Below are 115,343 nucleotides of genomic sequence, written 5' to 3'. Positions count from 1 at the left end.
AGCGGGTCGGCAGTAGCACCATCAAGCACAACATCCGGCAGTACCACAACAAAAGGATTGTTACCCACGATAGGCTGTGCGCAAAGTATAGAGTGCCCCAGCCCAAGCGGTTGGGCCTGACGAACGTTCATGATGGTAACGCCTGGCGGGCAAATAGACTGGACTTCGGCCAGCAGCTGACGCTTAACGCGCTGCTCAAGCAGGGCTTCCAGCTCGTATGAGGTGTCGAAGTGGTTTTCAACAGCATTCTTGGAAGAGTGGGTTACCAGCACGATTTCTTTGATACCAGCGGCAACAATTTCGTCGACAATGTACTGGATCATCGGCTTATCAACGATAGGCAGCATCTCTTTAGGAATCGCCTTAGTGGCAGGCAGCATATGCATGCCCAAACCGGCTACCGGGATAACTGCTTTTAAATTAGTCATTCTTAGTCCCACCTCTAAATGGTTGGAAGATTATAGTCTTTTCGTGCTCTGATGCCAGCATGAATTTATTAAACGAATGATTCATGCTAGCGCCATAGAAGTGTCAACGAAATATGTCAATGCCGCTATTTCAGCCTTCGTTGACTCAGAATTGTCGTAAAAGGGGTTGCATTATTATTTACTTACTTTTGAGAGCGCAAAATTAAGATTCTCACCGTTGACGTGCAGCTGATCGATCCGGTCTATGTCTACCGAGCTTTGCCCCCTTTCATTTACTGCGTGAATATTCGCCAGCGACAGCAGCGTGCCGTCTTTGGCCATGAACTTGCCGCGCACATCCTTGCGGAGGTCGAAGTTCAGCTTCAGGGCTGGTCCTGCCGTAGAAAGCTGCATTACGTTGATATTTCGCATGAAAAGGTGCTGAGGTTTGTTATGAAACTCAAGCGAGGCGCGCTTGAGTGTGATGTTATTCAGTGCCACAAAGGAGGTTGCGTTCCCGGATGAGATCTGAATGCCGCGCAGAGGGCTACTCAGTTCGCTATTATCGAGTTTAATATCGCTTAACTTAAAGTTTTGCGGAATAGACAGGTAATTTCCCTTAATGACGCCATAACCAATCAGCATCCCGGCGCTGTTAACCATATCCACATCGTCAATGACAAAGTTATCGCAGCCATATATTGCCACGGTTGCGTTATCAATCCCTGCCGTGCGGCTAAAGCTCGGATTAATATTGCGCGCCTTTACGTTACGTATAAGGAAATGCTTCCCATTCTCAACATGAACTAATTGCCGGCAGTTGCTGCCGGTAATGTTGGCCACAACGAAGTTTTTTACCGCCTGATCTTCGGGATAATTATTGTCATATGTGCTGCCCGCCAGCCCAATACCTATTCCCCAGTTAATCTTTCCATTAGTACAGTTAATGTTGTCAATAACGTGGTCGGAAATCAGCAGGTCGTGGTCGTTGATCGCCACATTCCACTCAATGGCATCCCCTTGCAGATGGCTGAAGTGGCCGTTGGTGATACGCACATTCTCCATCCGGTTGTGAAACCCCTGCCGCAGGATGGCGTAGTTGGCATCATGTACCGTGATGTTGTCGATAGTCAGATTGCGCATAGTCCGGTTATCTTTCCCGCCAATGTAAATCTGCGCCACATTGACAAACCCGCTCATATCTATGCCCTTGATCGTACAGTCGGATCCCCTCACATCCAGCGTGATGTTGTTAAATCGCCCTTTTCCCTCCCCGACTATCTGGCAGTTATCCTGCAGTACAAATCGCCCTTTGCCATTCCCTTTCAGCCCACCAGCCACATGAAGCGTTTTCCCCTGCGGCATAAAAATGGCGGTATTCATGCTGTCACAGACAACGTCTGCCGGGACTTCAACCACATCCGCTGCGGCAAACGCCTTGTTAAACGCGGCGATCCAATCGGCCTGGTAGAAATCTTTGATGTTTACCTGTGTTCCCCGGCCAATGGCGTTTACCGTGCCGGGAATAAGGGATGTCGCCGCTAACGCAGAGCCTGCGGCGAGCAGTTTGCGGCGAGACGCAGAGAAAGGAAGATGCTTCAGTGAATTGCTTTTCGACATAAGTCCTCAGCATAAGATTCGGTGATTTATAGCGTCTGAAGCTGACGGGCAAGCTGCTGGTAGATAACCTGCTGATTGAACTGGCCGGCGACTTTCTCTCTTGCCCGAGCCAGTATTAACTGCAGGTCACTTTCTGGCACAGAAGCCGCAACCTGTAGCTTATCGGCGAGCGCAAAAGCATCCTTTTCCGGCACCAGCCAGCCCGACTCATCGGCGTCGATAAGCTCAGGAATACCGCTATGAACGGTAGACACTACCGGAATGCCAACGGCCATCGCCTCCATCAGCGCCACGGGGATGCCTTCCATATCCCCGTCTTCGCCGGTCACCGAAGGAAGCAAGAACAGGTCGGCCTGGTCCAGCATCGCCTTCACTTCATGGCTCGGCTTAAAACCGGGCATAAAGACCACGTCCTCCAGCTGCAATTGCTCAATCAGCGTCTTCAGACGACGCTCCCAGGGGCCAATGCCTAAAATGTTGTAGCGAAATGCCACGCCGCGCGCTTTCAGCAGGCGACAGGCTTCAATGGCAAAATGTAACCCTTTTTTTTCCGTCAGCCGCGCCACCGAGATAATCTCCAGCGTCGCCCCCGGCGTTTTCATGGGTCTTAAAGAAAACTTGTCCATATCCACGCCCATCCTTGAGACCGCAATTTTGCTCTCCGGGCAGCCCATGTTTTTCAGGCGGCTGGCCCAGAGATTGCTTATGGGTAGCATTAAGTCCCCGCGCTCAAACAGCTGCCTGTATTCCGGCGTATAGTGAGCCAGCGCATCCCGGTGCGAGATATCAATCCCGTGAAACACGGTGGCAATTTTGCCGTTGAGCACGCCAAGCTCCTTCAGCTTGGCGGCCGTAACGCCCGCCGGGCCAAAGTGAGCAATAAAAACGTCGGCCTCAAGCGGCTGTTTCTGCCGGCCACAAATCGAGGACAGGATCAGATTGCGGGCTTCATCGCCATAGCGCGTGCGGTTAAGCGCTCGCCATGTGCTGCCTCGCAAAGTCCCCCGCAGCGTATTCCACGCCCGGTTTTTCAGCTTCGCGGCTTTACCTTCTGGCTCGTCGAGCAGCCAGACGGTTTTTTCCGAAAGCCCATAGCTTTTAAACGCCGCGTGGGTATTGGTCATGTCGCCCTTTTGCAGGGCAACAATCTCAACCTCGTGGCCCATGTCGATAAAAGCGGTTATCTGATTCAGCACAAAAGTTTCCGACGCCAGGGGAAACTTCAGCAGGAAGAAACCGACCTTCATTTCTCCTCCTTAACTCGCTCAAGCACCGAGCGCACCATGTTCATGCCGTTAGCACGCTCAGCGCTCACTGCCGCCGTAAGACGTTGGTTAATCGCGGGCAATTGCCCCAAAACATTCGCCACTACGCCCTGCAAAGAGCCGTCCAGCAACTGGCGAATATCAATAGCCATTTCTGGCATCCCCAGTTGCTGCATGATGCCCGCAGATTTGTGCTCGTAGTTGATGGCGATAGCCGGCGTGCCGAAGTTCATCGAAATAATGGCCGAGTGGAGACGCGTGCCCACCGTGAGCTCGCAGGCAGCAAAAATTTTGCCCATTTCCAGGTCGTTCAGCTCGTCCATCACGACGTGGTAGTCATCGGGTTGGGTGATGTACTGGCGGATATTGAGCGCCACCATGCGGTCGTCTTTGTTATAGCTGTCGATGCCGGTGCAGGTGGAAAGCGCCAGGACCTGATAGCCCTGTTCAATCGTGCGATTTACCACTTCGGCAAAGGCCTTCTCGTAGGCTTCCTGGGTGGTGCCGAGGCGTTTATCAAACGGCGCCAGTTCGCGGAGCGTAATCGCCACGGTTCTCTTTCTCTCGACCACGCCCAGCCAGTGCTTAACCGCATAACCCGGCACAAAATCCTCTTCATGCTGCGCCACCAGCCACGCCGTATCGACGCCCTGTTCCACCTTGCTGGTGTCGATTTGACTTTGCTTCATCAACGCCAGACTTACGGTTTCGCGCAGAATCAGGGATTTAGCGTGCCCAAAGACGTAGTTCGCCAGTTGGTTAAACTGCGGCTCCTGGAACGGGCCCACGCTGTGGCCAACCATATAAACCGGCTTGCGGGCCATGAAGCTGCACAGCGCGTGCTCAAACTGCGTGACGCCATAAAGATCGACAAAGAAAGAGCCGCCCACCTGAATAATCGCGTCGTATTCCTGCAGCGATTTCACAAAATCAATAAACCCCTGTGGGATGGCGATGTTACGCAGCCGCCCGGTGTTGCTTGCTTTCGCTACCAGCACATGGTGCTGATATTTACGGCGCAGGACTTTTTTGACCCGCCCGACCAGCCCGGCGGCGTTGTTATACCGCTTCATCTGCTTGTAGAGCCCGTCACCCAGCACCGGGCGCCCCAGCAGCCAGGCAGAACTGACCGGGTAGCGGCTCATCACATCCACATGAATGCTGTCATCAAGCGTCGTGATGGCGTCAATCAACCCGCGCAAAATGGCGCTATCACCGCGGTTGCCGCAAGTATGGTTGCCAAGAATAAGTAATTTCATATCGACCTCTAACTTTATGACAAAGGGGAAAATGTGGTTTCCCCTCTTTGTTGTTCTTAGCCAGCGCGGAGCAGCGCTTTCAGGCGTTCGCTGCGGCAAAACTGCCGCTTCAGTTCAACGATCAGCGCATTGCGGGACAAAATAATCATCACGATAAACGCCGCCGCTCCCGCGACGACCTGTGCCGCCAGCAACATCGCCAGAGGCAAATGCCCGGTCAGCGCGATGCCTAGCCCGGCGCTGACAATCAGCGTTGGGAGTGAGAGATAAAAAGGCAGCCAGATGCTGAGGATGTATTCCCGATAGCTGGAGCCCAGCACGGGTTTAATCATGATGAAATAGCTGAACACGGTGTTCACAACCTGAACCAGCAGGAAACCGAGCGTCACGCCGAGTGCGCCGCCGAGCTGGCCGCCGACAATAATCGCCGGAATAAACAGGCAGGTTTTAAACACGTTGAATTTGAAGCTGATGTCCACGCGCGCTTTGGCCATCAGCAGCGAACCGATGGGATTCCCGATGGAACGCAGCAGGCCAACAACGCACAACAGCTGCAGGATGGGCGTGATGAACTGCCACTTCTCCCCAAACACCAGCGGGACGAAGTTATTGGAGACCACCATCAGCCCCAGCAGCGCCGGAAAATTAATGATGCCCACAATCGACAGCAGCTTGTAAAAATTCACCCGGAGCTTCGCCGTGTCGTCCTGAATTTTGGCAAACGCCGGAAACAGCACGCGCGTGATGATCGGGTTGAGTTTCATCGGCGGCACGACGGCCACGTTATAAGCCAGGTTATAGCCGCCGGCGACCCCAGCCCCGAGAATACGCGCCAGTACCAGCGTGGAAAGGTTGGTATTGACGTAGTTGATCACGCTGTCGGCGGTCAGCCAGGCGCCAAACTTCAGGTTGGAATTCACTGACTTCAGGGAGAAGTGGAAGCCAGGGCGGTAAATCTTGCGGCCAAAGAAGCCAAACAGTGAGGTACGAACGACGGTATTAACCAGGTAACCGATGATTGCCGTGATGGCAAACGGGTAGTACATCGCCGCCGTCACGGTGACGCTGAACCCCACCAGCACGGACACCGTCTCAATCGAGCCGATTTTTGAAAACTCCAGCTCCTTTTGCATCAGGGCGCGAAACTGCTGCCCGTGAGGGATGACAATAAAAGCAAAGGCCAGCGTTTTAATCAGCGGCGACAGGTCCGGGTTATGCAGCACGGCGGCAATCACATCGCTCAGTAAAAACACCGCGATGCACACCAGCACGCCCAGCCCGACATTCAGCCAGTAGAGCGTGGTCAACTCCAGCTGGCTTATCTCTTTGCGCTGAATAATCGAGTTGGCGATACCAAAATCAGACAGCGTATCGGCCAGGGCGATGATCACCAGCGACACCGTCAGCAGACCAAACTGGTGGTTATCAATAGTTCTGGCCAGAATCGTCATCTGCGCCAGCCCTAAACCAATAATGATCACCGTTGCAATCGCGGACCACTTCGCCCCGCTGATGGTTTTTTCTCTCAGGCTCATGTTGGATTCCGGTCAGTATGCCGCTTTGTGAACAAAGCCTTTGAAAACGGTCAGGAAGACAATCTTGATGTCGAACCACAGGCTCCACTCGCGAATGTATTCCAGGTCGAACTCCACGCGTTTCTCCATCTTGTCGAGCGTATCCGTTTCCCCGCGCCAGCCGTTAATTTGCGCCCAGCCGGTAATGCCCGGTTTGACCTTGTGGCGCAGCATGTAGCCTTCTATTAACGCGCGATATTGCTCGTTATGGGCCACGGCATGGGGACGAGGGCCGACGATGGACATACCGCCCAGCAGCACGTTGATAAACTGCGGCAGTTCGTCGAGGGAGGTGCGGCGCAGAAAGCTGCCTACCGGCGTGATGCGCGAATCCCCTTTCGTGGCCTGCACAACCACCGCGTCGTTTTCCATCACCTTCATAGAGCGGAATTTCCACACTTTGATTGGCTTGCCGTCCATGCCGTAGCGCGTCTGGCGGAAAATAACCGGCCCGGGCGAAGTCAGCTTCACCGCCAGGCTAATGCAAAGCAGAACAGGGGAAATGAGCAGCAGGATAAAAGAGGAGAGCACGATATCTTCCAGCCGTTTGAGTACGCTGTTAAAGCCACTCAAAGGCGTTTCAAACAGGGGCACAACCGGCACGCCGTTGACCTCTTCGGTGCGGGCATTAAGGATATTAAAGGTGAAAACATCGGGGATCAGCAGTACCGAACAGGTGGTATCCGCCAGCTCACTCACCAGCTTTTTAATGCGCGACTCGTGGCTCATTTCCATCGCAATATAGACTTTATCAATTTGGCCGCTACGGGCGTCCGCCACCAGCGTATTGAAGTTGCCAATATAGCTAACCAGGGCACCTGCAGGCGGCTCATCGTCATACACGCCAAGCACGTTGAAGCCGAGCCACGGTTCATTCTTGAAGCTCTGCGCCAGCATCTGTCCGACCGGCAAAGAGCCCGCAATGGCAACGCGTCGCGTATTAAAACCTTTATTACGCAGCCAGCCTGCGGCAAAACGGATCCATGACCGGCAGATAACCATCCCCACACCGGCCAAGGCATACCAGGCCAGATAAACCCAGAAAGAGCCATCAAAATCGCTGTTAAACGCCAGCAGACCGGCGCTGAAAACCACGCTCAGCGTCCAGTTTTGCAGCAACAGGAATAGCTCGCTGGACATTTTCACCCCGCGCCATGAACGGTAAAAATCCGTCATCCCACCGATCATCTGGAACACAACGAGGGTTAATAAAGCCATCAGCAAATGCATATAGAGAAAAGGCAAAGCGTTAGCCTTGCAAACCATCCATAGCCCGGCAAACATGATGCTGATGTCAGAAAAACGTTGCACCATAGAGATCAACGATGCGTTGGTTTTTGGCAGCTCGCGCTTTTTTAGATTTGTCATCGTTTTACCTTTGAAAGTTGTCGCATCGGTGTTTTCCCCCTCACCCCAGCCCTCTTCCCACGGGGGAGAGGGAGAAAAGCTGGCACCTGACTATTTCTCCACTGGAGAGTGAGAGAAAAGCTGGCACTTGATATTCCCTCTCCCTTCCAGGGAGAGGGTCAGGGTGAGGGTTAAACACCTCAATACGGCAGATTATTGGTTCAGCAGAGCCATAATTTCCTGCGTTCGCGCCTGCATCAGCGCCTCGTTTCCGCGGGACTCCACGTTCAGGCGCACCACAGGCTCGGTGTTAGAGCTGCGCAGGTTGAAGCGCCAGTCGCCAAACGCCATGCTGATGCCGTCCGTGTGGTCAATCTCTGCCGCGTGCGGGCCGAAATGCGCGCGTACACGTTCAATCGCCTCTGCCGGCGCTTCCAGCTTGCTGTTGATTTCACCGCTGGCCGGCCACGCCGCCATCCGGTCCGCTACCAGCTCGCCCAGCGTTTTGCCCTTCAGGCACAGTAATTCGGTCACCAGCAGCCACGGGATCATCCCGCTGTCGCAATAGGCAAAATCGCGGAAATAGTGATGGGCGCTCATCTCCCCGCCGTAAATGGCATCCTCTTCACGCATCCGCTCTTTGATAAACGCATGCCCGGTTTTCGACATCACCGGCTGGCCGCCCGCACGCTCAACGATATCGACCGTGTTCCAGGACAGCCGCGGGTCGTGAATGATTTTTGCCCCAGGCTGTTTCTCAAGAAACGCCGCCGCCAGCAGGCCCACGATGTAGTACCCTTCGATAAACTGCCCTTTCTCGTCGAACAGGAAGCAGCGGTCAAAGTCCCCGTCAAACGCGATGCCCATATCCGCCCCGTGCGCAATCACCGCGTCGCGCGTATCGGCGCGGCACTCCGGCAACAGCGGGTTAGGAATACCGTTCGGGAAATTGCCGTCCGGCGTGTTGTGCACCTTCACAAACGTCAGCGGGACATTAAGTGCCTTAAAGCGGGCTTCGATGGCGTCCACAATCGGGCCGGCCGCGCCGTTACCGGAGTTCACCACCAGCTTCAGCGGCTTGATGTGGCTGACGTTGATGTAGGAGAAAAGATGGTCGAGATAAGCGTCTACCACCGACACTTTCTGATAGCTGCCGCGCGCCGCCTCATCCACCGGCGGGAAGTCGTTGGCTTCCGCCAGGCGCTGTACGTCCCGCAGGCCGGTGTCACCGCTGATGGGGCGTGCGCCCTGGCGCACCAGCTTCATGCCGTTGTAGTCCATCGGGTTGTGGCTGGCGGTCACTTCGATGCCGCCGTCCACGTCCAGATGCCAGGTGGCAAAGTAAATCTCTTCGGTGCCGGACAGGCCGATATCCAGCACGTCCACGCCCGCATCCTGCAGGCCACGCGCCAGCGCCTGTTTCAGCGATTCGCTGGTCAGACGCACGTCGCCGCCCAGCACGATAGTTTTTGGCTTCAGGTACTCGCCGTAGGCGCGGCCGATGCGCCAGGCGATGTCTTCATTTAGCTCGTCGCCCAGGCGGCCGCGGATGTCGTAGGCTTTAAAACAGGTCAGTTGCTGCATGATTTCGCTCCTTCGGGCAACAGTTACCCAACCCACGGGTCTTTGGCCCGTGGAGCTTGTTTTTTAGTCAGGGATTAAATACGTCCGTAGCGATCCTGGAAGCGGACGATGTCGTCTTCTTCCAGATAGGTACCGGAGCGAACCTCAATCAGGTCGAGGGGAATTTTGCCGGGGTTTTCCAGGCAGTGGGTCATGCCGAGCGGAATGTAGATAGACTCGTTTTCACCCAGCAGCTTAATCTCATCCCCCAGAGTGACTTTGGCGGTGCCCGCCACCACAATCCAGTGTTCGGCGCGGTGGTGGTGCATTTGCAGCGAGAGCCCTTCGCCAGGCTTAACGGTGATGCGCTTCACCTGGTAACGCTCCCCGGCGTCGATGGAGTCGTATTTCCCCCACGGGCGGTAAACTTCCCGGTGGTTATGGTGCTCGTGGCGGCCATCACCTTTGATGCGCTCCACCACTTTCTTCACGTTCTGTACGTGGTCACGGTCGGCAATCAGCACCGCATCTTTGGTTTGCACCACGACCAGGTCTTTCACCCCCACGGTAGTGACCAGGCCGGATTCGGCATAGATGTAGCTGTTTTCGGTTTCGTGACTGATGACATCGCCGTGATGTACGTTCCCTTCCGGGCTCTTGGCGCTGATTTCCCACAGCGAGGACCACGAGCCCACATCGCTCCAGCCGGCGTCCATCGGCACCACTACCGCATCGGCGGTTTTTTCCATTACCGCATAGTCGATAGACTCATCCGGGCAGGCCAGGAACGCCTGCTCATCCACGCGAACGAAATCCAGATCCGGGTCAACGCCCGCCATGGCTTTTTCGCAGGCGGCCAGAATGTCGGGGCGGAACTTCGCCAGCTCTTCCAGATAGCGGCCCGCGCGGAACAGGAACATGCCGCTGTTCCAGTAGTATTCGCCGCAGGCGACATAGGCCTGGGCGGTGGAGAGATCGGGTTTTTCGACAAACTGCGCGACGCTAAACGCCAGGGCATCGGCGCCGTTTTCCGGCGTCGTCACTGCGCCACGGCGAATATAGCCGTAGCCCGTTTCCGGCAGGTCGGGGACGATCCCGAAGGTCACCAGCTTGCCTGCTTCCGCATAAGGCATAGCGCAGCGCACCGCCTCGCGGAAAGCTTCTTCATTCTGGATGACGTGATCGGCGGCGAGAATCAGCATCAGCGGGTCCTGCTGCGGCTGGTTACGCAGCGCGGCCAGGGCGGCCAGCGCAATGGCTGGCGCGGTGTTGCGCCCGGCCGGTTCCAGCACGATATTTTCGGTCAGTTTACTTAGCTGGCGCAGCTGCTCGGCGACAATAAAGCGGTGTTCCTCATTGCAAATCACCACCGGGCTTTCGCACTCTACCCCGTTCAGGCGATTGATGGTGGTTTGCAGCATGGTCAGTTCCCCTTTCAGGCAGAGGAACTGCTTGGGGTACAGCACGCGGGACAGCGGCCAGAGACGGCTCCCGTTTCCGCCCGCCATGATCACCGGATAGAGTTGTGACTGACTCATCATTTATCCCCGAATGTCAGCAATAAATTGGCTTAACACGTTCTCTTTTTCGAGCGTGCGTTCGGCATATTCACGTGCCGTCGTGTTGTGTTGTGGCAGCTGCAGACAGCGTTCAATGCCCGCCGCCAGCGCATCGGCGGATTCAGGCATCACGCAAACCGCAATGCCCGGATACGCTTCGCAAAGCTGGCCCAGCTCTGTTTCAGGCTCGGCGGTAATCACCGCATTGCCGCCGACGGCCAGGATATTGGTGAGTTTTGACGGCAGGACGGCGTCCGCCGCTCCCCGGCGCTGGATAACCAGATGACAATCGGCCAGGCAGAGCAGCGCGGGCAGCGCGTCGTAAGACTGAAGCGGGTGGAACACCACGTTACTCAGCCCGTGAACGTGCACCAGTTTTTCGAGCCTCTCTTTACCGCCGCCCTGGCCCACAATCACGAACAGATACGGGCTCTCAGAGAAGCGGCTCGCCACTTCAATCACCGTTTCCAGCCCCTGTTTTTCGCCGATGTTGCCGGAGTAAAGAATGATTTTTTTATCTTCCGGCAGGTTGAGCGCCTGGCGCACGGCCTGGATTTGCGCCGGATCAACATCACGGAAACGCGCCACTTCCGACCAGTTAGGGAAAAAAATCACCCGCTGTGGATCGACGCCTTTCTCGGTAGCCTTGTTCATCATCGAGCGAGAAATGGTGGAGACGTTATCAACGTTGTGCAGCCCGCTTTTTTCAAAGCGCTGGGCCAGGCGAGCAATTTTTCCCAGTGTCTTTCCGGCCATACCGAGGCCGAGCATCGCGTCCACCTCGTAGTCCTGAATGTGCAGCAGCGTGCGCGCCCCGCTCAGTTTTGCCAGCAGGCGCATCCCCGGCACGCAAAACAGCGTCGGCACCACGCCAATGACCCGGTCTGGCTTCCAGTTGCGTTGCGCCAGAAGCGGAAAAAATGAACTCAGCGCGAAGCTGCCCAGGTGAATCAGGCGTTTCAGCGTCGAAGGCTGCTTCGGCACATACAGCGGGCAGCGCCAGACGGTCGCTTTCCCCGGCTCTTTTTTGTATTTCCACGCCGAGTAGTCCGGGTGCACGCGCCAGACCGGATAATAAGGCGGCGCGGTGATCACCCGCACCTCATGGCCCCGGCTGGTCATCCACTCCACCATTTCACCGGTGTACTTGCCGATGCCGGTCAGCTCCGGGGAATAGTTAATGCCGTAGACCAGAATTTTCATAAGCCCGGTACCTTCCCTTTGCCCTGGGTGATGAAGTAAGCACGGCTGTTGTCGTGCACGTCTTCCCGCTTGAGCAGCGCTTCCGGCGTCAGCCAGCAGTACGCTTTGTGCTGCTCAGCAGGCAGGTTCAGCTGTTTGTCGTCCACCCGCAGGCGGAAACCCAGCACCACGTAATGGGTCGAGAAATCCTTCCCGGAGAAGTTATCGCCGTAGAAATGCTGCCAGACGCCGTAAAACTCCCCGTCCAGCAGAGTGAACGATTTGCCCAGCTCAGCCTCGGTGAGACGAATAAAAGCATTCGCCAGCGTTTCGTTCTTCAGCACCCTTCCCCCCGGCACAAACCAAAAGCCCTTCGCAGGGCGATTGGTCCGCAAACCCAGCAGGAATTCGCCCGCCTGGTTTTCGACGATAAGGTCGATGGAGATCAGCGGCGTGGCGCTCACTACGGTGGCAAAATCTTCCGCGCTCAAAAACATGCTTACCCCCGGAACCGCTGCTGGTTTTCGAGGAACCACTGGTAAGTGCTGGCGAGGCCCGCCTCCAGGGAAATCTCGTGATACCAGCCGAGGCGATGCAGGCGGGATACATCCAGCAGCTTGCGCGGCGTGCCGTCAGGTTTGGTGGCGTCAAACACCACGCGCCCACGGTAGCCGGTCACTTTGGCCAGCGTCTGCGCCAGTTCACGGATAGTGCAGTCCACGCCGGTGCCGACGTTAATGTGCGACAGCATCGGGTCGGTATTCTCCTGCCACACTTCCCGATCCAGCTCCATCACGTGAATGCTGGCTGCCGCCATGTCGTCGACGTGTAAGAACTCACGCATCGGCGTGCCGCTGCCCCATACCACCACGTCCGGGGCATTCTCCTGGGTGGCCTCATGGAAGCGGCGCAGCAGGGCCGGAATAACGTGAGAGTTGCTAGGGTGGAAGTTGTCGTTCGGCCCGTACAGATTGGTCGGCATCACCGAGCGGTAATCCCGCCCGTACTGGCGGTTGTAGGACTCGCACAGCTTGATCCCGGCAATCTTGGCAATCGCATACGGCTCGTTCGTGGCTTCAAGCGTGCCCTGCAGCAGCTCGCTTTCGGCCATCGGCTGCTTCGCCATCTTCGGGTAAATACAGGATGAGCCGAGGAACAACAGTTTGTTCACGCCGTGCGTGTGCGCGGCATGAATAATGTTGCTTTCGATCATCATGTTCTCGTAGATAAACTCTGCCGGGAACGTGTTATTGGCGACGATACCGCCCACTTTTGCCGCCGCCAGGTAAACCTGGTCGATTTTCTCGCTGGCGAAGAAGGCATTAACGTCCCCAGCGTCCAGCAGATTCAGCTCATCGCGCCCGCGCAGCACCAGCTCAACGTCATCGCGCTGCCCGAGCTGGCGGACGATGGCCGAGCCGACCATCCCACGGTGACCGGCAACAAAGATACGTTTTTTATTCATGCTCAGGACTCCAGCGCGATGGCGACCTCATAACCATGGGACTTCAGCAGAGAGTGTTTCTTCGCCGCTTCAAGGTCTTTGGCTACCATTTCACCAACCATCTCCTGCAGGGTAATTTCCGGCTTCCAGCCAAGCGTTTCATGCGCTTTGGTTGGGTCGCCCAGCAGGGTTTCCACTTCCGCAGGACGGAAGTAACGCGGATCAACGGAGACGATAACGTCGCCTGGTTTCACGCCCGGTGCGTCGTGACCCGTGACGGAAACCACAATGCCTTTCTCTTCCACGCCCTGACCTTCAAAGCGCAGTTTGATGCCGAGCTGAGCCGCCGCCATTTCTACGAACTGACGCACGGAGTACTGCACGCCGGTGGCGATCACGAAGTCTTCCGGTTTTTCCTGCTGCAGCATCATCCACTGCATTTTCACGTAGTCTTTGGCGTGGCCCCAGTCGCGCAGGGAATCCATGTTGCCGAGGTACAGGCACTTCTCCAGGCCCTGAGCGATGTTGGCAATCGCGCGGGTAATTTTGCGAGTGACGAAGGTTTCGCCGCGACGCGGAGATTCGTGGTTGAACAGAATGCCGTTACAGGCATACATGCCGTAGGATTCACGGTAGTTGACGGTGATCCAGTAGGCGTAAAGCTTGGCGACTGCGTAGGGGGAACGCGGGTAGAAAGGTGTGGTTTCTTTCTGTGGGATCTCCTGCACCAGGCCGTACAGCTCTGAAGTGGATGCCTGGTAGAAGCGCGTTTTCTTTTCGAGGCCGAGGAAGCGAATGGCTTCGAGCAGGCGCAGGGTGCCCATCGCATCCACGTCCGCGGTGTATTCCGGTGACTCAAAAGAAACCGCGACGTGGCTCATCGCGCCCAGGTTGTAGACTTCATCCGGCTGCACTTCGGACAAAATACGGGTCAGGTTGGAGGTGTCGGTCAGGTCGCCATAGTGCAGATGGAATTTTGGGTTACCCGCGTGCGGATCCTGATAAATGTGGTCCACACGTTCGGTATTGAAAGAAGAGGCGCGGCGCTTGATACCGTGGACTTCATAGCCTTTTTCCAGCAGGAATTCCGCCAGGTAAGAGCCGTCTTGTCCGGTGACACCCGTAATGAGAGCTACTTTAGTCATGATAATTTATCCTCTGTGAACATTTTTATTGGCCCTTACCCCTCACTCCCTGTCTCTCCGCAGAGGGAGATAAACAGTCACAAACAGAGCAAGGGTGAAAGCATTACGCGCGGTCGCGTATTTTTACTGCCGGGTTTCCCCGGCAAACGGCATTCGCCGGTAATGATTTATAAACGCTGCTCCGGGCTCCCACGACACAGCCATCGCCTATCGTGACGCCCGGGGAAACAAATACATCCGTTGCCAGCCAGCATTTTTCGCCGATAACAATCGGTGACTGGGTAATATCGAAATGCTGACTCATATAATCGTGACTGCCGGTGCACAAATAACATTTTTGCGACACCACGGAATTTGCGCCGATGCTAATTTCACCGAGGGTATAGAGCACGGCATCATCGCCAACCCAGGCATAATCTCCGAGCGTTAACTTCCATGGGTAGGTAATTTTCGCCGAGGGGCGAATAACAACATTCCTGCCTACCTTCGCCCCAAAAACACGTAATAAAAAGGCACGCCACGGATATAAAACTTGCGGAGACCAGGCAAATAGAGTGGCCTGAACCGCCCACCACAACTGTACTTTAATGCCGCTCGCGCCGCGAAATCCCCTCGGTACACTGAAGCCGCTTAAATTCTGCATAATATTTCCTGTGAGCTTTAAGCTTTGTTATAAAGCGCTTTTGCTTTGCCGGTTGTTTTTAACCTGAGTCGGAAAGAGAGTTCGGCAACAAAGCCCGGCACGCGTAATATTTTTCGCTGAACATGTCTCGCATCACGGCACAATTCAATATTGTTAGAGGTAGACACGCCGCCCATTGAAAATTCAGACACCAGCCCTTTGATACGCTTAAAGGCATAGCCGTTTTTATACATTTTTGCCGCCAGCGCGTAATCGGATGAGACTTTATATTGCAGATCGTAGGGATATTTACGCAGTCCAGAGAGCGGGAAAAAGATAGCCTGATGGCTGGCCGGCAGGCTGTGGTAGATATACCAGCCCCGCTTGGCGCTGCGGCGAATTTTATTACCATCACCAAAGTCCAGCAGCGCGTCACCAATCACCATCGCGTCATCGCGCTCGCCTAAGGCTGCCAGCTGATAAATCACCTCGGCAATCTCAGGGTGGAAAGCATCGCCGGAGTTCAGAAAGAGCGCATAGCGCCCCTGCGCCATGGCGATGCCTTTGTTCATCGCGTCGTAAATGCCGCTGTCTTTCTCACTGACAAAGCGCAGGTTGTACTGGCCCTGCAGGCCAGCAAGAAACTCAGCCGTGCCGTCTGGAGAGTTGCCGTCCACCACAATCCATTCGAACTCGATGCCTTTGGCCTGTGCCAGGTGCGCCAGCGATTGCCAGGTCTTCACGACCCCGGCATGGTTACGCCATGCCACTGTAATAACACTTAATAACATTATTGCGCACCTCCTGGCAGCGAATGCTTAATTGCTTTACGCAAAATAAATGGGCAAACAATTAAAAATGCATATTCCGGGCTAAAAATAGAACCGGTAAAGAACAAAGATACAGGCATAAACAACCAAAGCTGAACACGATAATTCTCATTATTGCCAAAGGCAATGCGCATCATTTTCATGACTCGCCACATATAGCCAGCGGTCATTAATACTGCAAACCATGAGAAATAAATAATCAGCAGATACAGTCCATTGTCCACGGTTTTCCCTACATCCGCACCGTTAAATATTCCGAATGATGCGACATATTCATAGAGAGAACCAAACCGTACTACGCCATCAACATTTGCCAGAGAGTAGCCAACCATCGCCAATGGACCAATAATACGGTAATACGATGACGACCCTTCGGTTCCCAAATCACCAACACGGGTTGCGATATAAGGGAAAGCGAATACCAAACCGATTAAAAAAACAGCCAGTGAAATAATTGCCAATGGCAACTTCTTTTTAATGGCGCTTTTATTAAGATATTGAAACGCCCACTCCAGCAGATAAAACAAAATAAACGTCATTACCCCGGAGAAAGATCCTGACAGGATTATCCCTAAAAGAATCATAACATCAGTTTTCGGCGTTTTGATACCAAACTGTTTGATGCTGAGCCAAATTGAGATTAATGCCAGGGCGAAGAAAGCGGGCTCGAAATAGAGCGCCGTAGTGCGCCGTCCACCAAAGCTAATAAAGTTGAGCACGTAACTGTTGCTGTAGATGAGAAACTTTGAAATTTTCTCAATCAGGCTACTGCCGCCGGTCAGAATAATCTGAGCCATTTCCGCCGCCGCCAGCGCCACAATAATGCCCACCACGGCATAGAAAAACCGTAATATCTTGCGGTGATTGCGCTGAGAAATAGTTTTGAATCGGCAGCTCCATGTCATGCCCAATATCAGCACAATATAGACAAACAGCATCATCGAGGTGACATACTTGGCCGGGTCGAGCGACTGGCCAAAAATGTAGTTAAATGCCGTCAGTCCCGCCCCCACACCCAACGCAATCATCAATTTTTTAAGGTTGATGCGCTCGATATACAGAAACAAAATCGCCGGCAGGAAGGTCACGATGGTTATCGGGAAGCTCTCCCCCAGCGAGGCGAGCTTAATGTTCACCACCAGATAGATGAACGGCAGCAGCAGATAGCTACAGACCCTGATAGAACGAGACATATTCCTCCAGCATCTGCTTGCCGCTATAGGCCGTGCGGCTGGCTGCACGGAACGTCGCTAAATCGGTCGCGAAAACCTGCTCTGCCAGCTGCGTTTTTTTAAGCTGCACCAGCGCCAGAACGTGTTCCGGGGTGAAGGTTTTGCCCCCCACTTTACGCAGAACTTCATCCGCGGCCTCGCTGCTCGTCGCCACCACCGGCACGCCGATAGACAGCGCCTCGCATAGGATCAGCGGATAGTTATCCACGCGGGAACTGAACACCAGGCTGTCCATCGTGTTCAGCTCGCTCATCAGCGCGCGCTTGTCGGTCATGTAGCCGTGGTTCACCACGTTAGCGCCTTCAAACGGCGAGAACTTGCCGAAGGTATGCAGCTCAATTTTGTCGCCCAGAGCCATCATTGCCTGTACCAGTTTCTGGTTGGTTTTGCCGTCATAGCGCAGATCGTGGGCCACAATAGCCACGCGGGGCTTCACCGTCGCGACGCCGCTTTCAGGCAGCTCCGCCAGAATCGCCTCGGTGGCGACGTCGATACCGTTATTGATGATGCTGCAGCGCCCGGCACCATAGAGCTGATTAAAAGCTTCGGCGACGTGCTGGCTGGGGGAGATAAACTTGCAGCCCAGCGCCAGCATATCCCGGAACAGCTGGCGCTTGCCCGCCACCTGCTGGTGCGCCTTATCCACTTTGACCGGCGGATAGTTGTTCAGCGTCGGGCATTTAACACAGCCGGTTTTCCAGCCTTCGCAGCCGTCCAGAAAGGCGCAGCGCCCGGTAATGCTCCAGTGATCGTGCAGCGTCCAGACGAAGGTAACATCCGGCTTGTGCGCCTTCACCCGCTGGCAAAACGACACCATTTCGTCCAGGTTCAGCCAATAGCTGTGCACCACATGGAAGTGCAGCACAACCGGCTGTGGGCTGCGAGTGACCCGACGGTAAAGCTTATTCAGATTGCCGAATGGATCGCGGTTCAGAAAACGGAACAGCGCGATATTGGCAACCGACACCAGGCGAGGCGTGTGTTTCTCAACGTCGGGATAAATGTCGTGGCTGGCGCTTTTCTTACCGCCTTTGCCATAGCCATAGATAAAACGTGAGGACAGCCCGGCCAGACGTGCACGCTGGTGCAGATCGAGCGCCACGCCCGCCGCACCACCTTCGGCCAGGCGGACATTAAATTGCATGATGTTCATTGGATCACCTTCACCCGAGCTTTTTCACCGACCACCAGCGCATTGTCCGGCACGCTGTCCAGCACCACGCTGCCCGCGCCTACCGTCACGTTATTGCCGAGGGTGATATCGCCCACAATGATTACGTTAGCGCCCAGCTCAACGCCGTTGCCAATCACCGGGCAGGCGAGACTGTTCCCCCGGTTACCAATGGTGACGCCGTGGCGGATGGTGAAATCATCCCCGACGACGACGAACTTATTGATAACCACCGCATAGCCGTGATGAATAGTGAACCGGCGGCCAATGGTGGCTCCCGCCTGAATTTCATAGCCAAACAGGCATTCGGTAATGAATCGGTAGGCCAGCAGCACGGGCGCAGCCCAAAGGTTGTTGATGACGTTTTTCTTGCGCCACACCGAGCAAAAGTGGGCTACGCGATAGGCCAGCACCATGCAGCACGGGCGCAGGCTCCAGCTATTGGCACGAATATCCTCCAGCACGCTTACCTCCCCCGCAGACTATCGGCCAGGCGCTTGCCGTTGCGCACCGTCAGCAGAGCTAACAGGGTGCGCCACGACATGCGCTTATTGCGGATTTGGTAGAGCGTATACAGCTGATATTTCTTGCTGGCCCGGTCGAACTTGGCTTTGTGCTTGCGGTAAAAGTGGAAATAACCGGCAAATTTCTTGGGGGATTTGGTTATCTGCATTTCGCCGTGATTAACGTGCAGAATTTGGGTCGCCTCTTCCACCTTCCAAGGCTGGCCGAACGCCACCACCATGCGCAGGAAGATGTCGTAATCCTGCGCCGCCTTCAGCTCGGTATCAAACAGGCTGCTTTTAAAGCGTTCGGCGTAGGTAAAGACCTGATTGCCGATGATATTGCGCTTGTAGAACAGCTTCAGGGAATACGGCGACTTCGGGTACAGCGGCAGGCTGGTCGGCTGCGAGTAGACCTGCCCTTCACACAAATAGTCGTTGGCATATAAAAACGCGTGGGTGACCAACTGATTCTGGTGGGACAGAAACACCGACAGCCGGTTCGGCGTCCATTCGTCATCATCATCAATGCCGGTGATAAAGCGCCCTTGCGCCAGCCCAATGGCCTGGTTACGTACCGCACAGGCACCGCTGTTCATGTCGTTGTGAATGTAACGCACCCGAGGATCGCCGAGGTCTGCAACAAACTGCTCCAGCTGCTGGAAGCTGGCGGAGCAGTCATCGACGATGATCATTTCCCAGTGGTCATAATCCTGCCGCAGCACCGAGTTGATGGCGCGAATGGCCAACTGCTGGCGGTTCCACGTCGGCATATATATAGAGATAAGCGGGCGAGTTGCGCTGCTGTTCATGGCTATCACCTTATTTAGCATCCGACTTATATTCGTATTCGTAATACCCGTAATCCTGGTAGCCCGTGGCCCGGCGGAAAATCGAGTTAAGGATCACGCCGCGCACGGCAATGCCGTTCTGCTCAAAGCGGCTCAGGCTGGTTTCCACTTCTTTCAGCGTGTTCACCGCGTAGCGAGCCACCATCAGCGTGGTGCCCGCATGGCGCCCCACAATTGCCGCATCGGTGACGGCCAGAATCGGCGGCGTATCTATCAGCACCAGGTCATAATTTTCACTGGCCCACTTCACCAACTGAGAGAAGCGCTCGTTCATCAACAGCTCGGACGGGTTAGCCGGGACCTGCCCACGTGGGATAAGGTCAAAGTTCGGCACGGAGGTTTTCTGCGCGCAGCGGGTAATATCCCCCTGCCCTGACAGCACATCGGACAGCCCGTTAACGTTGGTGGTCCCCAGCAGTTCGTGGGTATAGCCTTTGCGCATGTCGCAGTCCATCAGCAGCACGCGCTTGTTGGTCTGGCTGATCACCGCCGCGAGGTTGGCGCACACAAAGGTTTTACCGATAGACGGGCTAACGCCGGTGAGCATCAGGACGTTGTTGGGGGCCTGCATCATGGCGAAATGCAGGCTGGTGCGCAGGCTGCGAATGGCTTCAATGGCCAGGTCGGTCGGGTTACCCACCGCCAGCAACTGGCTCTGTTTGAAGCGCTTAGTGCCTTTGACGTTGCGCAGGTTGGCCTGGTCGCGGGTTTTCTGCCATTCGGAGAGCGGAATGCTCGCATACACGCTGAGCCCCGCCTCTTCCAGCACGGTCGGGCTTTCAATGCCGCCGTTAAACAGCGAGCGCAGCAGCACCCCGATCACAGACACAATCAGGCCCAGAATGATGCTGCCCAGCACCACCAGCACGCGCTGAGGTTTAACCATGCCAGGCTGCGTAATCGCCGGGTCGACGATGCGCACATCACCCACCGTACTGGCTTCGGTGATTTTCAGCTCTTGCTGCTTGTTCAACAGCTGCATATAAACCTGCTGCCCGGACTCCACATCGCGGGTCAGGCGAACAATTTCCTGCTGGGTTTTGGGCATCGCGGCGATGCTGTTGGTCAGGCGAGCTTTCTGATCTTCCAGCGTTCGGCGCTGCTCCAGCAACGTGCGGTAGGACGGGTGGGCTTTGGTGTACAGCTTGGAGATTTCAGCTTCTTTGAAGGTCAGCTGATTCAGCTGAGCGTCGATGTTGACCACGGAATCCAGCAGCGATTTCGCCTCCAGAGAAAGATCCACCGAATCCTGGCGCTGACGATAGGCATTCAGTTTGTTCTCTGCGGCATCCAGATTGCGACGCACTTCAGGCAACTGCTCGGCCAGGAACTTCAGGCTTTTGGCGGCCTCTTCAGATTTACGCTGCACGTTCTGCGCCAGGTAGTTGCGGGTGATACTGTCGAGAATGGTGCGGATCTGATCTTTATCCTCCCCGGTGTAGGACAAACTAAGCACGCCGGTATCTTTGCCGTTTTCAGTCACCGTCAGGTTGCCCAGCAGCTGGTTGATCATCCCCAGCGTGGAATACTTCACCACCGTGAAATTGTCACCAGGCTGCGCCTGGATACCCTCCACCTGCATCGTGACGCCCGATTTACTCAGCAGCTTGCCCACTTCCCCTTTGGCGCTAAAGCCATTGTCGCTGGTCAGCTGATACTGTTTATCGCTCAGCACTTCCACGGTAAAGGTGTCTTTGTTCATCGCTGCCGGCAGCGTAAACGTGGTGACATTCACCGTGTCGTTCTGGTGCCCCTGCAGGCGGTCCCAGCCGGCGCCGAACAGCCAGAAGGTATTCTTAGTCACCGAGATGTCCAGATTCAGGTCATCAACGGTTTTCCCCAGCACCATGCGGGACTGGATCAGCTGAATTTCTGCGGCAGACGCCGGTGGCTTATTGCTGAGCGCGGAGCTGATGTCGTTCACCAGCGTGTTACCGGCATTTTGTTCGATTTGCACCAGCGCGTCGGCCTTGTAGACCGGCGTGGCAAACAGGGCATAAACCGCGGCCAGCACGGCAAACAGCCCCGTAATGCCGATCACCCACCAGCGAGCCTCCAGCACGGTGCCAAACAAACGGCCAATATCAATTTCGTCATTGCCCTCGGTCGGGGCGCTCGAACGGCGTACTTTCTCTGTCATTGTTATCCCTGATGAGCGTTGAGTGCGTTAGCCCACTTTTGGGCAGAAAGGTCGAGCATGCTGTAGACCGCTTCGAAGGCGTCACGGCTTTTACGATAGGGGTCAGGAATTTCTCTGCCGGCATCCCAGTGGCCAAACAGCATCACTTTGCCGCGCATTTCGGGTGCCATTTCGCACAGCGTGGTGATGTGGCGTTTTTCCATCGCCAGAATCAGATCGTGCTCCCGGCATAGACGCCCCGAAACCTGGCGGGCTAAATGCCCCTCAAGCGAAAGGTTGTGCCGCCCGGCAACCTCAACAGCACCGGCGTCAGCGCCCTTGCCGACCAGCGCCCCCAGCCCGGCTGAGCTGACGCTAAGCTCCGGGTGGTAACGTTTGAGCAGCCGTTCAGCCATGGGGGAACGGCAGATGTTCCCCACGCAAACCACAAGTATTTTGTTGAACATAGCGCGTTACCAGGTGTGAATATCTTTGGCGGTATCGGTCATGTAACGCACGCCGCTGATGGTTGGCAGAAGCTGGTTGATCAGGCGATTCCAGCGAGAAACTGGGGCGGTAGTGACGTACACCACGTCATACGGCTGGAGCTGGAACTCGGTGCCCATCACCAGCGAAGTCGCATCGGACATATCGAGCTGATAAATGTTGGCAATCTTGCCGTTTTGCTGCGTCTGGCCTTTGAGCGGACGGATCACGAAGATGCCGCTGGCGTTGGACGAGGTGAGATCGATACCTTCGGCCTGGCCAAGCGCCTCGGTAAGCGTCATGCCGCTGAAGTCCATTTTGAGGGTGGTTTGCTTCTTCACTTCCCCCATCACAAACACTTTCAGATCGTCATTACGCGGCACAAACAGAATGTCGCCGGGGTAGAGCAAATGGTTTTGGCTGAGGTCGCCGTTTTGCATCAGCGCCTGCAGAGAAATGCGTTTTTCCTGCCCGTTATGGGTCAGAACGACGTTACGCCAGTCGGCTACTTCGGTTAAACCGCCTGCGGCATTGATCGCGTCAAGGATAGTCAACGGCACGTTAGTGATGGGCTGCTGGCCGGATTTATTGACCTGCCCGGAGATATAGGCTTTTTGCGAGCGGAAGGCAGCGATATTAACGTCCACCTGCGGCTGGGCAATGTACTGCGCAAGACGGCTGGTAATATCGCTGCGAATTTCTGTCAGCGTTTTGCCGGTCACGCTGATTTTGCCCACATACGGATAGAACATGGTGCCATCGGGCTGTACCCAGTTACCGGTGTCGCTTGAACTGCGATATTGCCCCGCTGGCGTGGTGAGTTCCGGATGATCCCAGACCGTGACGTTTAATACATCCCCCGGCCCGACGCGGTACTGGTAATTGGCGATATCTTTATCCAGCCCGGCATTCGGCTGGGCAACCACTGGACGAGGCCTCAGTTGCTCCACCAGTCGCGGCGTTAAAGGATAAACGTTGACCATTCGGTCAAGGTCGAAATCGGCATCCTGTTGTTTGATGACGTCTTTTCCCGACGTAGACATATTGCTGCCGGGAAATATCGTGCAGCCGCTCATCAGGGTGACTGACACCAATAATGGCATCAACTTCAGTTTGTATTTTATCATTGAATATTTATCACTATGGCAGAGTAATTATCCTGAGCGAATAAAACAGGCAAGCAATTAACCGTGAGAACGAAGTGCAGAATTGAACATATTCAGAGAATGAGAAAACTGGCATTATTCCTAAAATAAGCTTATTCCCCGACATTCTGATGACGCCATCACTTGCTGTTATCTGGCCGCATCCGGGCATGCTACCGCCCCTGGCTCACAGTCACCAACCCACTGAAAAAGGTAAATAATCCTAATAACCTGAGATTCTCTAATATCCGAAAGATATTGAAAAAAATGAATCAGGTCTTATGACAATGCTGGGACAAACTATTACTAAACGAGTAATCACACATTCATTGCTAATCATCGCCAAAGATTGTTGCAGCTTAAAACTCAGCAGGCAAGGAGACAAAAGGCTGGAGGCGGACTTTTAAGAATAATATGAACCACGCAATAATAACATTTTAGGATTTTCTTTATATTGACAATAAAAATAATAAGGCAATATCTGGAAAAATATGCAGAACTATCTCATAGCGGTGTATTCATATATAAAATATATAACTCAAATGCTTCTTTAAATATTATCCGCAATAATTTGCCGGGCATTCATTTAATGCTGAAAATTCTATTAGTCATTACGGATTATTCTCAGACAAACATTGCTTTTTGTCCGACAATTATCCATCATTTCCGTGTGGCATTTGCCCGTAAGTTAAAGGCTATAAACCCCGTATGGAATGGATTGCCGACCCCTCAGTCTGGGCCGGGTTAGTTACCCTGGTCGTTTTAGAACTGGTTCTGGGCATTGATAACCTCGTTTTTATTGCCATCCTCGCCGAAAAGCTGCCTCCTAAACTGCGCGATCGTGCCCGCGTCACGGGCTTACTGCTGGCGATGGTTATGCGCCTGCTGCTGCTGGCCTCCATTTCGTGGCTGGTGACGCTTACCCGACCGCTATTCACCCTTCACGACCTTAGCTTTAGCGCCAGGGATCTGATCATGCTGTTGGGCGGTATGTTCCTGCTGTTTAAGGCCACGATGGAGCTGAATGAGCGGCTGGAGGGCAAAGACAGCGAGCATCACACGCAAAAACGGGGGGCCAAATTCTGGCCCGTTGTGGCGCAAATCGTCATCCTTGACGCCGTGTTTTCCCTTGATTCGGTAGTCACCGCCGTTGGCATGGTCGACCATCTGGCGGTCATGATGGTCGCGGTTATCATCGCCATCGGGCTGATGGTGCTGGCCAGCAAGTCGCTGACTCGGTTTGTGAACAGCCACCCGACCATCGTGATTTTGTGCCTGAGTTTCCTGCTGATGATTGGCTTTAGCCTGGTGGCCGACGGCTTTGGCTATCAAATCCCGAAAGGCTATCTCTATGCCGCCATCGGATTCTCGGTGATGATTGAATCACTCAATCAGCTGGCGATATTTAACCGCCGACGTTTTCTTTCCGCAAATCAGTCGCTGCGGGAGCGCACCGCCGAAGCCGTGCTGCGGCTGTTGAACGGTAAGAAAGAAGAAGCGGAACTGGATGCCCAGACCGCCTCACTTATAGCCGACAGCGGCATTAACAGCGATGTTTTTAACCCGCAGGAAACGCGGATGATCGAGCGCGTGCTGCACCTGAACCAGCGCAGCGTCAGCAGTATCATGACCTCCCGCCACGACGTCGAGCATCTGGACATTACCGCCCCGGAAGCCGAGGTTCGCGAACTTCTGAATAAAAACCAGCACACGCGCATCGTGGTCACGGACAATGACGATGACATCCTCGGCGTGGTGCACGTTATCGATTTATTGCAGCAGTCGCTGCACGGCGAAGCGCTGAATATTGCGCCGTTGATTCGTCAGCCGCTGGTTTTCCCGGAGGCATTACCGCTGCTGCAGGCGTTAGAACAGTTCCGTAACGCGCGCACCCATTTTGCTTTTGTCGTCGATGAGTTTGGCTCGGTGGAAGGCATTGTCACCCTGAGCGACGTGATGGAAACCATCGCCGGTAATCTGCCGAACGAAGTGGAAGAGATAGATGCCCGCCACGATATCCAGAAAAATCAGGACGGCAGCTGGACGGCTAACGGCCACATGCCGCTGGACGACCTGGTGCAGTACATCGCCCTTCCCCTGGATGAGAAACGGGAATACCACACCATTGCCGGGTTGCTGATGGAGCATTTGCAGCATATTCCAGCCGAAGGCGAGAGCGTTGAGGTGGGGAATTATTTGCTCAAAACGCTGGAGGTGGTGAATCACAGGGTCAACAAAGTGCAAATCATCCCGCTCGAACAAGACGATAATCTGCTGGATTATGAGGTATAAAAAAACCGGCGAGAGCCGGTTTTTTTGTCGTTAAAGCTTATTCAGTAACTGCTGCGCGTCTTTCGCCTTGTCGCTCTCTTTATGCTTATCCAGCCAGTCATTGAGCCGACGCTTAGCTTCATCCTGCAGCTGCTTACGCAGCACCTGGTCAACCTGCAGCGTGTAATTCAGCTGCTGCCACGGGCCATAAACCCGGAGCGGAACGGCCGTGTTTTTTAGCACTTCAATCAGTTTACTGTCGCTGCCCTGCCAGCCGCCGCCGACTTTAATTGCAAAGTTGGTGTCGCAGACCTCTTTCACCAGATCCATCGTGCCTTCGCCGGTCAGGGACAATACGCTGGACTCACCGACCATCTTCGTCATCGTCAGAAGCCCGTTATCCAGCGACGCAGACGTGGAGAAGTGATCAAGCTCGGTGACGTTCTGAACATTCTGCTGCGCATCCACGCCCTCATTGTTCCGACTGACCGCCTGCTGAATCAGCTGCTGGAAGTTCATCCCCTCGAGGCGGGAATGGGCCAGCTCAAGCTGGGCGTCTCCCTGCCAGTTACTGCGGAAATCCTCCGCATCAAGGCGTTCACCGCTGAAATCACCCGTCATAGAAAACTGCCCGGTTAACGCAATCGGGTAATCAAACGCGGTCAGAATTTTGCCTATCTCAATATTTTTCACCTGCGGCTTGAAGGCAAGCTCAGGCGTCTTGCCGCTGGCATCCAGGAAGCCCGGCAGCGAGAGCGTGCCCTGCCCCAGCTTGCCGTTGAGCTGGTTAATACTGAGTTTACCCTCCTGATTCACCAGCGCGGTCTGCACATCGCTGAACGCCAGGCCGCGCCAGCGCACTTCACCAGCCTTGATATTCAGTACGGCATTAAAATTACGCAGGCTGTGGTAGTTGGTTTCACCCTGTTGTTCGGCAATCACCGGGCCCGGGCGGGACGGTTGCTGAGCCTGCTGGGCCTGTTGGTTAATCAAGGTATCCGCAACGGGCGCATTGGCCACCAGTTTGTCGAGATTGAGCAGGCGAGATTGCAGATCCACCGTCCACTGCGGTTTATCCTGCATCGCCACGCTGACATTGCCCTGTAAATCACTGTCGTTGGCCGTGAGCTGCATATTTGACAGCGAAAGCTGGCTGCCCGTGTTTTTCCAGCCCAGTTGAAGCGAACCCGAGCCGCCGATGCCGCCAGCCGGAAGGTCGGCGCCCTGCAGCTGGTAGTCAATTTGGCTTAACGTGGCGTTGATTTGCTGCGGATAGTCATGGAGATCGACATCTGCGGTGACCGAAAGCGTTAAATCCCGCTGGTCACGGTTGATTTGGCTGCTGAGTTCAATATGCGCCTGGCGCTTATCATCCTGCGTCATTTGCAGGTTAATATTGCGGACGGTGACCTGCTCGTCATTGATATGCTGGAAGACCAGCACGCTGTCGACGACCTTAAGCTTCGCAACATCAAAGGACCAGCCACGCCCGGTATCCGGTTCACTAATGGTGTCTTTTGGCCCTACCGGCGCGTTAGCCGAAAGCTTCGCTTCAGCCTGCGGCGTCATCTGAATCACCGCGCTTTTCAGCATGACCTGGCGAACCTGAAGCTGGTGAGAAAGCAGCGGAATCAGCGCTACATCCAGACGCATATTTTCCGCGCTAACCATTGGCAAACTGGCACCCGGCGCAGTCAGCGACATGCGGCCAGACAAAATACTCAGCTCCGGCCAGACATGCCAGCGCAGCGGCCCTTCCAGCTTAAGGTGATAGCCGCTGCGGGCCTCAACCTGACGAACCATATAACCACGGAAGTCGTTAGGGTTAACCAACAACACGAGTGAGGTCAGGCCGGCTATCAGCACAACCAGCAGAATCATCAACGTGGTTAATAGTCGTCTCATAACATTCTCCATATCATTCGCCAGAGGGCGAACAACTCACTGCAATTCAGTCTTTATCGATACGACTTGCTACCGCACCCTGCTGGTCGCGGTACTTGGCATCCTGGCGGCGATTATAAGGGCGAGCGGCTGGCCCGGAGAGGGGTTCAAAGCTCAGCGCGCCAATCATCATGCCCGGACGCAGCGCCAGCGGCAGCTTCCCTGAATTGTAGAATTCAAGCACGATACAGCCATGCCAGCCCGGATCGATGCGGTGGGCGGTAACGTGTACCATCAGGCCCAGGCGCGCTAACGAGGAACGCCCATCCAGCCAGCCCACAAGGTCGTCCGGCAGCGTGACAGATTCCAGCGTTACAGCCAGCGCCAGTTCACCGGGATGTAGAAAGAAAGCTTCACCTTCTTCCAGCACAATCTCATCACTCATCACGCGCTCTAACGCTTCGGTGACTTCATCTTTAGGGCCGCTGAGATCGATAAAAGGTGCGGTATGCCCGCTAAACGTGCGGAATTTATTGCCGAGGCGCACATCCACGGTGGCACCGTTAATGCGTTCAACCGGAGGACGGGGGGTAATCGCTAAACGGCCATCATCCAGCCAGGCTTCGATATCACGATCGCAAAGGCGCATCGCAGATTCTCCTTATCAATCTCAGTTTACACACACTGCCACAGAGCGTCGACGATAGCCAATTGGCAATGGATGAGGGATTCAACGTAAAAGCGAGCGGCTTACGCGCGCCCGCAAAGGTCTTTATTCAAAGAACTGACTGATTTTGGCTTTCAGAATATCGATTGCGATGCGGTTCTTGCCCCCGCGCGGCACGATAATATCGGCGTATTGTTTGGAAGGCTCAATAAATTGCAGGAACATTGGGCGTACCGTTTTTTGATACTGCGCCATCACGGAGTCCATTGAACGGCCGCGCTCGTTAACGTCGCGCTTCATACGGCGCATCAGGCAGATATCCAGCGGTGTATCAACAAAAATAGAGAAGTTCATTTCCTGGCGCAGGCGCGCATCGGTCAGCAGCAGGATGCCTTCCAGAATGATCACCTTCTTCGGGACCAAATGCACGGTCTGGTCGGTGCGGGTGTGCTCCACGTAGCTATAAACCGGCAGTTCGATAGCTTTGCCGGACTTCAACGTCTGCAAATGCTGGAAAAGCAGGTTGTGGTCCATTGCGCTGGGGTGATCGTAGTTGGTTTTAACACGCTCTTCCATCGACAGATGGCTTTGATCTTTGTAGTAACTGTCTTCTGGAATGACACCAATGTGTTCATCGCCGACTTGCTCGCGCAGTTCACGATACAACGTGCTGGCAATGAGGCTTTTCCCTGAAGCCGATGCGCCGGCTATCCCGATGATGACGCATTGATGAGACTGATCGGTCATATTATTTACGGCCTGAATACGAAAAGTGTTGGAAGGACGACGCGGAGGCGTCAAACGCCGCAATTATAGGGACAACCGCCTTTTGATACCAGTCTCTTACCCCCTGCAATCGTGAAATTACGCGGCAAAGGGCCAACAAAGTGACAAAGGCATGACAGCGCACCATCGCCAGGCAACGGGTAAAGTGGAATTATTTAATTACGTGATTTGACTACGCAATTTCTGACACTCTGTAGGTAAATTCTGACAACCGAGCATAGGAATTGTAAATTGTTTGTACTAGCATAAACCGATTCTTTATTTATATGCATCCGGGCATGACTCCTGGCGGCAGTGTCCAAGCGGATTTGCGGTAATGATTAGAAAAAACAGACAAACAGAAGCCGCCGTCCATTCACTGATACTGCTGGCTGGCTTGGGGTTACTCAGCTTTGTTTTCACCCTCTATTCCCTTGAGCTGACGTTAAAAGGCACCGATCTGGTGCCTATCTGGTTTACCACCTCGGTGATGATGGCGGCATTTTTCCGTTCTCCTTTCCGTCAATGGCCGTTCATTGCCGCCGTCTGTGCACTGGGCAGCATGGCAGCCAGCGCCGCCGTTTTTTCATTTAGCGGTCTGAATATCTCGTTAACCGCAATAAACCTGTTTGAGGCGCTGCTGGGCGCACTTTTGTTACGCCGCTTTTTGCCGCGGAAAAACCCCTTACAAAACCTCAATAACTGGTCACGACTTGCCGTGTGCAGTGCGGTAATCCCTCCGCTGGTCGGCGGCCTGCTGGTGACGCTATTGCCGATACCGGTTGACTCCTCTTCGCTGAAAACCTTCTTTATATGGGTGCTGTCTGAATCCATCGGGGCGCTGGCGCTGATGCCGGCAGGGCTGCTGTTTAAACCTTATTATTTGCTTCGTCACCGCAAAGCGGCCCTGCTGTTCGAAACAGTGGCAACCTTCGCCGTCACGCTGGCACTCAGCTATTTTTCATTAATTTATCTGCCCTGGCCGTTCACTTTTATCATCGTCATTCTGATGTGGAGCGCCATTCGGCTGCCGCGTCTGGAAGCCTTTATTATTTTCCTTGCCACGCTGATGATGGTCTCGGCGATGATAGCCATCGGCAAGCTCCCGATGTTAACGCCCCACCCGCGCGTGCTGGAATATGCGCCGTGGCTGCCGTTTCTGCTGATTCTGCTACCGGCAAACGTCATCACAATGGTGATGTACTCCTCCCGCACAGAGCGTAAACACATCACCGAAAGCGAAACGCGCTTTCGTAACGCCATGGAATACTCGGCTATTGGCATGGCGCTGGTCTCTACCGAGGGCAAATGGCTGCAGGTCAATAAGTCATTATGTAAGTTCCTCGGCTATTCCAGCGAAGAGCTGAGCGATCTCACCTTCCAGCAAATTACCTGGCCCGAAGATTTGAATCTCGATCTTCAGCACCTGAGCAAGCTTGAGGCCGGGCACATCAATAGCTATTCAATGGAAAAGCGCTATTACACCAGCGCGGGCAATGTCGTGTGGGCCATGCTCACGGCGTCCGTTGTGCGTCATACCGACGGCACGCCGCTCTACTACATCGCCCAGATTGAAGACATCAACGACCTGAAGCATACCGAGTGGATCAACAAGCGGCTGATGGAGCGGATTACGCTTGCCAATGAAGCCGGCGGCATCGGCATCTGGGAGTGGGATCTGACCAACGATGTCATCAGCTGGGATAAGCGGATGTTTGAGCTTTACGACGTGCCGCCGCATACCAAACCCACCTACCAGCTCTGGCTGAACAGGCTGGTGAAAGAAGATCTCGCCCACTCGGAAACCGTTATTCGCGAGTCGTTAAAAAATCGCCTGCCGTTTAAGCTTGAATTTCGTATCCATGTCAAAGACGGTATCCGCCATATCCGCTCCCTGGCTAACCGCGTGCTGAATAAGAACGGCGACGTGGAACGGCTGCTGGGCATCAATATGGACATGACCGAAGTTAAGCAGCTCAACGAAGCGCTGTACCAGGAAAAAGAGCGGCTGCACATCACGCTGGACTCGATAGGCGAAGCGGTAATTTGCACCGACGTCGACATGAATGTCTCCTTTATGAACCCGATTGCCGAGAAGCTCAGCGGCTGGGCGCAGGAGGCGGCCATCGGCCAGCACATTCTGGCGATTCTGCGCATCACCTTCGGCGATAACGGCCCGGTGATGGAAAACATACACAGCGGCGATTTTTCCCGGAGCGCTATAGAGCAGGATGTCGTGCTGCATTGCCGCAACGGCGGTAGCTACGACATCCACTACACCATTACGCCGCTGACCACGCTGGACGGCCAAAGCATTGGCTCCGTGCTGGTTATCCAGGATGTGACTGAGTCCCGGAAAATGCTCAAACAGCTGAGCTACAGCGCCTCGCACGATAGCCTGACGCACCTGGCCAACCGGGTAAGCTTTGAGAATCACCTGAAGCGCTTACTGCAGGGTGCGGTTGAACACCGCCAGCGCCATGCCCTGGTGTTCATTGACCTCGACCGTTTTAAAGCCGTAAACGACTCCGCGGGCCATGCCGCAGGTGATGCTTTGCTGCGGGAGCTGGCGGCGATGATGCTGAGTATGCTGCGCACGGGGGATTTCCTTGCTCGCCTCGGCGGCGACGAATTTGGTTTGCTGCTGCCAGATTGTTCCACTGAAAACGCACGTTATATTTCTGAGCGCATCATTCGCAGTATCAACGACTACCACTTTATGTGGGATGGTCGTCTGCACCGCATCGGCGCCAGCGCCGGGATCACGCACATTGACGGCGATAATGCTATCGCGTCTGAAGTGCTCTCCCAGGCCGATATCGCCTGCTACGCCTCGAAGAACAACGGCCGCGGCCAGGTCACGGTTTATGAACCGCATCGCCACTACATGGAGCAAGGGCGAGACACCATGCCCCTCGACGAGCAGTGGCAGGTGATCAAAGACAATCCCATGCTGATGATAGCGATGGCGATTGCGCCGCCGCGCATCCCGGAATCGACCTGTTTCTATCTCCTGACCCTGCGCTTCTGGGGCAACGAAGGGGACGTTATCAATGAACCCGCATTCCGCTCAGGCCTCGCCGACCCGGCACTTCACCATGCGCTGGATCGCCGCGTATTTAGCGAATTTTTTGACAAGTATGCCGCTCAGGTCGCTATGAAAGGTTTTGGCGTCGCGCTGCCCGTTTCCGGTGCGGGCCTGGTCAGCGACACCTTCGTCAATGAGCTGCTGGAACAGCTTTCCTCCCGCACAATGCCGGCCCGTCTGCTGCACCTGACGATTCAAAGCAGCGACTTGCTCGCCGAACCACAGCGCGCTTATGCCAACCTGAAACGGCTGCGCAAAGCCGGTTGCCGCATGGTGCTGAGCCACGTTGGGCGCGATCTGGAACTGTTTAATACCCTGAGCCATCATCTGTTCGACTACGTGATGTTAGACCCGGACCTGATTCTCAACGTGCACTGTAATCTGATGGACGAAATGATGGTGACGATTGTGCATGGTCACGCCCAACGCATGGCGCTGCAAACTATCGCCGGTCCGGCGGATATGCCTCTGGTAATGGATACGCTGTCGGGCATTGGCATTGATTTAATCTATGGGGAAACCATCGCCCAGCCGCAGCCGCTGGAGCTGCTGCTGACGAATAGTTACTTTGGCATTAACTGACCGGCCCCACCCCAATAAAAAAACCCCTGTCCGGTTGACCGATTCAGGGGTTTTTATTTAGCGTCTGCCAGCCAGAACTGGCTTAGTCACCGCTGAGTTCAGCTCGTGACCTTCATCCTGACTTTAATTGGGCATATCGCAGGGAGCATTTTTCCATACGATATCGCAAATATCATCGCTAGGATTAAAGCCTGTAGGCGCCTTGAGCAAAATGGAACGAATGGTATCCATGTCATAATGTCCACAGGCGTCGTTCATGTCGGTGAGATAAACGTTAAGCTCCTCCCATGAAAGCTTCACTTCACTGGCGGCCATGATTCGTGGGTGCTGCGTCGTCATCACATTGTCACCAATGAGGAGTTCCTCAAAGAGCTTCTCACCTGGTCTCAATCCGGTGGTTTTAATCTCAATATCACCCTCCGGATTCGAATCATCACGTAAGGTAAAGCCACTTAAAGAAACCATACGCTCTGCCAGGTCGATGATTTTTACCGGATCGCCCATATCGAGGACAAAAACGTCTCCGCCGTTGCCCATCGCACCAGCCTGTATAACCAGCTGCGCGGCCTCTGGAATCGTCATGAAGTAGCGAATAATGTCCGGGTGTGTCAACGTAATTGGCCCCCCTTTAGCTATCTGCTTTTCAAAGAGTGGCACAACAGAACCAGAAGACCCCAGCACATTACCAAATCTCACCATGCTAAAGCAGGTACCTGACTGCTGTACCGCCAATGCCTGCAGCACAAGCTCCGCCATGCGTTTTGTTGCCCCCATCGTGTTGGTCGGGCGAACAGCTTTATCCGTAGAGATCAATACAAATTTCGGGACACCGCAGCGGATTGCTGCCTGTGCACAGGCCAGCGTACCAAAGACGTTATTTCTGACGCCATCTGCAACGTTATACTCGACTAAAGGAACGTGTTTATAAGCCGCGGCGTGGTAGATAGTTTCGATACCGAAACTCCCGATAACCCGCTCCAGATGAGCCTGGTTTTGCACATTACCCAGCACAGGATAGAGTTTGATCGTCAATCCCTTGCTCTTGATCATCTCAGATAATTCGCGCTCGATAGCGTAAAGCGAAAACTCAGAGATCTCATAGAGAACTAACGCTTTCGGCCCGTTCAGAATAATCTGGCGACAAAGTTCTGAGCCGATGGATCCACCCGCCCCTGTCACCATGACCGACTTATCCTGGATATTCCGGGCAATTAACTCAGGTACAGGCGCCACGGGGTCACGTCCTAAAAGGTCGGTAATAGAGACTTTTTTCAGCGTAGCAATGCTGGCTTTCCCTTCCACCAGGTCAACCATCCCGGGAATAGAAAGCACCTCACAGGGGAGACCTTCCAGCTTTTTCATCACTTCGCTTTTACGGGAGCGGCTCAAGCTTGGCATGGCCAACAAGATTTTTTGGACCTCGTACTTCTCGACTAACCAGGCGAGCTTTTCAGGCGAGTAAACCGTCACACCATGCATAACGGTTTTTTGTAGACGAGGATTATCGTCAACAAAAGCAATCGGGTAATACTCAGACGCCTGGCTTAAGGCAGGCAGTAACTGGCAGCCTGATGCACCTGCACCGTAGATAATGACCTTGGTTCCCAGTTTTAATCCATGGTTGACCAGCATTCTTAACGCCAGCCTGGAGCCTGTAACCAACAGTAAACCAAAGGAAAAATAGATAAATGGGATGGTGCGAGGCAAATAGATATTTGTATAAAATGCGGTCACGATAAGCAAGATGGACGACGCCACCATACCCACCGCAACCGAGACCAAAACTTTAGCCGTAATATATCGAATAACAGCACGATAGAGGCCAAGTCTGACAAAGAAGCCTAGCGTGACCAGAATAATCGACAGAATCAGTAACCAGTGCGGCCCACTTGTCAGAGGTGTCAGGGCATCAATACGCACCCAGAAAGAGAACCAGAAAGCACACAACAGCAGCACAACATCAATTGCCAGCGTAATAATTCTTTTTACCGGTCTTGGTAAAGCAAGCAGAAACGTAAGCATATTTGCAATAGAACAGGACACCTGTCCACCAACCTGTTGTTATAAAGTGAAATTTTTACTGAGCACTCGCTGATACAACTAAATATATATCAGTGGTGCCCGTAACCCTGCTTTATGGCTGTTAGCCCTTATCCTTTACGCCAGCTCCGCAGCGCCACGCGACAATCACAACCGGAGCCCAGGCTATCGCTAATCCTACCACTCCTGTAATGGCACCCGCTGCAATCAACATGGCAAAAGGGGTTAACCAGATAAGATTGACGCACAGCGCACCAAGAGTAACGGGCTTATGGCTACTATATTTTCTTGCAAGTATCTGGTAGCCATGGCTTGCGTGAGCTTCGTACACCTTTTTGCCTGCCAGCAAACGGCGCAGTAACGTTAAGGTAGCATCTACGATAAAAACGCCAAGTAAACACATCTCGGCAAGGAAAAGTTTGCTATCAAGCAGGCCAATATGAAGAGCCAGTAAGCCGATGGTTATTCCCAGAAAGCCACTTCCGGCATCGCCCATGAAAATTTTTGCGTTCGGGAAATTCCAGAAGATAAAACCGAGCGCGGCAGCCCCCAGCAGCAAAACGCTAAGCGATGCGTCTGACCCCAAAGCATCAGGCACAGCAATCCAGACAATCAGCAGAGATGAAAGGGAAAAAACAATCGCCTCCATGCTCGCCAGCCCATTAATGCCATCCATAAAGTTATAAAGATTCAGCATCCATACCAGATAGACTAATCCGAAAACCATCCCAATCCATCCGGCAGAGAAGGTGTAGCCGAAAAGCTCGATCGCAGGAAAGTTTCCAAGAAAGAAAAGCCCTGCTGCGGCGGCCAGGAAGTGCATCAGTAATCGCCAGCGAGCCGCAATGTGCCCATGGTCGTCAAGAAAACCGACCACCGCGGTAATTCCGCCGGCAACAATCAGCGAGAACATCGTCGAGTATGAAATGAGCTGAAGGAGGGACAGCGCAATCAACCCAACCATAAGACTGATAACAATGGCCACACCGCCACCACGAGGCGTCGGTATAGAGTGAGAGCTACGTTGATTCGGTATATCAATAACGTTGTTTTTTAACGCATAGGCTCGTAGGCACCAGGTCAGAATAAATGAGAGAATAAAAACGACTACGGCCACAATTAATGCCTGCATTACTGAGCGTCCTTTGAATAATATTTTGCTGCTTTTTCCATCGTTTCGGAAAGCGTAACGGGTTGCTGCCAACCCAACAGCTCGGAGGCGTAGGAGGCATCAATATCCAATGAGCCATAGAGCTGCTCATAAATGCTTTGCTTCCCTGTTAGCATCAGTAAAACCTTCAATATAGCCGCTGGAAACCAAAAGACACGAGGAGATTTGTTCATTCCACCCGCGAATGATCGAACAATATCTTCCGTGGTGGGTTTATCTTTATCGGCGAGAACAAAAAGCTGATTTTTTGAACGAGGATCGTTCAGGCAAGTGGCAATAAAGCTGACAACGTTTTCCAGAGAAACCATGCTTCGCTTGTTTTTTATTCCTTTGAAAGGAAGTGGCAGCCCACTGGCAACCAGTTTTAACAAACGCCGAATATTGCCCGGTGCATTTTCGCCACAGATAAGCGCCGGGCGAATCACCGTAATCGCCATTGGGCCTGAAGAAAATGCTTCGTTCAGCTTTTGCTCAGCTTCAAATTTAGAAATCGCATAATCTGAGACAGGCTTAGGTATTGATTTTTCGTTAAATGGCGTATGAGTAGTGGCATTGCCATTTACGCCAATAGAACTGATGAAAATAAAATGGTTGACCCCTGCATTTAACGCGTCGTGAGCAAGCTTTAAGGTTGCGTCACAGTTAACCTGCCGAAACGCCGAGAGTTTATCCGCAGCTGAATCTTTTAAGATATGAGCCCGACCGGCGGTATGCACGACGGCATCACACCCTTCAAGCACCGGGGACCAGTCCGTTGTTGCCGAAATATCGCCGATATCAACCAGTCCAGCAGTATTCTGCGAGCCACGACGAGTTGTGCCGACGACTTCATACCCCAATTCCCTGAGCGTTGTAACCAAGCGACTCCCCACGAAACCCGTGGCCCCTGTAACTAAAACTCTCACATTCGACCCTTATAATCCGTTCATCTGAATTAAAAATGAAACTCATTCAGTAATATTAATTTAAATATAAAATTCAGACACCACTTTTATATCGGGATTTTCTTACTAATAAAGGTCGGTTACAAGTTCAAATATCGTAGCATATAATCCTGTGAGTCAGTCTGGCGTCCAGCCGTCGCTATACCAGATGTGTAACAGCGCGTAGGAGCGCCAGGGCTGCCAGCGCTCGGCGTAGCGGCGGATTTGTGCAGGCGTCATATCAGGAAAGCGCTGTTTAATCAGGTAATCGTCCGGCAGGAAAACGTCGCTGGCCTGCCAGCCGCGCAGGGCGAAATAGTTGGCTGTCCAGCGCCCGATACCGGGCAATGCTATCAGGGTTTTTATTCCCTGCTCCAAATCATCGGGTAGCTGCAGCGGAAACTGCCCTTTCACCACCTCTCCGGCAAGATGCACAATAGCCTCAGCACGCTTAAGCGACATGCCTAAAGATTTCAGCTGTTGAACATCGCAGTTTGCCAGCGTCCTGGCATCCGGAAACAGATACCAGCCCTCGTGACTTTCAAGCTTCCCTCCGAAGGTCTTTGCCACTTTGCCGGTCAATTTTGCCGCCATCGCCACGCTAACCAGTTGCCCAAGAATGGCCCGAATGGCCTGTTCGAACGGGTCCATACATCCCGGCAGACGCAGGCCGGGCCGGGCTGCCGCCAACGTGCCCAGGCTGCTTAATACCTGCTGCGGATCCTTGTCCAAATCCAGTAAGTTCTTCACGCGCTGTAAAACTTCGTCTGCCACAGGCTGCAGGCCGTCGCTTAGCGTCACATTGAGGCAAAGATTTTTCTCGTCTGGTTCAAGCGTCACCAGCCCGGCATATTCTCCCAGCGCGAAGCTGCGCTGATAGCGACTGGCGGTAACAACTTCCACGCCCTCCACGGCACGTCCCCGTAAAAAACCAAGGATCCAGGACCAGTCATAGGGCGGTTGATAGCTAAGGGTGTACATAAATAATCCTGAAGAGAATGAGGGCATTAGGCAGACAACACTGCTTATTTAGCATACCGCCAAATGCCGATTTCTGCCTTGCTTTCATATTCAGTTGCCCACGGACCGGCATTCCGCTAAAGTCGCCCCCCTTCTCACTGGCATGGGGATAATCAACGAAAATGAAAATCGGTTTTGACTACGGGACGGCGAACTGCTCGGTCGCCATTACGCGCGACGGAAAACCACAGCTGCTGGAGATGGAGAACGGCTCATCGCTGCTGCCTTCTATGCTCTGTGCACCGACGCGTGAAGCGGTGAGCGAGTGGCTCTTCCGTCACCACGAAGTTCCGGCTACGGGAAGCGAGACCCAGGCACTGCTGCGCCGTGCGGTGAGCTACAACCGCGAAGAAGACATTGATGTGCTGCCCGGCAGCGTAAAATTTGGCTTAAGTTCTCTTGCCCAGTACATGGAAGATCCGGAAGAGGTTTACTTCGTTAAATCGCCAAAGTCCTTCCTCGGCGCCACCGGCCTGAAACCGCAGCAGGTCGCGCTGTTTGAAGATCTGGTCTGCGCGATGATGCTGCACATCCGCAAACAGGCGGAAAACCAGCTGGAAGGGACCATCGACCAGGCCGTGATTGGCAGGCCGATTAACTTCCAGGGACTGGGCGGGGAAGATGCTAACCAGCAGGCTCAGGGGATTCTGGAACGCGCCGCGCACCGCGCTGGCTTCCGCGACGTGGTGTTTCAGTTTGAACCCGTAGCCGCGGGGCTGGATTTTGAAGCCACGCTACAGGAAGAAAAGCAGGTGCTGGTGGTCGACATTGGCGGCGGCACCACCGACTGCTCGGTACTGCTGATGGGGCCTGACTGGCACCAGCGCCGCGACCGTGAACAAAGCCTTCTGGGCCACAGCGGCTGCCGCGTGGGCGGTAACGATCTGGATATTATGCTGGCATTTAAACAGCTGGCTCCGCTGCTTGGTATGGGCGGCCAGACGGAAAAAGGCATCGCGCTGCCGGTATTACCCTGGTGGAACGCCGTCGCGATTAACGATGTCCCGGCTCAGAATGACTTCTACAGCGCGGCTAACGGCCGCTCGCTCAATGAGCTGGTGCGGGACGCGCGCGAGCCGGAAAAGGTGGCGTATCTGCAGAAAGTCTGGCGTCAGCGTCTGAGCTATCGCCTTGTCAGGGCGGCAGAAGAGAGCAAGATTGCGCTCTCCAACAGCCAGCAGGTTTCAGCATTGCTGCCGTTTATTGCCAAAGACGTAGGCTGCGACATCAGCCAGCAAGCGCTGGAAACCGCTATCAGCCAGCCGCTACAGCGCATCATGGAACAGGTCACGCTGGCGATGGACAACAGCCAGGCTAAACCTGAGGTTATTTACCTGACCGGCGGCAGCGCTCGTTCTCCGCTGCTGCGCCATGCGCTCGCCCAGCAGTTGCCTGATATTCCGATTGCCGGAGGGGATGACTTTGGCTCGGTGACGCAGGGGCTTGCCCGTTGGTCAGACGTGGTTTTCAGATAATCACGTTCAAACATACCGCTCAAACCGCAGGCCTCCTGCGGTTTTTTTATATCTGGAAACGCCGGTCGCTTTCTGGAAACTCCAGATGCAGCGAAAGTTTACCGCCCAGCGCCTCAACGTAGCGCTTCAGCGTGAGCACTTTGAGATCGTTACCGCGTTGTTCAATCGCGGCGATTGCCGGCTGGGAAACCCCCATTTTTTGCGCCACTTGTTTTTGAGAAAGTCCCTGCTGCTCACGTACCAGCTGCAATCCCGTTTCCAGAATTAAGACTTCGGTCATTGCGCGGATCTCGGCCTGCTCTTCCGCCGAAAACCCCGCCATCACTTCAGTTAACGTTTTCATTTTCATCTTCCAGTTCTGCCAGGTGATGCGCAAACTGCGCATCGGCCACTTTTATCTGCGCCTGATAAAAACGCGTATCGTTTGATTGGTCTCCACCACACAGCACAACGGCTCTGCGATGCGGGTCAAAAGCAAAAAAGATCCGATATGGCTTGACGCGCCATAGCAAACGTAATGCCTTCATATTGGGATAGCGAGATCCCTTTACCGTGTCCGCCTGCGGGCGGCTTAAAGCCGGCCTCCAGAACTCAATATTGCCGAAGGCCGCCCCAAGTCGTTTGCGGAGCTCTACGGGCTGGGCCTGATACCAAAAGTAGAAAGAGTCGGTAAATATCGCGCGCCAGATCATCACTCACCTCATAAACTATAGGTTATATTTAAAATATAAACCACAGCTTATTTCTCGCTTCGTGATATGACTACTCCTGGGACTGAAACTTGCGTGACGCCTCGGAAAACGTTTTGGGAAAAACAGTTTTATTTGGCCACGAAAACATCACTTACTTACTATATGTTGCTAATCTGACAGTACTTCATATTTCCTCCATCATTACGGGGCTATTGATTACTAAACTAGTCACATTAAGCCTAATCGTTTCAGAAAGAGAACACGTCATCTATGAAAGGCACGCAGACTTCTCGCTGGTTGTGGATTACAGCCTTTATTCTGGTGGTGATTGCCGCCGTCTGGTTCTGGCGCAGCCACAATACATCTTCGGGGACTCAGCCCCAGGCTAAATCAGGCCAGACATCCGCCCAGGGCGGCCGACGCGGAATGCGCGGCGGTGCGCTGGCCCCGGTTCAGGCTGCAACGGCAACCAGTGAAGCCGTGCCGCATTACTTAACCGGCTTGGGCACTATCACCGCGGCCAATACCGTGACGGTGCGCAGCCGCGTTGACGGGCAACTTCTGGCCATTCATTTCCAGGAAGGCCAGCAGGTAAAAGCCGGTGATTTGCTGGCAGAAATTGACCCGAGCCAGTTCAAAGTCGCCCTGGCTCAGGCCCAGGGGCAGTTGGCTAAGGATCAGGCCACCCTGGCAAATGCTCGCCGCGACCTCGCCCGCTACCAACAGCTGGTAAAAACCAACTTAGTCTCCCGCCAGGACCTCGATACTCAGCTGTCGCTTGTGGAATCCACACTCGGCACGGTTAAGGCCGATGAAGCCAGCGTTGCCAGCGCTCAGTTGCAGCTTAACTGGAGTCGCGTCACCGCCCCTATCGACGGCCGGGTTGGCCTGAAGCAGGTCGATATTGGCAACCAGATCTCCACCAGCGACACCAACGGTATTGTCGTGCTGACGCAAACGCACCCGATTGACCTGGTGTTCACCCTGCCGGAAAACGACATCGCCACGGTGATTAAAGCGCAGAAAGCCGGCGAAACGCTGAGCGTTGAAGCCTGGGACCGCACCAACAGCGCAAAACTCAGCAGCGGTAAACTGCTGAGCCTTGATAACCAAATCGATACCACCACCGGTACCATCAAGCTGAAAGCGCGCTTTGATAATCTGGATGACGCTCTGTTCCCAAATCAGTTTGTGAACGCCCGTATGCTGGTGGACACCCAGCAAAATGCCGTGGTGATCCCAGCCGGTGCGTTGCAAATGGGCAATGAAGGCCACTTCGTCTGGGTACTGAACGGCGATAACAAAGTCAGTAAACACCTGGTTACGCCGGGAATTCAGGACAGTCAGAAAGTCGTGATTAGCGCCGGCGTTTCCGCAGGCGATCGCGTGGTGACCGACGGTATTGACCGCCTGACGGAAGGCGCGCAGGTTGAGGTTGTCGAACCGCACAGCGCGGCCGACGATAACGCCAAACCTGCCGCCCAGGCAAAATCCGGCCACAAACACAACGGAGCACGCTCCTGATGCAGGTGTTACCTCCAGGCTCCACGGGCGGCCCTTCCCGCCTGTTTATTCTTCGTCCAGTTGCCACCACGCTATTGATGGTGGCTATCCTGCTGGCGGGGATTATTGGCTATCGCTTTCTCCCGGTATCAGCGCTACCGGAGGTGGACTACCCTACCATTCAGGTGGTCACGCTCTATCCCGGCGCCAGCCCGGATGTCATTACTTCGGCGATCACTGCCCCACTCGAACGCCAGTTTGGGCAGATGTCCGGCCTGAAGCAGATGTCATCGCAAAGCGCCGGAGGGGCGTCGGTTATCACCCTTCAGTTCCAGCTGACGCTGGCGCTTGACGTTGCCGAGCAGGAAGTGCAGGCGGCCATCAACGCCGCGACAAACCTCCTGCCCACTGACCTGCCAAACCCGCCGGTTTACAGCAAGGTCAACCCGGCGGATCCGCCTATCATGACGCTTGCCGTGACCTCAACCGCCCTGCCGATGACGCAGGTGGAAGATATGGTGGAAACCCGCGTAGCCCAGAAAATCTCCCAGGTTTCTGGCGTAGGTCTGGTTACGCTGGCGGGCGGCCAGCGCCCCGCCGTTCGCGTTAAATTGAACGCTCCGGCGATTGCCGCACTCGGCCTGACCAGCGAAACCATTCGCACCGCCATCACCAATGCCAACGTCAACTCTGCCAAAGGCAGCCTTGACGGCCCGGAGCGCGCCGTCACGCTCTCCGCCAACGACCAGATGAAGTCGGCCCAGGAATACCGGGATTTAATCATCGCTTATCAGAACGGCGCGCCAATCCGCCTCGGGGATATTGCCACCGTTGAGCAAGGGGCAGAGAACAGCTGGCTCGGCGCCTGGGCAAACAAGCAGCAGGCCATAGTGATGAACGTCCAGCGCCAGCCTGGGGCCAACATCATTGAGACGGCAGACAGCATCCGTCAGATGCTGCCGACGCTGACTCAAAGCCTGCCGAAGTCGGTTGAAGTAAAACTGCTCAGCGACCGTACCACCAACATTCGCGCCTCCGTGACAGACACCCAGCACGAGCTGATGCTGGCCATTGCGCTGGTGGTGATGATCATTTACCTGTTCCTGCGCAACGTGCCGGCCACCATCATTCCTGCCGTCGCCGTGCCGCTGTCGCTGGTCGGCACATTTGCGGTGATGGTATTCCTTGATTTCTCCATCAATAACCTGACGCTGATGGCGCTGACCATCGCCACCGGGTTCGTGGTGGATGATGCCATCGTGGTGATAGAGAACATTTCTCGCTACATCGAAAAAGGCGAGAAGCCGTTGGCCGCCGCGTTAAAAGGCGCCGGGGAAATCGGCTTTACTATTATTTCCCTGACCTTCTCGCTGATTGCGGTACTCATCCCCCTGCTGTTTATGGGTGATATCGTGGGCCGTCTTTTCCGCGAGTTTGCCGTGACGCTGGCAATTTCTATTTTAATCTCCGCCGTGGTTTCGCTGACGCTTACCCCGATGATGTGCGCCAGAATGCTGAGCCACGAATCATTGCGTAAGCAGAACCGTTTCTCCCGCGCCAGCGAGAAGATGTTTGATAACATCATTGCCGCCTATGGCCGCCTGCTAAGCAAAGTGCTGAATCATCCGTGGCTGACGTTGAGCGTTGCTTTTGGCACGCTGGCGTTGACCATTGTGCTGTGGATCTTTATCCCCAAAGGCTTCTTCCCGATTCAGGATAACGGCATTATCCAGGGCACGCTGCAGGCTCCGCAGTCGGTCTCCTTCGCCAGCATGGCCCAGCGTCAGCAGCAGGTCGCGGACGTGATACTGAAAGATCCGGCGGTGGAAAGCCTGACGTCGTTTGTCGGCGTAGACGGCACCAACCCTTCGTTAAACAGCGCCCGCCTGCAAATTAACCTTAAGCCGCTCAGCGACCGTGATGACCGCATCCCGACGGTGATTGACAGATTGCAGCTGAATGTCGCCAGCGTCCCGGGCGTGCAGCTTTATCTGCAGCCGATCCAGGATCTGACTATCGACACCACAGTGAGCCGCACCCAGTACCAGTTCACCCTGCAGGCGACCTCGCTGGACGAACTGAGCACCTGGGTGCCGCAGCTGGAAGACAAGCTTAAAACGCTGCCTCAGCTCGCGGATATCAGCAGTGACTGGCAGGATCAGGGGCTGATGGCCTACGTCAACGTTGACCGCGACAGCGCCAGCCGCCTCGGCATCAACATGTCATCGGTGACCAGCGCCCTGTATAACGCCTTCGGCCAGCGCCTTATTTCAACCATTTACACCCAGGCCAACCAGTATCGCGTGGTACTCGAACATGACACTAGCACCACGCCAGGGCTGAGCGCGCTCGACAACATTCGCCTCACCAGCAGCACCGGCGGCAGCATTCCATTAAGCGCGATTGCGAAGGTGGAGCAGCGCTTTGCCCCGCTGTCGATCAATCACCTCGACCAGTTCCCGTCCACCACGTTCTCCTTTAACGTGCCGGAAGGGCAATCGCTGGGCGACGCGGTGAACGCCATCACCTCGGCGGAAAAAGAGCTGGCGATGCCATCCGATATCACGACGCAGTTCCAGGGCAGCACCCTCGCCTTCCAGGCCGCGCTGGGCAGCACCATCTGGCTGATTATTGCTTCGGTCGTGGCGATGTACATCGTGCTTGGCGTGCTGTATGAAAGCTTTATCCATCCGATCACTATCCTGTCGACGCTGCCCACGGCGGGCGTTGGCGCGCTGCTCGCATTGATGCTGGCGGGGGCCGAACTGGACGTTATCGCTATTATCGGCATCATTCTGCTCATTGGTATCGTGAAGAAGAATGCGATCATGATGATCGACTTTGCGCTGGCCGCCGAGCGTGAACAGGGCATGGCCCCGTACGAAGCGATTTACCAGGCCTGTCTGCTGCGTTTCCGTCCGATTCTGATGACCACGCTCGCCGCGCTGCTGGGTGCACTCCCGCTGATGCTTTCAACCGGCGTTGGCGCAGAACTTCGCCGCCCGCTGGGTATTGGCATGGTGGGTGGCCTGCTGCTCAGCCAGGTGCTGACGCTGTTTACCACGCCGGTGATTTACCTGCTGTTCGACCGCCTGTCGCACTACACGCGCCGTCGTTTCGGCCGACAGCATGAGGAGGCGTAAGTGAAGTTTTTTGCCCTCTTCATTTACCGACCGGTGGCGACGATTTTATTGACCGTCGCCATTACCCTGTGCGGCGTGCTGGGCTTCCGCCTGTTGCCGGTTGCCCCGCTGCCGCAGGTCGATTTTCCGGTGATCATGGTCAGCGCCTCGCTGCCGGGCGCGTCGCCGGAAACCATGGCGTCGTCCGTGGCCACGCCGCTGGAGCGTTCCCTGAGCCGCATTTCCGGGGTCAACGAAATGACCTCGTCCAGTTCGCTGGGCAGCACCCGCATCATTCTGGAATTTAATTTCGACCGTGACATCAACGGTGCCGCGCGGGACGTGCAGGCGGCGATTAACGCTGCCCAAAGCCTGCTGCCAAGCGGGATGCCGGGGCGGCCAACTTACCGCAAGGCCAACCCGTCCGACGCGCCGATCATGATCCTGACGCTCACCTCCGATACGCTATCGCAGGGTGAACTGTATGATTTTGCCTCCACGCAGCTCGCGCAAACCGTCTCACAAATCGACGGCGTGGGCGACGTGGACGTCGGCGGAAGCTCTCTGCCCGCGGTGCGCGTGGACCTCAACCCACAGGCGCTGTTTAACCAGGGCGTGTCGCTGGATGCCGTCCGGACTGCAATAAGCAATGCCAACGTTCGCCGTCCCCTTGGTTCGGTAGAAGACAGTACAAGCCGCTGGCAAATTCAGACCAACGACGAGCTAAAAAAAGCGGCAAACTATATGCCGCTTATCGTGCATTACAATAACGGTTCGGCCGTACGGCTTCAGGATGTCGCCAACGTCACCGACAGCGTACAGGACGTGCGTAACGCCGGGATGACCAACGCCAAACCAGCCATTTTGCTGATGATTCGCAAGTCGCAGGAAGCGAACATCATCGAAACCGTGGACCGCATCCGCGCCAAAATACCCGAACTACGAGAAACCATTCCGGCTTCTATCGACCTGCAGGTAGCCCAGGACCGGTCGCCAACCATTCGCGCCTCGCTGGCCGAGGTAGAACAATCGCTGGTGATCTCCGTGTCGCTGGTGATTCTGGTGGTGTTTCTGTTCCTTCGCTCAGGGCGAGCCACTTTTATTCCGGCTGTGGCCGTGCCGGTGTCGCTGATCGGGACTTTTGCCGCCATGTATCTGTGCGGCTTCAGCCTCAATAACCTGTCGCTTATGGCGCTGACCATCGCCACAGGTTTTGTGGTCGATGACGCCATCGTGGTACTGGAAAACATTTCCCGTCATTTGGAAGCGGGCGTGAAGCCCATGCAAGCGGCGCTCCAGGGCGTGCGGGAAGTGGGCTTTACCGTGTTGTCCATGAGTCTGTCGCTGGTGGCGGTCTTCCTGCCGCTGCTGTTGATGGGCGGTCTGCCGGGGCGCCTATTCCGCGAGTTTGCGGTCACACTTTCGGTCGCTATCGGGATTTCGCTGGTGGTGTCGCTCACGCTCACGCCGATGATGTGTGGCTGGCTCCTGAAGAACCGTCCGCCGGAAAAGAGAAACAAAAACCGTGGATTTGGTCGCCTGCTGATTGCCATGCAGGGCGGTTACGCCCGGTCGTTGAAATGGGTGCTAAACCATACGCGGCTGGTGGGCATGGTGCTGCTGGGGACGATAGCCCTGAGCGTCTGGCTCTACATTGCGATCCCAAAAACCTTCTTCCCGGAACAGGACACCGGCAGGCTGATGGGCAATATTCAGGCCGATCAGAGCATCTCTTTCCAGGCCATGCGCGGTAAGCTGCAGGACTTTATGAAGATCATTCGTGAAGATCCGGCGGTGGATAACGTCACCGGCTTTACCGGCGGCTCTCGGGTTAACAGCGGCATGATGTTTATCTCACTTAAGCCATTGAGCGAACGCCAGGAAACCGCCCAGCAGGTGATTGACCGACTGCGCGGCAAGCTTGCAAAAGAGCCCGGCGCCAACCTCTATTTAATGGCGGTGCAGGATATTCGCGTTGGTGGCCGTCAGGCGAACGCCAGCTACCAGTACACGCTGCTTTCCGATGAGTTAAGCGCCCTGCGAGAGTGGGAGCCGAAAATCCGTAAAGCGCTGGCGGCGCTGCCGGAACTGGCTGACGTTAACTCCGACCAGCAGGATAACGGCTCGGAGATGGACCTGATTTACGACCGTGAAACCATGTCGCGTCTGGGGATCAGCGTCTCGGATGCCAACAATTTGCTCAACAACGCCTTTGGTCAGCGCCAGATTTCCACCATCTACCAGCCGTTGAACCAGTATAAGGTGGTCATGGAGGTCGACCCGCGCTACACCCAGGACATCAGCTCGCTCAACCAGATGTTTGTGATTAACAGCGAAGGGAAGTCGATCCCCCTGTCCTACTTTGCCAAATGGCAGCCAGCGAACGCCCCGCTGTCGGTTAACCATCAGGGGTTGTCCGCCGCATCAACCATCTCGTTCAACCTGCCTGACGGGGTATCGCTTTCTGAAGCCAGCGACGCCATCGACAGAACCATGACCTCGCTGGGCGTACCCACTACCGTGCGCGGCAGCTACGCCGGGACGGCACAGGTGTTCCAGCAGACGATGAACTCGCAGGTGATTCTGATTCTGGCAGCCATTGCCACGGTGTATATCGTGCTGGGTATATTGTACGAAAGCTACGTTCACCCGCTGACCATCCTCTCGACGCTGCCTTCTGCGGGCGTCGGGGCGCTGCTGGCGCTGGAACTTTTCGGCGCCCCCTTCAGCCTGATTGCGCTAATCGGTATCATGCTGCTGATAGGTATCGTGAAAAAGAACGCCATTATGATGGTGGACTTCGCAATAGAGGCGCAGCGTAAGGGCGATTTAAGGCCGGAAGAGGCGATTTTCCAGGCCTGCCTGCTGCGCTTCCGCCCTATTATGATGACCACGCTGGCCGCGCTGTTTGGCGCGCTACCGCTGGTGCTAACCAGCGGGGATGGCGCAGAACTTCGTCAGCCGCTGGGGATCACCATCGTAGGCGGGCTGGTGATGAGCCAGCTGTTGACGCTTTACACCACGCCGGTGGTTTACCTGTTCTTTGACCGACTGAGATTGCGCTTTAGCCGCAAACCCCGTGAAAGTAAGGCTCTGTCCGTATGACTGATTTGCCCACCGCCGTTCGCTGGCAGTTATGGATTGTCGCTTTTGGCTTCTTTATGCAGGCGCTGGACACCACGATTGTGAACACCGCGCTTCCCTCGATGGCGCACAGTCTGGGCGTAAGCCCGCTGCACATGCACTCGGTGGTGGTGGCCTACGTGTTAACGGTTGCGGTCATGCTCCCGGCAAGCGGCTGGCTGGCGGACAGAGTGGGCGTGCGCAATATCTTCTTCACGGCGATAATTCTTTTTACCCTCGGGTCCCTGTTTTGCTCCAACGCCTCAACGCTCAACGAGCTTGTTCTCGCCCGCGTCGTGCAGGGCATTGGCGGGGCCATGATGGTACCGGTGGGGCGCCTCACGGTGATGAAAATCGTGCCGCGGGCGCAATATATGGCGGCGATGACCTTCGTGACGATCCCAGGCCAGGTAGGCCCCCTGCTCGGCCCTGCGCTGGGCGGCGTGCTGGTGGAGTACGCCTCCTGGCACTGGATTTTCCTGATAAACATTCCTGTCGGCATTGTCGGGGCCATCGCTACCCTGTGGCTGATGCCCAACTACACCATGCAAACCCGTCGCTTTGATATTTCCGGCTTCCTGCTGCTGGCGTTTGGGATGGCGGCGTTGACCATTGCGCTGGACGGACAAAAAGGCCTGGGCATTTCCAGTGAAACGCTCGGGTTGCTGATCCTTGGCGGGGTTATCGCCATTCTGCTTTACCTGTGGCATGCGCGGGACAACGAAAACGCGCTGTTCAATCTCAATCTGTTCAACACGAAAACCTTTTCGCTTGGCCTGCTGGGCAGCCTGTGCGGGCGCATCGGCAGCGGCATGTTGCCGTTTATGACGCCGGTGTTTCTGCAGATTGGGATGGGTTTCTCGCCATTCCATGCCGGGCTGATGATGGTCCCAATGGTGCTTGGCAGCATGGGCATGAAGCGTATCGTTGTGCAGGTCGTCAACCGCTTCGGCTACCGCAACGTGCTGGTCGTCGCCACGCTCGGCCTGGCGCTGATCACGCTGATGTTTATGGGGACGGCCCTGATGGGCTGGTTCTGGCTGCTGCCGGTCGTCCTGTTTGTACAGGGCATGGTCAACTCCATGCGCTTCTCTTCCATGAATACGCTGACGCTAAAAGATCTGCCGGATGACCTCGCCAGCGGCGGCAACAGCATGCTCTCAATGGTCATGCAGCTTTCCATGAGTATCGGCGTGACCGTCGCGGGCCTGCTGCTGGGCATGTTTGGCCACCAGCAGCTTCCGGTGGGTGGGGAACAGGCTCACAGCATCTTTATGTACACCTATTTCTGCATGGCGCTGGTCATCGCCCTTCCGGCATTGCTGTTTACCCGCGTCCCAAATGACCGTTCAGAAAACACGGTCATCAGCCGCCGTAAAAGGAGCGAAACATGAAACTTTACCGCTCCGGGATCACCGGGAAATTATTCCTCGCCATATTCTCCACCTGCCTGCTGGTGCTGGCCATCATGCACTGGGGCGTGAGGTTAAGCTTTGAGCGTGGCTTTATCGACTACATCAAACGCGGCAATACTCAGCGCATTGAGATGCTGAGTGATGCCCTGGGCGAACAGTATGCGCTGCACGGCAACTGGCGCTTCCTGCGGCACAACGACAGGTTTGTGTTTCAGATTTTACGTTCGTTTGAGCGCGAAGGGGATGAAGCTCACGGCATGCCGCCGCAGGGCTGGCGCACTAAGTTTTGGGTGGTCGATCAAAACTATCAGGTTCTGGTTGGCCCGCGAGAGAAGCTCCCTCCAGACGGGATGCGCAAACCGATTAACGTCAATGGCCAGGACGTTGGCTGGGTGATTGCCTCCCCCATTGAGCGTCTGACCCGCAATACCGACATTAACTTCGATCGCCAGCAGCGGCGCACAAGTTGGATCATCGTCGCCCTGTCCAGTTTGCTGGCGGCAGCGGCCACCTTCCTGCTTGCCCGTGGCCTTCTGGCCCCGGTGAAACGCCTGGTTGAAGGTACGCACAAGCTGGCCGCCGGAGATTTTTCCACCCGGGTCGCGGTCGGCAGCCAGGATGAGCTGGGGCGGCTGGCACAGGACTTTAACCAGCTTGCCAGCACCCTGGAAAAAAACCATAAAATGCGCCGGGCTTACATGGCGGATATTTCTCACGAGCTGCGCACCCCGCTTGCCGTTTTGCGCGGTGAGCTAGAGGCAATTCAGGACGGCGTGCGTCAGTTTACGCCGGAGTCCGTCACGTCACTGCAGATGGAAGTCGCCACCCTGACCAAGCTCGTTGACGACCTGCACCAGCTTTCCATGTCCGATGAAGGCGCGCTGGCCTACCAGAAAAAATCGCTGGATATCATTGCGCTGCTGGAAGTGGTTGCCGGGGCATTTCGATCCCGTTTTGAGTCACGCGGGCTGACAATACGCCTTGCGCTACCGGAAACCGCGACTATTTTCGGTGACGGAGACCGCCTGATGCAGCTGTTCAACAATCTTCTGGAAAACAGCCTCCGCTACACCGACAGCGGTGGGCAACTTGTGATCGGCGGTAAAATTGTGAATCAGCAGTTTGTGATGAGCTTTGACGACAGCGAACCCGGCGTCTCAGACGAGCAGCTAGGCCAGCTGTTTGACCGTTTTTACCGTGCGGAAGGCTCCCGTAACCGCGCCAGCGGCGGCTCAGGGCTGGGCCTGTCTATCTGCCAGAATATTGTGACCGCCCATGGCGGAACGCTAACCGCCTCCCATTCACGCTTTGGCGGCGTTAGTATTACCGTTGAACTTCCTCTGGAAACAGAAACGTCGAGGACACTATGACCGAGCTACCGATTGACGACAGTACGCCCCGTATTTTGATCGTAGAAGATGAACCTAAGCTTGGGCAGTTGCTCATCGACTATCTCCGCGCGGCAAGCTATGCCCCTACTCTGCTGAACCACGGCGACCAGGTGCTGCCGTATGTTCGCCACACGCCGCCGGATCTCATTCTGCTGGATTTGATGCTGCCCGGCACAGACGGCCTGACGCTGTGCAAAGAGATTAGACGTTTCTCCGAAGTCCCCATCGTCATGGTGACCGCCAAAATAGAAGAAATTGACCGTCTGCTGGGGCTGGAAATTGGCGCCGACGACTATATTTGCAAGCCTTACAGCCCGCGCGAAGTCGTCGCCCGCGTGAAAACAATTCTCCGCCGCTGCAAGCGTCAGCTTGCCATTTCCGCCGGGTCGGAAGAAAGTCCGCTGGTGATTGATGAAGGCCGTTTCCAGGCTATCTGGCGCGGTAAACTGCTGGATCTCACCCCCGCCGAGTTCCGCCTGCTAAAAACCCTGTCCCACGAGCCGGGGAAGGTGTTCTCCCGCGAAATGCTGCTGAACCATCTGTATGACGACTACCGCGTGGTCACCGACCGCACCATCGACAGTCACATAAAAAACCTGCGCCGCAAGCTTGAAGCGCTGGATACCGATCAGTCGTTTATTCGCGCCGTTTACGGGGTGGGTTATCGCTGGGAGGCGGACGCCGGGCGAGTAATTTAAACTCATATCCGGGACGACTACTTTTAGTAGACTGCTCAGAGAACCCAAAAAACTCTAAGATAGAACACAGGCCGGTCAACATTGACCGGCGTCTTCCCTGCAAGGAGGTTGTCGTGGAAAAGTATGTTTTCTATAGCCGGGATATTGCTTTCAATATCTACCCGAAGGCATCTCTTGGTGTGGAAGAGAAAAAAGAGTTGGCTGCTGATGGATTTAAAAAAATTGGCTTCGAGATACTGGCGACGGATGAAGCCGCCGCGCTCGACAAGTTCATCGCGCATTTCAAAGAAAATACCGAAGCACTGAAAGAGTACACGGAGAATATTGCCTTCGCGTCGCTCCTTTTTGTCGGTATCCCGCTCATCGCCTGAATCCGCAAGACGGTTTACTCCCCAGCCTCACGGCGCTACAATTCCCGCCCTTAAATTGTGGTAATCCACTCGACTTTAGCCGCTTCACCAGATGGAGCGGTTCTGACCTGATATCAGAACGAGAACTTCATGTTTAAACCGGAACTCCTCTCCCCGGCGGGAACGTTGAAAAATATGCGTTACGCTTTCGCCTACGGTGCAGACGCCGTCTACGCTGGCCAGCCGCGCTATTCACTGCGCGTGCGCAATAACGAATTCAACCACGAAAACCTCCAGCTAGGGATCAACGAAGCCCACGCGCTGGGTAAAAAATTCTACGTGGTGGTGAACATTGCCCCGCATAACGCCAAGCTCAAAACCTTTATTCGCGACCTTAAGCCGGTTATCGACATGGGCCCGGATGCGCTGATCATGTCCGATCCAGGGCTAATCATGATGGTGCGCGAGGCGTTCCCGGAAATGGACGTTCACCTCTCCGTGCAGGCTAACGCCGTTAACTGGGCGACAGTGAAGTTCTGGAAGCAAATGGGGCTGACGCGCGTGATTCTTTCCCGCGAGCTGTCGCTGGAAGAAATCGCCGAAATTCGCGAACAGGTTCCAGAAATGGAGCTGGAGATCTTCGTCCACGGCGCGCTGTGCATGGCGTATTCGGGCCGCTGCCTGCTCTCCGGCTATATCAACAAGCGAGATCCTAACCAGGGAACCTGCACCAACGCCTGCCGCTGGGAATATAAGGTTCAGGAAGGCAAAGAAGACGACATCGGCAATATCGTCCACGTGCACGAGCCAATTCCGGTGCAAAACGTTGAGCCTACGCTTGGCGTCGGCGCCCCAACGGACAAAGTGTTTATGGTGGAAGAAGCCAAACGTCCAGGCGAATACATGACCGCTTTCGAAGACGAGCACGGCACCTACATCATGAACTCGAAAGATCTGCGCGCCATTGAGCACGTGGAGCGCCTGACAAAAATGGGCGTGCACTCGCTGAAAATCGAAGGCCGTACTAAGTCCTACTACTACTGCGCACGTACCGCGCAGGTGTATCGTCGCGCCATTGACGACGCCGCAGCGGGCAAGCCGTTCGACCCTACGCTGCTGCAAACGCTGGAAGGCCTGGCCCACCGTGGCTATACCGAAGGATTCCTGCGCCGACATACCCACGACAGCCATCAGAATTACGAGTACGGGCACTCCATTTCCGAGAGCCAGCAGTTTGTGGGCGAGTTTACCGGCGAACGCCGGGGTGATCTGGCGGCCGTGGCGGTGAAAAACAAATTCCTGCTGGGCGACAGTCTGGAAATGATGACCCCGCAGGGGAATATCACCTTTACGCTGGAAACGCTGGAAAACGGCAAATCCCAGCCGATAGACGTGGCTCCAGGCGACGGTCATACCGTATGGATGCCTGTACCTCAGGAGATAGCGCTGGATTATGCTCTACTGATGCGCAATCTCTCTGGTCAGACAACCCGTAAACCGCACGCAAACTAGTGAATTAGGGTTATTTTTCGCGCTAAGAGCATTCTTAGAAACCGATCACATACGGTTACACAAGATAACGTTATTATCCGCAAGCTGAAAAACATAACCCATAAATGCTAGCTGTACCAGGAACCACCTCCTTGGCCTGCGCAATCTCCCTTGCGCAGGCTTTCTTTTTTCCGCTGATTCAGCCAGTTCTTACTCCCCCGCGCCCACTTTGCTCTACACTTTGATAATGCTCACTTTTCTGAGGTAAGTCATGGAGAGATCCCCGCATTCATTTTTGATTCTGAACGGTAAAGGCGCCGGTAACCCACAGCTGCGCGAGGCCGTGCATACGCTGCGTGAGGAAGGTTACACCTTGCATATCAGGGTGACCTGGGAAAAAGGTGATGCCGAACGTTACATTGACGAAGCCCTGAACCTCGGCGTAGACACCGTGGTTGCCGGCGGCGGTGACGGCACAATCAATGAGATTGCCACCTGCCTCGCGAAGCTTTCTGCGGGCAGCCGCCCGGCATTGGGCATTCTCCCGCTGGGGACAGCCAACGACTTTGCCACCAGCGTCGGTATTCCTGAGGACTTTGAAAAAGCGCTGCGCCTCGCGCTGTTTGGCAAAGCCGCCAATATCGACCTGGTGCAGGTCAACGATGAAGCCTTCTTCATCAACATGGCGACCGGCGGATTTGGCACACGCATCACCACCGAAACGCCGGAAAAACTCAAAGCAGCGCTTGGCGGCGTCTCATACTTTATTCACGGTTTAATGCGCATGGACATGCTCAAGCCGGATCGCTGCGACATTCGCGGAGAAGGCTTTAGCTGGCAGGGCGACGCATTAGTGATCGGCATCGGTAACGGTTGCCAGGCCGGCGGCGGGCAACAGCTTTGCCCGGAGGCGTTGATCAACGACGGGCTGCTTGATCTACGGATTTTCACCGGTGAAGACCTGCTTCCTGCGCTGTTGACTACGCTCACGCGCCCGGATGAAAACCCAAACATTATTGAAGGGAAATCGGCCTGGTTTGAGATTTCGGCCCCGCACGATATTACCTTTAACCTGGACGGGGAACCGCTGAGCGGACGGCATTTTCGCATTGAAGTGCATCCGAATGCGCTGGCCTGTCGTTTACCGCCTAATTGCCCGCTATTGGGGTAAGCCAGCACGGTGAAGCCTTTTCGCCTCTCCCTTCCAGGGAGAGGGTTAGGGTGAAGGTAATAATGCCACAGTATAAAAATCCGCATAAAAAAGCCCTCATAAAAGAGGGCCTTATAATCTTACTTAACAGAGCTTAAGCGATGGTCACTTTCTCATTCAGGTAAACATCCTGCACGGCGTTGATCAGCCTCACGCCGTCGACCATTGATTTCTTGAACGCTTTGCGCCCCAGAATCAGCCCCATACCGCCCGCACGTTTGTTGATCACCGCCGTACGCACCGCATCTGCCAGGTCAGTTTCACCGCCTGCGGCACCGCCGGAGTTGATAAGGCCGGCGCGGCCCATATAGCAGTTAGCCAGCTGGTAGCGCACCAGGTCGATAGGGTTGTCGGTGGTCAGCTTGCTGTAAACTTTTTCGTCGGTATAGCCAAAGTTTACCGCTTTATAGCCGCCGTTATTCTCCGCCATTTTTTGCTTTACGATATCGGCCCCGATAGTCGCCGCCAGGTGGTTAGCCTGCCCGGTTAAGTCGGCGCTGACGTGATAATCCACCCCGTCTTTTTTAAATGCGGAGTTACGCAGATAGGCCCAAAGCACGGTGACCAGGCCAAGTTCATGCGCACGCTCAAAGGCGGCGGAGATCTCTTCAATCTGGCGGCGGGATTCCGGTGAACCAAAGTAAATCGTGGCCCCGACAGCAACGGCGCCCATGTTGAAGGCCTGCTCTACGCTGGCGTACAGCGTCTGGTCGTAGGTGGTCGGGTAGCTCAACGTCTCATTGTGATTAAGCTTCACCAGGAACGGAATGCGGTGGGCATAGCGGCGTGAAACCGAGGCCAGTACGCCATAGGTAGAAGCCACGCAGTTACAGCCTGCCTCGATGGCCAGTTCAACGATGTTTTTCGGATCGAAGTAGAGCGGGTTCGCGGCGAAAGAAGCCCCCGCCGAGTGTTCAACGCCCTGATCGACGGGAAGAATAGAGAGGTAGCCAGTCCCAGCCAGACGCCCGGTGTTGTACAGCGTCTGCATGTTTCGCAGCACCGCAGGCGGGCGATTGTTGTCTACCATCACCCTGTCAACGTAGTCCGAGCCGGGCAGATAAAGCTGGTCTGCCGGAATAGTCATACAACGATGCTGTAACAAGCCGTCGGCATCTTTGCCAAGCAACTGCGCAATATCAGTCATAATACGCTCCCGTAAAGGCAGCGAGCCCCCTGCCCGCTGCGCATGAAGAATCCTGTTCTGCCGGGTCGAAAAAACCGGCCGCACTAATCCTGGTACCGACGGCGGGGATTTGCCAGTTCAAGCGCACTTTTGCCTCCTTTCCAGGAGTAAAGCCAGGTGGCCACCCCGGCTATTTTTGCAAAGGCGATCATAGAATCGACGCAAAGGTATTTAAAAGGTATTATTAATTGGTATGGTTAAGGCACACCCTACACCTGTCATGAAGGTCCTGAGCATGAAACGTACAACGATTAGCCTTTCGTTCATGATGTTTATGGAATGGTTTATCTGGGGCGCCTGGTTTGTGCCCCTGTGGCTGTTCCTCAACAAAAGTGGTTTTACCGCCGGTGAAATCGGCTGGTCCTACGCCTGCACCGCCATCGCTGCTATTCTGTCTCCTATTCTGGTCGGCTCGCTGACCGACCGCTTCTTTGCCGCACAAAAAGTACTGGCGCTGCTGATGTTTGTCGGCGCCGGGCTGATGTATCTGGCCGCCCAGCAAACGGAGTTTGTCTATTTCTTCCCGCTGCTGCTGGCTTACTCGCTCACCTATATGCCAACCATCGCGCTGACCAACAGCATCGCGTTTTCCAACGTCGACGACGTGGAGCGTGATTTCCCGCGTATTCGTGTGATGGGCACCATCGGCTGGATTGCCTCCGGGATCGTGTGTGGCTTCCTGCCGCAGATAATGGGCTTTAGCGATATCTCGCCAACCAACGTGCCGCTGCTGATCACCGCCATCAGCTCGGTTATGTTAGGCGTATTCGCTTTGTTCCTGCCGAACACGCCGCCGAAAAGCACCGGCAAGCTCAGCCTGAAGGTGATGCTGGGCCTGGACGCGCTGGTGCTGCTGAAGGACAAAAACTTCCTGGTCTTCTTCTTCTGTTCCTTCCTGTTTGCGATGCCGCTGGCGTTCTACTACATCTTCGCCAACGGCTATCTGACCGAAGTCGGGATGCACAACGCCACGGGCTGGATGACGCTTGGCCAGTTCTCGGAAATCTTCTTTATGCTGGCGCTGCCGTTCTTCACTAAGCGCTTTGGTATTAAAAAGGTTCTGCTGCTGGGCCTGATCACCGCCGCCATCCGCTACGGCTTCTTTGTGTACGGCGACGCATCGCACCTGTTCACTTACGGCCTGCTGTTCCTCGGCATTCTGCTGCACGGCGTGAGCTACGACTTCTACTACGTCACCGCCTACATTTACGTAGACAAGAAATCCCCGGTGTACATGCGCACCGCGGCGCAGGGGCTGATCACCCTTTGCTGCCAGGGCTTCGGCAGCCTGCTCGGCTACAGCCTTGGCGGCAAAATGATGGAAAAAATGTTTGCTTACTCCTCACCGGTGAACGGTCAGACCTTTAACTGGGCGGGGATGTGGGGCTTTGGCGCAATAATGATTGCCGTCATCGCCGTGCTGTTCATGGTCTTCTTCCGCGAGTCGGACAAAGAGATTGCTGCCATCGCCGTTGCCGGTGATGAATCTGAAAAAGTATTAAAGGAAGCGTAACAATGGAAAATCGTATTCTGGGAGCCTTTTACGGCCAGATGTTAGGTGATGCGATGGGGATGCCGTCCGAACTGTGGCCGCGCTCGCGGGTGAAGGCCTACTTCGGCTGGATAGACAAGTTCCTGCCGGGTCCGGCAGAAAACAACGCCGCCTGTTATTTTGCCCGCGCTAAGTTTACCGATGACACCTCAATGGCGCTGGCGCTGGCGGACGCCATCATCGAGCACCACGGGGTTATCAACCCGGACGCCATTGGCCGCCATATTCTGGCGTGGGCAGAAGGGTTCGACGCGTTTAACAAAAACGTGCTCGGCCCGACGTCGAAAATAGCCCTGAATGCGATTAAACAAGGCACGCTGGTAAGCGAGCTGGAAAACAACGGCGTAACCAACGGGGCGGCGATGCGTGCCTCCCCGCTTGGCTGCCTGCTGCCCACGGCCAGTCTCGATGAGTTTGTGGACGAGGTCGCGCTAGCTTCGAGCCCGACGCACAAATCAGATCTGGCCATTGCCGGGGCAGTCGTTATTGCCTGGGCCATTTCCCGCGCTATCGACGGCGCAAGCTGGGCCACAATTTGCGATGAGATGCCCTCCATCGCCCGCCACGCGCAGGAAAAACGCATCACGACATTTAGCGCGTCCCTCGCGGCACGCCTGGAATTAGCGCTGAGCGTGGCAAGAAAAGCGCGCGGCACCGAATCCGCCATGGAAGAGATTTACCAGCTGGTCGGCACCGGTACCAGCACCGTTGAGTCGGTACCGGCGGCGATTGCGATGGTCGAGCTGGCGAAAACCGACCCTAACCGCTGCGCCATCCTGTGCGCCAATCTCGGCGGAGACACCGACACCATCGGCGCTATGGCCACCGCTATCTGCGGCGCGCTGAACGGCGTGGAAAGCATCGACCCGGCGCTGAAACAGGAGCTGGATGAAGAGAACCAGCTCGACTTCACGCGCTACAGCCGCATCTTTATGGCCTATCGCCAGCAAAGAGAGGCCAGCCATGAAGCCAAATGAACTGCTGAGCAAACTGCCCCAGCTGCAGGCTCAACGCCCGGTTTGCGTGCTCGGTTCGGCGGTGATTGACGTCATCGCCGACGCCTACGCCCTCCCGTGGCGCGGCTGCGATATCGAACTGCATCAGCAGGGCGTGAACATTGGCGGCTGCGCGCTGAACATCGCCATCACGCTTTCGCGCCTCGGCATTGACTCGCAGAACGCGCTGCCAATTGGCCAGGGCACTTGGGCCGACATTATTCGCAACAGCCTGGAAAAACAGCACATCCGCAGCGAGATCCACACCGATACGGGAGACAATGGCTGGTGCCTGGCACTGGTCGAACCCGACGGCGAACGCACCTTTATGTCGTTTCGCGGCGTCGAGCATCAGTGGAATCAGGCCTGGCTTGACGGCCTGACCATCCCGCCAGGTAGCCTGCTCTCGCTCTCTGGCTACCAGCTTGCCGGGCCGTGTGCGGAACTGCTCGTTGGCTGGCTGGAGTCGCTGCAGGAAATTACCCCGTTCATCGACTTTGGCCCGCGTATCGCAGATATCCCGCAGCCGCTGCTGGCGCGGATTATGGCCTGCAAACCGATTGTTTCGCTCAACCGTCAGGAAGCGGCGATTGTTGCCGAATGGCTTGAAGTGGAAGCGGAAAATATTGAAGCGATTTGCCGTGCATGGCTCACCCGCTACGGCAGCCCGCTAATCGTTCGTTTAGATAAGGACGGCGCGTGGTTTGCGGCCGGCGATAACATAGGGATCGCTGCGCCCTTCCCGACTACCGTCGTGGATACCATCGGCGCGGGCGACAGCCATGCGGGCGGCACAATTGCGGGCCTGGCGGCAGGCTGGAGCCTGGAAGAAGCAGTCAGCCTCGGGAATGCGGTAGCCAGCTACGTGGTCGGCCACCGGGGCGGGGACTGCGCGCCAAAACTCGCGCAGCTCGAGCAAACCTTACTCCTCGCAGACGAAAACGTATAAGTCGCTGCGGCAATGGCTGATGCTGTACTCGATGGGCCGGTTGTGCGGGTCGAACGCCACCTGTTTGATGACCAAAACCGGCACCGGCGTTTCCAGTTTGATGTGTGACTGGAATTCGCTGTCCGGCATTCTGGCGCTGACCCGGCTGCGGGTGCGCTGCGGAATAATGTTCTGGCTGCGGAAGTAGTCGTACAGCGAAACGCCAATCTCATCCGGGTCGGCAATCAGCCCGGTCGGCACGTAAGACTCTTCGATAGACACCGCATCTTCATCCACGTAGCGAATGCGCTTGAGCAGGAAAACCTCGCTTTCCGCCGGGATCGCGAGTTGTTCAGCCACGTCTGCCGGGCATTTCACCACGCGTTTGTTCACCCACAGCGTATTTGGCTTTTTACCCCGAAGCACAACCTGCTGCGAAAAGCCCCTGGCCTCTTTCAGCGAATACTCAAACGTCGCATTAATTTGCGTCCCGTAGCCGCGCGAACGCGTCACCACGCCGTCATCTTCCAGCGCCTGCATCGCCTTGCGCACGGTAATGCGTGACACCCCCGTGAGCTGGCTGAGATCGCGCTCCCCCGGCAGGATATTGCCCTGCGGCAACAGGCCCGCGCGCACGGCGTTTTTCACCGTTTCGGCAAACTTGAGGTACAGAGGAGCGTTATCCGGAGCGGAAAAGCGCTGTTTGAGCTGTTCAACTAACTGGTGATGAGCCTGTTCCATGGTACGCAATTGTCCGGCAGGGAAGATGAAGCCAGTATAGTACCACTGGTATTACGCTGGCTAAAAACTTCTCTTTTAACCGACAGTTACCACCATTCGTGAAAATGATGTACCGGGCCGATACCGTGCCCGACCTCCAGCGAATCCGCCTGAGCCAGCGCCTTCGACAACCAGATTTTTGCGGCAGCCACGGTTTGCGCCCAGTCGTCATGGCGGGGGCGGAGCGCAGCCAGCGCGGCAGATAAAGTGCAGCCAGTGCCGTGGGTGTTTTTTGTTTGCACGCGCGGCGCGGTAAAGCGCTGGACATCGTGGCTAGTAAATAGCCAGTCCGGGCTTTCTGCGTCGTCGAGGTGCCCGCCTTTCATCAGCACGGCCTCGCAGCCCATTGCCAGCAGCGCTTCACCCTGTTCGCGCATCTCTTTTTCACTGCGCGCGTGGGGCGCATCCAGCAGCGCTGCCGCTTCCGGGAGATTGGGCGTGATCAGCGCGACATGCGGCAATAGCTTCCGACGTAAGCTTTCTACCGCCGATGGGGCCAGCAGCGGATCGCCGCTTTTCGCCAGCATCACCGTGTCCAGCACCACGTTTGGTACCTTATAGAACGCCAGTCGCTCTGCGACGGCTTCAACGATATCGGCCTCTGCCAGCATGCCAATTTTTGTGGTGTCGATGCGCACGTCGCTCAAGACAGAATCTAACTGCGCCGCCACAAACTCAGGCTCAATACGATAAACGGACTGCACGCCACGGGTATTCTGCGCCACCAGCGCAGTGATCACGCTTGTGCCGTAAGCGCCAAGCGCGGAGAAAGTTTTCAGATCGGCCTGGATCCCCGCGCCACCGCTTGGATCGGTTCCGGCAATAGTTAATGCGTTGATGCGTTTCATGCCAGCCCCTCCGCGTTAAGCAGATAAAGGGCGTCGAGGAAGGCTGGGGTAAAACTGCCCGGCCCACGGCTGGCGGCGATGGCCTGCTCGCCGGCAAGCGACATAAAGCGGCAGGCGCCGGCGACATTGTCCAGCCTGTCTCCCGGTAAAGCACAGCACGCAGCAACCACGGCGGAAAGCGCGCAGCCGGTGCCGACCACACGCGTCATGAGTTCTCCCCCGCCGGTCACGGCAAACGTTCGTTCGCCATCGGTGACGTAATCAGTTTCTCCGGTTACGGCAACCACTGCACCGGTTTCGCGCGCCAGCTTTTGCGCCGCCGGGATCGCCGAAAGTGCATCATCGGTGCTGTCTACGCCACGGCCTCCGGCCTGCTCCCCTGCCAACGCCATGATTTCAGACGCATTACCGCGAATGGCGGCGGGTTTCAGTTGAATAATTTCGCGAGCGAAGCGCGTGCGGAAAGCCAAACCACCCACGGCGACCGGGTCTAGTGCCCACGGCGTTTCGGCGCTATTGGCGGCGTGAATAGCAGCCAGCATCGCCGTCGCGCGTTCTGAAGTCAGGGTGCCAATGTTGATCAGCAGCGCGCTGGCAAGCCCGCTAAATTGTGCCGCTTCTTCGGCTTCAATCACCATCGCCGGGGCAGCCCCAAGCGCCAGCAGCACGTTAGCGGTAAAGGTTTGCACTACGTCATTGGTCATGCAGTGAACCAGCGGCGAATGCTGACGGAGGTGGTGTAAAACAGAGGCGGCGGTTGCGCCGGGTAGCAGGTCAGGTTGCATAACGGTAAGGCTCCTGTCCGGCGTGAAAGAAGGGACGCCGGACAGGCATCTGACTTCCCTACGCTGGCATTATCCAGATCAGGTGGTACGGGTATTTCTCAGCCTTCACAAAGAAGGGCACCCCGAGTCATTTACAGCAATATGTTGTGATTAATGCAGGTCATTAATCCGTGCAGAGGATGGTAATGCCAGCGGGAAGTCTTGTAAACGGCAAAAACGGTCATCATCCCGTCGAATTTAGCCGCTCCACGCCCTTCTGCCATCAAGCGGCCCGCGAGTAACTGCACTTTCAAACGTAAGCGCCTTACCCCTTTTCACCCCGATTGTAACAGCGGTGTGAGCAGCCTGGCACCAGCGCAAATGATGAATGTGAACGGCCTGTTTTATCGCTTTTAAACACTCTCCACTAAGAATTTTCTTATGATTTAGATCAAGGATTGCATTGTCACATTTCGGGATAGTTCATCGCCGTTATTAGTGCACTCAATAATGCATTGGAACGTTCAATTTATTTATGGTGAGAGAAAAATGAAATCCTTTAACTTTGGTCAATCAATGGCTTTGGTGTTTGGTATTTTGGTCCTTTCGACTTCAGCCAGGGCTGATGTGGTAAGCGACTTCTATAATAATATGGTGAATAAATCTATTACCTGGCAGGAAGCAAAGGCCAGTTTTGAAAGTATGGATGCGTCGCAGCAGCAGGCTGTACGGGATTACGATCGCGCCCATCAGACAAACTATACCAGCGATTTTGTGAGTGGGACGGTGACGACCCCGCATATGGACTGGAATCATTCAGAGCCCGTTCCGCCGCATCTCGATGCTCCCCACTCAATCGTCGCCAGCACGCTTACCCCTTCAACGGCGATAATTATGGATCCGGTTGTACCGTCCACAGCCGATAAAAGTTCACACCTGGACAGCCCGGAGACAGATGCCGACCACCAGGCAGCCAAAGATAAAGCGATGATCGAATATGTCCAGTCTCAGGTTAAAAACGGCGCTGATGGTAAAAACGGAACAAATGGTATTAATGGCAAAAATGGCCTGATAACCGCCGAAACGAAACTTGATACGGCAACGCAGGCACGCGTATCCACTAACGCTAACAATATTTCTTTAAATACGGAACATGCAGAAAATAATACCCGCCTGATTCAGGCCAACAGCCTATCGATAGCCAAATTAAATAATGCATTTTCTGCATTAAAAGATGAAGTTAACAATAATCAAAAAGAGGCCAACGCGGGTATCTCTGGCGCGATGGCAATGAGCAATATACCGCAGGTGATGAATAATCAAACCGTGGCTATAGGGGCAGGGATTGGCGGCTATGAAGGTGAAAATGCTTTAGCCGTGGGCGCCTCTACACGTATCGGAAATGCTGTTGTTGTGAAAGCCACCGTCAGTGATGATACAGAAAACAATATGGGTTACGGCGCGGGGTTATCTGTAGGCTGGTAAGTTTTCCCAGGCAACATTTACTTCGTTAAAACCACTGCTATGCTCTATTTCAGCGCCTTTTCAAAGGCGCATTTTGGGCAGTCGGGGCTTTGGCCCGGCAGGGAATGAGCAAAAAAACACAGTGGTCAGATAACAATATGAAATATATTATTTTACTCATCATTATTATTTCAGTGGTCTATGTGCATTATCGCGGCAAGATTCGCTTTCGTTTCTGGCGGCAGCTGTCGGACCATTCCACGTTTACCGCCCCGCTTAACGGTTTTATGTATCTTTTCTCCAGGGTGCCGAATACGCCCTATTTAACACCGGAAACCTTTCCCGAGCTGACAACGCTGCGGGAAAACTGGGAAGTGATTCGCGACGAAGGTATGCATCTGCAACAAATGGAGCAGATAAAAGCCGCGGATAAATTTAACGACGCCGGTTTCAACTCCTTCTTTAAAACAGGCTGGAAGCGCTTTTACCTGAAATGGTATGAAAACGCCCACCCGTCGGCCAGCATACTGTGCCCGAAAACCACCGAACTGCTGCGCACCATTCCTTCCATCAAAGCTGCGATGTTCGCCACCCTGCCCGACGGCAGCCGCCTGCCGAGGCACCGGGATCCGTACGCCGGTTCGCTGCGTTTTCACCTTGGACTTGCGACCCCGAATGACGATCGCTGCTTTATTGAAGTGGACGGGAAGCGCTATAGCTGGCGGGACGGTGAAGGCGTGCTGTTCGATGAAACCTATATTCACTACGCGGAAAACACCAGCGGCGAAAATCGCCTGATTCTGTTCTGCGACGTGGAAAGACCGATGCGCTACCGCTGGGCTCAGGCGGTTAACCACTGGCTGGGGCGCAACCTGATGAGCGCCGCGTCGGCACCTAACGATGAAAACGACCGCATCGGTGGGATCAACCGCGCTTTCCGATACATCTATCAGATTCGTATCGTCGGCAAGAAGTTAAAAAGCTGGAATAAAACGGTGTATTACATCGTGAAATGGATCCTGTTTGGCGGGATTGCCGTGCTTATCTGGCGGGCGTTTTAGTTCACTTCCGCGAAATAAACGAGCCTTTGCAGTAATAGCCAGGGCTCGTTATTCGTTATCCGTAATCAGGCCAGTGACGCAATCTGGTTTTTCGCATCGGCGAGTGCGGCGCTTTTCGCTTCGTCGCCACGGCTCAGGTTTTCTGCGCGAATAATGGTCACATCGGTCAGGCCAATGAAGCCCAGTACCGCTTTCAAATAGGATTCCTGATGCTCCAGGAATGCCGCCGGGCTGTCGCCGGTGTACTGGCCGCCGCGCGAAGAAGCGATAAACACTTTTTTGCCTTTTGGCAGCAGGCCTTCCGGGCCGTTGGCGCCGTACTGGAAGGTGCGTCCAGCCACACAAACTCGGTCGATCCACGCCTTAAGCTGGGATGGAATAGAAAAGTTGTACATCGGCACGCCAATGACAATCACGTCTGCGGCGAACAGGTCGTCAATAAACGCCCCACCGGCCGCGAGATCTGCGCCCAGCTCAGCGTCGGTCACTTCCGCGCCCTGGAAAGCGGCAATGTGCTTGTCGGACAGGTGCTGAGCCGGGGACTGCACCAGGTCGCGGTAAATCACGGTGGCACCGGGGTGCAGCGTTTTCTGGCGGGCAACAATCTCCGCCGACAGCTGGCGGCTGACGGAATAACCGCCCAGAACACTGGTATCAATATGCAGGATAGTCGACATCGTTTTAGCCTCTGAAATGGAGTCTGATTTAGGGGATAAGCGCGTTAAGAGTTTTTTTAGAGCCGTTAACATAGGTGTGCTCAATCTTTAAGATTCGCGGAACATGGCAGCCACTATGCCACCGCCTCTCTCACCCGAATAGCCGTTATATTTCGATGCAATCCATCGCCATGTCCGATACATCATCGCCAATGACAAACCCATGCCGAAGGGCTATATTGCGCTTCTTCCTTAACAGCCAGGCAGGAACCACAATGCTGGACGGTATTTCGCTGGACCAACTTCGCACGTTTATTGCCGCCGTCGACGAAGGCAGCTTCTCTGCGGCTGCTCGCAAGATGTACCGCGCCCAGTCGGTGATCAGCGATTTGATTAAGGGGCTGGAAGCCCAGATCGGCGTGCAGCTGTTCGACCGTTCCGGCCGCTATCCAAAGCTAACGCCAGAAGGTGAAGTGCTGCTGATCGACGCCCGCTGCATTGTTTCTGGCGTCGATTTTATGAAGGCGAGAGCGCGCGGTATGTCGTTGGGGCTGGAATCTGAACTTTCGGTGGTGGTGGACGTTTTCTTCCCGCTGGAGGCGATGACTTCGGCGGCCAAAGCCTTCCGCGAACAGTTTCCCGGCACGCCGCTGCGTCTGTTTGTAGAGGCGCTGGGTGGGGGCTACAAACCGGTGCTTAACGGCAGCGCGGGGATTGGTATTCTGGGCTCACTGCCGGATATGCCGGCCTCGCTGACCGGGGAGCGTCTGACCGGCGTTTCGCTGGTGATGGTAGCCGCGCCCGATCACCCGCTGGCGCAGTTCGAAGGCATCATCCCAAAGTCCGAACTGACCAAACACGTTCAGCTGGTGCTGACCGACCGCTCGGAGCTTTCCAAAGGGAAAGAGTTTGGCGTAATGTCACCTTCCACCTGGCGGCTGGGCGATCTGCTGGCCAAACACGCCTTTTTGCTCGATGGCCTCGGCTGGGGCAGCATGCCGTCACACGTTGTCGAACGAGATATTCGCGAGGGGCGGCTGGTGCGGCTGAACATTGAGGATGTTCCGCCGGCAGGGCTCGCACTGCCGATGTTTGGCGTCTACCCGATTGCCTCCCCGCCCGGCCCGGCCGGACGCTGGCTGCTTGAACGGCTTAAAAACCTCTGCCCGGCAAAACTGGCCGCCAGTTCGCCCAAAACTAGCGGCGAGTAAGCAACCGGTGAGTCACCCTCTCCTCACCGGAAACGGCCTGAAACCCGGCGGCTTCATAAAAGCGAAAGGCGTGTTCGGGAGCATGGGTGTTATAAAAATCAAACCAGTGGTCTCCGCCGGCAACCAGGGCCTGCAGCAGTTGCTGCCCCGCTCCTTTTCCCCGCCAGGCCGGGCTAAGGTACAGGTGTCGAATACGCCCCGCGCGTTCGTCTGCTGAAAACGGGTCGCGATTAAGCCCGCCAATGCCGACCAGTTCCTCACGGGCAAAGACACCCAGTAGTTTTTCTCCGGGCAAGTCAAAACGGTTTTCTCCGCTAAGCCAGTTGGCTTCAAGCCGGCGCAGCATATTGTACTGTTCCTCAACGCTTTGCGCTTTGAGTGAGGCAAAGCCTTTGTTATCCGGCATCACCAACATTATCCGCAGCACGGTTATCCCTCCCATTAATCCCACTGCTAGTCGCTATCAATATCCAGCAGGTTATTTAAAGCATGAGCCCGCAGCTCGTTAACTTTACTGATGCTTTTCTCCGGCGAGGAGCGAATCACATCGCGCGGATCGTTAATCAGCACGCGGCCATGGCTGTCGACTAAGAATTGCAGATCGTCGATGTGCAATTCATGATTTTTCAGCTTGTTAATAATGGCGTTACAGTCGGCCAGGACGTTTTGATTGAATTTCTTATCGTCCGGCAGGCTTTTCTTATTATTCACGATATCTTCGGAATCAAAAGCGTTGTGAATGTAGTCTTTCTCCACGCCCACGTGACCGCCATGTTTAATCAATGCATGAGCGTCCACCACGGGAAAACCGAGATGCTTAAGCTGTTTGGTCGTTTCCAGCTCTTTTAAAGCGTACCGCTCCGCTGAAATGGTGCCAGTGGTGCCGGGTCTGAACAGGCACAGGCACTTGCGCGGATCCTGTCGTGAGTGAAAAACATCTTTTTGACTGCCTGCGCCAATTTTCTGCCCCAGCGACGGTACATCCTGAAACGCCGTGGCCGGTGTCTGTACATTAGACGTATGAAAGTGCCGCCCCTGGGCTGCATTGTTTGAAACGCTATACACGATGGACTCTCCTGTGTGGTTCAACACCACGGTTCAGTAAAGCCCTTGAGTGGCCAAAGCAGACGACAGGTTCCCGTCAGCCTCGCCCTGGCATCTTTCGTAACCAGAAAAATTCCCGCGTCCCCATTCCAAACGCTATGAGATCGATTATCATTCCCTTCCTAAATTTTCCCGTTCTGAAGGTCATCCATGTTCACAGTGTTTACCGCCAAAGCTCGCTGGCTGCTCGCCGCCGTTGCCCTGCTGAGCTTCGCCACCCAGGCCGCCCCGATTGTTGTTACCGACGTAGCGGGCCGGGAAGTGACGCTGCCCCATACGGCAAAGCGCGTGATGCTGGCCGATGCGCGCGCCCTGCTGGCGCTGAATATTATTCACCCGAAGGATCCGCTGGAAAACATCATCGCCTGGGATAACTCGCTGAAGACCAAAGCGCCCGATCTGGCGGACGCCTATGCGCGAAAATTCCCCCAGGTAAGCAAAATCACGATGTTTGAAAATCCGTACTACACGGATTTCAGCGTTGAAAAAGCGGTCACCTTACAGCCGGATCTGATTATTTTTGACATCGGCGTGCTGGCCAAACTGAAGAACAGCGGCGTGCTGAGCCAGCTGGAAAAAGTGGGTATTCCGGTGCTGATTATCGACTTCCGCCAGCAGCCGCTGACCAACACTTTGCCCAGCATTGAGTTACTCGGCAAAGTGTTTGATGAGCAGAAAAACGCAGACGCCTTTATTCAGTACTACCAGCAGAGGATGAACCTGGTGCGCGAGCGCGTGGCGACGCTGAAACCTGAGCAGCGCCCGAGCGTGTTTATTGAACGCGCGGCGGGCATTCGCGGCGACGAATGTTGCCAGACTTTCGGCAAGGGCAGCTACGGCCAGTTTATTGATACCGCCGGTGGCAACAATATTGGCAGCAAGCTGTTCCCTGAAATGAGCGGCCAGGTGAATACCGAGCAGGTGATCACCAGCAACCCGGACTTTTACCTGATGACGGGTGCCGACTGGAACCGCGGCAACCGTTCGCCAAAAGCCGTGCCGCTGGGCTATATGGCCGATAAAGCCGTGGCCGAACAGAAGCTCAAAGGGCTGATGAACCGGACCGGCATTAACGTGCTCACGGCGGTGAAAGAGAAGCGCGTGATGGCGATTTACCATCAATTCTACGACTCTCCGCTGAACTATATTGCGGTGGAAACCATCGCTAAGTTCCTGCACCCGGATTTGTTCAAAGACATCGATCCACAGGCCGACATCGAGCAAGCTCACAAGCAGTTCACCGCCCTGGATTACAGCGGCGTGTTCTGGGTTACCCCTTAACAGCCTGAATTCCCGGTCTGTTCATCTGTACTGCCGAGCGGTCATCCAACCACTCGGTTTTTTTTGCTTACTTTTCGCCTTATCCCGAATTATTCCGCAACAAAACTATTTACTTGAAAATAATTATCATTAAGATTGTCATTTCCAAAAAAACTCATAACGACAAACCCATAATTCTATAGGAATGATGATGCGCCCCCTTTTTCGTGTCTCTCTCCTGGCAAGCGCGATAGCATTTGCGCTGCCAGCGCTCGCCGCTGATAACACACAAACAGATAAAGCTCCCGCAGATAAAAAAGCTGACGACATTACCGTCGTCGGCAACTGGCTCGATAACCCAGACACCAGCACCGTGCTGCTTAACCACCCCGGCGCACGCTCGATCGTTACAGATCAGCAGCTTCGTGAGCAAGGTTCAGAGACGCTAGCCGATGCGCTAAAAGGCATTCCGGGCGTGCAGGTGCGTGACAGCAACGGCACCGGCGGCAGCGACATTTCCCTTAACGTTGGCGTGCGCGGCCTGACTTCTCGCCTGTCCCCACGTTCAACCATCCTGATGGACGGCGTGCCGCTCGCGGTTGCCCCTTACGGCCAGCCACAGCTTTCCATGGCGCCGCTGGGCATGGGCAACATTCAGTCCGTTGACGTGGTTCGAGGCGGCGGCGCAGTGCGTTATGGGCCGCAAAACGTTGGCGGCGTGATTAACTTTGTTACTCGCGACATTCCGAAAGAGTTTGGCGGCACCGTCAGCGCGCAGACCCAGGGCGCCAGCCACGGTGGCCTGAAAACGCTGACCAGCGCGTCCGTGGGCGGCACGGCGGATAACGGCTTTGGTGCAGAACTGCTCTACTCCGGCCTGCACGGCCAGGGCTACCGTGAAAGCAACGACAATACCGACATCGACGATTTCATGCTGAAGACCAAGTACAACTTCACCGATCGCGATGAGCTGCAGGCTAACTTCCACTATTACGAAGCCCAGTCAGGTATGCCAGGCGGCCTGACGACCGCACAGTATGCAAAAGATCCGTTCCAGTCGGACCGCCGCTGGGACAGCTTTGAAGGCCGCCGCAAGGATATGTCCTTCAAATATAAGCACACAGAAGACGATAAAAAGCTGGAAGTCCTGACCTACTTTACCGACAGCTACCGCAGCAGCGATCTGGAGTATTTCAAGGGCAACAAACGTACCCTGAACTCAGCGCCTCGCAACTACTCCACCTGGGCGATTGAGCCAACCTATTCTCAGCTGTTCCGCTTCTGGGATATGTCTCATGAAGTCACCCTGGGCTACCGCTACCTGAACGAAACGTCGGACGAGAAAGGTTACCGCACGCCAAAAGCGTATGATCCTGCGACAACCTTCACCAAACCGGACATGACCGAGTACTACCAGCACAGCTCGGGCGGTACTGCAGCGAACGCTTTCTATATTGATGATGCCATCAACGTCAGCGACTGGACGATTACGCCGGGTCTGCGCTATGAAAGCATCAAAACGCACACCAGCGACTCCTTCCAGAACATCGATCGCGAGAAGACCTACAGCCAGCCGCTGCCTTCTATCAGCGTGATGTACCATATGTCTGATGCCTGGAAACTGTTCGCCAACGCCAGCACCTCCTTCGGCAGTATGCAGTACTTCCAGCTGACCCGCGGCGGCAGCGGCAATCAGCCGGCAGCCGGCCTGACCCCGGAAAAAGCGCATACCTATGAGTTCGGTACCCGTTATGACGACACCGCGCTGAAGGCTGAAGCGACGCTGTTCTACATCGACTTCGACGATCAGCTGCAGTACATCAACAACATTGTGGGCTGGACGAACCTCGGTGCAACCAAACACCAGGGCCTTGAACTGGCGCTAAATTACGATCTAAGCGAAGTCGACCGCGCACTGGACGGCGTGAGCGTTTACACCACGTACACCTACACCAAAGCCACCAGTGACAAAGGGGACTTCGCCGGGAAAGATCTGCCGTTCTACTCTCGCCAGGTGTACACCGTGGGCACCCGCTACGCGACCGGTAACTGGGTATGGAATCTGGACAGTTTTGCACAGTCTAAACAGAGCTCTCCGGGTACCGGGCCGAACTACATCACCGACGAAAGCGCGGACGGGCAGTTTGGTAATATCGCAGGCTATATGGTGTGGAATATGCGCGGCGAGTACGACTTTGGGCCGTCGCTGTCTCACCTGAAGCTGGGTGCCGGGATTAAAAACCTGTTCGATCAGCGTTATTACACGCGTTCGAATGACAATAACTCCGGGAAATACGTAGGTGAGCCGCGTACCTACTTCGTACAGGCTTCGATGGCGTTCTGATAACGACCCTCACCCTAACCCTCTCCCTAAAAGGGAGAGGGGATAAAACGGTATTTCTCCCCTGCCTTCTGGGGAGAGAGAGGGGAAAATTACGCCAGATCCCCGCCGTTACTGGCAATCACCTTCTTATACCAGTAGAACGACTTCTTCGGCGTGCGCGCCAGCGTTCCCTGCCCTTCATCATCACGATCGACATACACAAAGCCGTAGCGTTTGCTCATCTCACCGGTTGACGCTGACACCAGGTCAATGCAGCCCCACGAGGTGTAGCCCATGACCGGAATACCGTCCTCAATTGCCTCACCCATAGCTTTAATGTGTTCCCGCAGATAGCTGATGCGGTACTCATCATTGATTTCCCCGTCGGCATTCACCTCGTCCTTCGCGCCCAGCCCGTTCTCTACCAGGAACAGCGGTTTCTGGTAGCGGTCGTACATCATGTTCATGGTGATACGCAGGCCGAGCGGGTCGATGCCCCAGCCCCACTGGCTGAAAGTAATGTGCGGATTCTTGAGCGATTTAATGATGTTAGCCGGGTTGGTATTCCCCTCGTTCATGTCTGCCGAAGCGCAGCGCGAGGCGTAATAGCTGAAGGAGACAAAATCGACGGTGTTCTTCAGGATCTCGTCGTCGCCAGGCTCGGTGACAATCTCAATCCCTTTCTCACGGAACATTCGTGCCGCGTAAGCGGGATAAGCGCCGCGCGCCTGCACGTCAATAAAGAACAGATTCTCGCGGTCTTTCTCGAGCGCCGCCCAAACGTCCTCCGGCTTGCAGCTGTACGGGTAGAAGTTCCCCCCCGCCAGCATGCAACCAACCTGATTTACCGGGTTAACCTGATGGGCGATTTTAGTGACCAGCGCGCTGGCCACCAGCTCGTGGTGCGCGGCCTGGTACATCACCTGCTCTTTGTTATCGCCAGCTTCAAAGACCAGCCCCGCGCCAGAGAACGGGCTGTGCAACATGATGTTGATTTCATTGAAGGTAAGCCAGTATTTCACCAGGCCGTCAAACGCCTCAAAGCAGGTGCGCGCGTAGCGGCTGAAAAACTCCACCATTTTACGGTTGCGCCATGAGCCGTATTCCTGCACCAGGTGCATCGGCACATCGAAGTGACACAGCGTTACCAGCGGTTCGATGTTGTATTTCTTGCACTCGGCAAACAGGTCGCGGTAGAACGCGATCCCTTCCGGGTTCGGCGTCGTTTCATCCCCTTTGGGGAAGATACGGCTCCACGCAATGGAGGTTCGGAAAACGGTGAAGCCCATTTCTGCCAGCAGCGCGATGTCGTCTTTATAGCGATGGTAAAAATCTATGGCCTCGTGGCTCGGGTAAAATTCATCGTCGCGCAGCGCAAACCGCTTTTCCACCCCGAGCTTTACCCCAAGGCGGTTGTCGCCATGGGGGATCATATCGACGGTGCTTAACCCCTTGCCGCCGGCCTGGTACGCGCCCTCAGCCTGATTAGCCGCGATAGCGCCGCCCCACAAAAATCCTTTTGGAAAAACTGTCTCAGCCATGCTTACCTCTGCTTAAAGTGTTTTTACTGCATTATCTGGTCGTACAAACGCCGTGCTGCTGCCCTGCTCTTTGGCTTTCGGCTCCTCGACGGGAATATCGTCAAAGCCGAGAATAAGCGTAGTAATAAACGACAGCACCACGGCCAGAATCATCACCGCCCCCACCCAAACGATGCTCATCGGGTTGGCAGGATCGAAGAACTGCACGCTGGTGAACAGCCCCGGTGAAGCCATGGAATGGCTGGCGAGCCCGCCAATACCGGCGACGGCACCGCAAATAAAACCGCTGATAAGGCAGGCAACCAGCGGGCGTTTCAGCCGCACCGCGACGCCGTAAAGCGCAGGCTCTGAAATGCCAGCCACGATTGCTGAGGCTGCGGCAGCAAGCGCCGTCTGACGCAGTTCAGGGTTTTTCGTTCGCCAGGCGACGGCCAAAGACGACCCGCCGAGGGACAGGTTAGCGCCAATTTCCGACGGCATAACCATGCCTTCTTTGCCTGTTTCGGCGATGGTCTGGATAATCGTTGGCGTAAACACGCGGTGCATGCCGGTCATCACCAGCAGCGGCCAGATAGCCCCCATGATGGCGACGGAAAGCCAGCCCAGATAACCGTGAACGGTGTACACCAGCGAGGAGATCCCGCTGCCAATCCAGATACCTAACGGCCCAATCAGTAAAATCGCTATCGGCGCGGAAACCAGCACAATCAGCATCGGCTTGAGGAAGTTTTTGGTCACCGCTGGCGTAATGCGATCCACGCCTTTTTCGATGTACGACAGCAGCCAGGTCATCACCAGCGCGGGGATCACGGTGTAGGTGTATTTCACGGCGGTGACGGGTATGCCCATAAAATCAACCGCCTGCCCCTGGGCCGCCTTCGCCATCAGGTCAATAAAGGCCGGATGTACCAGCACCCCGGCGATAGCAATCGCCAGCGACATGTTGGTTTTAAATTTCACGGCGGCAGAAGCCGCCACCATCACCGGCAGGAAAAAGAAAGCGCCGTCGCCGATGAGGTTAAGAATGGTAAGCGTCAAGGAGGTCGTTTCAAATACTCCGGTCATCGCGAGGATCATCGCCAGCAGCTTCACCATCGAGCCGCCGATAATCGCCGGGATAAGCGGCGACATGGTGCCAATCAGCGCATCCAGGATGCCCGCGCCGATGCGTTTCAGGGTCAGTTTGCCCTTTGCCGCCTGCGGCCTGTCGCCAGCCCCTTCGGGGAGATGTTTCAGCACTTCAGCGTAGGCCTGAGACACCGTGTTACCGATAATGACCTGACATTGCTGGTCGTTTTTCACCACGCCCAGCACGCCGGAAATGGCCTTCAGCCGGGCAATGTCCACCCTTGCATCGTCCTGTAATACAAAGCGCAGCCGCGTCATGCAATGGGTTACCGCCACCACGTTTTCCGCGCCGCCTAAAGCCTCAACAATCTGTCGGGATACTGCCTCGTACTTGTTAGCCATGAGGTGAAACTCTCTTGTTATGATTTTGTAGGTAACCGGTTCCACATAATCATGTGTAGTTGAAAATTAGATAACAATGATTATTTTTATTGAGATCGATTTTTGTGATTTACATCGAAATACAGGCTACGCTGCGCCCTGGCCGCGAAAAGTGTAAAATGGTCAGAAATGACGAACTTACGAGAAGCCTTTATGTCGACGATGCAGGAAGTGGCGAAAAAAGCAGGCGTATCAAAGGCGACCGTTTCGCGCGTGTTGTCGGGCAAGGGCTACGTGAGCGAGGCCACTAAAACGCAGGTGTACCAGGCCATTCAGGAAACGGGATATCGCCCTAATCTGCTGGCACGCAATCTGGCGACCAGCAAATCAGGCTACATCGGCCTGGTGGTGACCAACACGTTGTACAGCGGGAACTATTTTAGCGAACTGCTTTCCCAGGCTGCGCTAAAGCTCGAAGCCAGCGGGCGGCAGCTGATTTTGGTCGACGGCAAACACAGCGCTCAGGAAGAGCAGGCTGCCGTGCAGTTTCTGCTCGATTTGCACTGCGACGCGGTGATCATTTACCCGCGTTTTTTAAGCGTGGATGAGATGGATGCGCTGATTGAGCAGCATAAGCAGCCGATCATGGTGATGAACCGCAAGCTGCGTAAACACCAGAGCCACTGCATTTGCTGCGATCACAAAGGCTCCAGCTTCAAGGCCACGCGCTACCTGATTGACCAGGGCCATCGGGATATCGCCTTTATCACCGGCGTCCTCGACTCCCCCACGGCGAGAGAGCGTCTGTCTGGCTACCGCGAAGCGCTGGAGCAGGCCGGGCTGCCGGTCCGGGACGAGCTTATCGCCACCGGAAAATGGACGCCTGCCAGCGGGTCGGCGGCGGTAGAAACGCTGCTCTCAGCGAAACTAGATTTTAGCGCCCTGGTCGCCAGCAACGATGACATGGCCATCGGCGCTATCAGCAGACTCGGCCAGTCGGGCCTGTCGGTGCCGCGCGATGTGTCGGTTATTGGCTTTGATAATGTCCCGACCGGGGCTTTTCTCACCCCGCCGCTGTCGAGCGTGAAAGAGCCGGTGAGCGAGATGATCCATGAAGTGATTAACCGCCTGACGGCGATGCTGGACGGCGGCTATTTCTCACGGGATAACTTGTACAGTTCTGAGATGATCGTGCGCGATTCTGTGACGAAAGGACCGTATTTTCAGCCAAAATAGGGTAAAAGAAAAAGGAGCGAATTTCGCTCCTTTTCTGTCATTACGCTCGGCGGCCAAACACCGCTTCTACGGCAAAGGCAGCGATTTGCCCATCCTGCTCTTTTGTCGCACCCGACACGCCAATCGCGCCAATAACCGCGCCCTCCGCGTTGCGCAGCGGGATACCGCCGTCAATGCCCACCAGCCCACCGTTGCTGTTCTCCAGCGAATACGCCGGACCGTTCGGGTGCAAATTAGCGCCGACATCTTCGCTATTGGCCTGGAACAGCACCGCCGTACGCGCTTTGCGAATGGCGATATCAATGGTGGCCAGGAATGTCCCGTCCATGCGGGCAAAGGCCGTTAGGTGGCCGCCGCTGTCCAGCACCACCACGGAAACAGGAGGAAAGCTGTGGGCCTCCACCGCCGTTTTGACGCCGGCGATCAGCGCTTCTGCAAGCACTAAACTGACTGTCACGATGAAAACCTCAATGTGCTAACGGCGGATGTTTTTTGGCGTCAATAACCGCCCAGGTGTGGATCAGCAGGCCAAATACCGCCAGAATTGCCCCAACCCAGCCGGTGGACTCCCAGCCAAAGCCTGCGGAAATGGTCACCCCACCAAGCCAGGCGCCTAACGCGTTGGCAATGTTGAACGCCGAGTGGTTCATCGCCGCCGCCATAGTTTGCGCGTCGCCGGCCACGTCCATCAGGCGAATTTGCAGCACCGAAGAAAGCGACACCATTGTGCCCACCAGCATCACGGTGACCGCGCCCAGCCACGGATAGTGCGAGGTGTAAACGTAAGCGCTGAGCACCAGAATCGCCCAAATCAGCAGCAGGCGAACGGTTTTCTCCAGCCCGCGATCCGCCAGGCGGCCGCCGACGATATTGCCGACAATCATGCCCAGGCCGAACATCGACAGGATCACCGGGATCATGCCTACCGACTGGTGCGCCAGCTCCAGCATCGTTGGCTTAACGTAGCTGAAGACGGAGAACATTCCGCCGCTGCCAATCGCGCCGATAGCCAGCGTCAGCAGCACCTGCTTGCGGGTCAACGCGGTCAGCTCACGCAGAGGGCTGGCGTCTTTATCCCCGGCATGCCACGGTACCCAGATCCACACCAGAATCAGCGTCAGCACGGCAAGCCCGCCCACGATAGCAAACGCGCTGCGCCAGCCGAATAGCTGCCCAATGGCCGCCACGGCGGGCACGCCCAGTAAGTTGGCTATCGTCAGGCCGAGCAGCACCATCGACACCGCCTGCGCCCGCTTCGAACGCTCCACAAGGCTTGCCGCCAGCAAAGCCGCGACGCCAAAGAACGTGCCGTGCGGGAAACCGGCCAGGAAGCGCGCCAGCATCATGGAGTAATAGCCTGGTGCAAAAGCGCTCAACAGGTTGCCAACGGCAAACATCGCCATCAGGGCAATCAGAAAGTCACGCCTCGCCATGCGGGCACCCAGCACCGCCAGCAGCGGAGCGCCAACCACCACGCCCAGCGCATAAATGCTGATCAGGTGGCCTGCAGAAGGAATAGAAACGTGCAGCCCGTTTGCGGCATCGGGTAGCAGTCCCATGATGACGAATTCGCCGGTACCGATGGCGAAGCCGCCCATGCCGAGCGCGAACAGCGCTTTTAGCAGCCCCGCTCGCGACAGGGAAACCGTCTCGGCCCCCTGTTCCAGGGTTTGTTCATTCAGTGATGACATAGTTTTTTTGACTTGTGCAGGTGAACAACAAAATACGCCCCGGCGCGATTCAGCGGGGCGCGGGAGAGAACTAAAGCGATGTTTTCCGGTGCGGAGGTGCCATAAATTCGGCCCCCAGCGGGGTGCTAATATGCCTGGCTAAAATGTGATCAATATCGCATTTGTCTTCGGCGGTCAACGTCCAGCCGGACACGTCTTCCACCCCGTTGAGCTGTTCAGGACGACGAGCGCCCCACAGCGCAATGGTTGGGCCGGCATCCAGCACCCAGCGCAGTGCCAGGGCCATCACGCTCTTGCCGTAACGCTCTGCAGCAAACGCTTTCAATGTTTCGACTGCGCCCAGATACTGCGCAAAGCGCGGCGGCTGGAATTTCGGATCAAAGCTGCGCAGGTCGCCTTCGCCAAACGCGGTTTCCGGCGTCATGCGACCGGACAGCAAGCCCCGGCAAATCGCGCCGTAGGCCAGCACCACCATCTGATGGTATTTCGCATAGGGCAGAAGGTCCGTTTCTGTCGCGCAGCGTTCAAACAGGTTGAGCGGTGGCTGCATGGTTGCCAGCGGCGCGGCGCTGCGGAATCTGTCCATTTGCGCTGGGGAATAGTTGCTGACGCCGAGGGCGCGGAATTTCCCCTGCTGATGCAGCGTTTCCAGCACGCGCGCGGTTTCGTCTATCGCCACTAAATCGTCCGGCCAGTGTACCTGGTACAGGTCGATATAATCCGTTTGCAGGCGGCGAAGCGAATCTTCAATTTCCTGACGAATGCGCTGCGGCGTGGAATAACGCGTCACCCGCCCGGCGTCGTCCCAGTCCAGCGCCACTTTGGTGGCAATAATCGCCTTGTCCCGGCGGCCCACCAGCGCTTTGCCCACCACCTCTTCGGAATGCCCAAAGCCGTACACCGGCGCGGTATCAATAAGGTTGATGCCGCGCTCCAGCGCCTCGTGCAGCGTCGCTATCGACTGCCCGTCGTGGCTGCCGCCCCACATGCTGCCGCCAATGGCCCACGTGCCCAGGCCGATACGGCTGACGGGCTCAGAGATGCCCGCGATGTGAATTGTTTCGATTGCCATGATTTACCCCTGTCTGTTCTGTGAACCAATTGTAACTCATGTTAAGTTGAATTAATTTCATCGAACCCTTGATGACAGAGGCCCCTTTTATGCCGGTTCCGGTCCGTGGCGAACTCGCCGATCTCAACGTTTTTTTGACCATCTGCCGCCGGAAAAGCTTCCGCCTCGCCGCCTCTGAGCTGGGCGTGTCTACCTCTGCGCTAAGCCACACGATGCGCGGTCTGGAGGAGCGACTTGGGGTGCGCCTGCTCAACCGCACCAGCCGCTCCGTTGTGCCTACCGACGCCGGTGAAGCGCTGCTTGGGCATCTGGAAACGGGGTTTTCCCATATCCGTATGGCGCTTGATGAGCTGGATCATTACCGCGAATCCCCGGTCGGACGGCTGCGGATCAATATCCCGCGAGACGCCGCCCAGCTGCTGTTTGCGCCCGTACTGGCAAAATTTATGGCGATGTACCCCCGGCTGCAGATGGAGATTACCGTCGATAACACGCTGGTTGATATTATCGGCAGCGGCTACGACGCCGGGATTCGCTACGGGGAGAGCGTCCCTAAAGACATGATTGCGATGCCCGTGACGCGTAAGCTTAGGTGGATTGTGGTGGCCTCACCGCAGTATTTAACCTCTACCGCGCACCTCCCACTGAACCACCCGGACGATCTCTTTCAGCACCAGTGCATCCGGATGCGGCTCGGCAACGGCACGCTGTATAAATGGGAGCTTAACCGGGGCAAAGAGGCGCTGGCGCTGGATGTACCCGGCTCGCTGATCCTCAATGAAAGCGAAATGATCATTGATACCGCCCTGAACGGCTTCGGGCTGGCTTATTGCCTGAATGTGCGAGTGCGGCCGTTGCTGGAAAGCGGGCAGCTGGTGCAGGTTATTCCGGAGTGGGTGTGTGAAGATGAACCTATGGTGATGTATTACCCCAGCCGCAGGCAGCTCCATCCCGGCTTGCGGAGACTTATCGAGATGATGCGGGAGGCCACGCTGTACTGATTTTTATCGGGTAGAAGAAACAACGACTAGTTATGAAGCGGGTGAGAGGCGCTCACCCGCCCAACGTCTTATTCCGCTTTCGCTGGCTTCAGGCGCTGAGTCAGACCACGCAGGAAGTAGCGCAGGAACTGATCGCCGCACTCGCGGTAGTTTTTATGATCCGGGTTACGCATCATGGCGGTAATTTCCGGCATAGAAATGCGGAACTGCTGGGCGGTCAGGATCTCCAGCACGTCGTCAGACTTCAGCTCAAAGGCGATACGCAGCTTTTTCAGAATAATGTTGTTGGTCATCCGACGCTCAAGCTTCGGCTCCGGCTTGCTTTCGTCTTTGCCGCGTTTGAAGTAGATCAAACCGTTAAGAAAGTTCGCCATGATCAGATCCGGGCAGGCTTTAAAGCCTTCTTCGTCTTCTTTCTTTAACCACGGAGCAATCTGTTCCGCAGGGACGTCGGTGCCGGTCAGGGCAAGGATCTTAACGATTCCATCGTTATTCAGGTTCAGCATGTAGCGAACGCTAAGCAGTACGTCATTATTCAACATGGGGCAATCTCAGGGCTCAAAAGCGGGCAGTATATAGAGAAGCGAACGCGTTGTAACAAAAACCGCGCGGATTTGTCCGCCGGAGCTAAATTTACCGGCGGTGAATTGGCACTCTTCAGGCTTAAGGGTAGACTCAATGGGCTAACTTTCATCCTAAAAGGCAATCATTTGATCCTACGACTTTGGCAAGAATCCGATCGTCCCTTCTTACGCACCCTTTACCTTCACGCCCGCCGCAAAGCCTGGCCCTGGCTCGACGGCAGCGCCTGGCAGCTCGAAGACTTTGACAGCGCCACTCAGGATGAACGCATCTGGGTAGCCGAAGATAACGGCCACCGCATCGGCTTCGCTTCCGTCTGGGTGCAGGATAACTTCCTGCATAACCTGTTCGTCAGCCCGGAACATCAGGGAACGGGCGCGGGAAAGGCGCTGCTGAAGAAAGTGCAGAGTGAATTTACCGCTACGGGTTCGCTAAAGTGCCTGGCGAGAAATGAACACGCGATTGAGTTTTATCGGCGTAACGGCTGGCATATTGAGGCTCCGGGAGAGGGGCCGGACGGTGAATACTATTTGATGCATTTTGTGTTGAGGTAGCTCCCTCACCCCGGCCCTCTCCCAGAGGGAGAGGGGAAACAAGAAACGGAGCTACGGCTAAGTTTTTACACCGCTCTGAAGGCGATCTCGCTAGGGATCACGTCTCCGTTCCAGTAGAGCTGGGCCGCCACGCGCCCCGCCAGGTCGCGGTACAGCGTAGTGATGTCGCTTTCCGGGCGATTAATGACCGTCGGCTTACCGGCGTCGAGGTCTTCACGCAGGGTAATGTGCAGCGGCAACTGCCCCAGCAGCGTGGTGTGATACTGCTGCGCCAGCTTCTCCGCGCCGCCGGTGCCGAAAATCGGCTCCTGGTGACCGCAGTTGCTGCAGATATGAATACTCATATTCTCGACAATGCCAACCACTGGCACCTCAACTTTCTCGAACATCACGATCCCTTTACGGGCGTCGATCAGCGCGATGTCCTGCGGCGTGGTCACGACCATCGCCCCGGTAACCGGAATGTTTTGCGCCAGCGTCAGCTGAATGTCACCGGTGCCCGGCGGCATATCGATCACCAGGTAGTCCAGATCCGGCCACAGGGTTTCCTGCAGCATTTGCATCAGCGCTTTGCTGGCCATCGGGCCGCGCCACACCATGGCATTTTCGTCGGTGACGAGGTAACCGATCGAGTTAGTTGCCAGGCCGTGCGCCACGATCGGCGCCATGTGCTTGCCGTCCGGGGACGTTGGGCGCTCGTGTTCAGCTCCCAGCATGGTTGGGATCGACGGGCCGTAAATATCGGCATCCAGAATGCCGACTTTGGCCCCTTCGGCCGCCAGCGCCAGCGCCATGTTTACCGCGGTGGTTGATTTCCCCACCCCGCCTTTGCCGGAGCTGACGGCAATAATATTTTTAACGCCGTTAATGCCGGGCTGGTTTTTCACTCGCTTCAGCGTGGCGATGTGATGGCCTAGCTTCCAGTCTACTGCTTTCGCGCCGGTGATCCGCAGCAGGTCTGAACTGCAGGTCTCTTTCAGGGCGTCAAATCCGCTTTGCCAGGCGAACGGCATCTGCAGCTCAACGTGCAGCGTGTCGTCAAGCATGGCGACATGGTGCAGCGTTTTCAGCGCGGTGAGGTTGTGTTTCAAGGTAGGGTGCTGAAAATTAGCCAGGGTCCCGGCAACCATCGCGCGTAGCTGTTCCGGGGACTTGCTGGACGGGGATTGCGAATTCATCCCGACTCCTTATGTTTTTATCGGACATTGCAATCCGCTAAGCATACCAGAAACCACACCACCGATTCATATACGGTTATTGCGGGCTTTGGGGTTACTAAACAATTGCCAATCCGGTAATATCAAGTCCCCTTTTTTAAAATCAGAAGATGCAATTCCCACTATGACTCAACCCGCGAAGAAAATATTGGTAACGTGCGCCCTGCCGTACGCAAACGGCTCAATCCACCTCGGTCACATGCTGGAGCATATTCAGGCTGATGTCTGGGTCCGTTACCAACGAATGCGCGGCAACGAGGTTAACTTCATCTGCGCAGACGACGCCCACGGCACGCCTATCATGCTGAAAGCGCAGCAGCTGGGTATCACCCCAGAGCAGATGATTGCCGAAATGAGTCAGGAGCATCAGACTGATTTTGCAGGCTTTAACATCAGCTATGATAACTATCATTCCACCCACAGCGACGAAAACCGCGAGCTGTCGGAGCTGATTTATGGCCGCCTGAAAGAGAACGGTTTTATTAAAAACCGCACTATCTTTCAGCTCTACGATCCGGAAAAAGGCATGTTCCTGCCGGACCGTTTTGTCAAAGGCACCTGCCCGAAATGTAAAGCCCCGGATCAGTACGGCGATAACTGCGAAGTGTGCGGCTCCACCTACAGCCCAACTGAGCTTATCGATCCAAAATCCGTGGTGTCCGGCGCGACGCCTGAAATGCGTGATTCCGAGCACTTCTTCTTCGACCTGCCCTCCTTCAGCGAAATGCTGCAGGCGTGGACCCGCAGCGGCGCGCTGCAGGAGCAGGTGGCGAACAAGATGCAGGAGTGGTTCGAATCTGGCCTGCAGCAGTGGGACATCTCCCGCGATGCACCATACTTCGGCTTCGAAATTCCGAACGCACCGGGCAAATATTTCTACGTCTGGCTGGATGCGCCAATCGGCTACATGGGCTCCTTTAAGAACCTGTGCGACAAGCGCGGCGACACCACCAGCTTCGACGAATACTGGAAGAAAGATTCTACGACCGAGCTGTATCATTTCATCGGCAAAGACATCGTGTACTTCCACAGCCTGTTCTGGCCGGCCATGCTCGAAGGCAGCAACTTCCGCAAGCCAACTAACCTGTTTGTTCACGGCTATGTGACGGTTAACGGCGCGAAGATGTCCAAGTCTCGCGGCACCTTTATCAAAGCCAGCACCTGGCTGAACCACTTTGACGCCGACAGCCTGCGCTACTACTACACCGCGAAGCTCTCTTCCCGCATCGACGATATCGACCTGAACCTGGAAGACTTCGTGCAGCGCGTGAACAGCGACATCGTCAACAAAGTGGTTAACCTGGCGTCCCGTAACGCCGGCTTCATCGCCAAGCGTTTTGACGGCGTGCTGGCCGCAGAGATTGCCGATGCAGAGCTGTATCAAACCTTCACCGACGCGGCAGAAAGCATCGGCGAAGCGTGGGACAGCCGCGAATTCGGCCGTGCTATTCGCGAAATCATGGCGCTGGCGGACATTGCTAACCGCTACGTGGACGAGCAGGCTCCGTGGGTGGTGGCTAAGCAGGAAGGTCGCGATGCCGATCTGCAGGCCATTTGCTCTATGGGCATCAACCTGTTCCGTGTGCTAATGACCTACCTGAAGCCGGTTCTGCCGTCGCTCACCGAGCGTACAGAAGCCTTCCTGAATGCTGAACTGAGCTGGGACAGCATCGCTACGCCGCTGCTGAACCACAAGGTAAACAGCTTCAAGGCGCTGTATAACCGCATCGAAACCAAACAGGTGGAAGCCCTGGTGGAAGCGTCTAAAGAAGAAGTGAAAGCGCTGAATGCGGCGCCGGTAACCGGCCCGCTGGCTGACGATCCGATTCAGGAGACCATCACCTTTGATGACTTCGCGAAAGTGGATATGCGTATTGCGCTGATTGAGAAAGCAGAATTCGTGGACGGCTCCGACAAGCTGCTGCGCCTGACGCTGGATCTCGGCGGCGAAAAACGCAACGTCTTCTCCGGCATTCGTCCCGCTTACCCGGATCCGTCTAAGCTGGAAGGTCGCCTGACCGTGATGGTGGCCAACCTCGCTCCACGTAAGATGCGCTTTGGCGTGTCTGAGGGGATGGTGATGGCTGCAGGTCCTGGCGGGAAAGATATCTTCCTGCTGAGCCCGGACAGCGGTGCTCAGCCCGGCATGGCGGTTAAGTAACCGAGAAAAAACCCCGGAAATCCGGGGTTTTTTCTTATTAGGCGTCTCTTGCCTGCCCGACAGTTTTACCCTTCAGGAACAACACCATCAGGCCAAGCCAAACCACCCCGCCAAGCAGGTTAAACAGGCTGAACAGACCGTTGCCGCCGAACTGGTAGGCGTGCTTGCTCAGCTCAATACCGACGGTAAAGATCAGCATTTGCAGCATGCCCATCGCCGCCGACACCGTGCCTTTACTCATCTCGCTGGCAAACAACGTCAGGCGCACCAGGCCCGCATTCGCCAGGCCGATGCCAAAGGCGTACAGACTCAGGCCAGCGGTCATCCACAAATAAGCATGAGAAGAAACCACCGTAGCCACTGCCGCCACAATCAGGCCCGGCACAATCCACCAGCCGCCCATGATGATCAGGCTGCGCACGCTGCGCCGGGACGTCAGTTTGGCCAGAACCAGGTTACCGAGGATCAGCGCGCCAAAGATGGGTACCTGCAGCAGACCGTATTCATAAGTGCTGAGATTCTCCCCGCTGATGATGATCACCGGCGACTGAGCAATCCACGCCAGCAGCGGCAGGCTTACAAAGCCCGTAGCCAGCGCGCCCGAGACAAAACGCAGGTTTTTCAGCACCAGCTTGTAGTCATGCCCAAGTTCTTTCAGCGAAAGCTTTTCGCCAAGACGCGTCGCGGTTTCCGGCATCGCCTTGTGCAGCCCAAAGAAAGAGATAGCGGCCAGCAGCGCAAACAGCACGAACATCGTTTCCCACGGAGCGACGTGGATCCACGCTGCACCCACCAGCGGCCCAAGCAGCGGCGCGATGAGCGCCACGTTAGCCATCAGCGCGGTTATCTTGATGCAAACCGACTCTTCGAACGACTCCTGAATAGCGGCGTAGCCCACCGCGCCAATAAAGCACAGGCTGACGCCCTGCAGGAAACGCAGGAAGGTGAACTGCTGAATATCCTGGGCCAGCAGCGTTGCAAGGCAGGTGACAATAAACCAGACTACGCCGGTCAGCATCACCGGGCGGCGGCCAATACGGTCAGACAGCGGCCCGAGCAGCCACTGCAGGAACATCCCGCCCGCCAGGTAAGCCGTCATTGAGGTCGGCACCCATTCCACGCCCGCCTGGAACTGATCCACCACGGCCAGCATGCCCGGCTGGATCATGTCATTGCCGATGTAAGTTGAGAATTCGTAGAGCACCAGGCAGAGCGGGAACAGCAGCGCCTGACGGCCTAACGTTTTGTTAGCTATCGTATTATGTTGCATTAGGAACTCAGAAGATAAAGAAACGCGCAGAGTGTATTCAATTGCCCGTACCAGCGGTAGTCAGCGGCTGACAAATAGCACGGGGTGTAAAGCCGCGCACATCATACCTCAATTCTATTAAGGATTTCTTAATCTGTGATGAATATTCTGCTGCCATGCATTTAAGGTCAGTACGGTCTTCGCCAACTACAAGATGAAATGTTTTCCTAAACCAACGGTAAATAAGACAAAACTGCTTTACCGACTACCGTCCCGCTTCTATCTTTTCCAGCTTTGCATCCTGATAATACTGGCTGCCGTTTTTAGCTGGCTTTCCCGGAATGAAGAGCTGGATCGCTGGCTGACCGGGTTCTGGTTTGATGCCGCCAGCCACAGTTTTCCGCTGCAAAACGATCGGCGGCTGGATTTGCTCAACCACCGCCTGTTAAAGGACCTGGTGATTGCAGGCGGGGTTATCGCGCTGCTATGGGGACTCTGGCGTCGTCAGCCACGGCTGGTCGTAGTGGCGTTGCTCATCGGGCTTGAGGCATTAACGGTCGGCGTCCTGAAAGGGTTTAGCCACCACTCCTGCCCGTGGAGCCTGGTGGAGTACGGCGGGAATGCCGCCTCGTACCCGCTTTTCAGCCCCGCTCCGGCAGACAGCGGGCCAGGAAGATGTTTTCCCGGCGGCCATGCTTCCAGCGGCTTTGGCGTTATGGCGCTGTTTTTTTTGTTTTACCGTGAACGCCCGCGTCTGGCGTGGTTTTTCCTCGGCCTTGGCGTTTTTCTCGGCCTGGGAATGGGGTACGGCCAGGTGATGCGCGGCGCGCACTTTTTCAGCCACAACCTGTGGGCAGGTTGGTGGGTATGGTTAACCCAGGTGGTGCTTTACGGCGCGATATCCACCTGGTCAGTTAAAGCACAGGACAAGTCATAATGGAAACGCTCAACCAGAATCTGTTTTTGCTCATAAATGCCACCCCGTCATCACCGGAGTGGATGATAAAACTGGCGATCTTCTTCGCCCGGGATCTGATCAGCATCGTCCCGCTGCTGATCGTCGCGCTCTGGCTGTGGGGCCAGCGTAAGCAAATGCCGGCCCAGCGCAAGGTGGTGATCAAAACCGGCATGGCGCTGGTGATTAGCGTGGCGCTGTCGTGGATCATCGGTCATGCGTTCCCGCACCCTCGCCCCTTTGTGGTCGGGCTGGGCTACAACTTCCTGCATCATGCGCCGGATGATTCTTTCCCGAGCGACCACGGCACGGTAATCTTCACCTTCGCCCTGGCATTTTTGTGCTGGCACCGCATCTGGTCGGGCGTGATGCTGTTTGCGATCGGCTGCGCGATTGCCTGGTCCCGCGTCTATCTCGGCGTGCACTGGCCGCTGGACATGCTCGGCGGCCTGCTGGTCGGCATGAGCGCCTGTCTGCTGTCGCAGATCGTCTGGAACCTGCGCGGGCCGCAAATCCACCAGCGTCTGCATCAGATTTACCGCTACTGTTTCGCGCTCCCCATCCGTAAAGGCTGGGTGCGTGACTAAGCTGTGCGCCACAGGTAATATGCATTAACTAAAGCCCTGCCTTAGCGGGGCTTTTTAATGTTCAGAGGCCGCTATGGAAACCCGCCGTGAAGAGCGTATTAACCGCCTGCTACAGGCGCTGAAGCGCAGCGATAAAATTCATCTCAAAGAAGCCGCTCAGCTGTTGGGCGTCTCCGAAATGACCATCCGCCGCGACATTAACAGCGAACCGGGTCAGGTTGTTCTGCTGGGGGGATACGTGGTGCTGGAGCCTCGCAGCGCCGGGGCCAGCTACTATCTGCTTAGCGATGAAAAAACGCGCCAGGTTGAAGAGAAACGCCACGCCGCCAGGCTCGCCGCGCAGCGTGTTCGCCCGCGCCAGACCGTGTTCTTCGACTGCGGCACCACCACGCCTTACATTATTGACGCCCTTGACGACGATCTGCCTTTCACTGGCCTGTGCTATTCCCTCAACACTTTTCTGGCGCTGCAGGAGAAGCCGAACTGCCGGGTGATTTTAAGCGGCGGCGAGTTTCACGCCAGCAATGCGATTTTCAATCCGATTAACTTCCAGGAGTGCCTGGGGAATATCTGCCCGGATATCGCCTTTTTATCCGCGGCCGGCGTCCACCTGCGCTACGGCGCAACCTGCTTTAATTTGAATGAGCTGGCGGTGAAGCATTGGGCGCTGAGCATGGCCCAGCGTAATATTCTGGTGGTGGATGACACCAAGTTTGGCAAGGTTCGCGCCGCCTGCATGGGGCCGCTGACAGCGTTTGATACGATTATTACCAACCGGCCTCCCGCCGCGGAGTTTATAGACTATGCCGCGGCGGAAAACCTGACGCTAACGTGGTAGGCGCTTAAGAGAACCAGCTCCCGAACCAGCCGTGGAGCTTCATCAGCACAAAGTCCCACATGCGGCTGAAGAAGCCGCCCTCTTCAACCGGCTCCATCACCAGCAGCGGGCGCTGCTCAATGGATTTGCCGTTCAGCAGGAAGTCGATGGTACCGACGGCCTGGCCTTTCTTCAGCGGCGCGGTTAGCTGAGGTTCATTCAGGGTAAAGCTGGCTTTCAGGTTTTTCAGCTGGCCACGGGGAATAGTCACCGAGCCGCCCTCGCCTGCCCCCAGATTGACTTCGCTCTTATCGCCAAACCAGACACGCTGGGTCACAAAAGTCGCGTCAGGTTTGATTGGCGTTACGGTTTCGAAGAAGCGGAAACCCCAGGTCAGCAGCTTTTCGCTCTCGTTGAAGCGAATGCGGTCAGTTTTTGTCCCCAGCACCACGGAAATCAGGCGCATATCGCCGGAGGTTGCCGACGCGACAAGATTATAGCCCGCGCCCACCGTGGTGCCGGTTTTCATGCCGTCAACGTTCAGGTTGGAACTCCACAGCAGGCGGTTGCGGTTCGGCTGCTTGATATTGTTAAAGGTGAACTCTTTCTCTTTGTGTACCGCGTACTCGTCCGGCACGTCGTGGATCAGCGCCTGGCCCAGCAGCGCCATGTCGCGCGCGGTGCTGTACTGCCCCGGAGCATCCAGGCCGTGAACAGTTTTAAAGGTGGTGTTGGTGAGCTTGAGCTTCTGCGCGTAGTTGTTCATCAGGCTGACAAACGAGTCCTGGCTGCCCGCCACATAGTCGGCAATCGCAATGCTGGCGTCGTTCCCGGACTGAATAATGACGCCTTTGTTCAGATCTTCCACCGAGACTTTATCGCCGGGTTTCAGGAACATCAGCGAAGAGCCGCGCAGCACCGGGTTACCGGTGGCCCAGGCATCTTTCCCGATAGTCACCATATCCGTCAGGTGAATCTTGCCTGCTTTCAGCGCCTGCCCTACCACGTAGCTGGTCATCAGCTTAGTCAGACTTGCCGGATCGAGCTTTTCGTCGGCATTTCCTTCCGCCAGCACCTTCCCGCTGGCGTAATCCATCAAAATCCAGGCTCTGCCATCGACCTGGGGCGCATCTGCGGTCTGCTCAGCGCTTAGCGCAGGAGCCGCCATCAGCAGCAGGGTTGTCCCTGCGACTAAACCACGTAGTGTTGCAGGCATTTGCAAGATCGTCATAAAACCACCTGAGTATCCATTCTTAAAAAATTCACGGTGCGCACCGCCACCCAAAAGTCAGGGTGTGAGTAATAACGCACGAATCCACTTAAAGAAACATAGAGTTGGTAAAGTTTTTTAAGTTTATTCGATATCTGCGCGAGTTGCCGCCGTCACGCCATTTTTTTTAGCTTCGGTTGACAAACAGTGGTGTTTTCGTGACCGGAGCCTGGCATACTCGATGTCCACCTGCAAAAAAAGGAACCACCATGATTACCGTTTGGGGCAGAGATAACTCCACCAATGTGAAGAAAGTGCTGTGGTGTCTGGAAGAGCTGCAACTGCCGTACCGCTCCGTGCCCGCGGGCGGGAAATTTGGCCTGACGCACGACGCTGAATACCTGGCGATGAACCCGAATGGCCTGGTGCCGTGCATTCACGACGACGCACACGGGCTGACGCTGTGGGAATCCAACACCATCGTGCGCTACCTGGCGGCTGAATATGGTCGCGATTCGCTGTGGGTAAATGCCCCGGCGGAACGTGCCAAAGGTGAAAAATGGATGGACTGGTCCGCTACGGCGGTCGCTGGCCCCTACCGTGGGGTGTACGCCAGCCTGGTCAGAACCCCGCCGGAAGCGCGCGATCGGAAGCTGATTGAGCAAAGCATTGTGGCCTGCAACAAGCTGTTTGCGATTGCAGATGCGGAACTGGCTAAACAGCCCTGGCTGGGTGGCGAAGCCTTTGGCCTGGGCGACCTCGCCTTCGGCCCGCAAATCTACAGCCTGCTCAACCTTGATATTCCGTGGGATGCGGTGCCAAATCTTCAACGCTGGTATCAGCAACTGACCCAGCGCCCGGCGTTCAAGAAAATTGTGATGATCCCGCTGACCTGATTTAGTCTTCGGCCGGACTGATTTTTAGCAACTCGCCATCAGATTCGTCGGTCAGGACATACAGATAGCCGTCCGGGCCGACGCGCACATCGCGAATACGCTTTTTACGATCCCCCAGCAGCCGCTGTTCGGTCGTCACCTTGTCGCCGTCCAGCGTTAGCTCAATCAGATTCTTTTCTTTGAGTGCGCCGATAAACAACTTGCCTTTCCACTGCGGGAAGGTGTCAGCCGAATAAAACGCCATGCCGCTTATGGCAGGAGAGACTTTCCAGTAATGAATCGGCTGCTCGGTGCCTTCAACTTCCCCTCCTTTGGCTTCGGGGATCTTAAACCCGCTGTAATTAATGCCCCAGGTCGCCAGCGGCCAGCCGTAGTTTTTCCCGGCTGCCGGGATATTGATTTCATCGCCACCTTTCGGCCCGTGCTCGTTTAGCCACAGCTCCCCGTTGGCCGGATTAATGGCTAATCCCTGCGGGTTACGGTGCCCGTAAGACCAAATTTCAGGCCGGACGCCTGGTTTGCCTATAAACGGGTTATCCTGCGGGACGGAACCATCGGCATTAAGCCGCACCACTTTGCCCTGCAGCTTATCGAGATCCTGAGCCGTAGCGCGCTCGTTGTTTTCCCCCAGCGCGATAAACACATGGCCTTGCCCGTCAAACGCCATGCGTCCGCCGAAATGGTTGCCGGTGGAGAGTTTTGGCGTCTGGCGGAACACAACCTTAAAGTTTTCCAGCCGCTTCAGATCCCGGCTTAACGTTCCATACCCGACGGCAGTACCGGCTTTATTGTCGCTGCCGCCTTCGGCAAAGCTAAGCCACACGCGGCGGCTACTGGCAAAGTCCGGGGCCAGCACAACATCCAGCAAACCGCCCTGTCCGTGGGCCCAGACAACGGGCACGCCGCCGAGCGGCGCGGACAGTCCCTTGCCCTGCCGCCACAGATGCAGCTCCCCGCCACGCAGGGTAATCAACATGCCCTGGTTATCCGGTAAAAAGTCCAGCGCCCACGGGTGGGGCAGGTTGGTTTGCAGGACTTCAACGTTGGTTTTGGCAGCCAGGGCATAAGAGGCAGAGAAAAGTAGCGCGGCGGCAATAAGCGTGCGGGACGGGAACGGCGGCATGGCAATCTCCTGGTTTTGGCTATTCCTTAAGGGTAGCCGCCGGAGATAATCGACTGCCTGGTTTTACATAACATTAAGAACGGGGAGCCTGGCAGACTCCCCGCGCTCGGGTCAGGCTTCAATGGCCTTTCCGCGTTCTGCCAGTGCATTCAGGCTACGGGTGAGCTGCATCAGGCTGGTTTCAAGCTTTGCCGCATCAACCGCGATGTATTGCGGGCAGTCTTTACGCCCGCTCATCAGGCAAAGTGCGGCGGATGAACACGCCTCAACGGCATGGCGAAAATCATCTTTTTCATCGTCGGCCAGGCTCGCCTGCAGCACAAAGGCAGCATCGCGGCTCCGGTGGCAGACATCCAGCAAGCGGGTCCGCAGCTGTTCGCTTTCGCTGATAGACATATACCCTTTGGCCTTTCTCAACGCCAGGTAGGCGGCGATCTCCCCCTTCGCGACCTGCAGCTTTTGCAGCAGGTCGTGTTTGAGCGTACGTCCGGACATAGCGCATCCTCCTCGTGGGTTACCCATTAACCCACAGAGTAAGTATGGTCAAGGGGTGGGGATTCGCAGCGAATATCTTTCGCATTTGATGCTATTTATCGGGCAAGCCGGGGTATGCGGTGGGTAAACCGAAGCGGAATAAATCACGTCTAACGCAAACTGCAATTCTCCAGTACAAATTCCCGCCCAACCTCTGTAGAATCCCTGCCCTAATCTTTCTAATAATTGAACACTTTTTAAGCTATGAGCAATGTGACCCAACAACCCCGTATCGGGTTTGTCTCCCTCGGCTGCCCGAAAAACCTCGTGGACTCCGAACGCATCCTGACTGAACTGCGCACCGAAGGCTATGACGTGGTGCCAAGCTATGACGACGCCGACATGGTCATCGTCAACACCTGCGGCTTCATCGACAGCGCCGTCCAGGAATCGCTGGAGGCCATCGGCGAAGCGCTGAATGAAAACGGTAAGGTGATTGTCACCGGTTGCCTGGGTGCAAAAGAAGATCAGATCCGCGAAGTGCATCCGAAGGTACTGGAAATCACCGGCCCACACAGCTACGAGCAGGTTCTGCAGCACGTTCACCATTACGTGCCCAAACCGCAGCACAACCCGTTCCTGAGCCTGGTGCCGGAACAGGGCGTGAAGCTGACGCCGCGTCACTACGCGTATCTGAAAATTTCCGAAGGCTGCAACCATCGCTGCACCTTCTGCATTATTCCGTCCATGCGTGGCGATCTGGACAGCCGCCCAATCGGCGACGTGCTGGCAGAGGCAAAACGTTTGGTTGAAGCAGGCGTGAAAGAGCTGCTGGTGATCTCCCAGGATACCTCCGCTTACGGCGTGGACGTTAAGCACCGCACCGGGTTCTGGAACGGCGCTCCGGTCAAAACCAGCATGGTTAGCCTGTGTGAACAGTTGGCTAAGCTGGGCGTCTGGACTCGCCTGCACTACGTTTACCCGTATCCACACGTTGACGATGTGATCCCGCTGATGGCGGAAGGCAAGATTCTGCCGTACCTCGACATCCCGCTGCAGCACGCCAGCCCGCGTATTCTGAAGCTGATGAAGCGCCCAGGTTCTGCGGATCGTCAGCTGCAGCGCATCAAGCAGTGGCGTGAAATCTGCCCGGATCTGACCCTGCGCTCGACCTTTATCGTCGGCTTCCCGGGTGAAACCGAAGAAGACTTCGAGATGCTGCTCGACTTCCTGAAAGAAGCGCGCCTGGATCGCGTGGGCTGCTTCAAATACAGCCCGGTTGACGGCGCAACCGCTAACGAGCTGCCTGACCAGGTGCCGGAAGAAGTGAAAGAGGAGCGCTGGAACCGCTTTATGCAGCTGCAGCAGAAAATCTCTGCCGAGCGCCTGCAGGAAAAAGTGGGCCGCGAGATTCTGGTCATGGTGGATGAAGTGGACGAAGAAGGCGCCATCGGCCGCAGCATGGCGGATGCCCCAGAAATCGACGGCGCGGTTTATCTGAATGGCGAAACCAAGCTGAAACCAGGCGACGTTGTCCGTGTGAAAGTTGTAAACGCGGATGAGTACGATCTGTGGGGTTCAGTGGTTTAGTTTGCCCGTCCTGCATAACAAAGGGCTCTTTGTGAGATCGGTGAATATCCCGTTCACTTCCAACCCTGTTTTATATGTAACCCGGCATAGGTGAACGTCTTAGGGGAGTCACCGTCACTCCCCTAAGAACCCGGACTCCCGGCCAAATAAATCGACCGCTGAAGCGGCAGACCTCCGTTTTATCTCCCAGTCCTGGGTCGGCTGAGATGCGTTCCCGACGCTCTCAGCCTCCGGCCGTTCCCGACGTCCGGACCCTGGCCAGTCGGAGAGAAAACGCAGGCGATTTAAGCCGGAACCGTGCCTCGCTTTAAACCCGCAGCCACACGGAACGTTAACGTTGCTGCAAGTCCTACAAGCCACTCCCTTATTCCCGGCTCTCATCGCCCCCGGCTATGACCCAACTCAGGCGGGGTTGAGCTGTCGGGAACAGCGAAAGAGAGCGATCGTCGGGAACGAATCGCGAACGACCCCGAATGTTTGGGTGATAGCCGGTGGGTTTACCGCTTCAGCGGCGATGAGCTCGCCGGGCGCCGGGGGTTGTCAGGGGGCATGGCGTAATGCCCCCTGACACGTTCACCGTTTCAGTAGCTACATGTAAAGATGGACTTGAAGTGAACGGAACCTTATCCAGCCCTTCAGAAAGAGTTTTTTTAAATACGAAATCACCATTGAACACACGCCTAAAACGTATAGCTCATCCCCACCGTTAACTCCCGCAGGTTATTTTTATTCACCATTGGGCTGTCGCTGATAGTACTCGGATAAAAACGCTGGGTGAACTGCGCCCAGATGTTCCAGAGCGGCGTCCAGGCGTAGTTCATTGCCAGCTGCGCGTAAGGCACTATGCTGCCCTGTGGCCGCCATGCCGCAAGGCCCGTTTTTGCCGACTCTTTCTCTGAAACGCCATAGTAATAGCGCGTGTTTTGCGCATTCGAGAAGTCCATTCCCGCTTCCGGCACCAGCGTGAAATTGCCCCACTGCGCCATTGCAATATAGGCCGTATTCGCCGTTAGGCCGTTGCTGACGCCCAGCGTGTCGCCCGCAATTGTCGCGCTGAACGCGCCTATCGGCGTGGTGTATTGCATCGTCATGCCGCCCATCATCGTGCTATGGCGATTATTCAGCCCCCGCAGCGCGGGCGTCTGCCCGGTATCTGCCTGATACAGGGTATCGTAGTAATAGACTTTAGCGCGCAGCAGCAGCGTGTCGGTATTGATGAAGTTATAGCCCGCTTCGGTGCCGTCGAGGTACCAGGTTTTGCCGTCGTAGCCGACGTAGGGCAGCGCCCAGCGAAGCTGGTGCCGGGTTTGGTAAGGGGTTTGATACAGGCCCCCCTGCGCGCCAAGCGACCAGTTGGCCGCCGGGCAGGCAGTGGCAATCAGCAACGGGCTTAGCAGAAGTGCCCCGGTTATTTTTCTCATTTCTTCACTCCAGGGCAACGAATCTACTGCCTCAGCTTAGCCTTTAATTTTCGGATCCAGCGCGTCCCGCAGTCCATCCCCCAGCAAGTTGAACGCCAGCACGGTCAAAAAGATGGCAAGACTCGGGAAAATAGCCACATGCGGGGCAATCACCATATCCGCCCTCGCCTCGTTCAACATAGCGCCCCACTCCGGCGTAGGTGGCTGAGCCCCCAGGCCGAGAAATGACAGACTTGCGGCGGAAATAATCGAGGTCCCGATGCGCATCGTGAAATACACCACAATCGACGAAACGGTTCCCGGCAGAATATGCCGGAAGATGATAGTCGCATCCGGGGCACCAATGCTACGAGCAGACTCAATAAAAGTTTGCTGTTTCAGCACCAGCGTGTTGCCGCGCACCAGGCGGGCAAAGGCCGGAATACTGAAAATCGCCACCGCAATAATCACGTTGGTCATGCCGCTGCCCATCACCGCCACCACCGCAATTGCCAGCAAAATACCGGGGAAAGCGAACAGCACGTCGCAGATTCGCATGATAATGCGGTCCCACCACCCTTCGTAATAGCCCGCCAGCAGGCCAAAGAAGGTACCGATTAGCGCGCCGATAAGCACCGAAAAGACGCCAGCGGCCAGCGAGATTTGCGCCCCGACCAGCACACGACTAAAAATATCCCGCCCGAGCGAATCAACGCCAAACCAGTGCAGCATCGACGGCCCGTCGTTCAGCCTGTCGTAATCGAAATAGTTTTCCGCATCAAAGGGAGCAATCCACGGTGCTATGAGCGCAATCACTATCAGCAAAAGCACAAACAGCCCGGCAGTCATCGCCACGGGCTGCTGGCGAAAACGCCGCAGAAACTCGCTCCACGGGGTACGAATTTGCCCGGCACGTACCACGGGCATCGCGTTGACTATGGCCTGGCGTCGCCAGTTTAAAAGCCGCATCCTTATTTGTACCTGATGGCCGGGTTGATGGCGGCATACAGCAGATCCACCACTAAGTTGATCACAATAAACTCCAGCGAAAACAGCAGAACCTCGGCCTGAATAACCGGGTAATCACGCATCTCCACTGAATCCACCAGCAGACGCCCTAATCCCGGCCAGTTAAACACTTTTTCCACCACAATAGACCCACCGAGCAGGAAGCCGAACTGCAACCCCATCATGGTGATCACCGGGATCATGGCGTTACGCAGGCCGTGTTTTACCACGATCAGCGTTTCGCTCACGCCTTTCGCCCTGGCGGTACGCATGTAATCTTCGTGCAGCACCTCCACAAACGACGCGCGGGTGAATCTCGCCATGACCGCCGCCACTGCCGCCCCAAGGGTAATGGACGGCAGAATGTAGTGCTGCCAGCTGTCGGCCCCCACCGTAGGCAGCCAGCCCAGCTCAACCGAGAAAACCTGCATCAGCAGCATTCCCAGCGCGAAGGCCGGGAATGAAATGCCGGACACGGCAATCGTCATGCTCAGGCGATCCGGCCAGCGGTTGCGCCAGACGGCGGCCACAATGCCGGTCACCAGGCCAAACAGCGTCGCCCATGCCATGCTGGTCAGCGTCAGCCACAGCGTGGGCATAAAGCGGCTGGCAATCTCTTCAGACACAGGGCGGCGCGAAACCAGCGAGGTGCCAAAGTCCCCCTGCACGACGTGCGTGATGTAATGCAGGAACTGCCGCCACAGCGGTTGATCCAATCCCAGCTGTTTGCGAACAAGTTCGATGACCGTGGCATCCGCTTCCGGCCCGGCAATCAGCCGCGCCGGGTCGCCGGGCAGCAGATGCACGAACAGGAATACCAGCACCGCCACGATGAACAGCGTCGGGATCAGGCCCAAAAGGCGTTTGAGGAAATAGTTAAACATCGCAGCCCCTCACTCTAACCCTCTCCCTGAGGGGAGAGGGAATCAAGAGACAAGGCACCAACAGGCTTAGCTTTCCCCCCTCTCCCTTTTAGGGAGAGGGCCGGGGTGAGGGTCATTATCACGCTACTTCAAATCCGCATTATCAAAACTAAACCCGGTATCCGGCATCACATAGAAGCCGGTGAGATTTTTGCTGTGGGCAGAAACCAGTTTTTCCACCACCAGCGGCACCCACGGAGACTCTTTCCAGATCGTATCCTGCGCGTCTTTGTACAGCTTCGCCTTCTCTTCCGGTTGAGTAGTTTTCAGCGCATCGGCCAGGTCTTTGTCCACCTGCGGATTGCTGTAAAACGCGGTGTTAAACAGCGTTGGTGGCCAGTTCTGGGAAGCAAACAGCGGCGACAGCGCCCAGTCAGCTTCACCGGTTGACGCCGACCAGCCGGTGTAGAACATTCTCACGCCGCTCTCTTTCTGCCCTTTTGCTTCCACTTCGGCAGCACGCTGCCCGGCGTCCATCGCCGTCACTTTCACCTTGATACCCACCTGCGCCAACTGCTGCTGGGTAAACTGCAGCACTTTCTGCGCGGTACTGTGGTTGTGCGAGGACCAAAGCGTGGTTTCAAAGCCGTTCGGGAAGCCCGCTTCTTTCAGCAGCGCTTTGGCTTTGGCTGGGTCATAAGGCCAGGGTTTGAATTTCTCGGCATAGGCAAGCGACGGCGGCACCACGCCTTCTGCTGGCGTAGCGAAGCCGGAGAACGCCACTTTCACCAGCGCCTGGCGGTTAATCGCATAGTTGATGGCTTCGCGGACTTTCGGGTTATCAAACGGTTTTTGGGTGACGTTCATGCTGATGTAGCGCTGCATGATCGACGGCGAGGCAACCAGCTCAAGCTTGCTGTTTTTCTCCAGCACGCCCGCCTGCTCGTAAGGGATCGGGAACGCGAACTGCGCCTCGCCGGTTTGCAGCATCGCCGCACGGGTATTGTTATCCACGACCGGGCGCCAGGTAATGCTGTCCAGCTTCGGCAGGCCTTGCTGCCAGTAACCGGCGAATTTCTTCACCTTCACAAAATCGGTCTGGTTCCAGGTATCCAGCTGATACGGGCCGGTACCTACCGGATGGAAGCCGATATCTTTGCCGTATTTTTGCAGCGCAGCCGGGGAGATCATCGCCGTCGCCGGGTGGGCCAGAATATTGATGAACGCCGAGAACGGCTCTTTTAAGGTGATTTTCACCGTGGAAGGATCGACCACCTCCGTTTTGGCAATGGTTTTATACAGGTTGTAGCGCTTGAGGTGGTTGTCCGGGTTGCTGGCGCGATCGAGGTTCGCTTTTACCGCCTCGGCATTGAAGTCAGTACCGTCCTGGAACTTCACGCCAGTGCGCAGCTTGATGGTGTACACCAGGCCGTCGTCAGACACTTTGTAGCTTTCTGCCAGCACGTTCTGCAGCTTCATGTCTTTATCAAGCCCGAACAGCCCCTGATAGAACGATTTGGCCACCGCCTGGGACAGTGTGTCATTCGCATCGTAAGGATCGAGCGTGGTGAAGTTTGAGGCCACCGCTACGACGACATCTTTAGCAGCGAAAGCGGGCGTGGCGATAACGGCGGAGGCAAGTCCCGCCGCCAGCAGCCATTTTTGCGTTGTGTTAGCTGTCATTATTGTTTTCCTTTATAGGCGATTTTCACTGCTGCCGATGGGGTGGCGGGCGACAAAATGCCCCGGCCCCACCGCAACCAGCGGTGCTACGTGCGGTTCATCCCCCAGGCTGCGTGTGGCGCTGGGGATCTCATCAGACACTAAAACAGGCTTGCGTCCCTTGCGGGTTGGGTCAGCCACCGGTACCGCCGCCATAAGTTTGCGGGTGTACGGATGCTGCGGGTTTTCAAACACGGCGCGGCGCGGGCCAATTTCAACAATCTGGCCCAGATACATCACCGCCACGCGATGGCTGATGCGTTCCACGACGGCCATGTCGTGGGAAATAAACAGAAAAGCGATGCCAAATTCGCGCTGCAGGTCGAGCAGCAGGTTAACGATTTGCGCCCGAATCGACACATCCAGCGCCGAGACGGACTCGTCGGCAATCACCACCTTCGGGTTCAGCGCCAGCGCGCGGGCAATACAAACCCTCTGCCGCTGGCCGCCGGAGAACTCATGCGGGTAACGCCACGCGTGCTCAGGCTGTAAACCGACTCGCTCAAGCAGCCAGGCGACGCGCTGCTGGGCCTCTTCTTTAGGCATCGCATGGTGCACCAGTAGCGGCTCCATAATGGAGTAGCCGAAGGTCTGGCGCGGATCCAGCGAGGCATACGGATCCTGGAAAATAAACTGAATGTCTTTGCGAACGTGCTGCAGCTCGCCGTTAGGCAAATTGTCAATACGCTGACCGTTAAAGGTGATGGTGCCGCCCTGGGTTTCCACCAGCCGCAGCAGCGAGCGCCCGGTGGTCGATTTACCACAGCCGGACTCGCCCACCAGCGCCAGCGTTTCGCCGGGCAATAAATCAAAACTCACCTTTTCAACGGCATGCACCTGGCGCGTCACCCGGTTGAATATTCCGCTACGCAGCGGGAAGCGGGTCACCAGATCGCGAACTTCAAGCACCGGCTTCGCGCCGGGAGGAATCGTATCCTGCTCGGTTTCGGGCTCTTGCTGATTCGGTTGGCCTGGGACAATCAACGGGAATTTGCGCGGTAAATCGCTGCCGTTCATGGCGCCAAGCCTTGGCACGGCAGCCAGCAAAGCCTGGGTGTAGGCGTGCTGCGGGTTCTGGAATATTTGCTCCACGGTACCGGTTTCAACCGCTTCCCCCCGGTACATCACCAGCACCCTGTCGGCGATGTCCGCCACCACGCCCATATCGTGGGTGATGAAAATGACGCCCATCTGCATTTCATCCTGCAGAACGCGAATAAGCTGCAGGATTTGTGCCTGAATAGTCACGTCGAGGGCAGTTGTCGGCTCATCGGCGATCAATACGGCCGGGCGGCAGGAGAGCGCCATAGCAATCATCACTCGCTGGCGCATCCCCCCGGAAAGCTGGTGCGGATAGCGGTTCAGGATGGCCTGTGCTTCAGGAATACGCACGCGTTCTAACATGCGCTTTGCTTCCGCCAGCGCCGCACGTCCATCAAGCTTTTGATGTAAACGGATGGACTCAGCGATTTGTTCGCCCACGGTGAACACCGGATTAAGCGAGGTCATCGGCTCCTGGAAAATCATGGCCACATCCGCCCCGCGCACGCGACGCATCTGGGCGTTGCTCAGCTCGGGCAGGTTCAGCACCTCTTTATTACGCCGACGCAGCAGCAGCTTGTCGCAGCTAACCTGCCCGCCGCCCTGCTCCAGCAGGCGCATCAGCGCCATCGCCGTGACCGACTTCCCGGAACCAGACTCGCCCACGATAGCCAGCGTTTCGCCCCGGTTAAGGGTCAACGACAGGTGGCGTACCGCGTCGGCAACCTGCTGCTGTTGGCGAAAGCGAATATTGAGGTCGCTAACGGCAAGCACCTGCTCGTCCGGTAGCTCATGACTGTGCGGCATTAACTCTCCTGGTCACGATAAATTCCTACGTTCGGGGCATCGCCGACAAAGCCAAAGCCACGGTACATTCCTTCGCTGTTAAACGGCAGCGCGACGTTCCCCTGATTGTCGATGGCAATCATGCCGCCGCTGCCGCCCAGCGCGGGCAGTTTCTCCATCACCACGCGGTCAACGGCCTGCTGCAGACTTAGTCCGGCATACTCCATCAGGGCCGCAATATCGTAGGCCGCCAGCGTGCGGATAAAAACTTCGCCCGTGCCGGTGCAGGACACGGCCACATTGGCGTTGTTGGCATAGCAGCCCGCGCCGACTAAGGGAGAATCCCCTACCCGGCCCGGCAGTTTATTGGTCATTCCGCCGGTGGACGTTGCCGCCGCCAGATTCCCCAGTTTATCCAGCGCCACTGCGCCTACCGTGCCAAATTTTTTATCGGCATCAATCGGCTCAGCCCCGTCATGATCCAGCAGAGTCTGTTGACTTTCACGGGCGCGCAGCAGCTGCTGATAGCGTTCTTCGGTCGAAAAGAGCGTGGCTTCGACCGGCTCAAGCCCATTCTGCGCGGCAAAACGCTCCGCCCCTTCGCCAATCATCAGCACGTGCGGGCTGTTTTCCAGCACTAATCTTGCCGCCAGGATCGGGTTGCGAATATGGCTCACGCCCGCCACCGCCCCGGCATTCAGGCTGTTGCCATCCATCACGCAGGCGTCCAGCTCATGTGTACCTTCACTGGTGAACACAGATCCTATCCCGGCGTTGAACAGCGGGCATTCTTCGAGCAGGCGCACCGCCTCGGTCACCGCGTCCAGCGCGCTGCCGCCGCGTTCAAGGATCTGCTGCCCGGCTTCAACAATGTCGGAGAGTGCGCTAATAAACTGCAGCTCTTTTTCCGGCGTCAGGTGGGCGCGGGTCAGGGCTCCGGCCCCGCCATGAATAGCGATAACGGCTTTGGTCATTCGGCATTGCCTGTAGAAAGTGATATCCGGCAGCGTTTTTTCTATAAATATCAGAATCGTTGCCAAACATTGATACGATTTTTGAATATAGAAAGACGTAAAAGTGTTGTAAAGAAAATTGACTTTACTCTATAAGCCTTTTGCCGCCCTGGCGGGAAGGAGAAATAGCGGCCAATTAAACCAAAGCCGCTATTTCTGTGGTAATAACAAAATCTTAGAACTTCGCGCTGATCCCCACGTTGTAGCTGGTCTGGTTCCCGTCGCTTAAGCCTGCCGTTTGTGCCACCGCCGCGAATGCGGACACGGTATTTGAAAGCGGCATATCTGCCCCGACGGCGATATCGGCCCAGTTTTTATCCAGCTGTTCACCGCTGCGGCTGAAGGTCAGCGCCGTGGATTTTAGGCCGCCGTTCGCCCGATAACTGTCATCGCCGAACTGATGGCGATAGCTTGCCTGCGCCCAGGGATTAATGACGCCCAGCTTCGTGTCCACGCGCCAGCCCGCGCTGCCGATTTGCGAATGGCCGTTCTGGTCGCCAAAGCGCATAGCCGTGCTGCTGCTGCCATTTTCGCTGTAGCCGTTTACGTGGCTGTAATCCCAGGCGTACTGCAGCACCGGCCCCGTGGTTAGCCAGGCCGTGACGGGGATATCGTAGCCAGCCGTCAATCGCGCGCCATACAGCCTGCCGTCGGTGTCGCCTTTTTCCGTGCGGGTAAGCTGCCCCAGGGTGATATCGCGCTGAATATTGGTGAAGTCGGCAGAGAGATAATGCACGTCCCCGTTCAGCCAGGCCTGGCCCGCGCGAAGCTGGCCAAAGAGCGCCGCCTGAAAACCTCGGGTATCGTAGCGGTAGCCGTCGTCCGGGCGCTGATTGTCCAGCGAACCGGCGATCAGCCCGCCCAGCACCACGTTTTCGTTCAGCTGATAGTCGAGACCGACCGTCAGGTTATTGGTGTTACCTTTGCCGTCGCCGGTTTCGCTATTGCCGCTGTACCGCTGATACCCGCCGCTGTAGCCGCCAAATACGCCCAGTGAACCTGTGGCGTTATCGCCCTGCCGCAACTGCTGATAGCGGCTGTCGAGCGTTGCCCGGCTGCCGCGCACCATCGCCTGCGTGCCCTGGTTCAGGCGAGTGACCTGGACGGGCGCGACGATAATCGACTCAATGTACTCGGCAATGATGCTGTGAACCTGCGGGCTCGGGTGGAAATGATCGGCAAACAGATAATCCTGCGCGGCGTTAAATCCCGGCGTGGAGCTGGTGCAGTCGGTCGCCGCCACGCCCGGCGGGCAGGCCATCCCGGCGCTGTTTGTCAGACCGAAGGCCTCAGGATTAGCCAGAATCTCCTGGAAGACACCGTTGATATCCGCCCGGGCGATATTCCCCCCATGCTGCAGCAGGGCCTGATCTTCGGCGCTGTTGTAGAACGTGGTAAGCAAAGCGGCCTGCTGCACGGCCCGATCGTAGGCGGCTATCAGCTGCGCGGCTACCCCTTGCTGAACGAGCGGATTGGCACTGACAACGGAAGCCGCCGCCTGCAGTGCCTGATGAATCGCCTGCTGACGACTCGCCAGGTCAGGCGTTTGTGCCGCATCCAAAGACGCATAGGCAGCCTGAATCGCAGGCGTGGCCGCCGCCCCAAGCCCGGCGCTGAGTACCAGTTCCATTAGCGTTGGCGTGGCGCCGATATTCGGAACGTTCGGCACCACCACCAGCCCGGCGCCCGCATCAAGCAAAGCCCCCACCTGAGCGGCGGCGTTGGCCGCGCTATTGGCCGCTATCCCCTGCGCCAGCGCAGGCTGAGTGGCGGCCGCGGCAAGATCGTTGCCACCGATCCAGTGAATATATAAGCCGTTGCCATCCGCCCGCCCACCGGTCTGGCTCAGGTAGCGCTGAACCTGGCTTTGCGTATTATCGGCCGGATTAAGCGCGGGCACAGCGGTGCCCCCGCCTGCGGCATAGTTGCTCCCACCTTCGCGGGAAGGCGTCAGCGTCAGGCCATAATGTGCGGCGAGCTGCTCGTCATAGAGCTTGTTCTGGCTGCTGTTCCAGGTCCAGCGCCCGTTGTTGCCGGTATCGCTGAGGCTGTCGCCAAAAACGGTGAGGGAATCAAAGGCAAATGCAGATGAGGTGAAGCCCACAGCGGCGGCCAGCATACTGAATTTGAATGCTTTTTGTTTGCTTATCATCAGTTCTTCCTTGCAAGGTTTTTTATTAGCCACAATGACTATAGCCAATGGCGATTGACACGCAGGCCGAGCGTAAAGAAGAAACGTGACAACGTGATGTAACGCATGTCCGACCACTGACGAAAGGTTTTTGCTGATCCCAGACATGCCGTCAGGCGGCGTTTTCTGCCATACTAAGGCCTTATTTTGCCCCTGCCCCAGGAGTCATGAATGGAATTTACCGCCGGGCTGATCCCGCTTGAAACCGCACTTGAACAGATGCTGTCCCGTATTCATCCGTTGTCTGAAACAGAAACCCTGCCGCTGCTGCTGGCCACGGGCCGCGTCACGGCGTCCCCGGTGGTCTCGCCGCTGGATGTCCCCGGTTTCGATAACTCAGCGATGGACGGCTACGCGGTGCGGCTGGCGGATATCAAAGCCGGGGGCGCACTGCCCGTCGCCGGGAAAGCCTTCGCCGGACAACCGTTTAGCGGTGAATGGCCTGCAGGCACCTGCGTGCGCATCATGACCGGCGCGCCGATCCCTGTCGGAGCTGAAGCCGTTGTGATGCAGGAAGAGACGGAAGTCACCGAAAGCGGCGTGCGTTTTAACGCTCCGGTGAAGAACGGCCAGAATATTCGCCGTCGCGGTGAGGATATCCATCAGGGCGCCAGCGTGCTGGCCGCAGGCGTGAAATTAACCGCCGCCGAACTGCCGCTGATTGCCTCGCTGGGCATCCCGGAAGTGAAGGTCTTTCGCAAAGTGCGTGCGGCGGTGTTCTCCACCGGCGATGAACTCCAACTTCCGGGCCAGCCGCTGGCCGAAGGCCAAATCTACGATACCAACCGCCTGGCGGTGCACGTCATGCTGGAGCAGCTGGGCTGCGAAGTGATCGACCTCGGCATCGTTCGGGATGACCAGGCGGCCCTTCGCGCGGTGTTTAACGAAGCGGACAGCCGGGCAGATGTGGTCATCAGCAGCGGCGGTGTTTCCGTGGGCGAAGCCGATTACACCAAACAAATCCTCGAAGAACTGGGCGAAGTCGGCTTCTGGAAGCTGGCGATTAAACCGGGCAAACCGTTTGCCTTTGGACGCCTGAAAAACAGCTGGTTCTGCGGTCTGCCGGGCAACCCGGTTTCCGCCGCTCTGACGTTCTACCAGCTAGTGCAGCCGCTGCTGGCGAAGCTGAGCGGGCAAATCGCCAGCCCTCTGCCGCCGCGCATGCGCGTTCGCAACGTCGGCAAGCTGAAGAAATCCCCTGGCCGCCTCGACTTCCAGCGCGGCATTCTTCGCCGCAATGAGCAAGGCGACCTGGAAGTGTTAAGCACCGGGCATCAGGGATCGCATATTTTCAGCTCCTTCAGCCAGGCCAACTGTTTTGTGGTGCTGGAGCGCGAACGCGGCAACGTAGAGGCCGGGGAATGGGTTGAGGTCGAACCGTTTAATCCGCTGTTCGGAGGCTGAAATGGTCGAGCTTAGCGATGAGGAGATGCTGCGCTACAACCGCCAGATTGTGCTGCGCGGCTTTGACTTTGACGGCCAGGAAAAGCTTAAGGCTTCGCGAGTGCTCATCGTCGGGCTGGGCGGGCTGGGCTGCGCGGCGGCACAGTATCTGGCGGCCGCGGGCGTGGGCCAGCTCACGCTGCTCGATTTCGACACCGTTTCGCTCTCAAATCTCCAGCGGCAAACGCTGCACAGCGATGCCACAATTGGCAAACCGAAGGTGGATTCCGCGCGGGATTCACTGGCGGCGATTAATCCGCATATCCAACTCGACACCGTCAATGCGATGCTCGAATACCCTCAGCTTTCCGGGTTAATCGCCCGCCACGATGTGGTGCTGGACTGCACGGATAACGTGGCTATACGCAACCAGCTCAATCGCGGCTGCCATCAGCATAAGATCCCGCTGGTGTCCGGGGCGGCCATTCGCATGGAGGGCCAGATTAGCGTCTTCACGTATCAGGATAACGAGCCCTGCTACCGCTGCCTGAGCCGTCTGTTTGGCGAAAGTACGCTGAGCTGCGTTGAGGCTGGCGTTATGGCCCCGCTGGTCGGGATTATCGGCTCGCTGGAAGCCATGGAGGCCATCAAGCTGCTGGCAAACTACGGCACCCCAGCGCGCGGGAAAATCGTGCTTTACGATGCGATGACCTGTCAGTTCAGAGAGATGAAGCTGGCACGTAACCCGCAGTGTGAAGTGTGCGGGTAGAAACGAAAACGGGGATATCATTATCCCCGTTATTTTTAGACCGCCAGATCGGTGAGCATCACCTTGGCAATTTCGAAGTAAATCAGCAGCCCGGTTCCGTCGATTAAGGTGGTGATAAACGGCGCCGACACCACGGCCGGATCGATATTCACCTTACGAAGCAGCATCGGAATAATCGAAGAAACAATCGCGCTCCAGACGGTGATGGCGATGAGCGTCAGGCTGACCACCATCATCACTTCCATACCCACGCCCAGCATCCAGGCCCGAATAAACCCGGCGGTGCCAATGGTTAAGGCAATGAGCACCGAGGCCGAGATCTCCTTGCGCAAAATAGCGCCCAAATCCTTTAGCCCCACTTCGCCGAGCGCCATCGCCCTGACCAGCGTCGAGGTAATTTGTGTGCCGGTATTGCCGCCGGTGCCAATCAGCAACGGGATAAAGAACGCCAGCGCAATCGCCGCCTCAAGCTGATCTTCAAACGATTTAATCACCGAGCTGGTGTAAGCCTCGGCCACAAACAGCAGCAGCAGCCAGACCGATCTTTTGCGCCACAGCGTAAAGACGCTACTTTGCAGATAGGGCGTTTCCAGCGGCGACGACGCGCCCTGCAGCTGGCTGTCCAGCGTGTTTTCGTCCTCAAGCAGCTGAGCGATTTCCTGCGGGCCCAGCACGCCTTTCAGCTTGCCGTAGCTCAAAACAGGGATGTAGTTAGCGCCCGCCTTTTTAATATCCACGCAGGCTTCATGCCGCGTTTTTTCCGGCGTTAATGAGAACGCCACGGGCCGCATCAGATCACTGAGTAGCGCCTCTTTGTCGGCCTGCAGCAGTGATTTTACCGGCACGAGGCCAAACAAATGAGCATCGTCGTCCACCACAAATATCTGCGACGGGATCTGCTCATTTTTAATGCCCGAACAGAACAACGCCTGCGCATCCTGCACCGAAGTGCCCGGCGGTAAAGCGATGTAATCCTGGCTCAGGTAAGCCAGCACGGTGTTTTGTGAGTCTGAGGATGGCAGTTTGACGGACACGGCCAGTGAAGCGCGGGTGTGCGCTGAGGTATTAGTTGAAAAGGTCATGATTTTTCCCCGGTTACTGTTTTAAAAATAAACAGTCCTCATCCTGGGGCGAAGCAAGATATGAGAGTGCTGACGCTATCTCCATGTCTCGGTTTTAGCACTGCACAACGTATCCCCTAAAGCGGGGGAAGTTACCTGGGGTTATACCTTCGCTCGATATAACCTGTCCTAATCTTGGGCGTCTCTCGACGTCGTCAGATCAGCAACCTATGTTTGTACAGGAGCCTCGCCTAACGAGATACTGCAAGTCTTCCGCGGCCTATAGTAGGGATTTAAACTTCGGGCGCAAGGCAAAGAACCTGCGCTGTTTAGGGTTTATTTATGCTTTTTTTCTGCTCAGTCGTAGAGTTTATCGCTGGTCACCGCCGGTCGACCCTTCCCCGCTCCCACGCGCCGCACTGACGCCTGCACCTTTAGCGTACCGCCCAACAGAATATTCACCACCGGCGCTTCCGGGCGCATCAGGCGCTGCTGCAGCAGTTGAACCGCCTCCTCACCCAGCTCGTCCCTGGGAACATGAACCGAGGTTAAAGGCACGTCATGGATTTCGGCCAGGTTAAAGCCATCGATGCTCATTACTGACATATCCTGCGGCACGCGCAGCCCTGCTTTTTGCAGAGCACTAACGGCACCTGCCGCCATAAAATCGCCGCCGACTAACAGCGCGCTCGGCCAGGCCGGCCGCGGCGTAACGGCCAGATAGTCGCTGATTAAGGCCTCGCTCTCTTTGGCACCGAAGCTTTGGGCGACTAACAAATGCCGGGTCTCATCAAACGACAAATTACGGCTGTCCCACGCATCCCGAATCCCGGCCAGGCGCTGTTCCATGGTGTAGCGACGCAGGCACATTACCGTCAGTACGCCTTTATGCCCCATGTCGAACAGATAATTTGCGGCAAAGCGGCCGGTCATCAGGTGATCCGGCGCCACGCCTGAAAGACGCATTTTGCGATCCTGGCAGTTGATCAGCACGCAAGGCTTGCCCAGATCCGCCGCCAGATCGTGGATGTGCGGATCATCAATCCCCAGCAGAATGGCCGCTTCGGTTTCCGCCTCGTTCATCTTGCTGAGAAACAGTCCGGTATCGCTGTCATTCTCTTCCAGCGCGCAGAAGCGCAGCCTGGCGTCGTGAGGCACCAGCGCCTTGCCGATGCCCTGCATCACCCGGTAGTAGAAGACGTCCAGCCGCTCATCAAACGCCCGACGGGGCGCAAAAACCACCAGGCTGTTGACCAATAATCTGCCCGCGGCAATGCCCTGTAATACCCCCTTAGCTTTGGCGCAGGCCAGTACCCGCTGGCGGGCCGACTCGCTGGTATTCCCCTTACCCGCCAGCACGCGGGAAACGGTGCTTATCGACAGCCCCGTTTGCGCGGCAATTTCGGTGATTTTTAGCGTTTTACTCATTTTGTGATCGACGCCCGTTTGTGAAATGAAAAAATTTTCATGACTGCGAGTACGCCATAGTGCCGGAGATTTAGCGTTATTTCTTCGCGTCGGATCGAGATAGTGAAAATATTTGCAAAAATTGCGCTATTGGTTGGCTGATAACTCAATTACGCTCCATTTTGTTAACCAATAAGGTTCTCACTGAAAGTGAAAATAAAATTAAAAATATAAAAATCAAATAATTAAATTACACCCATCGCCAAAAATAGTGGCATACCAATTCTACTAATTACCCTACAAGGTGGAGTGAACTATGAGTCATGGCATCGACCAACCGATAACCGCCGTTAAGGCAGGACGCGTTTTCCGACATTTGCGCTGGTGGGTTCTGGTTCTGTTCTTACTTGGCGTCACCGTGAATTACATCACGCGTAATGCGCTGGGGATCCTGGCGCCTGAACTGAAAACCTCCCTCGGCATTACTACCGAACAATATTCCTGGATAGTCGGTGCTTTTCAGCTGGCCTATACCCTGTTCCAGCCTCTCTGCGGCTGGCTGATCGACGTGATTGGCCTGAAGATCGGCTTTCTGATCTGCGCCAGCATCTGGGCGGTGATGTGCATGCTGCATGCCGGCGCCGGGAGCTGGTTACAGCTGGCTATTTTGCGCTTCATGATGGGCGGCGCGGAGGCCGCAGCCACGCCCGCCAACGCCAAAACGCTGGGTGAATGGTTCCCGAAAAAAGAGCGACCGATTGCCGCAGGCTGGGCCGGGGTGGGCTTTTCCATCGGCGCAATGCTGGCTCCGCCGATTATCTATTTTGCCCACAGTTTTTTTGGCTGGCAGGGTGCCTTTATGTTCAGCGGCGCGCTGGCGCTAGGGTGGGTTGTGCTGTGGTGGCTGTTTTACCACAACCCGGAACAGCACCCGAACCTGAGCAAGGAAGAACTGGCGTTCATCAAGCAGGACAACGAGCCGCCCGCCGTGAAACTGCCGTTTTTCACCGCCCTGAAAACCGTCTCCAAAAATAAACGCTTTTACGGCATCGCCATTCCAGCTTTTATGGCGGAACCCGCCTGGGCGGTCCTGAGCTTTTGGGTTCCGCTTTACCTGGCCAACGAACGCGGAATGGATCTCAAACAGATTGCTATGTTCGCCTGGCTGCCGTTCCTCGCTGCCGATATCGGCAGCATTGCCAGCGGCTATCTGACCAAAGTTTACGTCCGTATTTTTGGCTGCTCGCGCACCAATTCCGTGGTGGCGAGTTCGGTAACCGGCGCGTTCCTGATGCTTTCTCTGGCGCTGGTCGCCGTCACCAAAGATCCCTGGATTGCCATCCTGCTTATCTCCATCGGCGGCTTCGGGCACCAGATTATCTCCTGCATGCTCAGCGCGCTGGTGGTGGACTCTTTTGATAAAGGCCAGATGGCCACCGTCAACGGCATGCGCGGTTCGGCGGCCTGGATTGCCAGCTTTATCTTCTCTCTGATCATCGGCGTGACCGCCGACAAGATTGGCTTCAACCCGCTGTTTATCGCCATGGGCTTTTTTGATCTGATCGGCGCGGTGTTCCTGGTGGCATTTATCGCCGAACGCCGCGCAAAACGCACCTGAATGGATGGTCTCTCATGAAAACACTTAAGAACTGGACGCTCGCAAAACAAGATGACAGCCAGGTTATCCTGACCCTCGACGGCAAGCATTCGCTGCACCTGTATGTGCTGGAAGATAAGCTGTTTCGCGTGCTGATTAAACGTCAACAGGGCCTGGCGCTGGACCGCACCTGGAGCATCGCCCCGCAGCAGGATGTCCCGTGGGAGGGGCGCGACCGCGAAAGCCACGCCGGGTTTACCCTGCCCGGCTTCACGCTGGAACAGCAATCGGATAGGCTCATTATCAGTAGCGAAAGCCTGCGCGTGACCGTGCGCCAGCCGCTTTATCTGGAGTGGGAATACAAATCCGCCCAGGGCGAATGGCTGCCTCTCGCCTGCGATCGCCCCACCAGCGCCTACCAGCTTAACGCTCACGGCGATGGCGTGGCCCACTATCAGCGGCGCTTTGCCGGGGAGCGCTTTTACGGGCTGGGTGAAAAAGCCGGGCCGCTTAACCGCACCGGCAGGCGCTATGAGATGCGTAATCTGGACGCAATGGGCTATAACGCGGTGTCGACCGACCCGCTTTACAAGCATATTCCCTTCACTATTACGCGCCGGGACGACGTCAGCTTTGGCCTGTTCTATGACAACCTGAGCAGCTGCTGGCTGGATCTGGGCAACGAGATAGACAACTATCATCTGGCCTATCGCCGCTGGCAGGCAGAAGCCGGCGATCTGGACTATTACCTGTTTCTCGGCCCGCGCGTGCTGGACGTCACCAAGGCCTTCGTGCGCCTGACCGGGAAAACCTTCTTCGGGCCAAAATGGAGCCTCGGCTACAGCGGCTCAACGATGCATTACACCGACGCACCCGACGCCCAAAATCAGCTGATGAACTTCATTCGGCTGAGCCAGCAGCACGCGATTCCGTGCGACTCATTCCAGCTTTCGTCGGGCTACACCTCCATCAATAACAAACGCTACGTGTTTAACTGGAATTATGAAAAGGTGCCGCAGCCGAAGGTGATGAGCCAGGCGTTTATGGCGGCCGGGATCCGCCTTGCGGCCAACATCAAGCCTTGTCTGCTGCAGGATCATCCGCGTTATGAGGAGGTTGCCAAAGACGGGCTGTTTATCAAAGATTCGGAATCCGATGCGCCGGAACACTCCAGCTTCTGGGACGATGAAGGCTCTCATCTGGACTTCACCAACCCGGCCACGGTGAAGTGGTGGCAGGCTGGCGTCACCACACAGCTGCTGGAAATGGGCATTGGCTCCACCTGGAACGACAACAACGAATACGAAGTGTGGGACGGGGAAGCGCGCTGTCACGGCTTTGGCCAGCCGATAGCCATCAAACATATTCGCCCGGTCATGCCGCTGCTGATGATGCGCGCTTCGATGGAGGCTCAGCAGAAATTTTCCCCGGAAAAACGCCCATATCTGATTTCCCGTTCCGGTTGCGCCGGGATGCAGCGCTACGTCCAGACGTGGAGCGGCGACAACCGCACCAGCTGGGATACGCTGCGTTACAACACGCGGATGGGCGTCGGCATGAGCCTGTCCGGCCTGTTTAACGTCGGGCATGACGTTGGCGGTTTTTCGGGCGACAAACCTGACGCCGAGCTTTTCGTGCGCTGGGTTCAGAACGGCGTGATGCACCCGCGCTTCACCATCCATTCGTGGAATGATGACCACACCGTGAACGAACCCTGGATGTATCCGGCGGTGACTCCGGCCATCCGCAGCGCCATTGAGCTGCGTTATCGCCTGCTGCCCTATTTCTACACGCTGCTTTGGCAGGCACACTCGGATGATGAACCCATGCTGAGGCCGACGTTCCTCGACCATGAACATGACGTGAAGACGTTTGATGAATGCGATGAGTTCCTGCTGGGCCGGGATCTTCTGGTGGCAAGCGTGGTGGAGCCAGGACAACGCGAACGTACTTTATGGCTGCCGGCCAATGAGCACGGCTGGTACGACTATTATTCCGGCCAGTGGTTTAGCGGCGGCCAGACCATCACCCTGCCCGCCCCGCTTGAGCGTTTGCCATTGCTGGTTCGCGCCGGTGCGGCTCTGCCTCACAGCGAACGCATCAGCTACGTTTCCCCGCAGGACGATACCGTCCGTGAGCTAAAAATTTACCCGCTGCAGGGCACCGGGACGTCCCACGGCGTGTTGTTTGAGGATGACGGAGAATCCTGGGGCTATAAAGAAGGCAACGCGCTCTGGCTTAGCTGGGAAATAACCTGCTCAGCCAACGAGATTAACGTGGCCTTTAGCCGCAAGGGGGATTATTTGCCCGCGTGGCGCGAGATTAAGCTGTCTTTGCCTGAGGGAGAAAGACGTCGATTGCTGGTGAACGGCGTGGAATGCGAGGTATGGGGGCTGTAATTGCCCCTCACCCCGGCCCTCTCCCCAAAGGGGCGAGGGGGAAAACAACAGGGCAGAACAGTACACAATCTATTCCCTCTCCCTTTTAGGGAGAGGGTAAAATTACCCATCGATCCCTTTGCTACGCAGGTAATCTTCGTAGCCGCCGGTGAAGTCAATCACGCGCTCTGGGGTAATTTCCAGCACGCGGGTTGCCAGCGAGCTAACAAACTCACGGTCGTGGGAAACGAAGATCAGCGTCCCCTGGTACATTTCCAGCGCCATGTTCAGCGACTCGATGGATTCCATATCCAGGTGGTTCGTTGGTTCATCCATGATCAGGATGTTTGGTTTTTCCATCATCAGCTTGCCGAACAGCATACGGCCCTTCTCGCCCCCGGAAAGGACTTTGGCCGGCTTCTTGATGTCGTCCTGGCTGAACAGTAGACGACCCAGGATGCTGCGCACCGCCTGTTCGTCGTCGCCTTCCTGCTTCCACTGGCTCATCCAGTCAAAGACGGTCAGATCGTTTTCGAACTCGTATTCATGATCCTGGGCGTAGTAGCCAATCTGAGCATTTTCAGACCACTTCACGCTGCCGTTTTCCGGGGTCAGCTCGCCGACCAGGGTTTTCAGCATGGTAGATTTACCCACGCCGTTGGCACCCAAAATGGCAATCTTCTCGCCCACTTCCAGCAGCAGGTTGAAGTTTTTAAACAGCGGGCCGTTCTCAAACCCTTTGGTCACGGCTTCAACTTCAAGGGCGTTACGGAACAGTTTCTTATCCTGCTCGAAGCGGATGAACGGGTTCTGACGGCTGGACGCCTTAACTTCATCCAGCTTGATTTTATCAATCTGACGGGCACGGGAGGTGGCCTGGCGAGATTTGGAGGCGTTGGCGCTAAAGCGGCTAACGAAGGATTGCAGGTCTGCAATCTGCGCTTTCTTCTTCGCGTTGTCCGCCAGCAGGCGCTCGCGAGCCTGAGTTGCCGCCGTCATGTACTCGTCGTAGTTGCCAGGGTAAACGCGCAGCTCGCCGTAGTCCAGGTCAGCCATATGGGTGCAGACCATATTCAGGAAGTGACGGTCGTGCGAGATAATGATCATGGTGCTGTCGCGTTCGTTCAGCGTCTGCTCCAGCCAACGGATGGTGTCGATGTCCAGGTTGTTCGTTGGTTCGTCGAGCAGCAGGATGTCCGGGTTAGAGAACAGCGCCTGCGCCAGCAGCACGCGCAGCTTCCAGCCTGGAGCAACTTCGCTCATCGGGCCGTAGTGCTGCTCCAGCGGAATGCCCACGCCAAGCAGCAATTCACCGGCACGCGCTTCTGCGGTGTAGCCGTCCATCTCGCCGTATTTCACTTCGAGGTCGGCAACTTTGTAACCGTCTTCTTCGCTCATCTCAGGCAGGGCATAAATGCGGTCGCGTTCCTGCTTCACTTCCCACAGCTCGCCGTGGCCCATGATAACGGTGTCGAGTACGGTGAATTTTTCGAAGGCGAACTGATCCTGACGCAGCTTACCGATACGCTCGTTTGGGTCGAGAGAAACGTTGCCAAGCGTTGGCTCTAAGTCCCCGCCGAGGATTTTCATGAACGTGGATTTGCCGCTTCCGTTCGCGCCAATCAGGCCGTAACGGTTGCCGCCGCCAAATTTAACGGAGATATTTTCGAACAGCGGTTTGCTGCCAAACTGCATGGTAACGTTGCTGGATACAAGCACTGGTATGTCCTGGAGAAATAAGTTGTCGAGATTTTGGAATGTGATTTCGGCCACATTATGCCATAACTATGATAAAGGGTCGCCCCGCATCTTCACCGTACAATAGTTAATCAGTGTGAAAAAATTGTGATTTCATCCACATCTGATTTCCCAGATGAATGTAATGCACATATAATGCGCGGCTGAATCGTCCATGAACACTCACTAGCTGGCCCGTCTGGCATAACACTCGCATAACATGAATATGAAATTACGCTCGCTTTTACTGGCTTTTGTGGCTGTCGCGTCTTTCTCTGCTTCCGCCGTGACTTATCCGTTACCGACTAACGGCAGCCGCCTGGTTGGTGAAAACCAGGTTATTACTATTCCTGAAGGCAGCACCGCGCCGCTGGAAGAGTATGCCGCACAGTACCAGATGGGTCTGTCTAACATGCTGGAAGCTAACCCAGGCATTGACCCGTACCTGCCAAAAGCCGGCACCATTCTGAACATCCCTCAGCAGCTGATCCTGCCGGACACCGTGCATGAAGGGATTGTGATCAACAGTGCCGAAATGCGCCTCTACTATTACCCGAAAGGCACCAACACGGTGATCGTGCTGCCAATCGGTATCGGCCAGCTGGGGAAAGATACCCCGATCAACTGGACCACCAAGGTAGAGCGTAAGAAAAATGGCCCAACCTGGACCCCGACGGCGAAAATGCATGCGGAATACGCCGCTGCCGGTACGCCGCTGCCAGCCGTTGTTCCCGCTGGCCCGGACAACCCAATGGGCCTGTACGCGCTGTACATCGGTAACCTGTATGCGATTCACGGCACCAACGCCAACTTCGGTATCGGTCTGCGCGTAAGCCACGGCTGCGTGCGTCTGCGTAACGAAGACATCAAGTTTCTGTTCGACAACGTGCCGGTTGGCACCCGCGTTCAATTCATTGATGAGCCGGTAAAAGCCACCACCGAGCCAGACGGCAGCCGCTACATCGAAGTTCACAACCCGCTTTCCACCACTGAAGCGCAGTTCAACTCCGATGAAATCGTGCCGATTAAACTGACCAGCAGCGTTCAGCAGGTGACCGCTCAGTCCGACGTTGACACCACCGTTGTTGACCAGGCGATTCAGAACCGTTCCGGGATGCCGGTTCGTCTGAACTAAGTCCAGCAGTTTGCAAAATAGCGGCCTCCGGGCCGCTTTTTTATTGCCCGAAATCCGCCCGACAACCTTCACGCAGGGAATGTTTGTTATGCTGATAATTCATGATGTGATGGATAGCACAATTTTGAGTTTAATTGTATGATGAATGCGTTTCTTAAAGGGTAACCTCCATGCGCAACTCGTTCACGATAATCTGGCAGTATCTTCGCGCTTTTGTCTTAATTTACCTGTGTTTATACGCCGGTATTTTTGTCGCCTCTTTACTGCCTATCGTCATTCCCGGCAGCATTATCGGCATGCTGATTTTGTTTGTGCTGCTGTCGCTGCAGATCCTGCCGGCGAAGTGGGTAAAACCCAGCTGCCATTTGCTGATTCGCTATATGGCCCTTCTGTTCGTCCCTATTGGCGTGGGCGTGATGCAGTATTACGACGTGCTGAAAGCCCAGTTTGGCCCGGTGGTGGTGTCCTGTTTGATCAGCACGCTGGTGGTGCTGGTTATCGTGAGCTGGAGCTCACATCTGGTACACGGTGAAAGAAAAGTGATTGGTGAAGGCGAGGCAGAGAAAAAATGATGCACTTTATATGGTGGTCTTTACCGTTAACGCTGGTGGTGTTTTTTGCCGCCCGCAAGCTGGCCGCCCGGTTGAAATCCCCGCTGCTGAACCCGCTGCTGGTTTGCATGGTGGTGATCATTCCTTTTTTGCTGCTGACCGGCATTCCTTACGACCACTATTTTAAAGGCAGCGAAGTGCTCAACGACCTGCTGCAGCCCGCCGTTGTAGCCCTGGCCTTCCCGCTCTATGAGCAAATACACCAGATTCGCGCCCGCTGGAAATCCATTATTACCATCTGCTTTATTGGCAGCATGGTGGCGATGTCCACCGGCACATCTATCGCGTTATTGATGGGGGCGTCCCCGGAAATTGCCGCTTCGGTCCTGCCAAAATCCGTCACCACGCCGATTGCAATGGCGGTTGGCGGCGGCATTGGGGGTATCCCGGCTATCAGCGCCGTCTGCGTTATCTTCGTCGGTATTCTTGGCGCGGTGTTTGGCCACACGCTGCTGAACATGATGCGCATCAATACCAAAGCCTCACGCGGGCTGGCAATGGGTACCGCTTCCCACGCGCTGGGCACCGCTCGCTGTGCGGAACTGGACTTCCAGGAAGGGGCTTTTAGCTCGCTGGCGCTGGTGATTTGCGGGGTCATGACGTCGCTTATCGCTCCGTTTTTATTCCCGGTACTGCTGAAGCTTTTCGGCTAAAGCTTGCGAGAGATCGCGCACTTTCAGATTTGTTTTCATAAGTTGCATAAACAATTAGAACTAGATCACATATTTGGCCGGTACAGATCCGTAAACTACGTTTCCGTTACCTTTGATGAGGCTTTAACATGCGTTCACGTTTTGATGCCGCCGTTGTGCAACTCCCCGCCGCGCTGCAAACCGCTTTGCAACCCCTGCTTGCCGACGACCACTTCCCGGCTATGTTTACCGCAGCCGAAGTTGAAGCGCTAAAACATCAAACCGGGCTGGGTGACCAAGACCTGGTTTTCGCTCTGTTGCCGCTGGCCGCAGCCTGTGCCCGCGCAGACCTCTCTCATTTTAACGTCGGCGCCGTCGCGCGAGGCGTCAGCGGGAATCTCTATTTTGGCGGCAACATGGAGTTTCTGGGTGCCACCATGCAGCAAACCGTGCACGCCGAACAAAGCGCCATTACCCACGCGTGGATGCGCGGCGAAAAAGGCCTGGTTGATATCACCGTCAACTACACGCCCTGCGGTCACTGCCGTCAGTTTATGAATGAACTGAACAGCGGCACCGCGCTGGGTATTCATCTGCCTGGCCGCATGCCTTCCACTCTGGGTGAATATCTGCCGGATGCCTTTGGCCCGCGCGACCTGGACATCAAAACGCTACTGCTGGATGAAGAAAACCACGGTTTTGCGCTGAAAGGGGATGCCCTGACCCAGGCGGCAATAACCGCGGCTAACCGCAGTCATGCGCCTTACAGTCAAGCCCCGGCAGGCGTTGCGCTGGAAATGGTCGACGGGAAAATCTTCACCGGATGCTATGCGGAAAACGCTGCGTTTAACCCTTCCCTTCCGCCGC

At 55.9% G+C, this 115,343-nt stretch carries 96 protein-coding genes and 2 riboswitches (2 of these 98 only partly in view); of the genes, 37 read left to right on the top strand and 59 right to left on the bottom strand.

The window, feature by feature from the left end:
- The 21 genes from galF to F3J26_RS02770 all read right to left on the bottom strand — a co-directional run.
- A protein-coding gene (gene galF, locus F3J26_RS02870) for a UTP--glucose-1-phosphate uridylyltransferase GalF (RefSeq protein WP_166991277.1) crosses the window boundary here: on the bottom strand, window positions 1-428 show its 5' end (the start). It extends 472 nt beyond the left edge of the window; only the first 428 of its 900 coding nucleotides appear in the window; its start codon is at window positions 426-428; its stop codon lies off the left edge, out of view.
- Window positions 429-602: 174 nt separating this feature from the next.
- Window positions 603-2,027 carry a colanic acid biosynthesis protein WcaM gene (gene wcaM / locus F3J26_RS02865; protein WP_166991274.1) on the bottom strand — a complete coding sequence of 475 codons (1,425 nt, stop codon included), beginning with the start codon at window positions 2,025-2,027 and terminating at the stop codon, window positions 603-605.
- Between the two features lie 26 nt (window positions 2,028-2,053).
- Window positions 2,054-3,274 (bottom strand): colanic acid biosynthesis glycosyltransferase WcaL, encoded by a 1,221-nt coding sequence (wcaL, locus tag F3J26_RS02860; protein WP_166991271.1) that lies wholly within the window; start codon window positions 3,272-3,274, stop codon window positions 2,054-2,056.
- Window positions 3,271-4,551, bottom strand: a complete 1,281-nt coding sequence (gene wcaK, locus F3J26_RS02855; RefSeq protein ID WP_166991268.1) for a colanic acid biosynthesis pyruvyl transferase WcaK — start codon at window positions 4,549-4,551, stop codon at window positions 3,271-3,273. Before wcaK ends, wcaL begins: the two co-directional genes overlap by 4 nt.
- Window positions 4,552-4,607: 56 nt before the next feature.
- The gene (locus F3J26_RS02850) at window positions 4,608-6,086 is read right to left on the bottom strand and encodes an MOP flippase family protein (RefSeq protein WP_166991265.1); all 1,479 of its coding nucleotides are present in this window, start codon (window positions 6,084-6,086) and stop codon (window positions 4,608-4,610) included.
- Between the two features lie 12 nt (window positions 6,087-6,098).
- Window positions 6,099-7,493, bottom strand: a complete 1,395-nt coding sequence (gene wcaJ / locus F3J26_RS02845; RefSeq protein WP_166991262.1) for an undecaprenyl-phosphate glucose phosphotransferase — start codon at window positions 7,491-7,493, stop codon at window positions 6,099-6,101.
- 192 nt (window positions 7,494-7,685) lie between these two features.
- Window positions 7,686-9,056 (bottom strand): phosphomannomutase CpsG, encoded by a 1,371-nt coding sequence (gene cpsG, locus F3J26_RS02840; RefSeq protein ID WP_166991259.1) that lies wholly within the window; start codon window positions 9,054-9,056, stop codon window positions 7,686-7,688.
- 74 nt (window positions 9,057-9,130) lie between these two features.
- Complete coding sequence (cpsB, locus tag F3J26_RS02835; protein WP_166991256.1) at window positions 9,131-10,573, bottom strand: mannose-1-phosphate guanyltransferase; 1,443 nt, start codon at window positions 10,571-10,573, stop codon at window positions 9,131-9,133.
- Window positions 10,574-10,576: 3 nt separating this feature from the next.
- Window positions 10,577-11,797: a colanic acid biosynthesis fucosyltransferase WcaI gene (gene wcaI / locus F3J26_RS02830; protein ID WP_166991253.1), complete on the bottom strand. Its 1,221-nt coding sequence runs from the start codon at window positions 11,795-11,797 to the stop codon at window positions 10,577-10,579.
- The gene (locus tag F3J26_RS02825; protein ID WP_039295183.1) at window positions 11,794-12,273 is read right to left on the bottom strand and encodes a GDP-mannose mannosyl hydrolase; all 480 of its coding nucleotides are present in this window, start codon (window positions 12,271-12,273) and stop codon (window positions 11,794-11,796) included. Before F3J26_RS02825 ends, wcaI begins: the two co-directional genes overlap by 4 nt.
- A 2-nt stretch (window positions 12,274-12,275) precedes the next feature.
- Window positions 12,276-13,241, bottom strand: a complete 966-nt coding sequence (fcl, locus tag F3J26_RS02820) for a GDP-L-fucose synthase (RefSeq protein ID WP_166991250.1) — start codon at window positions 13,239-13,241, stop codon at window positions 12,276-12,278.
- Window positions 13,242-13,243: 2 nt separating this feature from the next.
- Window positions 13,244-14,365 (bottom strand): GDP-mannose 4,6-dehydratase, encoded by a 1,122-nt coding sequence (gene gmd, locus F3J26_RS02815; RefSeq protein WP_008455078.1) that lies wholly within the window; start codon window positions 14,363-14,365, stop codon window positions 13,244-13,246.
- Window positions 14,366-14,468: 103 nt separating this feature from the next.
- The gene (gene wcaF / locus F3J26_RS02810; protein WP_166991247.1) at window positions 14,469-15,008 is read right to left on the bottom strand and encodes a colanic acid biosynthesis acetyltransferase WcaF; all 540 of its coding nucleotides are present in this window, start codon (window positions 15,006-15,008) and stop codon (window positions 14,469-14,471) included.
- Window positions 15,009-15,025: 17 nt separating this feature from the next.
- The gene (gene wcaE / locus F3J26_RS02805) at window positions 15,026-15,778 is read right to left on the bottom strand and encodes a colanic acid biosynthesis glycosyltransferase WcaE (protein WP_166991244.1); all 753 of its coding nucleotides are present in this window, start codon (window positions 15,776-15,778) and stop codon (window positions 15,026-15,028) included.
- Entirely contained in the window at window positions 15,778-17,010 is a 1,233-nt protein-coding gene (gene wcaD, locus F3J26_RS02800) for a colanic acid polymerase WcaD (RefSeq protein ID WP_166991241.1), read from the bottom strand. Before wcaD ends, wcaE begins: the two co-directional genes overlap by 1 nt.
- On the bottom strand, window positions 16,985-18,202 hold the full coding sequence (wcaC, locus tag F3J26_RS02795) for a colanic acid biosynthesis glycosyltransferase WcaC (protein WP_166991237.1): 1,218 nt from the start codon (window positions 18,200-18,202) through the stop codon (window positions 16,985-16,987). Before wcaC ends, wcaD begins: the two co-directional genes overlap by 26 nt.
- Window positions 18,199-18,684, bottom strand: a complete 486-nt coding sequence (gene wcaB / locus F3J26_RS02790; protein ID WP_166991234.1) for a colanic acid biosynthesis acetyltransferase WcaB — start codon at window positions 18,682-18,684, stop codon at window positions 18,199-18,201. The genes wcaC and wcaB overlap by 4 nt, the downstream gene beginning before the upstream one ends.
- A 2-nt stretch (window positions 18,685-18,686) precedes the next feature.
- The gene (gene wcaA / locus F3J26_RS02785; protein WP_008455089.1) at window positions 18,687-19,535 is read right to left on the bottom strand and encodes a colanic acid biosynthesis glycosyltransferase WcaA; all 849 of its coding nucleotides are present in this window, start codon (window positions 19,533-19,535) and stop codon (window positions 18,687-18,689) included.
- Window positions 19,536-19,545: 10 nt separating this feature from the next.
- Window positions 19,546-21,714, bottom strand: coding sequence for a tyrosine-protein kinase Wzc (gene wzc, locus F3J26_RS02780; protein ID WP_166991231.1), 2,169 nt, complete (start codon window positions 21,712-21,714; stop codon window positions 19,546-19,548).
- A 2-nt stretch (window positions 21,715-21,716) separates the two neighbouring features.
- Window positions 21,717-22,160: a low molecular weight protein-tyrosine-phosphatase Wzb gene (gene wzb / locus F3J26_RS02775; protein WP_166991228.1), complete on the bottom strand. Its 444-nt coding sequence runs from the start codon at window positions 22,158-22,160 to the stop codon at window positions 21,717-21,719.
- A gap of 6 nt (window positions 22,161-22,166) precedes the next feature.
- Entirely contained in the window at window positions 22,167-23,306 is a 1,140-nt protein-coding gene (locus F3J26_RS02770; RefSeq protein WP_166991225.1) for a polysaccharide export protein, read from the bottom strand.
- Between the two features lie 726 nt (window positions 23,307-24,032).
- Here F3J26_RS02770 and F3J26_RS02765 point away from each other — a divergent pair.
- The gene (locus F3J26_RS02765) at window positions 24,033-25,616 is read left to right on the top strand and encodes a TerC family protein (RefSeq protein WP_166991222.1); all 1,584 of its coding nucleotides are present in this window, start codon (window positions 24,033-24,035) and stop codon (window positions 25,614-25,616) included.
- Window positions 25,617-25,646: 30 nt separating this feature from the next.
- On the opposite strand, the gene asmA is transcribed toward F3J26_RS02765, so the two are convergent.
- The 3 genes from asmA to udk all read right to left on the bottom strand — a co-directional run bounded on the left by asmA (window position 25,647) and on the right by udk (window position 28,893).
- A complete protein-coding gene (asmA, locus tag F3J26_RS02760; RefSeq protein WP_166991219.1) occupies window positions 25,647-27,500 on the bottom strand; it encodes an outer membrane assembly protein AsmA in 1,854 nt (617 codons plus the stop codon).
- 46 nt (window positions 27,501-27,546) lie between these two features.
- Entirely contained in the window at window positions 27,547-28,128 is a 582-nt protein-coding gene (dcd, locus tag F3J26_RS02755) for a dCTP deaminase (protein WP_008455101.1), read from the bottom strand.
- Window positions 28,129-28,251: 123 nt separating this feature from the next.
- Window positions 28,252-28,893, bottom strand: a complete 642-nt coding sequence (gene udk / locus F3J26_RS02750; protein ID WP_008455103.1) for a uridine kinase — start codon at window positions 28,891-28,893, stop codon at window positions 28,252-28,254.
- A gap of 355 nt (window positions 28,894-29,248) precedes the next feature.
- Between udk and F3J26_RS02745 the strand changes: the two genes are divergently transcribed.
- Entirely contained in the window at window positions 29,249-32,581 is a 3,333-nt protein-coding gene (locus tag F3J26_RS02745; protein ID WP_166991216.1) for a diguanylate cyclase, read from the top strand.
- A 123-nt stretch (window positions 32,582-32,704) separates the two neighbouring features.
- On the opposite strand, the gene F3J26_RS02740 is transcribed toward F3J26_RS02745, so the two are convergent.
- The 4 genes from F3J26_RS02740 to alkA all read right to left on the bottom strand — a co-directional run bounded on the left by F3J26_RS02740 (window position 32,705) and on the right by alkA (window position 37,696).
- Window positions 32,705-34,603, bottom strand: coding sequence for a polysaccharide biosynthesis protein (locus tag F3J26_RS02740; RefSeq protein ID WP_166992896.1), 1,899 nt, complete (start codon window positions 34,601-34,603; stop codon window positions 32,705-32,707).
- Between the two features lie 121 nt (window positions 34,604-34,724).
- Window positions 34,725-35,753 carry an MraY family glycosyltransferase gene (locus tag F3J26_RS02735; protein WP_166991213.1) on the bottom strand — a complete coding sequence of 343 codons (1,029 nt, stop codon included), beginning with the start codon at window positions 35,751-35,753 and terminating at the stop codon, window positions 34,725-34,727.
- Window positions 35,753-36,697 (bottom strand): NAD-dependent epimerase/dehydratase family protein, encoded by a 945-nt coding sequence (locus tag F3J26_RS02730; RefSeq protein ID WP_166991210.1) that lies wholly within the window; start codon window positions 36,695-36,697, stop codon window positions 35,753-35,755. Before F3J26_RS02730 ends, F3J26_RS02735 begins: the two co-directional genes overlap by 1 nt.
- 156 nt (window positions 36,698-36,853) lie before the next feature.
- Window positions 36,854-37,696, bottom strand: a complete 843-nt coding sequence (alkA, locus tag F3J26_RS02725) for a DNA-3-methyladenine glycosylase 2 (protein ID WP_166991207.1) — start codon at window positions 37,694-37,696, stop codon at window positions 36,854-36,856.
- A 161-nt stretch (window positions 37,697-37,857) separates the two neighbouring features.
- On the opposite strand from alkA, the gene yegD reads away from it, so the two are divergent.
- Window positions 37,858-39,210 carry a molecular chaperone gene (yegD, locus tag F3J26_RS02720; protein WP_166991204.1) on the top strand — a complete coding sequence of 451 codons (1,353 nt, stop codon included), beginning with the start codon at window positions 37,858-37,860 and terminating at the stop codon, window positions 39,208-39,210.
- A 46-nt stretch (window positions 39,211-39,256) separates the two neighbouring features.
- On the opposite strand, the gene F3J26_RS02715 is transcribed toward yegD, so the two are convergent.
- Entirely contained in the window at window positions 39,257-39,553 is a 297-nt protein-coding gene (locus F3J26_RS02715) for a helix-turn-helix domain-containing protein (RefSeq protein ID WP_166991201.1), read from the bottom strand.
- Entirely contained in the window at window positions 39,537-39,902 is a 366-nt protein-coding gene (locus F3J26_RS02710; protein WP_166991197.1) for a type II toxin-antitoxin system RelE/ParE family toxin, read from the bottom strand. The genes F3J26_RS02715 and F3J26_RS02710 overlap by 17 nt, the downstream gene beginning before the upstream one ends.
- A gap of 270 nt (window positions 39,903-40,172) precedes the next feature.
- On the opposite strand from F3J26_RS02710, the gene F3J26_RS02705 reads away from it, so the two are divergent.
- The 9 genes from F3J26_RS02705 to yegS all read left to right on the top strand — a co-directional run bounded on the left by F3J26_RS02705 (window position 40,173) and on the right by yegS (window position 54,166).
- A complete protein-coding gene (locus tag F3J26_RS02705; protein ID WP_166991194.1) occupies window positions 40,173-41,426 on the top strand; it encodes an MdtA/MuxA family multidrug efflux RND transporter periplasmic adaptor subunit in 1,254 nt (417 codons plus the stop codon).
- On the top strand, window positions 41,426-44,548 hold the full coding sequence (locus tag F3J26_RS02700) for an MdtB/MuxB family multidrug efflux RND transporter permease subunit (protein WP_166991191.1): 3,123 nt from the start codon (window positions 41,426-41,428) through the stop codon (window positions 44,546-44,548). Before F3J26_RS02705 ends, F3J26_RS02700 begins: the two co-directional genes overlap by 1 nt.
- Window positions 44,549-47,632: a multidrug efflux RND transporter permease subunit MdtC gene (gene mdtC / locus F3J26_RS02695; RefSeq protein WP_166991188.1), complete on the top strand. Its 3,084-nt coding sequence runs from the start codon at window positions 44,549-44,551 to the stop codon at window positions 47,630-47,632.
- Complete coding sequence (locus tag F3J26_RS02690) at window positions 47,629-49,044, top strand: multidrug transporter subunit MdtD (protein ID WP_166991185.1); 1,416 nt, start codon at window positions 47,629-47,631, stop codon at window positions 49,042-49,044. The genes mdtC and F3J26_RS02690 overlap by 4 nt, the downstream gene beginning before the upstream one ends.
- The gene (gene baeS / locus F3J26_RS02685) at window positions 49,041-50,435 is read left to right on the top strand and encodes an envelope stress sensor histidine kinase BaeS (protein ID WP_008455130.1); all 1,395 of its coding nucleotides are present in this window, start codon (window positions 49,041-49,043) and stop codon (window positions 50,433-50,435) included. Before F3J26_RS02690 ends, baeS begins: the two co-directional genes overlap by 4 nt.
- A complete protein-coding gene (baeR, locus tag F3J26_RS02680) occupies window positions 50,432-51,154 on the top strand; it encodes an envelope stress response regulator BaeR (protein WP_008455132.1) in 723 nt (240 codons plus the stop codon). Before baeS ends, baeR begins: the two co-directional genes overlap by 4 nt.
- Before the next feature lie 113 nt (window positions 51,155-51,267).
- Window positions 51,268-51,525 carry a hypothetical protein gene (locus F3J26_RS02675; RefSeq protein WP_008455133.1) on the top strand — a complete coding sequence of 86 codons (258 nt, stop codon included), beginning with the start codon at window positions 51,268-51,270 and terminating at the stop codon, window positions 51,523-51,525.
- 129 nt (window positions 51,526-51,654) lie between these two features.
- Window positions 51,655-53,016 carry a prephenate-dependent tRNA uridine(34) hydroxylase TrhP gene (trhP, locus tag F3J26_RS02670; RefSeq protein ID WP_008455135.1) on the top strand — a complete coding sequence of 454 codons (1,362 nt, stop codon included), beginning with the start codon at window positions 51,655-51,657 and terminating at the stop codon, window positions 53,014-53,016.
- Between the two features lie 250 nt (window positions 53,017-53,266).
- Entirely contained in the window at window positions 53,267-54,166 is a 900-nt protein-coding gene (gene yegS / locus F3J26_RS02665; RefSeq protein ID WP_166991182.1) for a lipid kinase YegS, read from the top strand.
- Window positions 54,167-54,299: 133 nt separating this feature from the next.
- Here the strand turns inward: yegS and fbaB are convergent, their stop codons facing one another.
- Window positions 54,300-55,352 carry a class I fructose-bisphosphate aldolase gene (fbaB, locus tag F3J26_RS02660; protein WP_166991180.1) on the bottom strand — a complete coding sequence of 351 codons (1,053 nt, stop codon included), beginning with the start codon at window positions 55,350-55,352 and terminating at the stop codon, window positions 54,300-54,302.
- Window positions 55,353-55,611: 259 nt separating this feature from the next.
- On the opposite strand from fbaB, the gene F3J26_RS02655 reads away from it, so the two are divergent.
- The 3 genes from F3J26_RS02655 to F3J26_RS02645 are packed head-to-tail and all read left to right on the top strand — an operon-like array spanning window position 55,612 to window position 58,887.
- Window positions 55,612-56,904: a nucleoside permease gene (locus tag F3J26_RS02655; RefSeq protein ID WP_166992893.1), complete on the top strand. Its 1,293-nt coding sequence runs from the start codon at window positions 55,612-55,614 to the stop codon at window positions 56,902-56,904.
- Window positions 56,905-56,906: 2 nt separating this feature from the next.
- On the top strand, window positions 56,907-57,920 hold the full coding sequence (locus F3J26_RS02650; RefSeq protein ID WP_166991177.1) for an ADP-ribosylglycohydrolase family protein: 1,014 nt from the start codon (window positions 56,907-56,909) through the stop codon (window positions 57,918-57,920).
- A complete protein-coding gene (locus F3J26_RS02645; protein WP_166991174.1) occupies window positions 57,907-58,887 on the top strand; it encodes a PfkB family carbohydrate kinase in 981 nt (326 codons plus the stop codon). Before F3J26_RS02650 ends, F3J26_RS02645 begins: the two co-directional genes overlap by 14 nt.
- Here F3J26_RS02645 and F3J26_RS02640 read toward each other — a convergent pair.
- From F3J26_RS02640 to F3J26_RS02625, 4 genes are all read right to left on the bottom strand, one after another.
- Window positions 58,861-59,607, bottom strand: a complete 747-nt coding sequence (locus F3J26_RS02640; protein ID WP_166991171.1) for a UTRA domain-containing protein — start codon at window positions 59,605-59,607, stop codon at window positions 58,861-58,863. The genes F3J26_RS02645 and F3J26_RS02640 overlap by 27 nt on opposite strands.
- A gap of 86 nt (window positions 59,608-59,693) precedes the next feature.
- The gene (gene thiD, locus F3J26_RS02635) at window positions 59,694-60,494 is read right to left on the bottom strand and encodes a bifunctional hydroxymethylpyrimidine kinase/phosphomethylpyrimidine kinase (RefSeq protein ID WP_166991168.1); all 801 of its coding nucleotides are present in this window, start codon (window positions 60,492-60,494) and stop codon (window positions 59,694-59,696) included.
- Window positions 60,491-61,279 carry a hydroxyethylthiazole kinase gene (gene thiM / locus F3J26_RS02630; protein ID WP_166991164.1) on the bottom strand — a complete coding sequence of 263 codons (789 nt, stop codon included), beginning with the start codon at window positions 61,277-61,279 and terminating at the stop codon, window positions 60,491-60,493. Before thiM ends, thiD begins: the two co-directional genes overlap by 4 nt.
- 38 nt (window positions 61,280-61,317) lie before the next feature.
- Window positions 61,318-61,414, bottom strand: a riboswitch (TPP riboswitch).
- Window positions 61,411-61,572, bottom strand: a complete 162-nt coding sequence (locus tag F3J26_RS02625; protein WP_166991161.1) for a hypothetical protein — start codon at window positions 61,570-61,572, stop codon at window positions 61,411-61,413. Its footprint overlaps the riboswitch before it by 4 nt.
- Window positions 61,573-61,807: 235 nt before the next feature.
- On the opposite strand from F3J26_RS02625, the gene F3J26_RS02620 reads away from it, so the two are divergent.
- Complete coding sequence (locus F3J26_RS02620) at window positions 61,808-62,743, top strand: YadA C-terminal domain-containing protein (RefSeq protein WP_166991158.1); 936 nt, start codon at window positions 61,808-61,810, stop codon at window positions 62,741-62,743.
- Between the two features lie 137 nt (window positions 62,744-62,880).
- Window positions 62,881-63,783: a lipid A hydroxylase LpxO gene (lpxO, locus tag F3J26_RS02615; protein ID WP_008455165.1), complete on the top strand. Its 903-nt coding sequence runs from the start codon at window positions 62,881-62,883 to the stop codon at window positions 63,781-63,783.
- 65 nt (window positions 63,784-63,848) lie between these two features.
- Here the strand turns inward: lpxO and F3J26_RS02610 are convergent, their stop codons facing one another.
- Window positions 63,849-64,460 carry an FMN-dependent NADH-azoreductase gene (locus F3J26_RS02610; RefSeq protein ID WP_205246341.1) on the bottom strand — a complete coding sequence of 204 codons (612 nt, stop codon included), beginning with the start codon at window positions 64,458-64,460 and terminating at the stop codon, window positions 63,849-63,851.
- Between the two features lie 254 nt (window positions 64,461-64,714).
- On the opposite strand from F3J26_RS02610, the gene F3J26_RS02605 reads away from it, so the two are divergent.
- Window positions 64,715-65,650: a LysR substrate-binding domain-containing protein gene (locus F3J26_RS02605; protein WP_166991152.1), complete on the top strand. Its 936-nt coding sequence runs from the start codon at window positions 64,715-64,717 to the stop codon at window positions 65,648-65,650.
- Here the strand turns inward: F3J26_RS02605 and F3J26_RS02600 are convergent.
- Window positions 65,637-66,092 carry a GNAT family N-acetyltransferase gene (locus F3J26_RS02600; RefSeq protein WP_442892738.1) on the bottom strand — a complete coding sequence of 152 codons (456 nt, stop codon included), beginning with the start codon at window positions 66,090-66,092 and terminating at the stop codon, window positions 65,637-65,639. The genes F3J26_RS02605 and F3J26_RS02600 overlap by 14 nt on opposite strands.
- An 11-nt stretch (window positions 66,093-66,103) precedes the next feature.
- A complete protein-coding gene (gene hopBF1, locus F3J26_RS02595) occupies window positions 66,104-66,715 on the bottom strand; it encodes a T3SS effector protein kinase HopBF1 (protein WP_166991148.1) in 612 nt (203 codons plus the stop codon).
- A 189-nt stretch (window positions 66,716-66,904) separates the two neighbouring features.
- Here hopBF1 and F3J26_RS02590 point away from each other — a divergent pair, with 189 nt between their 5' ends.
- Both F3J26_RS02590 and F3J26_RS02585 read left to right on the top strand, forming a co-directional pair.
- The gene (locus tag F3J26_RS02590) at window positions 66,905-68,035 is read left to right on the top strand and encodes an ABC transporter substrate-binding protein (protein WP_166991145.1); all 1,131 of its coding nucleotides are present in this window, start codon (window positions 66,905-66,907) and stop codon (window positions 68,033-68,035) included.
- Window positions 68,036-68,225: 190 nt separating this feature from the next.
- Window positions 68,226-70,358, top strand: a complete 2,133-nt coding sequence (locus tag F3J26_RS02585; protein ID WP_008455176.1) for a TonB-dependent receptor family protein — start codon at window positions 68,226-68,228, stop codon at window positions 70,356-70,358.
- Window positions 70,359-70,447: 89 nt separating this feature from the next.
- Here the strand turns inward: F3J26_RS02585 and F3J26_RS02580 are convergent, their stop codons facing one another.
- Entirely contained in the window at window positions 70,448-71,878 is a 1,431-nt protein-coding gene (locus tag F3J26_RS02580) for a 6-phospho-beta-glucosidase (protein WP_166991142.1), read from the bottom strand.
- Window positions 71,879-71,890: 12 nt separating this feature from the next.
- A complete protein-coding gene (ascF, locus tag F3J26_RS02575; RefSeq protein WP_166991139.1) occupies window positions 71,891-73,348 on the bottom strand; it encodes a PTS cellobiose/arbutin/salicin transporter subunit IIBC in 1,458 nt (485 codons plus the stop codon).
- A 201-nt stretch (window positions 73,349-73,549) separates the two neighbouring features.
- Between ascF and F3J26_RS02570 the strand changes: the two genes are divergently transcribed.
- The gene (locus F3J26_RS02570) at window positions 73,550-74,563 is read left to right on the top strand and encodes a LacI family DNA-binding transcriptional regulator (protein ID WP_434082307.1); all 1,014 of its coding nucleotides are present in this window, start codon (window positions 73,550-73,552) and stop codon (window positions 74,561-74,563) included.
- A 40-nt stretch (window positions 74,564-74,603) separates the two neighbouring features.
- Here F3J26_RS02570 and F3J26_RS02565 read toward each other — a convergent pair whose 3' ends face one another.
- From F3J26_RS02565 to F3J26_RS02555, 3 genes are all read right to left on the bottom strand, one after another.
- Entirely contained in the window at window positions 74,604-75,020 is a 417-nt protein-coding gene (locus F3J26_RS02565; protein WP_166991136.1) for a GlcG/HbpS family heme-binding protein, read from the bottom strand.
- A 10-nt stretch (window positions 75,021-75,030) separates the two neighbouring features.
- Window positions 75,031-76,254 (bottom strand): MFS transporter, encoded by a 1,224-nt coding sequence (locus F3J26_RS02560; protein ID WP_166872434.1) that lies wholly within the window; start codon window positions 76,252-76,254, stop codon window positions 75,031-75,033.
- Between the two features lie 70 nt (window positions 76,255-76,324).
- Window positions 76,325-77,326 (bottom strand): aldo/keto reductase, encoded by a 1,002-nt coding sequence (locus tag F3J26_RS02555; RefSeq protein WP_166991133.1) that lies wholly within the window; start codon window positions 77,324-77,326, stop codon window positions 76,325-76,327.
- A gap of 71 nt (window positions 77,327-77,397) precedes the next feature.
- Between F3J26_RS02555 and F3J26_RS02550 the strand changes: the two genes are divergently transcribed.
- On the top strand, window positions 77,398-78,327 hold the full coding sequence (locus F3J26_RS02550; protein ID WP_205246340.1) for a LysR family transcriptional regulator: 930 nt from the start codon (window positions 77,398-77,400) through the stop codon (window positions 78,325-78,327).
- Between the two features lie 68 nt (window positions 78,328-78,395).
- Here F3J26_RS02550 and F3J26_RS02545 read toward each other — a convergent pair whose 3' ends face one another.
- Entirely contained in the window at window positions 78,396-78,869 is a 474-nt protein-coding gene (locus tag F3J26_RS02545; protein ID WP_166991130.1) for a DUF1456 family protein, read from the bottom strand.
- A 168-nt stretch (window positions 78,870-79,037) separates the two neighbouring features.
- Between F3J26_RS02545 and F3J26_RS02540 the strand changes: the two genes are divergently transcribed.
- Window positions 79,038-79,463: a GNAT family N-acetyltransferase gene (locus F3J26_RS02540; protein WP_008455191.1), complete on the top strand. Its 426-nt coding sequence runs from the start codon at window positions 79,038-79,040 to the stop codon at window positions 79,461-79,463.
- A 65-nt stretch (window positions 79,464-79,528) separates the two neighbouring features.
- Here the strand turns inward: F3J26_RS02540 and apbC are convergent, their stop codons facing one another.
- On the bottom strand, window positions 79,529-80,641 hold the full coding sequence (apbC, locus tag F3J26_RS02535) for an iron-sulfur cluster carrier protein ApbC (protein WP_166991127.1): 1,113 nt from the start codon (window positions 80,639-80,641) through the stop codon (window positions 79,529-79,531).
- A 163-nt stretch (window positions 80,642-80,804) separates the two neighbouring features.
- Here apbC and metG point away from each other — a divergent pair, with 163 nt between their 5' ends.
- Window positions 80,805-82,841: a methionine--tRNA ligase gene (gene metG, locus F3J26_RS02530; RefSeq protein ID WP_166991124.1), complete on the top strand. Its 2,037-nt coding sequence runs from the start codon at window positions 80,805-80,807 to the stop codon at window positions 82,839-82,841.
- 37 nt (window positions 82,842-82,878) lie between these two features.
- On the opposite strand, the gene F3J26_RS02525 is transcribed toward metG, so the two are convergent.
- Window positions 82,879-84,111 carry an MFS transporter gene (locus F3J26_RS02525; protein ID WP_166991121.1) on the bottom strand — a complete coding sequence of 411 codons (1,233 nt, stop codon included), beginning with the start codon at window positions 84,109-84,111 and terminating at the stop codon, window positions 82,879-82,881.
- Window positions 84,112-84,304: 193 nt separating this feature from the next.
- Here F3J26_RS02525 and F3J26_RS02520 point away from each other — a divergent pair, with 193 nt between their 5' ends.
- The 3 genes from F3J26_RS02520 to deoR all read left to right on the top strand — a co-directional run bounded on the left by F3J26_RS02520 (window position 84,305) and on the right by deoR (window position 86,470).
- On the top strand, window positions 84,305-85,027 hold the full coding sequence (locus tag F3J26_RS02520) for a phosphatase PAP2 family protein (RefSeq protein WP_166991118.1): 723 nt from the start codon (window positions 84,305-84,307) through the stop codon (window positions 85,025-85,027).
- Window positions 85,024-85,632: an undecaprenyl-diphosphate phosphatase gene (gene ybjG / locus F3J26_RS02515; RefSeq protein WP_166992884.1), complete on the top strand. Its 609-nt coding sequence runs from the start codon at window positions 85,024-85,026 to the stop codon at window positions 85,630-85,632. Before F3J26_RS02520 ends, ybjG begins: the two co-directional genes overlap by 4 nt.
- A 73-nt stretch (window positions 85,633-85,705) precedes the next feature.
- Window positions 85,706-86,470, top strand: coding sequence for a DNA-binding transcriptional repressor DeoR (gene deoR, locus F3J26_RS02510; RefSeq protein ID WP_008455203.1), 765 nt, complete (start codon window positions 85,706-85,708; stop codon window positions 86,468-86,470).
- A gap of 4 nt (window positions 86,471-86,474) precedes the next feature.
- On the opposite strand, the gene dacC is transcribed toward deoR, so the two are convergent.
- Window positions 86,475-87,680, bottom strand: coding sequence for a serine-type D-Ala-D-Ala carboxypeptidase (dacC, locus tag F3J26_RS02505; RefSeq protein WP_008455204.1), 1,206 nt, complete (start codon window positions 87,678-87,680; stop codon window positions 86,475-86,477).
- Window positions 87,681-87,928: 248 nt separating this feature from the next.
- Between dacC and F3J26_RS02500 the strand changes: the two genes are divergently transcribed.
- Window positions 87,929-88,555: a glutathione S-transferase N-terminal domain-containing protein gene (locus F3J26_RS02500; protein WP_166991115.1), complete on the top strand. Its 627-nt coding sequence runs from the start codon at window positions 87,929-87,931 to the stop codon at window positions 88,553-88,555.
- Window position 88,556: 1 nt separating this feature from the next.
- Here the strand turns inward: F3J26_RS02500 and F3J26_RS02495 are convergent, their stop codons facing one another.
- Both F3J26_RS02495 and F3J26_RS02490 read right to left on the bottom strand, forming a co-directional pair.
- Window positions 88,557-89,678: a PQQ-dependent sugar dehydrogenase gene (locus F3J26_RS02495; RefSeq protein WP_166991112.1), complete on the bottom strand. Its 1,122-nt coding sequence runs from the start codon at window positions 89,676-89,678 to the stop codon at window positions 88,557-88,559.
- Window positions 89,679-89,789: 111 nt separating this feature from the next.
- Window positions 89,790-90,173 (bottom strand): biofilm formation regulator BssR, encoded by a 384-nt coding sequence (locus F3J26_RS02490; protein WP_166991109.1) that lies wholly within the window; start codon window positions 90,171-90,173, stop codon window positions 89,790-89,792.
- 243 nt (window positions 90,174-90,416) lie between these two features.
- On the opposite strand from F3J26_RS02490, the gene rimO reads away from it, so the two are divergent.
- Entirely contained in the window at window positions 90,417-91,742 is a 1,326-nt protein-coding gene (rimO, locus tag F3J26_RS02485; protein ID WP_166991106.1) for a 30S ribosomal protein S12 methylthiotransferase RimO, read from the top strand.
- A gap of 680 nt (window positions 91,743-92,422) precedes the next feature.
- Here the strand turns inward: rimO and F3J26_RS02480 are convergent.
- The 7 genes from F3J26_RS02480 to F3J26_RS02450 all read right to left on the bottom strand — a co-directional run bounded on the left by F3J26_RS02480 (window position 92,423) and on the right by F3J26_RS02450 (window position 101,694).
- Window positions 92,423-93,163, bottom strand: a complete 741-nt coding sequence (locus F3J26_RS02480; RefSeq protein ID WP_166991103.1) for a MipA/OmpV family protein — start codon at window positions 93,161-93,163, stop codon at window positions 92,423-92,425.
- Window positions 93,164-93,199: 36 nt separating this feature from the next.
- Complete coding sequence (gene gsiD / locus F3J26_RS02475) at window positions 93,200-94,111, bottom strand: glutathione ABC transporter permease GsiD (protein WP_008455211.1); 912 nt, start codon at window positions 94,109-94,111, stop codon at window positions 93,200-93,202.
- Window positions 94,112-94,113: 2 nt separating this feature from the next.
- Entirely contained in the window at window positions 94,114-95,034 is a 921-nt protein-coding gene (gene gsiC, locus F3J26_RS02470) for a glutathione ABC transporter permease GsiC (protein WP_166991100.1), read from the bottom strand.
- Between the two features lie 123 nt (window positions 95,035-95,157).
- Entirely contained in the window at window positions 95,158-96,696 is a 1,539-nt protein-coding gene (gsiB, locus tag F3J26_RS02465) for a glutathione ABC transporter substrate-binding protein GsiB (RefSeq protein WP_166991096.1), read from the bottom strand.
- Between the two features lie 12 nt (window positions 96,697-96,708).
- Window positions 96,709-98,583 (bottom strand): glutathione ABC transporter ATP-binding protein GsiA, encoded by a 1,875-nt coding sequence (gsiA, locus tag F3J26_RS02460; RefSeq protein ID WP_166991093.1) that lies wholly within the window; start codon window positions 98,581-98,583, stop codon window positions 96,709-96,711.
- The gene (gene iaaA / locus F3J26_RS02455) at window positions 98,583-99,536 is read right to left on the bottom strand and encodes a beta-aspartyl-peptidase (protein ID WP_166991090.1); all 954 of its coding nucleotides are present in this window, start codon (window positions 99,534-99,536) and stop codon (window positions 98,583-98,585) included. Before iaaA ends, gsiA begins: the two co-directional genes overlap by 1 nt.
- Window positions 99,537-99,750: 214 nt before the next feature.
- Entirely contained in the window at window positions 99,751-101,694 is a 1,944-nt protein-coding gene (locus tag F3J26_RS02450; RefSeq protein WP_502706579.1) for an autotransporter outer membrane beta-barrel domain-containing protein, read from the bottom strand.
- A 243-nt stretch (window positions 101,695-101,937) separates the two neighbouring features.
- Between F3J26_RS02450 and moeA the strand changes: the two genes are divergently transcribed.
- Complete coding sequence (gene moeA / locus F3J26_RS02445) at window positions 101,938-103,170, top strand: molybdopterin molybdotransferase MoeA (protein WP_166991084.1); 1,233 nt, start codon at window positions 101,938-101,940, stop codon at window positions 103,168-103,170.
- A gap of 1 nt (window position 103,171) precedes the next feature.
- Window positions 103,172-103,918 (top strand): molybdopterin-synthase adenylyltransferase MoeB, encoded by a 747-nt coding sequence (gene moeB / locus F3J26_RS02440; protein ID WP_008455226.1) that lies wholly within the window; start codon window positions 103,172-103,174, stop codon window positions 103,916-103,918.
- Window positions 103,919-103,953: 35 nt separating this feature from the next.
- On the opposite strand, the gene F3J26_RS02435 is transcribed toward moeB, so the two are convergent.
- Both F3J26_RS02435 and F3J26_RS02430 read right to left on the bottom strand, forming a co-directional pair.
- On the bottom strand, window positions 103,954-105,000 hold the full coding sequence (locus F3J26_RS02435; protein ID WP_008455228.1) for a magnesium transporter: 1,047 nt from the start codon (window positions 104,998-105,000) through the stop codon (window positions 103,954-103,956).
- Between the two features lie 72 nt (window positions 105,001-105,072).
- Window positions 105,073-105,245: riboswitch (M-box (ykoK) riboswitch) on the bottom strand.
- A gap of 91 nt (window positions 105,246-105,336) precedes the next feature.
- Window positions 105,337-106,407 (bottom strand): substrate-binding domain-containing protein, encoded by a 1,071-nt coding sequence (locus tag F3J26_RS02430; protein ID WP_166991081.1) that lies wholly within the window; start codon window positions 106,405-106,407, stop codon window positions 105,337-105,339.
- A 295-nt stretch (window positions 106,408-106,702) separates the two neighbouring features.
- Here F3J26_RS02430 and F3J26_RS02425 point away from each other — a divergent pair, with 295 nt between their 5' ends.
- Both F3J26_RS02425 and F3J26_RS02420 read left to right on the top strand, forming a co-directional pair.
- Window positions 106,703-108,004, top strand: a complete 1,302-nt coding sequence (locus F3J26_RS02425) for an MFS transporter (protein WP_008455232.1) — start codon at window positions 106,703-106,705, stop codon at window positions 108,002-108,004.
- Between the two features lie 14 nt (window positions 108,005-108,018).
- Window positions 108,019-110,382, top strand: a complete 2,364-nt coding sequence (locus tag F3J26_RS02420; protein WP_166991078.1) for a TIM-barrel domain-containing protein — start codon at window positions 108,019-108,021, stop codon at window positions 110,380-110,382.
- Between the two features lie 102 nt (window positions 110,383-110,484).
- Here the strand turns inward: F3J26_RS02420 and F3J26_RS02415 are convergent, their stop codons facing one another.
- Entirely contained in the window at window positions 110,485-112,080 is a 1,596-nt protein-coding gene (locus tag F3J26_RS02415) for an ABC-F family ATPase (RefSeq protein WP_008455235.1), read from the bottom strand.
- 238 nt (window positions 112,081-112,318) lie between these two features.
- On the opposite strand from F3J26_RS02415, the gene ldtB reads away from it, so the two are divergent.
- From ldtB to cdd, 4 genes are all read left to right on the top strand, one after another.
- Window positions 112,319-113,233, top strand: coding sequence for a L,D-transpeptidase (ldtB, locus tag F3J26_RS02410; protein ID WP_008455237.1), 915 nt, complete (start codon window positions 112,319-112,321; stop codon window positions 113,231-113,233).
- Between the two features lie 170 nt (window positions 113,234-113,403).
- Window positions 113,404-113,805: a CidA/LrgA family protein gene (locus F3J26_RS02405; RefSeq protein ID WP_039295384.1), complete on the top strand. Its 402-nt coding sequence runs from the start codon at window positions 113,404-113,406 to the stop codon at window positions 113,803-113,805.
- Window positions 113,802-114,497, top strand: coding sequence for a CidB/LrgB family autolysis modulator (locus tag F3J26_RS02400; RefSeq protein ID WP_008455241.1), 696 nt, complete (start codon window positions 113,802-113,804; stop codon window positions 114,495-114,497). The genes F3J26_RS02405 and F3J26_RS02400 overlap by 4 nt, the downstream gene beginning before the upstream one ends.
- A gap of 128 nt (window positions 114,498-114,625) precedes the next feature.
- A protein-coding gene (cdd, locus tag F3J26_RS02395) for a cytidine deaminase (protein WP_166991075.1) crosses the window boundary here: on the top strand, window positions 114,626-115,343 show its 5' portion. 170 nt of this gene lie beyond the right edge of the window; only the first 718 of its 888 coding nucleotides appear in the window; its start codon is at window positions 114,626-114,628; the stop codon falls past the right edge of the window.

It is taken from the genome of Enterobacter sp. Ap-867 (assembly GCF_011752855.1).
Classification (GTDB): domain Bacteria; phylum Pseudomonadota; class Gammaproteobacteria; order Enterobacterales; family Enterobacteriaceae; genus Cedecea.
This window is presented reverse-complemented; position numbering and strand designations above follow the sequence as displayed.

Coding starts and splice junctions, on each gene's coding strand:
- wcaM (WP_166991274.1), bottom strand. CDS start 2,027: ATGTCGAAAAGCAATTCACTGAAGCATCTTCCTTTCTCTGCGTCTCGC.
- wcaL (WP_166991271.1), bottom strand. CDS start 3,274: ATGAAGGTCGGTTTCTTCCTGCTGAAGTTTCCCCTGGCGTCGGAAACT.
- wcaK (WP_166991268.1), bottom strand. CDS start 4,551: ATGAAATTACTTATTCTTGGCAACCATACTTGCGGCAACCGCGGTGAT.
- F3J26_RS02850 (WP_166991265.1), bottom strand. CDS start 6,086: ATGAGCCTGAGAGAAAAAACCATCAGCGGGGCGAAGTGGTCCGCGATT.
- wcaJ (WP_166991262.1), bottom strand. CDS start 7,493: ATGACAAATCTAAAAAAGCGCGAGCTGCCAAAAACCAACGCATCGTTG.
- cpsG (WP_166991259.1), bottom strand. CDS start 9,056: ATGCAGCAACTGACCTGTTTTAAAGCCTACGACATCCGCGGCCGCCTG.
- cpsB (WP_166991256.1), bottom strand. CDS start 10,573: ATGAGTCAGTCACAACTCTATCCGGTGATCATGGCGGGCGGAAACGGG.
- wcaI (WP_166991253.1), bottom strand. CDS start 11,797: ATGAAAATTCTGGTCTACGGCATTAACTATTCCCCGGAGCTGACCGGC.
- F3J26_RS02825 (WP_039295183.1), bottom strand. CDS start 12,273: ATGTTTTTGAGCGCGGAAGATTTTGCCACCGTAGTGAGCGCCACGCCG.
- fcl (WP_166991250.1), bottom strand. CDS start 13,241: ATGAATAAAAAACGTATCTTTGTTGCCGGTCACCGTGGGATGGTCGGC.
- gmd (WP_008455078.1), bottom strand. CDS start 14,365: ATGACTAAAGTAGCTCTCATTACGGGTGTCACCGGACAAGACGGCTCT.
- wcaF (WP_166991247.1), bottom strand. CDS start 15,008: ATGCAGAATTTAAGCGGCTTCAGTGTACCGAGGGGATTTCGCGGCGCG.
- wcaE (WP_166991244.1), bottom strand. CDS start 15,778: ATGTTATTAAGTGTTATTACAGTGGCATGGCGTAACCATGCCGGGGTC.
- wcaD (WP_166991241.1), bottom strand. CDS start 17,010: ATGTCTCGTTCTATCAGGGTCTGTAGCTATCTGCTGCTGCCGTTCATC.
- wcaC (WP_166991237.1), bottom strand. CDS start 18,202: ATGAACATCATGCAATTTAATGTCCGCCTGGCCGAAGGTGGTGCGGCG.
- wcaA (WP_008455089.1), bottom strand. CDS start 19,535: ATGAACAGCAGCGCAACTCGCCCGCTTATCTCTATATATATGCCGACG.
- wzc (WP_166991231.1), bottom strand. CDS start 21,714: ATGACAGAGAAAGTACGCCGTTCGAGCGCCCCGACCGAGGGCAATGAC.
- wzb (WP_166991228.1), bottom strand. CDS start 22,160: ATGTTCAACAAAATACTTGTGGTTTGCGTGGGGAACATCTGCCGTTCC.
- F3J26_RS02770 (WP_166991225.1), bottom strand. CDS start 23,306: ATGATAAAATACAAACTGAAGTTGATGCCATTATTGGTGTCAGTCACC.
- F3J26_RS02765 (WP_166991222.1), top strand. CDS start 24,033: ATGGAATGGATTGCCGACCCCTCAGTCTGGGCCGGGTTAGTTACCCTG.
- asmA (WP_166991219.1), bottom strand. CDS start 27,500: ATGAGACGACTATTAACCACGTTGATGATTCTGCTGGTTGTGCTGATA.
- dcd (WP_008455101.1), bottom strand. CDS start 28,128: ATGCGCCTTTGCGATCGTGATATCGAAGCCTGGCTGGATGATGGCCGT.
- udk (WP_008455103.1), bottom strand. CDS start 28,893: ATGACCGATCAGTCTCATCAATGCGTCATCATCGGGATAGCCGGCGCA.
- F3J26_RS02745 (WP_166991216.1), top strand. CDS start 29,249: ATGATTAGAAAAAACAGACAAACAGAAGCCGCCGTCCATTCACTGATA.
- F3J26_RS02740 (WP_166992896.1), bottom strand. CDS start 34,603: ATGCTTACGTTTCTGCTTGCTTTACCAAGACCGGTAAAAAGAATTATT.
- F3J26_RS02735 (WP_166991213.1), bottom strand. CDS start 35,753: ATGCAGGCATTAATTGTGGCCGTAGTCGTTTTTATTCTCTCATTTATT.
- alkA (WP_166991207.1), bottom strand. CDS start 37,696: ATGTACACCCTTAGCTATCAACCGCCCTATGACTGGTCCTGGATCCTT.
- yegD (WP_166991204.1), top strand. CDS start 37,858: ATGAAAATCGGTTTTGACTACGGGACGGCGAACTGCTCGGTCGCCATT.
- F3J26_RS02715 (WP_166991201.1), bottom strand. CDS start 39,553: ATGAAAACGTTAACTGAAGTGATGGCGGGGTTTTCGGCGGAAGAGCAG.
- F3J26_RS02710 (WP_166991197.1), bottom strand. CDS start 39,902: ATGATCTGGCGCGCGATATTTACCGACTCTTTCTACTTTTGGTATCAG.
- F3J26_RS02705 (WP_166991194.1), top strand. CDS start 40,173: ATGAAAGGCACGCAGACTTCTCGCTGGTTGTGGATTACAGCCTTTATT.
- F3J26_RS02700 (WP_166991191.1), top strand. CDS start 41,426: ATGCAGGTGTTACCTCCAGGCTCCACGGGCGGCCCTTCCCGCCTGTTT.
- F3J26_RS02690 (WP_166991185.1), top strand. CDS start 47,629: ATGACTGATTTGCCCACCGCCGTTCGCTGGCAGTTATGGATTGTCGCT.
- baeS (WP_008455130.1), top strand. CDS start 49,041: ATGAAACTTTACCGCTCCGGGATCACCGGGAAATTATTCCTCGCCATA.
- baeR (WP_008455132.1), top strand. CDS start 50,432: ATGACCGAGCTACCGATTGACGACAGTACGCCCCGTATTTTGATCGTA.
- trhP (WP_008455135.1), top strand. CDS start 51,655: ATGTTTAAACCGGAACTCCTCTCCCCGGCGGGAACGTTGAAAAATATG.
- yegS (WP_166991182.1), top strand. CDS start 53,267: ATGGAGAGATCCCCGCATTCATTTTTGATTCTGAACGGTAAAGGCGCC.
- fbaB (WP_166991180.1), bottom strand. CDS start 55,352: ATGACTGATATTGCGCAGTTGCTTGGCAAAGATGCCGACGGCTTGTTA.
- F3J26_RS02655 (WP_166992893.1), top strand. CDS start 55,612: ATGAAGGTCCTGAGCATGAAACGTACAACGATTAGCCTTTCGTTCATG.
- F3J26_RS02650 (WP_166991177.1), top strand. CDS start 56,907: ATGGAAAATCGTATTCTGGGAGCCTTTTACGGCCAGATGTTAGGTGAT.
- F3J26_RS02645 (WP_166991174.1), top strand. CDS start 57,907: ATGAAGCCAAATGAACTGCTGAGCAAACTGCCCCAGCTGCAGGCTCAA.
- F3J26_RS02640 (WP_166991171.1), bottom strand. CDS start 59,607: ATGGAACAGGCTCATCACCAGTTAGTTGAACAGCTCAAACAGCGCTTT.
- thiD (WP_166991168.1), bottom strand. CDS start 60,494: ATGAAACGCATCAACGCATTAACTATTGCCGGAACCGATCCAAGCGGT.
- thiM (WP_166991164.1), bottom strand. CDS start 61,279: ATGCAACCTGACCTGCTACCCGGCGCAACCGCCGCCTCTGTTTTACAC.
- F3J26_RS02620 (WP_166991158.1), top strand. CDS start 61,808: ATGAAATCCTTTAACTTTGGTCAATCAATGGCTTTGGTGTTTGGTATT.
- lpxO (WP_008455165.1), top strand. CDS start 62,881: ATGAAATATATTATTTTACTCATCATTATTATTTCAGTGGTCTATGTG.
- F3J26_RS02610 (WP_205246341.1), bottom strand. CDS start 64,460: ATGTCGACTATCCTGCATATTGATACCAGTGTTCTGGGCGGTTATTCC.
- F3J26_RS02605 (WP_166991152.1), top strand. CDS start 64,715: ATGCTGGACGGTATTTCGCTGGACCAACTTCGCACGTTTATTGCCGCC.
- F3J26_RS02600 (WP_442892738.1), bottom strand. CDS start 66,092: ATGGGAGGGATAACCGTGCTGCGGATAATGTTGGTGATGCCGGATAAC.
- F3J26_RS02590 (WP_166991145.1), top strand. CDS start 66,905: ATGTTCACAGTGTTTACCGCCAAAGCTCGCTGGCTGCTCGCCGCCGTT.
- F3J26_RS02585 (WP_008455176.1), top strand. CDS start 68,226: ATGCGCCCCCTTTTTCGTGTCTCTCTCCTGGCAAGCGCGATAGCATTT.
- F3J26_RS02580 (WP_166991142.1), bottom strand. CDS start 71,878: ATGGCTGAGACAGTTTTTCCAAAAGGATTTTTGTGGGGCGGCGCTATC.
- ascF (WP_166991139.1), bottom strand. CDS start 73,348: ATGGCTAACAAGTACGAGGCAGTATCCCGACAGATTGTTGAGGCTTTA.
- F3J26_RS02570 (WP_434082307.1), top strand. CDS start 73,550: ATGCAGGAAGTGGCGAAAAAAGCAGGCGTATCAAAGGCGACCGTTTCG.
- F3J26_RS02560 (WP_166872434.1), bottom strand. CDS start 76,254: ATGTCATCACTGAATGAACAAACCCTGGAACAGGGGGCCGAGACGGTT.
- F3J26_RS02555 (WP_166991133.1), bottom strand. CDS start 77,326: ATGGCAATCGAAACAATTCACATCGCGGGCATCTCTGAGCCCGTCAGC.
- F3J26_RS02550 (WP_205246340.1), top strand. CDS start 77,398: ATGACAGAGGCCCCTTTTATGCCGGTTCCGGTCCGTGGCGAACTCGCC.
- F3J26_RS02545 (WP_166991130.1), bottom strand. CDS start 78,869: ATGTTGAATAATGACGTACTGCTTAGCGTTCGCTACATGCTGAACCTG.
- apbC (WP_166991127.1), bottom strand. CDS start 80,641: ATGAATTCGCAATCCCCGTCCAGCAAGTCCCCGGAACAGCTACGCGCG.
- metG (WP_166991124.1), top strand. CDS start 80,805: ATGACTCAACCCGCGAAGAAAATATTGGTAACGTGCGCCCTGCCGTAC.
- F3J26_RS02525 (WP_166991121.1), bottom strand. CDS start 84,111: ATGCAACATAATACGATAGCTAACAAAACGTTAGGCCGTCAGGCGCTG.
- F3J26_RS02520 (WP_166991118.1), top strand. CDS start 84,305: ATGAAATGTTTTCCTAAACCAACGGTAAATAAGACAAAACTGCTTTAC.
- deoR (WP_008455203.1), top strand. CDS start 85,706: ATGGAAACCCGCCGTGAAGAGCGTATTAACCGCCTGCTACAGGCGCTG.
- dacC (WP_008455204.1), bottom strand. CDS start 87,680: ATGACGATCTTGCAAATGCCTGCAACACTACGTGGTTTAGTCGCAGGG.
- F3J26_RS02500 (WP_166991115.1), top strand. CDS start 87,929: ATGATTACCGTTTGGGGCAGAGATAACTCCACCAATGTGAAGAAAGTG.
- F3J26_RS02495 (WP_166991112.1), bottom strand. CDS start 89,678: ATGCCGCCGTTCCCGTCCCGCACGCTTATTGCCGCCGCGCTACTTTTC.
- F3J26_RS02490 (WP_166991109.1), bottom strand. CDS start 90,173: ATGTCCGGACGTACGCTCAAACACGACCTGCTGCAAAAGCTGCAGGTC.
- rimO (WP_166991106.1), top strand. CDS start 90,417: ATGAGCAATGTGACCCAACAACCCCGTATCGGGTTTGTCTCCCTCGGC.
- F3J26_RS02480 (WP_166991103.1), bottom strand. CDS start 93,163: ATGAGAAAAATAACCGGGGCACTTCTGCTAAGCCCGTTGCTGATTGCC.
- gsiD (WP_008455211.1), bottom strand. CDS start 94,111: ATGCGGCTTTTAAACTGGCGACGCCAGGCCATAGTCAACGCGATGCCC.
- gsiC (WP_166991100.1), bottom strand. CDS start 95,034: ATGTTTAACTATTTCCTCAAACGCCTTTTGGGCCTGATCCCGACGCTG.
- gsiB (WP_166991096.1), bottom strand. CDS start 96,696: ATGACAGCTAACACAACGCAAAAATGGCTGCTGGCGGCGGGACTTGCC.
- gsiA (WP_166991093.1), bottom strand. CDS start 98,583: ATGCCGCACAGTCATGAGCTACCGGACGAGCAGGTGCTTGCCGTTAGC.
- iaaA (WP_166991090.1), bottom strand. CDS start 99,536: ATGACCAAAGCCGTTATCGCTATTCATGGCGGGGCCGGAGCCCTGACC.
- F3J26_RS02450 (WP_502706579.1), bottom strand. CDS start 101,694: ATGCTGGCCGCCGCTGTGGGCTTCACCTCATCTGCATTTGCCTTTGAT.
- moeA (WP_166991084.1), top strand. CDS start 101,938: ATGGAATTTACCGCCGGGCTGATCCCGCTTGAAACCGCACTTGAACAG.
- moeB (WP_008455226.1), top strand. CDS start 103,172: ATGGTCGAGCTTAGCGATGAGGAGATGCTGCGCTACAACCGCCAGATT.
- F3J26_RS02435 (WP_008455228.1), bottom strand. CDS start 105,000: ATGACCTTTTCAACTAATACCTCAGCGCACACCCGCGCTTCACTGGCC.
- F3J26_RS02430 (WP_166991081.1), bottom strand. CDS start 106,407: ATGAGTAAAACGCTAAAAATCACCGAAATTGCCGCGCAAACGGGGCTG.
- F3J26_RS02425 (WP_008455232.1), top strand. CDS start 106,703: ATGAGTCATGGCATCGACCAACCGATAACCGCCGTTAAGGCAGGACGC.
- F3J26_RS02420 (WP_166991078.1), top strand. CDS start 108,019: ATGAAAACACTTAAGAACTGGACGCTCGCAAAACAAGATGACAGCCAG.
- ldtB (WP_008455237.1), top strand. CDS start 112,319: ATGAATATGAAATTACGCTCGCTTTTACTGGCTTTTGTGGCTGTCGCG.
- F3J26_RS02405 (WP_039295384.1), top strand. CDS start 113,404: ATGCGCAACTCGTTCACGATAATCTGGCAGTATCTTCGCGCTTTTGTC.
- F3J26_RS02400 (WP_008455241.1), top strand. CDS start 113,802: ATGATGCACTTTATATGGTGGTCTTTACCGTTAACGCTGGTGGTGTTT.